Raw genomic sequence first — 100,758 nt, 5'->3', positions numbered from 1 at the left:
CAAAGCTCAGTGCAATCGCAAGGCAACTCAACGAACGCCCTCGCAAGACCTTGCAATATCAAACGCCAGCAGAGAAGTTCGCAGAGTGTGTTGCGTCGACCGGTTGAGATCGCCGCCCAAACTGACCATGTCTGCTCACTGCCCAGAGCGGCCACTCATCGCCATAGTGCAACTTCCCTGAAGCAGACATCATTTAGGATGTCAAAAAAATGGTTTCACCGGTTCAGTTCGGTACCTCTTTTTGAACTCACGGAGCACCATCTCAAGCGTCGCCTCAAAAATGCTCTGGTCAAACATCATCGCTTTCTTTGGCTCGTGGAGATAGCGCCAGTCTACGAATGCGTCTTTGTGCTGTGAAAGAATGTCGCGAATACCATAATCGACGAAAACGACGCTAGAATGAGGCGAATTTACCGATCGTTTAAACGCGTCATCGAGCCGCTGCTGACTTTCAGACAGCAAGCCATCAAACAGCTTTAACAGATCATGTGACTTGATGATTTTTGGATCGTCGTGATCGAAAACGAACCACGCCTTTAGCGCCAATTCCATCGACAGCGCTAACAGCATGGGCTCTACACCAACATGCCCGAGATCACTCCAGTCATCAATCTCTTCAAAACGCTGATCTGGAAAGCTCTTCGTTTTTTGCAAAATCGCCTTGGAGGCATCACTAATCCGGATTGCCGTTGATAATCGAGCGCCCATTTTGGTTCCCGTTGTTTGTCCATTCCCAAATTGGAAGCCGAGCAGAGCTAACGCAAGAGGATAATTCCATGGATTTCGGCCCAAAGCACTTTAGCTCAACGGATTAAGCGCCATAGTTGATAGAGCGCAATACCAGACGCAGGCACGGCCAGAGACAGCCATCCACCGTAAGACAGGCAATCTTCGCGCGGTCCAACTTTTGCTTGGACACACCAAGGTGGACAGCACGGTGCGGTATTTAGGTGTCGAGCTTGAAAATGCGTTGAGAATTGCCACGACGATCGGCTTTTTGCCGTTCGTCTTCCCAGATTGATCTTGCATCAAGGCTGGGTCGGTGGCTACTCAGAGCCCACCTATCCAGTTTTCTGAAACGTACTGAATGAACGCTGTTTCCACACAGCAATCGCAGGCATCAGGCACGTCAGCCGCTATTCCAAGATTTTATTGTACCGTTTGTGTCTATTTGGGGTCACCATCCCCTTCCGTTGACCTTGCCTTTGCCGACGTCCAAAATTGTCAAGTGTTCCACTGGCTTGCTTGAGGGCAGGTATTTATAAGTTTACCGATCACGGGATGAGCACAACCTGACTACGCGAAGCATCGATCCCCATCGGATATTCTTTTGCACAATCAGTTGCAGTCTGAATTGTCCATTAAATCGTTGGGCATCTGGGTATTGCAGAGCAGTGCCGGTTGAAGGTCAGTATTCTCCATCAAGGCACCCTCAAACACAGCGCCGCGCAAATCGGCACCTTCAAAGGATACATTGATAAGGGTTGCACCGGTAAAACTTGCACCTCGCAGGTTGGCAGACGCAAAATTTACGTCTCGCAACACAGACCCAATAAAGACCGCGATACTGAGTTGAGCCGCGTGAAAATCAACCGCGCTCAGGCGTGATTCCTTGAGGTTTATTCCCGTCAATCTGAGTTCGGAAAAATCCACGTCTTCGAAGCTGCACCCCCTGCAATCTCCGAGCATTCGCATTTCTTCCGACTTGTCGGCGTCTTGGGCGTAAGCGAAGTTAGCGATCACAAACATTACCATTGCCGTTTTTATCATTTTTGATCTCGAGTCCGCTCACGCGCAAATGTTTCATTTCAGGCCTCACAAGACTTATTTGGCCGTTCAAAAATCGAATAGCTCACCCAGAAGGGATCCGCGCCGCTTATTCCGAGGCTTGTCACGTTCACTGCGACGGTCATCATCGTCCCAGTCGCGATCCTCAGCGCCTGTTGTGCTTGTCCCGCGGGAAGTTGGGCAGTAATCAATTTCCACACCGCAGCGATCAGTCATCACTAGGGTTTCGCCATCAACCGGACATTTCATCGTATTTTTGAACCTTTGGTTTGGGGTTATGGCTGTCGGAAGGCTATTTGGTTCAGTTAAAGCAATCGGATCGGGATTATCCCTTCGATTCCCTTCAAGTGTTCCTCATTTTTCCCGCGCTCTTCTCACTAATTAAATGGCTACTGCTCTTTGAATTTCAATGACGTCACCGGGACGTAGGCGGTGTTTTGCTGATCCCAGAAAGCCTTTTTCACCCCATGGTTTCGGCACAAAATTTCGCTTTGAGCCGAGACAAACCTGCTTGATGGCGAACGAACGCTGATATCTTTTTTTAGGGCACCAGTGGCCAAACGAGCGGGATCAGCAACACCGTCGTTGCCCCGGTAATGATATTCATCGGAATACCGATCTTGAGGAAATCAGTAAATCTGTACCCACCAGCGTTATAGACGAGCGTATTGGTCTGGTAGCCGATTGGCGTCGCAAAGCTTGCGCTTGCAGCAAACATCACAGCTACAACGAAAGGACGCGGATCAAGGCCAAGCTGGATTGCCACGCCCGCCGCGATCGGTGCCAGCAGGACGGCGACTGCATTGTTGGTGACCAGCTCCGTCATGATCGACGTCAGGGCAAAGACCAGTGCAAGGGCGACAATCGGTTGGACCGTGGACAGCAGCGGCGATACCTTGGCGACGATCAGCGCAAGCGCCCCCGAATTGTCCAATGCGCTCCCCAATGTCAGCATCGAAACGATCAGCAACAGCAATCGGCCGTCGATCGCCCCCACTCCTTCATCCGCATCAATGCAGTTTGTCAGCAAAACCACCGCAACCCCGATCAGCGCAAGGGTCAGGATCGGGGCCACATTCAGGGCCGCCAAAACAACAACGGCAACCATGGTGGCAATCGCGATGGGGGCTTTCTTGCGGCGAAAGCCCCGCGAGGTCACAGGGGAAAGCTCGATCAACTGTTCTTCGACGGCAAGCCGCGCGACATCGTCCTGCGCACCGTCAAGTAGGAGAGTATCGCCGACCTCCAGTTTCATCTTCGCAAGGCGCATGTCGACCGCTGCTCCCTTTCGGTGGAGTGCGACCGGATAGACCCCGAAACGGCGGCGCCACTGCAAGCGCCCGACCATCCTGTGCAGCGCTTTCGAATTCGGGCCGATCAGAACCTCGACAATCGACGTGCGCCGAGCGGTCGACGGCTCGGTGCCCAGAACGGCGTTGCCCACCGCAGCGCCGTCGCGAAACCCCATGATCTCGGTATCTGTGGTCTTCACAACCACAACATCACCAGCCGCCATCGTCGATGTGGCGAGGGTTGCGCGCAGGGAAAGGTCGCCACAGACAAGATCAACGACCCGACTTCCGGCCTTCTTGAAAGCGTCAACTTCCAGCACAGTCTTGCCGATCAATGGCGAGCCCGCAGGAATAAACAGTTCAACCAGCCAGGTGCGGCCGTCGCGCTTGGACTGAACCTCTCCGACCGTCTGTCGCACGGGCAGAAGGCGCGGAGCGGCGATTGCCAGAAAAGCTCCGCCAACGATGGTGACGACGATTCCGACAGGCGCGATCTCGAACAGACTGAACGGTGCCATCCCCAGATCGCGTGCAACGCCATCCACCAGCAGATTCGTCGAGGTCCCGATCAGCGAACAGGTGCCGCCAAGAATAACCATGTAAGACAGCGGGATAAGAAGGTGCGAAGCCGCAATCTTCATTTGACGCGCAAGGGTGATCACGACCGGAATCAGCACAATGGCCACCGGTGTGTTGTTCATGAAAACCGAGGCCCCGGCCGCGGCACTGAAGAAAAGCGCGAGTGTCAGGACCGGACGGGTCGAGGCATATCGACCAAGGACATTGCTGAGGGCCTCAAGTACGCCCGTCCGGACAAGGGCCGCGCTGAGGACGAACATCGCGCCAATGGTTGCAGGTGCAGGATTAGCGAGCGCACCCAGAACATCGGTCGGCTTGACAAGTCCGATGGCAAGAGCTGTTGCCGCCCCGCAAAAGGCGACAACATCCGGGGATCGCAGTTCCAAGACAAAGGCAGTAAAAACACCGAGGAACAAGATTACGGCAACGTAAGGTGCCAGTGTCAAAAAGTCGATTTCCATGATGTGTTCAGGCTCCTTTAGGCCAGTGGCGACGCGGATTCAGGCTTTCTCGACTTGAACTGCATCCTTGTTTTCTTATCATACATTCAGGTGCAAGAAACGGTCAGAGTGACCTTGCCCAGCGAACTGCAGAGGTATCTCGCCAAGGGATTGCGCCCCCGGCGATGGTCGTTTTCAGGCCAGATTGCGCAGGGCATCCGGCATAACCGCACCCTTGTTGCGTTGCGCGAGCCAGGCGAGGACCGGCCCCGCCACAAACAACGAAGACGCGGTGGCGATTGTCACGCCCGCAATCATTGGCCAGGCAAAGCCCGATACCGCTGGCCCACCCCAGATCGCCATCGGCACAATCGCTGCGAGCGTTGTACCAGAGGTAAAGATGCACCGAGCCAGAACCTGATTGAGACTTCGGTCGATGACATCAGCCAAGGGGTCTTCACGGCCTTCAGCAAGGTGTTCGCGGATCCGGTCATAGACCACGACCTTGTCGTTGACCGAATAACCGATCAGCGTCAGCAGGGCGACGATGGTGGTCAGGTTCACCTCCCATCCCATTAGGGCGATGAAGCCAAAGGTTTTGGTGACGTCAAGGAAAAGCACCGCGATGGCACCGGCAGCAAAGTGCCATTCGAACCGGACCCAAATGTAGGCCAACATCGCCAGGACCGCGAGGCCAAGTGCCAGCAAGCCGGTGGTTGCCAGTTCGCCGCTGATCGTTGGGCCAACAAGGTCGATCTGGTTGAACACCGCATCTGGGATCACGTCTGTTGCTGCACGTTCGACGGCGGCAACCGTGGCCTGCCCGACCTCACCCTGCACCCGGATCAGCGCTTCATTGGGATTGCCGAAGGCCTGCAGGCTCGCGTCGCCCGGAACCTGTTGCGCGATGGCGGCACGCAACTCGGACAATGGGACGGGCACGTCCGAGCGCAGGACCATCTGCACCCCGCCGGTAAAATCAATCCCAAGGTTAGGCCCAGGCACCGCAAGCAGGCCCAGCGACCCCACAGACAGCACTGCCGATATCGCAAGTGCGAGTCGCCCGCGCCGCATGAAGGAAAGTCTCCTCGGCGCTGGCACGCCACCAAACAGCGGCGCGATGTCGAGCCGCTTGAGTTTGCGGCGACGCACCAGCGTCTCCATCATGAACCGCATCAGCGCGACCGCCGTGAACATCGAGATGACGATGCCAAGGCTCATCGTGACGGCAAATCCCCGGATCGCCCCGGCGCCAAACATGAAAAGCAACACCATCGCCAGTAGCGTTGTGATGTTGGCGTCAAGGATTGTCGCCCAGGCCCGCCCATAACCGAGCGTCAGCGCCTTGATCGCGATCGCACCTTTGGCGGTTTCTTCGCGGATACGGCTAAAGATCAGGATGTTGCTGTCCACTGCAATGCCAAGACACAGGATGATCCCGGCGATCCCCGGTAACGTCAGCGTCGCCCCCAAAAGTCCCAACGCGGTCAGCGTAAGTATTACGTTCAGCCCAAGAATGGCGCTGGCCAGAAGGCCCCAACCGCCGTAAAGCCCGATCATGATCGCCACCACCAGCGCCAGACCGATTGCGCCCGTCACCAACCCCGCACGGATGGAATCCGCACCAAGTGTAGCACCCACGCTGCGTTCCTCGATCACGTCGAGCGAGGCAGGCAGTGCGCCTGAGGTCAGAAGCACCGCCAACGTCTGCGCCTCTTCAAGCGTGAAATCGCCGGTGATCTGACCTTGGCCGCCCGGAATGGCCTGCTGGATGACCGGGGCGGTCAGAACTTCACCATCCAAAACAACCGCAAACCTTTGACCGATATTGGCGGCCGTAATCTGGGCAAATGCAACGCCGCCCTGCCGGTCGAAATTAAAAGTAACCATCGGCTGGCCGGTGTCGGGTTCGAACCCCGAGGCCGCCGCATCCAGCTGATCGCCCGACAGTGCCACACGGTCTTCAACCGGAATCTCGCCCGTGCCGTCCCGAAGCGGCAGCAGCGTCACGCCCGGTCCGGGCCCCGGTGCGACCATCTGGAAACTCATCTTTGCAGTCGATCCCAAGAGCGCGCGCAATTGGGCCGGGTTCTCGACGCCCGGCATCTGGACAAGGATGCGATCATCGCCGACCCGGCTGATCACCGGCTCGGAGACACCGACCTGATCAACCCGGTGGCGGATCACTTCGAGGCTGGCATCGGCGGCATCGCTTGCCGCGCGATCAAGTCCGGATGACGTTAGGGACAACCGCACTAGGCCGTCGGACAGGTCGAGGGTAAAGTCCGGTGGGATACCGGACTGAGCGGTGGCGGACGCCGCCACCTGCAAAGCCGCAAGTAGCGCGTCGTTTGCGGGAGCAGACAGTGCGGTGCCGTTCACCCGGATCGTTGCCGGGTTCAGGTTCAACGTGCGCATCTCGGATACAAGTATCTGACGCAACTCCTCAAGGCGCGCGGTTGCCAGATCCGCGCGATTGATGGCGAGCAGCAGATGCGCGCCACCCTGCAGATCAAGGCCGAGTGAGACCGTCTGGCTGGTTGCCCAAGGCGGCAGCGTGTCGCGTATGTCTTTGGAAAGAAAGTTCGGAAGGGCCGTCACCACTGCCAGTAGCAGAAGGACGGCATAGGTCATCACAACCCATGCTGGTCGGCGCATTTTTAGTATCCTTTGGTGCCTGAGTGTTCGGTTTGACGTCGGGATGTCAGACCGCAGGCGGCCCCCGAACTGGCGGAAGGATAGTGATTGCAGGAGTAGAAACGGATGCCACATATTGCCACGACACACGCGCCAGCGTTAGTCGTTGTTTGGGAATTTTTGGCGCGGGCGCAGTGGCCTGCGGTATGTCGCCCTCGGGCAATGGCGCGCGTATCAGATGGCTCTGCGCCGTAAGGATGACCGGCGCAAATGCGGTCTCAAGTGCCTCAACGGGGCCATTGTGCGTGGCCGTTCGTTTCGCGCCGACATGATGCGCCCCAAAAAGCGCAACCGCCAGCACAAGGGATAGCCGCGACAAAATCGCGGCTATCCCCCTTGCGGCTTGGCCACGCCGCTTTGTCATCCCTGCGCAGCCCAGACATAGGCGGCATATCCCGCCAGCATCACGACCCCAATGCCGCGTCCAATCACCGGCCGGGTCAGCAGAAGCAAGGTCAACACCAGCGAAACGGCAATCATCACCGGAAGGTCGAAGGTCAGGAACCGCGACGCCACCGGGATTGGCGTGATCAGTGCGGTGACGCCGAGAATGCCCAGAACGTTGAAGATGTTCGACCCGATGATATTGCCGATAGCGATTTCGGACTGACGACGAAAGGCCGCGATCAAGGATGTGGCAAGTTCCGGTAGGGACGTTCCGACGGCGACGATTGTCAGTCCGATGAATGCCTCCGAAATGCCATACCCACGCGCGATCGAGACTGCACCGTCTACCAAAAACCGCGCGCCGACCATCAAGGCGACAAGCCCGCCAATGACCCAGAGCACCGACACAAGCGTTGAGGCCGGAGGTTTCAGACTGTCGTCCTCTTCTGCAGCCTCACCCGACTTCAGATAGGCCCAGATCAGATAGGCCACCAAGACGCCGAACAGAACCAGCCCGGACAGGCGCGTCATCTGGCCAAAGGCGAAAAACGGCACCAGCAAAAGTGCCGCTGACATCATAACGGCCGTGTCGCGCCGCAGGGTTGCACCCATGACCTTGATCGGCCAGACCAGAGCCGAGAGGCCGACGATCAGCAGGATGTTGGCGATGTTGGACCCGATGATGTTGCCCAATGCGATATCGGGAACGCCGCGCCAAGCTGCGTCGACCGAAACCAGAAGTTCAGGCGTAGATGTGCCGAAGCCCACGACAGTCAGGCCGATCAGTAGCGGCGGGATCGCCAAGCGCCGAGCGATGCCGACACTGCCCCGCACAAGCGCCTCGCCGCCGAAGAACAGACCGAGCAGTCCGACGAACAGGTAAAAATAGTCCAAATTGTTGCCCCCAGGGGCGAGTGATGTGCCCTTGATTGAAAATTATGGATGAGGCCGGGCGCTTGCAAGGGCCGCCAAAAGATAATTCTCGGACGGACAAGCCGCACAAATATGCTACGCAGCGCCCCTTGAAGGAAAGCAGTGGCGACACGACGTCTAGTATTGGATCCCAAGGCGGGAGGACGTTACCCATTCCCGCCAAAAGAAAAGCGCCCGCGCAGAAACAAAGGAGATGGTGGATGACCGCCATGATCTCATCATCGAGAACCATGTCAAAAGGCGACGACTCCGGTCCTGACGGCTATGCATATTTTGCGGACCGACGGAAAAGGGTCGACCAATTCATTGATCACCACTTTACCTGGCCTGGGACCTTGCATCTACACAGCGCCGCGTTTGGTTGGGATGTCCTGCGTGCGCCGATCAACGTGATCCTGTCTCCGGTCCTCGTCCTGACTCGGATCGTCGCCATTGTGTGTCGGCGGATCAGGTTGCCTGCAATTGCCAACTGGCTTGCGGCGCGGCGTATCCTGCTGCCCACGGCGGTCTCGCGTCGGGTAGAGGCTCTTATTGCGACTGACCTTCTGGTCCTGCCTATGTCGCAAGGGGCAGCGGCTTGTGACCCGGGTGCGCTGTCCCGCGCCGTTCTTGCAGCCCCCCAGTTTCGCGAGTTGATCCGTAAACGCGCAGACGCGGCAGAGGTGCAGGTTCTCGGTCAGAGGATTGCGGATGCGCTTGGTGATTACGCGGGGACGCGGTCGGCGGTGGCAGAGATGACCACGGGCCTGGTCACGCTGACCGTGGGCGCGTTTGTGTTCCAGGCTCTGACACCTGGCATGATATCGATGGCACCCGGCGTTGCGGACGCCATGGCCCAGACCACGGCTATTGCGGAGTTTCCCATGGGTCAGACCATCGGAGGCCTATGGTACGGCATGTTCCCCACAGGCGCATCACCCCTGTTTTTTGCCGCAAGTGTGACGATCCTTATCATGATTGGGTCGGTCTTTGCAGCGTTTGCGGGTGTGCTGGCCGATCCGATCCAGAGCCGTCTTGGCATTCACCGCCGTCGTCTAATGCGCCTGATCGATACGCTTGAGGTGGAGCTTTGCGGTTCCGGCGACAAGCCCTTCGCCGTACGCGAACACTACTACGCTCGGCTTTGGGACCTTTGGGATATCGTCGGCAGTGCATTTCGGCTCTTTCGGAATTAGCGCGCGGCTGGATGGTCCGGCATCGTAATATTTAACACAAAACCTGTGAAATGGATTCCGGAACTGTCCGGTAAAAGTTGGAGAGAATGGTCTTAGAAATTGCAGTCGTCATTCTGCTCACGTTCATCAATGGCGTGCTGGCGATGTCCGAACTTGCCATCGTGTCTGCCCGCCCCGCCCGATTGAAACTGATGGTTGACAAGGGCAGCAGGGGTGCCGCGATAGCCATCACGCTTGCCAAGGACCCCGGTCGGTTCCTGTCCAGTGTTCAGATAGGCATCACACTGGTGGGGGTGTTAGCGGGCGCTTTCTCCGGTGCGACGCTTGGTGCGCGTTTGTCCTCATCATTGGTTGAGGCGGGTTTGGCGGTGAAGTTTTCCCAGCCACTTGGTGTGGGGTTCGTGGTTGTGGCCATCACCTATCTGTCGCTGACCGTGGGCGAGCTTGTTCCCAAACAGATCGCTTTGCGTGCGCCCGAACAGGTCGCGGCCCGCATGGCGCCGATGATGGGCCTCATTGCGCGCGCCGCAGCACCGCTGATCTGGGTGCTTGATCGGTCCGGCAAGATTGTATTGCGTCTGCTCGGTCAGTCCGGCGCCCAGTCGCGAAAGGTGAGCGATGAAGAAGTGCGCCTGATCATCGCCGAGGCCGAAAGCACCGGAGCCATGAACCGCGCCGAAAGCGGGATGATCGCCGGTGTCATGCGCGTGGCCGACCGTACGGCGCGCGGGCTTATGACGCCGCGCCACGAGGTTGAAACGCTCAACGCATCCAGCAGCACAGCGCAGATCCTCAAACAGCTTCGCGGGATGAGCCGGTCCAGACTGCCGGTTCAGGACGGCGATGCAGACGACATCATCGGCGTGTTGATGACACGCAACATTTTGGGGCCCGCATTGATGAACGAACCCTTCGATTTGCGCGCTCTGCTGCGTGAAGCGCCGGTCGTCCAGGGTGGACAAAGCGCGCTGGAGGTCATCGAACGGTTGCGCACGGCGCCCGCGCATATGGTGCTCGTCTATGATGAATATGGCCATTTCGAAGGTATCATCACACCGATGGACGTTTTGGAGGCCATAACCGGCGACTTCCCGGACAGCGAAGCGGACGAACCCAAAGTCGTCACACGTGCCGACGGATCGTACCTAGTCGCGGGCTGGATGCCCGTGGATGAATTCGCCGATCTGTTGTCGCTGGAGCTTGACGATGATCGTGATTACGAGACGGCAGCCGGATTTGTCCTTGAGAAGATCGGCAGGCTGCCCGAGGTCGCGGAACGATTTGATCTGCAGAACTGGTCAATCGAAGTCGTCGATCTGGATGGTCGCCGCATCGACAAGCTGCTGGTGACGCGCGTGAACTAGGAACCAAGACGCCTGCAATCTGCTGCGCCAGACAATGTTCCCGAAATTTGCGATTTCCGGAACATTGATCAGCGGTTAATCGCTTGCCTAGATGTGACTGCCCTGTCCCTGTGATGACAATAGAAAATCAAGATCGCATGCAAAAAATTGATTTCTCTGGCAGGTGTTGTGCGCCAATTCGCCACTCACCACTTCGTATATGCTGGGTCAAGGTTTGCTCCTGAAGCTGCGGCGCGTTGGGTGAACGAGACTTTCGAGTACTCTTCAACCGTCCTTTTTCGGAGTTTTGGTGACATGGACCTTCTTTTTGTCGATTTCTTGGGAAAACCTGTATGGAGTTGGATTGGTTTTCTTTTGCTCGTTCTGGCGCTTCTGATCTTCGACCTTGGCGTGTTGCAACGTAAATTCCACGGAATCGGAGTGCGCGAAAGCCTGATGCTGTCAGCCTTCTACATCAGCATCGGATTGCTGTTCTCGCTTTGGGTTTGGTACTTTTTGGGCCAACCGTCCGCACTTCAGTATTTGACCGGCTTTGTGGTTGAAAAAAGCCTCGCACTGGACAACATTTTCGTTATCGCGATGATCTTTGGATATTTCGGTGTGCCGCGCGCCTATCAGCATCGGGTGCTGGTCTATGGCATCATTGGCGTTGTTATCTTGCGTGGTATTATGATCGGCCTTGGCGCGGCGGTGGTCGCGCGTTTTGATTGGGTTCTTTTGATTTTCGCGGCGTTTCTGATCTTTACGGGGATCAAGATGCTGATGTCGGGAGGCGGCGAATATGATGTTGCGGCCAATCCCGTGCTGCGGTTCATGAGAACCAAGTTTCGAGTGACCGAAGATCTGCATGGCGAACGCTTCTTTGTCCGCGTGCCTCACGCCAATACTGGCAAAGTGGCGCTATATGTGACGCCGCTCTTTCTGGCGCTTGTGATGGTCGAACTGGCCGATGTTATTTTCGCTGTCGACTCGATCCCCGCAATCTTTGCGATTACGCAGGATCCCTACATCATCTACACATCAAACATCTTCGCCATACTCGGTCTCAGGGCGCTGTATTTTGCTTTGTCTGCCATGATCCATCGCTTTACCTACCTTCCGACAGCATTGTCGCTGGTTCTGATCTTTATTGGTGGCAAGGTTATTGCAGCCGAGGTTCTGGGGCTGGAAAAGATACCTGCTTCGATTTCGCTGGGGATCACGTTGACTATTCTGATTGGCGGAATCGCCGTGTCGCTGTGGCGAACTCGCGGAGCGGCTGATGGTTCGGTTTCTGCCCCAATTATCCAGGTCATAGCCGAATGAACACTCTGTCCTCAGGACTGCCCCTTGGCAATGGGGCACCCGCAAAGAAGCTATCGGACGTCCTGCGGGAACTCGATCAGGGCGCGGGCGATCGCATCTCGCTTGGCGATCTGATCACCGCACTTGGGGAACGAAGTTTCGTGCCTCTGATTATCCTGTTCTCGCTGCCGAACGTGTTCTTCTTCGTGCCCGGATCATCGGTCATCACGGGATTGCCACTTATATTCATCCTTTGTCAGCTCATACTTGGTCGGCCTGCGGTCTGGCTGCCCAAGGTTTTGAACGAGCGTTTCATAGAGCATGTCACGTTCACCAGGATTGTCATTAAGGCCGTCCCTTGGATCGAATGGGTCGAACGCATGGCGCGGCCGCGCTATTGGCCGTTTTCGCGGGTCGTGGCGGAAAGGGTCGTCGGACTTACCAGTCTCGTGATGGCCATTTTCATGTTCCTGCCGATCCCCTTTGCAAATGCCCTGCCTGCGGTGTCGGTGATCACGCTGGCACTCGGTCTGGGTGAACATGATGGGGTGTGGCTTGCTGGCGGCGTGGTTGCCAGTCTAGTATCAACCGTGATCGTCTTTGCCATTTTTTCGGCAGGCACCTTCGCAATGCTGAGCTTTTTTTAAGGACCCGAGTAATGCCATCGCAGAATGAAGCCTCCTCAGCGCTGCAAGGTCACGGCGACGACGCCCACCGCCCCAAACGGACCGCCGCTTTGACAATCGGCGCAGTTGGCATCGTTTACGGCGACATCGGCACAAGTCCGCTCTATGCGTTTCGCGAGGCGCTGCGCCCCGCCGCCGCAGATGGTTTGACCCAAGCTGAGATTCTTGGAGTCGTGTCCTTGCTGCTCTGGGCGCTGATCCTGATCGTGACCCTGAAATACGTCTTGTTTCTTCTGCGCGCGGATAACCATGGTGAAGGCGGAATCTTGGCACTCGTGGCTCTCGTCCAAAAGAAACCCAGAAGAATTGGAGTGGCCTTCGTTCTGGGCGTGTCGGGTGCGGCCTTGTTTTTCGGGGATGCGATCATCACGCCGGCGATATCCGTTCTTTCCGCTGTCGAGGGCCTGAAGCTCGTCACTCCCTTGTTTGAGCCTTACGTGATCCCAATTGCTATCGGCATTCTCGTATCGCTGTTCATGGTGCAAAGCCGTGGGACCGGTCCGCTTGCCCGGTGGTTCGGCCCGATCACGGTAGTCTGGTTTCTTGTCATGGGGGCCGCAGGTGTGGCACAGATTGTAGAAAATCCAAGTATCCTGTGGGCCTTTGATCCCCGTTTTGCGATGTCCTTCATGACGGAGCATGGAAAAGTAGCATTTATCGTCTTGGGAGCAATATTCTTGGCCGTTACAGGCGCCGAGGCACTTTATGCCGACCTTGGACACTTTGGCCGCAAACCCATACAGATTGCCTGGTTTGCCCTCGTCTTTCCGGCGCTCGTGCTCAATTACTTGGGGCAAGGTGCGTTGGTCCTGCAGACGCCTTCTGCAGTGTCTGATCCTTTTTTTCTGATGGTGCCCTCTTGGGCGCTGCCAGGTTTGGTTATTTTAGCCACAATTGCTACGGTAATCGCAAGCCAGGCCGTCATTACGGGCGCGTTTTCGATGACCCGCCAAGCAATACATCTTGGGCTACTCCCGCGCCTCATGATCCGTCACACGTCAACCACCGAGACGGGCCAGATTTTTCTACCCGTCATCAACGCTCTGCTGCTCGTGGGCGTTGTGATCCTCGTACTTGCCTTTCAGACGTCGACGGCCTTGGCTGCGGCATATGGGATCGCGGTCAGCGGTACTATGATCGTCACGACGGCGCTCGCCTACCTCATGTTGCATCGGGTCTGGGGCATGCCAAAGGCCATTGCCATGGTGACGCTTGCCCCTATCTTGCTGATCGAGACCGTTTTCCTTGCTGCCAATCTCGCGAAAGTTCCGGACGGGGGGTATGTCCCGCTTCTACTTGGCGCAAGTTTGGTGATTGTTATGTGGACTTGGGCACGCGGTACACAGCAACTGTTCATGCAGTCTCGTAAAACTTCAGTGCCCTTGGATGATTTCATTCCGAGGATCGAAAAAAGCTCGGCTCTTCGTGCTCCCGGAACAGCCGTATTTCTGACCAGCGATGTTGCCGCCACGCCGCCGGCGCTCTTGCACAATCTCAAACACAATCATGTCCTGCACGAGCATATTATCGTCTTGACCGTCGAGACACGTGACGTACCGCGCGTGCCCGAGAACGAACGTGCTGTCATTGATCGTCTGAGCGATCGGTTCGAACGGATCAGTCTGCGGTTTGGCTTCATGGAAACGCCCAACGTCAACCGCGCGTTGGGGACTTGCCGCAAGCAGGGCCTGCAGTTCGAAGGCATGAAAACCACTTTCTTCCTTGGTCGCCGTAAGCTTGTCGCCAAAGCAGACATCGGGATGCCAATTTGGCAAGACCACCTCTACATTTTCATGTCGCGCTTGGCGGCCGATCCGTCCGATTTCTATCATCTGCCGCGTGACCGGGTCGTAGAATTGGGCTCGCAAGTTGCAGTTTAGCAGACCGCGCCGTCATTAATGTACATTCCGCATGTCCAACCTAGCAATTTAGCGCGACGAAACCTGACATTGGCCATGAAGTATCCAGTGGAAGCAAAGTCAGCATGTCGATTGTTGGGATAGACCTAAGCCTCCCCCTTTGAAGTGGTCCGTCCCTATCGTTAGGAAACGGAGGACCATAGATGGCCATGAAGAGACCCAAGCCCGAAGAGATTGTCGTGAAGTTGCGGTAGGTTGAAGCTCAGAGGGGGCAAATTGATACCTTACCCCAGCCTTTGCGACCCTTCTTCCACCAAAACCGGATGCTCTCTAACCAACCGTATCAACATCTCGACATTCCGCCCTTAGTCCGGTGGTCTTACCGAGCTCTAGAAAACTGTGCAGTTGCATCGCGCACGAATGGTAGCAATGCGAATGTTGTACCGAAGTGTTGGCGGGAGGGCATTTGGGCCTCTCATTCTTTGCGCGATCAAATTCAATACGGAATACTATTGAGTATCTACAGGAGAGCGCAGACTGACGCAGTCATCAACTTGAAGAGCTTTTTCGACGGCCGCAGAGCCCGCGCTGCCGACAACGGCGCTAAACGTAGCGAAGGTCGGTTCCCGCCCTTAGTTACGATTTCTGCTAAAAACTAAATCAGCCGTTAGAAGTAATCTTAAATTCTGCTGCGTGGCCCGTGGAAAAGGTCATTGCAGCGGTAAAGGCAATCGTCGGCGAGTTGAACGCCTTATCAACTATCGTGGATAGCATTCTAACGCCCTCCTAAAACGCACTGGAACCAAAACCTGGAGATTGTCTAGCCAAAGCAATCGATTAGCCCTAAAAACTTTCCCAGACACACCGTAACCAAGGCAAGAAAGTGGAAAACGGCTTTGTGCAACAAAAACCGAAAAGTCTGGGACTCAAGATGATTTGTGACGCAGTAACGCTTCCCAAACGCAGAAATAACTGCCGCCGCCGGTTAAGGCGAAGGACAATATTAGGAGAATGGCATAGGCACCCTCTTGGAAAGATCATTCGAAATGCCTGTTAAAGCATAAAGAAATCGACTGAATACTTTTCTAATCCCTTCCAAATCAACCACGCGAGGGGAAATTTGAGTTGTGGAATTCATGTCTGGGCAATATGCACTTTAGGGCAAGGGTAGACTAGGAACCCATAGCTGCCGTTGTTCGTCGTCAGCCTTCAAAAAAGAATAGCCGGGCGTATCTGGCGCTTCACTATTTAATGCCGTCGCAAAAAACCTTTGTCCCAGTAAATCGGAACTGCCGTCGCCATCTTGCACTGTAGACGATCACTGACATTCCAGGCGTGATGTTTAGAGCAGACATGTTTGCCGCCGCATGCAGTTCTAGCTGTTGGGCAAGCCAAAAATTCTGCTGAGCCACCTGATTGAACGCCCCAAAACCGATACTTGGAAGGCTGGCAGTTATGGTTTTGGCAATCGTTTCGGTGCAGGGCCAAGGATTGGTGTTTTTCACATGGATAACCGCTTGGCTCATATCGCCAGCCTGTGAACGTGCCGGGACCCCCAACTGACCAACAGCATCCGATGCTTCGTTTGTGACGGCAGTCCGTCCAAGACGCGACGGCGTTTCCGAAGAAATCGTTTTATACTCTTGATTTAGGCGCGGCATCCCCGTTTCGTCTGCGAAGATCAGCCTGGTATCTGGGTCTGTATGCACAGATGACCCTAAAATCGCCTGAACCATCTCATTGCTTGTATGAGTTTCCGCTGCGACACCAAGAACATGGGAACGAAGTGATTTTGTCCAGTTTTTCCAGCCCGACGCGGCCGAGCTTGCGATTGGATCATCGTCTGAGAGGCCCGCCAATCTACTGACATCATTTTCGAACCGCTGGCGGGCTTGTTCGAATGCTTGCTTGATTTCATTAAAAAAAACATTTGCTTCGCGAAAGTCGGATGACACTGACATAATTCAATCCTATTAATTTTTAAACAAATTTAGGCATCAAGGAGGAAAGCTGTTTGAATCGACTAACATTCCCAAAATGAAATATTATTTTCATTGAAGGTGTCAAAAAACTGCGTTTCAATCAAGTACTTTGCAAAGTCGATATGGCCTCAGGCCTTGGCAAAAGGATTTGGCTTAGCAGTTGGCCATTGGCCTCTGCACTCGCAAGAGCGCGTTGCATTTGAGGTTCTTTATAGTTCGTGCGCGGCAATCGGTGACGCCGTGACACTTGGCCCCAATATGGTGGATGATGAAGGTTGGCTGACCTACACGCGCAAGAAGTCTGTTAGTATGGCAACCGCGCCGTTTAATGGCCTGGTCGCGCCTAACTGGTTTGGATGGACCGACGATTTAGAACGCGCCCTTGCCGCCCAGCCCAAGCGACACTTCACGTTATTCATGTGCACCAGCTATGGCACACCACGATCGCACAAGGGAGCCGCAAGCTGGTTTTCACGCGCATGTAGTGCCGCCGGCATACCGCATCTTTCATCGCATGGCGTTCGAAAGTATCGCGCATCGATGTTCAAAGAGAACGGCGCAACTCCAGAACAACGCATGGCAATTTTAGGCCACGAGTCCAAGCATGAGGCAGACCGATATTCCAAGTCCGCCGACCTGCGCAAAGTCATAACGAATGGGTGAAAGTTCCAACTAGTTCCAACTTTGCGTATAAATGCAAACAAAAACAACTAGTTAAGGTGTCAGTGGCGGACAGACAGGGATTCGAACCCTGGAGACGGTCACCCGCCTACACACTTTCCAGGCGTGCGCCTTCGACCACTCGGCCACCTGTCCGTTGGGCGGGTTTTAGTGTGGGGTTTGAAGGGGCGCAAGAGCAAATAGTGGAATTAGCACTAAAACTTGAATCTGTGCCTCAGACTCTAATTCTGGGATCAATTGCATTTGGCATTTAGCCTTAAAAATCATGCGAAATCTAGACATCTAGTAGAATGTTGACCCGTCGATTGGTTGCGCCTTTTTTCTCGACTTTGCCGAAATGAATCAGGCCAATTTCGCCAGTGCGTGCCACATGTGTACCGCCACAGGGCTGCAAATCAATCATTTCGCGACCCTCGCCTATTGCGATGAGCCGGATGCGCCCTGAACCTCGGGGGGGTTGAACGCGGAGCGTCTTAACCAGACCGGGGTTCGCGTCGAGTTCAGCATCCGTAATCCACGTTTCGGTAATGGGGAGATCGCGATCTATGAGCGCATTTATCCCCTCCTCAAGCGCCTCGCGATTTTCCAGCGGATAGGGCATATCAAAGTCGAGACGCCCTTTTTCAGACCCGATTGAGCCTCCGGTCACCGGCAAAGGGATCACCACCGACAGGATATGAAGCGCTGTGTGAATCCGCATGTGGCGGTGACGACGTTCCCAATCTAGCTGTTGTATTACCGCGGTCCCAATGGGTGGAAGTGGCGCTGGGGTGGCGGGAAGGAGGATGATCTGCTCGCCCTGCCCCTTGATGGTTGTCGCCACCTCAAGGGTCTCGGATGGCGCCCATGTGAGCTTCCCGCTATCGCCGGGTTGCCCCCCACCGGTTGGATAAAAAATCGAGCCATCCAAAACCACGCCCCCTTCGGGAGTATGGGCCATAACCGTGGCAGGAGCATCGCGCAGATACGGGTCTTGTTGAAACAGTTTTACACTCATATGGAAGGCTCTTCTAACGGTTTTGCAGGGGGTGGGCCAAACCCTTTTAAGTCCTCGGGATTGCGCAACCAAAGGTCCGATTGTGGGAATGGGATGGAAATGCCCGCTTCATTGAAACGTCGCAAAATTTCATGATTTAGGTCGCTTTGAACATTTAGTTTCCAATTAATGTCCCGCAAAATGAGCCGCAACTCAAAATCCAAACTTGACGCGCCAAACCCGCGAAACAGGGCCTTGGGTTCGGGGGTGGCCAAGACCATTGGGTGGCCATTGGCAACTTCGAGCAGGAGATCCGCGACTTGGTTTGAATCCGAGTCATAGGCAACGCCTATAGGCAAAATAAGCCGACCAATCGAATTGCCGCGCGTCCAGTTCGTCACAACGCCGGAAACGAGGTCACCGTTGGGAATGATAACATCCGTTCTGTCAAACGTTTCGATCCGAGTTGAGCGTACCGAAATATCGCGGACATACCCCATTTGGCCGTCACTGGTTTCAATCCAGTCGCCCTCGGATATCGGTCTTTCTGCCAGTAGAATTATGCCCGACACAAAGTTGGAAACGATGTTTTGAAGGCCAAAACCAATACCGACCGACAATGCCCCAGCGACAATCGCCAAGGAGCTAAGATCAATCCCTGCCACCATAATTGCCGCGAGCCCCGCAAGGAAGATCCCAACATATCCAAGGCCAGACACGATGGCATTTTGCCCCCCAATGTCGAGCGTGGTTTTTGGCAAGAGTGTACTGCGTAATGCCCCTTGAAGAAGCCGCGTAATTGTAAAGACCGCGCCAAACGCAAACAAAAACAACAGCAGGCTCGAGGGGGAAACTCGTGTTGTTCCGAAGGTAAAGCCGTTTAAGAAAAGGTTCCAATAATCAAAGATTTGGGCCGGACGTACCCCCGCAATAATTGCGAAAAGAGGGATGGACCCAATCGCCAAAACAAAACCGACGAGAACAGGAATGATCGATTCCTGTGATGCGCCAAATTGCCATGCAATCAAATCATAAACCTGATTGGAAACCTGATGGAGGATAAGAATAACGGCCAAAAGGGCCAATGAAGGGATCAAAGGCGACGTCACCATCACCCCAGCATTATAATACCCAAGCGTTGCAAGAATGGGCCCCAAAATAGCTGGTATCATCACCAAACGGCTTATAAAGGCGATGACCTGATTGCGGAAAGTTGGGTTTGTTGTTCCATCGCTATTTTCGAGTTCATCAAGGACGCCCTTGCGGAACAATTGAACGAGTCGAAAACTCACTAATCCAGAGCCGAGAATGAGCGGATAGACCAAAACGGCCTCGACGCCCTTTTCAGGAGTAGAAATGCCAAACATAAGGATACCCAACGAAGATAGTCCCAGGATAACACTCAAGATGTTTGTATAAAACCGCGCTTCGGCACGTTGAGCCGCCGTCAGTTGAAAAATTTCGCTGCCAACGTTTTCCCGCGGAAACACCTTTTGTCCCAGCCAGCGCCCAACAACAAACATCAAGGCCAGTTGCCCGAGCCCCGAAACCAAAGCCAACCCGTGCGATCCGAATAGACCCAAGAGAACAAGCACTTTAAGGATCAGCAAAATTCCAAAAAGCGGGGCCAAATTCGTGAGTGCAGACAAGGCAACTGAGGAAAACCTGCGCAAGGGTTCACTCGATTGTTGCGCCACGCGGTCTTGCGCTTTTGACATCCAAGTTCCCCAGCGCAGAAACATCACCAAGGCCATTAGGAGAAAAAGCAGAATGCGTGGGGCATTCGTCAGGAGGTTCTGGTTGCGATCCTTTTTATGCCATTCTACCCGCGTTTCTGCCGGGATAATGCCATAGAAATCATAAAGATATTCAATGGTCTGCGCCCAATACTTCGGAAGAATTGGCGAAGGGGTAGACACTAGGAATTCCGAGCGTTTCCGCGCGTTTATAATACGGTCGATCTCGCGAATTAGCCCTGTGGCCAATGCAAACGCTTCGGCCGCCGCAAGAGAAGGTACCCGCAGAACCGCGCGTTCCTTTTCGAGGCTCTTCAGTTTGAATTTTACAATTTCTGCGGTCTCTTGTTCGGTCCCGTTGGTGCCTGATGATGGCGCGGGGGACAGCGCCTCAATCTGGCCGTCGAGCGTTGAGATTTGACCGGAATTAAGGCCTTCTTTGCCGAGAAATAGATCTCTCCAAACAACAATTTTTTTACGCAGAGACTCAAGGTTTTCCGTAGTCTCGGTTGCGTTCACTACGTCTTTTTGCGCCTGCTTGGAAAACGTTTCCCAATCGCCGTAGGTTTTCCCGTTCTCCAAAACGGTCGAACGCAACGTGCGCAAAATCTCAAAGGAACCATCGTCGCCCGCCTCTTCTGCAGGCGACGTTTTTTCAGGCGCGGTTTCCGATTCGCTGACAGGTCTGGAGATCGGAATTGTTGCGGCCGAAGCGTCGTTGGGAGATTGCGCTACTGCGGGGGATGTTTGCGCCCCAAGCGCGACGCAAACCGCAACCGCGCTAAAAATCCAGCGAAACACCCCGCCGCAGCGACTCAATACTTGCATTCAATCAATCCTCAAAAACACCGGGGATGGAGCGCGGCGAGGCCGCAAGCCATTCTGGGTAAGGCAAGCCTTTTTCTTTTAGGAAACTGGGATTGAACAGTTTGCTTTGGTATCGTGTTCCATAGTCGCAAAGAATGGTCACAATGGTATGGCCTGGGCCCATTTCACGCGCAAGGCGCACGGCCCCCGCGATATTGATGCCGCTGGACCCGCCCAAACACAGGCCTTCGTCGCGTAGAAGGTCAAACACATAGGGCAGCGCTTCGGAATCCGGAATTTCGTAGGCATAATCAACTTTTAGGCCCTCCAAATTGGCGGTAATGCGCCCCTGCCCGATGCCTTCGGTAATTGAGTCGCCCTCGGATTTTAGTTCACCATTGGTATAAAAATTGTAAAGAGCTGCGCCTTGGGGATCGGCCAAACCGATTTTGACATCCGCGTTTTTGGCGCGCAGTCCCATTGCAACTCCTGCCAAGGTACCGCCGGAGCCAACCGCGCAGATAAATCCGTCGATTTTTCCATCCAGCTGCTCCCAGATTTCAGGGGCCGTGGTTTCCAGATGGGCTTGCCGATTTGCGACGTTATCGAACTGGTTTGCCCAGATCGCGCCATTAGGTTCGGTTTTGGCAAGTTTTTCCGCCAAGCGTTTGGAATAGCGCACATAATTGTTTGGATTTTTATACGGCGCGGCCGGAACCTGAACCAATTCAGCGCCCGCAAGACGGATCATGTCTTTCTTCTCTTGGCTTTGAGTCTCGGGGATAACGATCACCGTTTTAAAACCCATCGAAGATCCAACGAGGGCGAGGCCAATACCGGTATTGCCAGCGGTGCCTTCAACGATTGTTCCACCCGGTTTGAGCGCCCCCGAGGCGATCGCATCGCGGATGATATAGAGTGCCGCACGGTCCTTAACGGACTGCCCAGGGTTAAGGAATTCCGCCTTGCCCAATATTTCGCATCCGGTCGCCTCAGAAGCGGCGTTCAGTCGGATCAGAGGAGTGTTGCCGATTAGGTCTGGCAAATCTTTGCAAACGCGCATTTCGAGCCCTTTATATTGAGTTGCTCTCTTGTTTAGGATGCTCTGAACGGGAACTCAAGCGCCGCCAACCGCTTGAGCGCGCAAACGGTCGCGATTTTGCGCCAACCAGTAGGCTGAGAGGAGCAGCGGGCCGTTGGCGCCTGCCCCGCTTGTGACCCGTTCCATGAAGGCGTCAAAACTCAGAATGTGGCGCTGTATATCTTCGCCCTCCGCCGCGACACCGCCCAAACCTGCCGTAACCTTCGAGAGGTCCGTGATGCCGATATAGCTGTATAAATACTCGGTAATAGCACCGGGGGATGGGTAATATTCCCCAATGAGTTCAAGCTCAAGCGCGGTCAGGCCCGCCTCCTCCAAGCTTTCTCGATGGGCCGCCATTTCAGGGGTCTCTCCGGCATCAACCCGCCCTGCTATTGGCTCAACACTCCACGGCGACGTGTCACCGCGGATCAACGGTCCGACGCGAAATTGCTCAATTAAAAGAACGCGATCCAACACGGGGTCATAGGGCAAAACAGTGACGGAATCGACCATCACAAAGATGGCGCGTTCGATTTCAGGGCTGACGTCGCCATCAAAGCGGCGATGGGTCAGACGCACGTCGTCCAGTGCGAAAAAATGATCATAGGCGCGATTCTGCGCGATGATCGTTACGTCTGTTGTGGAAAAGCGGTTGGTTGACGGCGCAGATTGTGCGCGCAATTTGGAGGCGGCGCGGGCACGGATGACGCCAAAACGCTTACCAACCTCCTTGGGGACTTCGCGGCCAAACGCCGCCATGACTTCGCGCGCGGCCTCAACCGAAATCGGCCCCCAAACCGTTTGCCAATCGGCAAGCGACCACTGCGGACCAGCTTCAATCACTTGTGGGGGCAAATAAATAAGCGCTTCCTGCCCATCGGTGAGCGTCACGCGGTGCACCTCATAGTCAAAACAGGCCTCGTAGAAGTCCATCCGCGCTTGCATCTGCTCTGTAGGGTTGGGCAGGACCACTCCTTGAGCTGTGAGGCCCGCAGCAGGCAATAAGCACGGATAACCCGCGTCTTTGGCCCAATATACACAATGATCTTGCAAGGAAGCGGGCTGGTTTTCAGGCAGCGTCTCATTGCCCAGCACGACTTCAAGAAGCGGATCGTGCCGCAGGGAACCATAGAGAAAAAGGGCTGTCACGGCGTGTCCTAAATATGGGATATCAATTGAATTGGGAAACGTATCAGTTCCAGCGGCGGCTGGCCCATTCCACGGCAAAACCACCAAAAATTCCGCCAAAAACCATTATGGCAATGGGGAAAGGTGTCGCTGCGATCATCGCATATTTGCCCGCGATACTAAACATATCAACGATGGCTTCCATGGGGCCACCATAGGCTTTGCGCATCGACTGATCGATCATCTCGATCCCTGCATGAAGAAACGTCACACAAATGGTGATGGCCACTGCCGTCGTAAGCCCCGTAGAAAACGCAGCCTTATACCCTTCGCGCTGATGGGGGCCTGCGATGCGCCACGCGACAACAAAGGCGAGTGCCGCACTTATGACGGAAAACAGACCAGGATTTTTGTCATCGGGCAGTGTGAAAACAACGAATTCGCAAGCGAACCATGTGACAATCGCGAAAACAACGCCAGCGACTACTCGGGATGCAGAAAGCATAGAAACCTCATTCGTTTTCCACGATTTATGCGGGTTTTGGGCGTTTGGGCAAGGATTTCGCGCGGGCTTTATGAATGGGCGCGCGAGGGTTGCAATCAAACCACGCCTCGCGCGCGCTATTTTTTAGGCGTTTACGTCCACAACAACGCGGCCTTTGATTTTCCCTTTGAGGATATCCGCACCCAGTTGCGGCAAATCGCTGAGGGTAGCGGGCACCACCATTGCCTCAAGTTTATCAAGCGGCAGGTCGGTCGCAATCCGCGCCCACGCCCGTTTGCGGTTTTCAAAAGGTTGCATCACCGAGTCGATGCCGAGGAGATTTATCCCACGCAGAAGGAACGGAATGACCGTCGCCGGAAGTCCCGCCCCGCCCGCCAAACCTATCGCAGCAACCGACCCGCCATAGGAGATTTGCCCCAGAACACGCGCCAACATCGCGCCGCCAACCGCGTCGATGCATCCGGCCCATTGTTCCGCCTCAAGCGGACGTTTGACCGTTTCGGCGAGGTCTTCGCGCGGCACAATCTGGGTCGCGCCCAGCGATTTCAAATAGTCAGCCGTCTCGGGACGCCCCGTGACAGCGGCCACCTGATAGCCGAGATTTGCGAGGATTGCCGTGGCCACAGAGCCAACGCCGCCAGCGGCACCAGTCACCAAAACCGTTCCTTTTTGGGGGGTTATACCGTGATCTTCAAGTGCCATAACCGCTAACATCGCCGTAAAACCTGCGGTTCCAACGGCCATCGCGGTGCGCGGTGTAAGCCCCTCGGGTAACGGCACAAGCCAATCTGCCTTCACCCGCGCCTTTTGCGCGTAACCACCCCAATGCGCTTCGCCCACGCGCCACCCCGTCAAAACAACTTTGTCGCCTGCCTTGTAACGTGCATCGGAACTGTCGAGAACGGTTCCTGCGAAATCGATACCCGGAACATGCGGATAATTGCGCACCAAACCGCCACCCGGCCCTACACAAAGCCCGTCTTTGTAATTGACTGTCGAATAGTCCACCGCGACGGTCACCTCGCCTTCTGGTAGGCGATCCTCGGAAATATTCTGAATACTTGCGCTTGTGGTGCCGTCTTCAAGTTTCTCGACGATTAATGCATTAAACATAGGGGGCTCCTTTAGGGGCTTTGGTTTTTACTCCCAAAACACTGCGCAAAATCATCTGCGACCACAAGCCAAAACCACTTGTAACTCCGCCACACGCGCCCTACATTAAAACTGTCCTTCGGGACTATGGATATAAACGCGCTTGTAATAAGCGGATCGGACCCGGGGGCGGTACCCGGCGACTCCACCAAAATCCTTCTTTGGGGATCATGGGGTCGAAATAGGATCGACGAACGTCTAAAGAGGTTTGCTTTATCTCGGTGAGTTACCACCGTTATCGGTACATAAAAAGCTAGTTGCAAATGACAACGACGCTCCGATGGCTCTAGCTGCGTAAGCAGTTCGAAATATCGAAAACTTAGTCCCCTAGCTTTGCAGCTTTGGGCGGGGTTCGCAGGTACCTGGCAACAGAAACCTGCACTTACTCCCCCTGTATTATTTCTTACGACTTCAAGCGCATTTCCGCTCGATATGGGCAATGTGTCGCGCATTTTTAATCACGAAAATGTCATGGCTTGTTTTTCTTTCTGCACCGGATCAAATGGCTAAAAAAAAGAGTCAGGCAGTCCTATGAGAAACATCGCTTTTATCCTTGCTTCCGCGTCGATACTTTTGGCCGCATCCTCCATCGTGGCAAATGTGCGCAACCCTGAAACGGCGCGTAAAACCATCCAGTATAGCGTGCCCCATACGTTCAATCCTTCGTATGGCGGCTCGTCGTAAACCCACGCTCCCAAGCCCCTCCCGCATTACACAATTTCGGCCCCCGTCAATCCCCGCCTTAACAGCGGCATCTCAACCTGTTACCTCTTGAGAAATCCAGACCGACAGGGCCGAAATGACTCCGACATTCTCCGATTCTACCCGTGTTTTTGCCCGTATCGGGCTTTTGTCTTTTGGCGGCCCTGCAGCGCAAATCGCGGTAATGCACAAAGAGTTGGTGGAGGAGCGCCCGTGGCTGAGCGAAGAGCAATTCCTGTCGGCCTTGTCGTTTTGTATGCTGCTCCCCGGCCCAGAAGCGATGCAACTGGCCACCTATGCGGGATGGCGATTGCACGGGGTGCGTGGCGGCCTGATGGCGGGCGCACTGTTTGTAATCCCAGGAGCGTTGGTCGTATTGGCACTGGCCATATTTTACGCGCTCTATGGCAATGTGCCTCTGGTTGAAGCGCTTTTCCTTGGGGTCAAAGCCGCCGTTGTGGTGATCGTGATCCAAGCCCTGCTCAAAGTTGCCAAACGTGCCCTCAAACACCGCGCGGCATGGGCGATTGCGGCGGCAAGTTTCGTGAGCATCTTCTTTCTGGCACTCCCCTATCCTTTGATCGTAGCGGCGGCAGCACTCGCGGGTGTGGTGTTTTTACCCAAACAAAGCGTGCCCCCTGTGGCAATCACACAACCCAAATCCGCACACCCTGCCCGCACCATCGCGATTTGGGGCAGCCTTTGGCTCTTCCCCCTGCTTTTGTTGCACCTGACGGGGGCAAAACTACTCACGTCCATCGGGTTGTTCTTTTCAAAACTCGCGGTGGTGACCTTTGGCGGCGCCTATGCTGTGCTGGCCTATATGACCCAAGAAGTTGTGGTGCAAAAAGGCTGGATTTCGACGGCGACCATGATGGATGGCCTCGGTCTTGCTGAAACAACGCCGGGCCCTCTGATTCTTGTGACAGAGTTCGTAGGCTTTCAAGCGGCCTTCAATGCAGGCGGCCTCTGGCTTGGAATTGCGGGCGCGATTGTGGCGCTTTGGACAACCTTCATCCCGTGCTTTTTGTGGATTTTCACAGCGGCCCCCTACTTGGCGCAAATCAGCAGCCGCCCGCGCCTTGCTGCGGCCCTGTCGGGCATAACTGCGGCCGTGGTTGGGGTTATTTTCAACCTCTCGATCTGGTTCGCCCTGCATGTCGTTTTTGAGCGCGTCACCCCCACAAGCCTAGGTCCGATCCACCTATTAACTCCTGATTTGCACAGCCTAAACTGGTCTGCAGCCGCCCTTTCTACCTTTGCTGCCCTCCTCATGCTGCGCTTAAATGTGGGTATGGGCAAAACACTTCTCATCGTTGCCTTCGCGGGTTTGGGCCTGTCATTTCTATAGCTTGCGTGACGATTGCATGAAAAAAGGCAGCGCGGCCCCTTTTATTCGCCGAGGGGGCAGCATATGATCGAATTAACTTCACGCGCTGCATAAGGGGGCGACACATGTCTCAATTTATCGACTACGGAAACCTCATGCATGACGCCATGCGCGGTCTGATCCAAAAAGTATTGGAAAATGTGCAACGCGACGGCCTTCCAGGCTCACACCATTTTTTCATTACGTTCGATACATTGCATCCCGACGTCGAGATCGCGGATTGGCTTTCTGATCGTTATCCGGGCGAAATGACCGTGGTGATGCAAAACTGGTTTGAAGGTCTTGATGTCACCAATGACGGATTTACCGTCAGGATGAAATTCGGTGGCACACCTGAAACGCTCTATATTCCTTATGACGCGATCATCACCTTTGTCGATCCATCGGTCGAGTTTGGCCTGCGCTTTGAAAGCCAAGAACACGACGACGAGACCGAAGACGCCGATAATGCAGAAGCGCCAATGGCCGAAGATGTCCCTCAGGAGCCCATCGAAGCCGAAGTCGTTAGTTTGGACTCGTTCCGCAAATAGGTGGTACGCATCTGATCCGCCACGCCCCATTTTGGACTATTTAAGCACCACATGACTTTCTTTATGTTTTGGACACATGTTCAAAACTGGAGATTATCATGGCTAAAATCATCCTCAAACAAACCTACAATGCCCCCGCAGACCGCGTTTGGAAATCATGGGACACCTTTGGTGACATCCAAATTTACAATCCGAACCTAAATTCCTCCTCCCTGATCAACAACAGCAAAGAAACCGGACTTGGCGCGGAGCGTCGGTGCGATTTTTCCGATGGTAAAAACCATGTTTTGGAACGGATCATTGCGTATAAAGCGGGGGAAAGCATGGAAGTCGACATTTACGACGGCACCGTGCCCCTCAAACGTGCGGTTGCAGGGCTGATTGTAAAAAGCCTGTCACCAAGCCGGAGTGAACTCACCTTCACGATGGATTTCACCCCAAAGTTCGGCCTTCTCGGGGCGTTAATGATACCGATGATGAAGGCGCAGTTTCGCGGTGTTCTGGCAAAACTTCTTGCGGCCAACAAAGACTATGTTGAAAATGGAGTTGAAGTGGTTCGCCCCATCGCGATGGTTGCCTAAAGGCGCGCAATGGAGGCTTATACGGCCTCCATTCGTCTACAGAAGGCCCAGCAGCATGGTTGTTCCGAGGGCGATGGAAAACTGCGCAAACGCAGGCCTTTGACGCAGCCCAAAGACCCCCGCCAACGCGACCAAAAAGAAAAACAAATAGGCAACCCAGATCGAACTATACAGCAATTCCGCCGAAAAACCCGCCAGCCCGTGCATCGCGTCAACGTCTACAAAACCCGTTTTTGCAAGCGTCAAAACCCCGCCGATTAGGCAGCCATACGACCAACATTTCAAACGGGAAATGAGCGTGGGTTTGGGAATAAATGGCGCTTTGGCTCGGGGGGCGACGATATTTGGCATCCGCGTGCGCGTTGCCTTTGAGAGGGGACGCATCCGCGAAGTTGCCCGCCCCGCCGCGTTTTGCCGCGAATGGTTGCGTTCAATCCGTTCCAAGCGGATATAAAAGCTCACGTGTCCTGTTGTCAAACTCTGCGCCTGCGCCTGCACCTGATCCTCCTGTGCGTTGACACTACCTTTACGATCCCTCTGGTTAATTTTATGTCAAACCGGAGTCGCCGTTTTCGCAGGAATGCGGCCAGTTTGAGACTTTTCCCTAAAACTTTTCTGATTTAACACTGGGTACACACCAGTCAAATTCTTGCCTCCTGCGCGGTTGTGGCAATTGTAATTTAACGGCACGCATTCTATAGAGTGGCAACCCTTAGGCCCTAGGATTTCTCAGGAGAAACTGATGACAGATACCCGCACCGAAACCGACAGCTTTGGCCCGCTTGAGGTCCCCTCTGAGAAATATTGGGGCGCTCAGACGCAACGCTCTTTGATGAATTTCCCCATTGGTTGGGAAAAACAGCCTCTTGCGATTGTCCGTGCCCTCGGGGTGATTAAAATGGCCTGCGCACAGGCGAATATGACCAACGGCGCGCTGGATGCGACACGCGGCGACGCCATCGTTAAGGCCGCAGGCGAAGTGATCGACGGCAAGTTTGACGACAACTTCCCACTGGTTGTGTGGCAAACAGGGTCCGGCACCCAATCCAACATGAACTCCAACGAGGTCATCGCCAACCGCGCGATTGAAATTCTTGGCGGCGTGATCGGCTCCAAAGATCCGGTCCACCCCAACGATCATTGCAACATGGGCCAGTCCTCAAACGACACATTCCCAACCGCAATGCACATCGGCACCGCTATGATGGCGCGGGATGTTTTGCTCCCCGGTTTGGAAAAACTCCACGCGGCGCTTGAAGCTAAGGTCGTGGAATTTGACGGCATCATTAAAATTGGCCGCACCCACACCATGGACGCGACGCCCCTCACATTGGCCCAAGAATTTTCGGGCTATGCACACCAACTCAAAAAAGGCATCGAGCGCGTCAAAGCCACTTTGCCCGACATTTACGAATTAGCACAGGGCGGCACAGCCGTCGGTACCGGCCTCAACACAACTGCGGGTTGGGGCGAACAAGTCGCCGCAAACATGGCCAAAATCACCGACCTGCCCTTCGTGACTGCGCCCAACAAATTCGAAGCCCTCGCAGCGCATGACGCCCTCGTAATGTTCTCGGGTGCGTTGAAAACTGTCGCCGCCAGCCTGTTCAAAATCGCCAACGACATCCGCCTTTTGGGCTCGGGTCCGCGCTGTGGTTTGGGCGAATTGATGTTGCCAGAAAACGAACCTGGCTCCTCGATCATGCCGGGCAAAGTGAACCCAACCCAATGCGAAGCCCTCACACAGGTCTGCATCCACGTCTTTGGCAACGATGCAGCCGTTGGTTTTGCAGGCAGTCAGGGGCACTTTGAACTCAACGTTTACAACCCAATGATGGCCTATAACATTTTGCAATCTATGCAACTTTTGGGCGATGCCTCCACGGCCTTCACCGACAATTGCGTGGTGGGCATTGAGGCCAACAAAGAACGTATCGCCAAAATCATGAACGAATCCCTGATGCTGGTAACGGCGCTCGCGCCAACAATCGGCTATGACAACGCGACGAAAGTGGCCAAAACAGCCCATAAAAACGGCACAACCTTGAAAGAGGAAGCCATTGCACTGGGCTTTGTGGATGAAGCAACGTTTGATGCGGTTGTACGTCCGGAAAACATGATCGGCCCCAAACCTTAATGCAAAAATTAATCAACCTCGCCCGCGCACGCAAACAACGTGCGCGGGACGAAAAACGTGCGGATTCGGAGAAAAATACCGCCTCCGCAGGCGTCACAAAGGCGGACCGCCTGTTGCAAGCGACAAAAAACACGCGGGCGCAAAAAATGCTGGATCAACATGTGGTTGATACGGAATTTGATCACGAATAATCGATGACAAGGCGCCTGATCCCTCCAGCCAATTTCATTTTCATGTCTATACGAAATTTTAAGGCTCTCACGTCATTCTCACAAAAGAGCAAAGAATTGCCTCCCCTGACAGATACATCACATGGTGCAGCATCGGCCTTTCCCTTAGGGAAAGAAATGCAAGAATGTGTTGTTTGAATACAAGTGAGATGCAAGGGTTTGGGGAGCGGTTCTAAAGAGGCATTAGGATAAGGGCGGCCACTCCATTGGATTTGGGACGTTGTGTATAATTTATGAGTAGAAGACCAAGAAAACGATCCCTAACATTAAATGGCCACCGAACAAGCGTTTCACTTGAAGACGAATTTTGGCTGTCGTTCCGCGAGATTGCCGACAAACGTAAAATTCCGATCAATGCATTAGCCGCCGAAATTGACGCCGCGCGCGGGTTGGATATGGGGCTCGCTTCGGCGATCCGTCTGTATATTTTACAGCATTATCGCGCAAATTCCACTATCTCGGGGTGATTTTAAGCCAAATCCCGTCTTTGGCGCGCACCGTAAGATGGGCGACCGGAACGGGAATGTGGCCAGCAACAGGGCTAAACTTAAGCGCCCGTATGAAACTCGCCAACAAGAGCGGCCCTTCAATCATGGCGAACCCTGCCCCCGTGCACACGCGCGGTCCTGCAGAAAACGGCATATAGGCCTCGCGCAGGCAGGTCTTCCCGTTTTCGGTTTTGAACCGATCTGGATCAAATTCATCTGGCCGTTCCCAAAGCCGTTCGTGGCGATGCAAATGCCACGGCGACAATACGATCTGAGCACCTGTAGGTACGTCTCGATTGCGAAACTCCTGCGGACACGCGGCCTCACGAACCATCATTGGAACAGGGGGATACAAACGCAGAGCCTCACGAAACACATCGCGGGTCAGGCGTAATTTTCCGATGTCGGAAAACGCAATATCCCGTTCAGGAATCACCTGAGCAACCTCTTCGGCGACGCGGTTTTGCATAGCTGGATCGATAGCCAATAGATACAGCGCCCATGCCAAGGCACTGGCACTGGTTTCATGCCCTGCAAGGAAGAAGATGGCCACCTGATCGACCATTTCTTCGGCGCTGAACTTCGCACCGGTTTGCGGGTCTCTGGTGGTCATAATCTTGGTCGCCAAATCATCCGGCGCGGTCCCTGCCGCAATTTCACCCGCCCGTTGAGCAACCAGATCGCCAATCAACAACCGAATGGCACGCGCCGTTTTTTTGGTGTTTCGGCGGTGAAATCGCGGCATCCATCGTGGAAGCGGCACAAAGGCTGCAAGGTTCAAGATCGGCTGATTGCGTTGATAGGCGCGAAATTGGGTGAAAACTTCGGCCGCGATGTGGTGGGTGATCGGGATGGAAAACAACGTGCGAAAAATGATGTCCGCAGCCACAAAACTGGCGGCTTCCTCTATCTCAATTTCCCTTGGTGCCATCTTGAGCAATCTTGCCACAGCATCTTCGCAAGCCGCGTTCATTGCGCCAAAGGTATCGCGCAAACGCCCGCCTTCAAAAGCCGGATCAATAATGCGTCGCTGTCGTTTCCAGACTTCCCCATTGGTCAGAAAAACCGAATTTCCAAGAATAGGTTTCAAGCCTTCACGAATGCGATCCGACTTGGGAAAATGATCGGGATTGTGCTTAAGAACCTGCGCAATCAACTTAGGATCATTGATGAGAAACGAGCGGAAAAAAGGTGTTTTGAACTCGGCCATCCAAGCGCGATACAATTTCGCGGGTTGTGCAGAGAGGATATCCCGCCGAAACGCACGCGCGTATTTAAACAGGCTTATTTTCTCCGCGCGGGCTGTGGGTTTGGGAGGTGTGACGGTCATACGTCGGTGTAACCCGAGGCCGCAACATCAAGGCGCGAACGCGAGGCAGGACGGTCGCGATAACGCGCGCTCAACGTTTTTGGGCCCGCTGTAATTTGAAAATAGTCATAGTCTTTGGGACGATCAAAGGCGCAAAGATACTGAAAATGCAGGCGGAAATACTTTCGTTTCAACTCTTGCCACCGTTCAGGGCTAAGCGATTGGGTGAATGCCGCCGAGAACACAAGCGGCCAACGCGCCTTTTGCGGGGCAACCCCAGAGACGGCAACGGGGTCACACAGAGCAAACGAGCAACCATCGCCCGGCGCGGTAACGTCGACCCACGTAATATCGGCGCGCGTTGAAAGCATCGCCAAATCACCGCGTAATCGTGTCGCCTTGGGCAGAAAGCTCACCATCGGAACCACGTGTCCAAGGGTCAGCAATCCAAGGAAATGGCCCCGTTTTGGCCCTTGATTTGCCCGCAACAAATCCGCAACAATCGACACCGCAATATGTGCGCCAGAGGAATGGCCAACGATCAACACCTCGTCGTAGTTTTCTGTAATCGCCTGTGCAATTTGGGCGCGAAACGCTTCGAAACGCTCCTCCATTTTTGGCGGATACGCCCCCCAGTTTTGCGCCGTATGCGCGAAATCATGCATCAGATAATAGGCGTAAATCTTGCTATCGCGCGCATGGAACCAGCGCAAAATATAGATAACGATGGGGATAAAAGTCACCCATCCGGCGCGGGGATAAACATAGGTCGATAAAACCGAGCCAACAACGGACGCGACCGTGATAGCCCCAAGAAGTTGCACGCTAAGGATCGCGATCGGGTATAATGCGGCAATAATCGGCCCCTTGCGCAGCCACATAAGCCGCCTAAGCGCCCCCGAATATATGTAAATCCACGACGTGATCAGCATCTGCCAATAGGTCGCCACAATCCCGTGCCCCATCGACGACTTCACAATATCTGACCACACCAGCACAGAGACGTCCGCGGTCACTTGTGCTCCCTCTATTGTCGCAGTTGCCGTCCAGCCGAAGGGGCCAGAACTCCCTATTTTCCCTTTTGTTTCAATATTATAACCAGAAATTTCAGCTTGTTTTATCGCTTCCGCGCGGTAGAGTTCGCGGTAGCGCCGTGGGTGAAAGGGGTCATAACCAGGAATATAAAAAACACGCCTGCGTTTAACGACAACCGATTGGGCTGAGTTTTGGTTTAATGAGGGTAGCTTTGGCGATTCGGACTGCGACAAGGGAAGCCTCAATTGTTCATTGTTTACTTAATCTAGACAAGAAACCTGACAAAAATAAGCCCCTCCTTGTGGAAAATTCAATTCACTTGAAACAGGTTATAGACTCAGGAAGCACAGGCCGATAAATTCCGCGAATGCATATTGATATCACCCTTGATGCCCTTGGGCTCCTTTGCCCTCTGCCCGTCCTCAAAGCTCAAAAAGCTTTGAAATCAATGGCTAAAAACCAAGTCCTAAGCCTTCTTGCAAATGATCCGGCCGCGGGAATCGACGTTCCGCATTTTTGCAGTGAATCCGGCCATGAGTTTCTGGGGCAAGAGACCTCAGATGACGGAACATTCTACTTCATTCGACACAAGTAATTCCAACGCGCGTCGTTGGAATATTGCCAGATAATTTTCAGAAAATCATAAAATGAAGCGTGTTATTAATTTTTAGGGTTCAAAACAGATGTCACGGAGCCACGGCTTCAAATTTGTCTAAGAACGAAAGAGAGTTAGTAAATGAACGCGGACGCAAGGCACGGTGCTTTTCAGAATGTGATTAATATTTCACAAGGTGAACACGCTGTTTCGTCGGCCGAAAACGACCTGATTTCAACGGTTTTGGGATCATGTGTCGCGACCTGCCTTTGGGATGAACAGGCCGCAATTGGTGGAATGAACCATATATTATTGCCCCAAGATCTCTCGACAACATCGATTTCACAAATGCATGGCGTCAACGCCATGGAAGTCTTGATAAACGCGATGATCAAATCTGGCGCTGTAAAATCACGTATTCGGGCAAAACTTTTTGGCGGCGCGCGGATGGTCGCTGGATTGTCGAATATCGGCGAGCGAAATGCTGTTTTCGCCCAAGAGTTTCTTCGGGGAGAGGGAATTCTTTGCGAGGCCAAAAACCTTGGGGGCACCATGGCACGTCGTATTCAATTTTGGCCTTCAAGCGGTCGCGTTTTACAAAAAATTGTTGGAACGTCACCCGTTGAACAAGTTGTTGTTGCCGCTCCGGCGAATGATGTGGAGTTGTTTTAACCACCTCAACGCGTCATCCGTTCAAAGGGCATAACTTCTTACTTGAGGAGCGCTGGACGTACCGCTAATTGCTCCAGAGGCAGGATGGATAACCGTACCCCCACCGCCACGACAATCCGCTGCAGGGGCCGCCGCCCAAACGAACCGCTTGGTACATTCCATTGGCGATTAAGGTGTAGGCCTGATCAACGACGCTTGTGTCGATTGAAAACTCTTCGGCGAGAGTGTCGCGTCGCTGAACGCCGTCCTGCAATACACACTGCATCAATGTTTTATCCGCATTCAAACGCGCATTGTAGCTTTCAAGCGCGGTCTGTGTTTCGCCCGCATTGTAATAAGCTTGATCATGGACCACACAACACGCCTCCCACGGCGGCGATTCTGAATAGTTTTCAGCGAACCCTGGTATAATCTGGGCCACCGGCGTCCAAGCCGCCGACATCCCGCCACTACACCCGTCGGTTGTGAAAGGCGCGATCGACGTCGCTGGGTCCCTTCTAAGCCGTCGCAGTTTTTCGTGGTGCGGCGTTTCAATCCACCGACCGACCTCCTCCCAAGTGCTCTCAGGTTGGTTAGATTGTTCTGCAACGACTGGAACCCCGATGCAAAACAGCCAAGCAACCAAAACGGATTTACGCATCTGTGCTATCAGCGATCAAATTCAACGGGGACAACTGGATAAAGTCTGCAACCCAAAGCACCAAACGTTCCGCAGCCGTGAGGTCGTTGTTATACTCCAAAACGCGGCGCGCGAGTGCGGGATCATTCGTGATCAGCCCATCAACCCCCATCGTGATCAAACTTGACATTTGCACGGGATCATCAACCGTCCATGCATACACATCCTTGCCTTGCGCATGTGCCCGACGAATGAGTTGTCGTGAGATTTGTCCCGCGTTCAAAGCTAGAAAATCGGCCTCCAAACGGGCGACATTCCCCACAGACTTTGCGGCCAACACACCAACAGTCCACGAGGGACGCATTGCCTTAAGCTTCAAAACTGCAGGGTATTTCAACGACATAAGCGACACCTGCTCTGCCATACCTTCCTCTTCGACGATCCGAATAACTTCGGCTTCAATATCCACATCATGGCCATAATATTTCAGCTCGATGACCACTTTTGCGCGCCCCTTGGCGGCCTGCAGCACATCCCGCAGCAAGGGGGTGCGTTCATCAGCATATTGGGCATCAAACCAACTCCCAATATCTATCGCATCCAATTCCGTGCGCGATACCTCCCATGTTTTGATTGGCTGGTTCGCGAGCTTCATAAAATCGGAATCGTGGGCGATGATCAATTCTCCCTCGGCGGATTCCTGCACGTCGATTTCAACCCAATCAGTACCATCCTCCAGCGCCTTTTCAACGGCGGCCATTGTGTTTTCCGGACGTAAATTCGCAGCCCCACGATGGGCGATAATCTCCACATGCGAAGTTTTGTCGAGTTTCTCAAGCATAGCGCCTGTGAGGAATACTCCCAAGGTCACCACCCCAACGGCGCCAGCGAGTATCCCCCAAAGAGGCGTTTTAAAAGTGACCTCAACGGTATTTTCACCGATAGCCTCGCTAAAAGCGGTCTTTGTGGCCTTGGAATAAGTGCGCAAGAGTATTTCGGCCAAGGCCCCATTCGCGAACGCTGAGGCAACCATATAAACGCCTCCCCAAACTAAGAATTCGAGCAGCAGAACGCCAACCATTAAACGTAGATTTATCGCCGCATGATCCAGTAAAACGGACGTCAGTTTGGTGAAGATCAACGCAATTACCGTGAGGATTGCAAACCGGATCAGTGCCCAAAGGGCGATATTGACGACGAGACCGAACCGCTTTCCAGCCAACAATCGGCGGCTTTCTTTAAACGCCAGCCCTACTTTGAGGTCGCGTGCGAGATAAAGATGCAATGCAATCGCCCAGCCAGAAAGAAAAAACAACAGAATCCCCACCATAATAACAAGCAATACGGCGATCATCCCCACCGCACGGATGAACTCGGGCGGCCAATAGGTAAGGTAATAATTGATGTCAAATTCAGTGAGTTTGTTGAGGCCGATCCCAGCGGCAACCACCAGAAATGGTGTGACAATGACAAAAACCCTCAAAACAAGCCCGTTACAAAACCAAACCAGCCTGAAAAAATTGGACATGACAAAACCGAGGCTCCTTTGAACCGCGACAACTGGATGCGTCGTTTTTGTGAACAAAACGAAACTCATAGCCGTAAAGTCGAGGACAACCGCCGTAAGCACGAAGCTGAAAACAACAATAGAGATAATAAATCCAATTGGGGACAAAACGAACGCTGCGATATCCATGTCGGTAAGTGCTTTTTGGTTGGACAATTGAATGGCAAGCGCAAAAATAATGCCAAACACCGGACCAATTACGGCAGCGCCGAGCAATTGAAACGTCATATGTACTGCGAAAAGGGACTTAAGATAGCTGCGCGCCACGTCGAAAGCGTTCAGAACCAGTTTTGTATGTGTCATGCACTATCTCTTTTTCAAATCTTAAAATTCAACATCTAGTGAGCGGCCAAAACCCTCCGCGCCAGTTAAGCGTTATTGAGCACTTATTTTCAACTGAAACCATGCGGTTGCAAGTCTGAGATTGACAGGTCTTCCAAAAAAACTTCAAGGTAAGATGCGCAAACGGCGCGAACCAACTGCACCTATGCAGTGTCTCGGGGGATGGAAACTGAAACGTTTGGCGCTTTATTTGGCTGTGACCGCGCTCCTTTGGAGTGCCGCTTCTGGCTCTGTGTTGGCCCAGCAGGCCGAAGTCGTTTTGGATAAAACGGAGAATGAATGTCGCTTGTTTAACATGCGTACCGGCGTTCATCCCGACAATGGCACTGGTGTAACCAATGTAGATGTCTCCATTATCGTCGCTGATTTTCTTGGCGTAAACGACGTTGACCAACAGTTAGACATCGATTTATTTGCAACATTTACATGGGTCGATCCCCGTCTCGAAAGCTATCAAGGGTGCCGTTTTGGCAAAACAGAAGTGTGGTTTCCGCGCGTGGTCCTTATAAACTCTTCCAGTTTGCGAGCCCTGAACCAAAACGCGTTAAATCAGGTCATGGTTGGCGAAGGTGGACAGGTTTATTATCAGCAACGATATACTGGGAACATCTCTAGCTATCATGATTTGCAACGGTTTCCCTTTGATAAACAAGCTTTTAAAATAAAAATCGCCACCCAAGCCTCCGACGCACGCAACGTTGTCCTAACAGCAAACGTCGAAAATACTTGGATTTCGGATACTCTTAATATCGAGGGTTGGTATGTGCACGGCGTCGAAATTGTGGCAAGCACCTCGCAATTTCGCGCAACAGGTGAAGACCAGAGCCTGATCACATTAATCATAAATGCGGACCGAAATCCGGACTATTACCTGTATCGGGTCATGCTTCTCTTGATGTTTGTCGTTTTCATGTCGTGGGCAATTTTTTGGATACCCCCCAGCCGGTTCGAATTCCAAATCGGCCTTGGCGCGACATCAATGCTGACCTCAATTGCCTTCAACCTTTCGGTCGCAAACAACCTTCCCCAACTGGGTTATCTTACGATATTGGATATGGCCTTAATCTGGGCGATCTTCCTGATATTCCTTTCGATTGTCGAAGCCCTTGTCGCGGGCCTTCTCGTTATGAAAGACCGCGAGTCCTCGGCGCTCAAACTCGACAAGGTCTGTCGTGTGGTTTTCCCCGCCCTCCTATTTGGTGGATGGTACCTTATTGTTCAAACAGCTTAGTGCGGGTTAATTCGCCAAAATAAACTGGACTAACATCTGGGTTGAGCCGTCCATAGCGTCTGCAGGTTCTCGGCCAGCAACGATCGGCTCAAGGGCAACGGCCAATTCTTTGCCCAACTCAACGCCCCATTGATCGAACGAATTTAACCCCAGAATCACGCCCTCCACGAACACACGATGTTCATAGAGCGCGATGATTTGGCCCAAGACAAAAGGGGTTAGCTTAGGATAAATCAACGTCGTGCTAGGACGATTGCCGTCAAACACACGATGGCGCGCTTGTCGATCTCTCTCCGCTCCCGTGAGGCCTTTTGCGGTCATAAGGGTCTTTGCTTCCTCAAACGAACGTCCAATCATAAGTGCTTCGGACTGGGCCAAACAATTCGCCATCAACAGGCGATGTTGATGGGCCAACTCTGGCTCAAACCCATGTTTTCCCGCCATAAATTCGCAAGGGATCACGCGTGTACCTTGGTGGATAAGTTGGTAAAATGCGTGCTGTCCGTTGGTGCCTGGCTCGCCCCAAACAACAGGTCCCGACGGCGCATCAAGACGCGAACCATCCATCGCAACGGATTTGCCGTTGCTCTCCATTTCCAACTGTTGAAGGTAGGCAGGAAGGCGGAGCAATCGCTGCTCGTAGGGCAAAACCGCGCGGGTCGCGTACCCACAGCCTTGATTGTGCCAAATCCCGACCAAAGCCAAAAGAACGGGCAGGTTTTCTGCCAAATCCGCCTCGCAGAAGTGGCGATCCATCGCCTCCGCCCCTGAGAGAAACCCATGGAAATTGTCGGCGCCAATGGCAATCATGAGCGGCAAACCAATTGGACCCCAAATGGAATACCGACCGCCAACCCAGTCCTCAAAACCAAACACGCGGTTGGGCGGAATACCAAAAGCACCGGTTTTTTCTTCAGCCGAGCTCAAGGCCGCAAATTGTGCAGCGGGATCGCTTACCGTTTTCGCCATCCAATCTCGTGCGGTTTGGGCATTTGTCATGGTTTCGATGGTGGTAAAGGTTTTCGACGCCACAAGAACCAGCGTGGTTTCAGCGTTAAGTCCTTCTAGGACATCGGAAATATGCGCACCATCAACGTTTGAAACATAATGAATTCGCGGGCCATCGTGAAATGGGGCCATCGCAATCGTCGCCATGACGGGACCCAAATCGCTGCCTCCAATACCAATATTAATGACGTCGGTGATTTTGCCCCCCTGCCCTTGAAACGTCCCGTTTCGAACATCCGACGCAAAGGATTCCATCCGCGCAAGAGTTGCAAGGACACCTGGCATTACGTTTTCATCGTTCACGTAGATTGGCCGATTTGCAAGGTTGCGCAGGGCCGTGTGCAAAACCGCGCGCCCCTCTGTTTCGTTGATTGCTTCGCCTGTGAACATCGCCGAACGACGTTCCGCAAGATTGGCGTTTTGGGCAAGCGCCAACAGCATTTCCATCGTTGCCGCATCAATGTTGGTTTTTGAAAAATCAAACAACATCTCGCCGCCATCCGACGGAATTCGGGTCGAGAATTCCTGCGCGCGCTTAGGATCTTGAGTAAACAAATCCGTAATTCTGCGGGATTTTACCGCTTTGGCATGTGTCTGAAGGTCCGAAAAATCAACAGTCATTTTAGTCCGCCCAATGGATTGTGGCCCCAGATAAAACCGCGCAGATTGGCGCTTTCATGGGGTCATTAATAAGAATGGCACGTTCAAGCGCCGCCCGCTTTTCCGCGCCCGTAATCAGGATATGACGGTGCTTTGATCCTGCCAAAACACGGGCCGTTAGGGTGATCCGTGGTTCGGGAGCACCGGGGGCGCGCATCGGCAGAAGGACCGGGGCATCAGCGGCAAACGCTTCGGCCAATAGATCCGCTTCAGGGAAAATACTCGCCGTATGCATGTCCGCGCCCATCCCCATCACGCAAACAGATAAAGGGAGTACGTTTTCAATAGCTTGGGAGAGTTCGTTGAGGCGATCCTCAGGCCGATCTGCGGGGGCATAAAGCGGCAAAAGTGTTGCCCTTGCAGCTTTGTTTTGCAACAACCGACGACGCAAAAGAGCCGTGTTTGAGCGCTCGCTCGTTTCGGGAACCCAACGTTCATCCCCAAGCAGAACCGACACATCTTCCCACGGCAAATCCACCTGAGAAAGTGCGTCAAATATTGGACCCGGCGTTGAACCACCTGGGACAGCGAGCGCCGCTGATCCTGTCTCCGCAATCTCGGCCGTAAGTTCTTGTGCGATGCGCGACGCAAGGCCTGACATTAAGGCCTCGCGTGAGGAATATTCGACAAACTTCATTCTTTAATCTCTCTCCAGCGACGCCCGTCTTTATGTAACAACATTAAAGCATCTTCTGGCCCCGAACTTCCGGAATCATAGGATTTTGGCATGTCCCCACGCTCCTGCCATTCGTTGATGATCGGGTCTGTCCACGCCCAAGCGGCTTCAACTTCATCGCCGCGCATAAAGAGGGTTTGGTTGCCACGGATCACGTCCATAATCAGCCGCTCATAGGCATCGGGCGTATCTTCTGCATCGGCACCAAGCGCGTCAGCGAAGCTCATATCAAGGGGCACTTCCATCAAACGCATACCGCCGGGACCGGGTTCTTTGATGGTCACACGCAGGGTCATGCCCTCGTTTGGCTGAAGGCGGATCGCCAAAACATTGCCGCGACGCCCTTCTTGTTTGCCGAAAATAGAATGTGGTGGGTCTTTGAAAACTACGGCGATTTCACTGGTGCGCGCCCGCAAGCGTTTGCCCGTCCGCAGATAAATCGGTGTACCCTTCCAACGCCAATTGGAAATATTCACCTTCATGGCGATAAAACTCTCGGTACTGCTATCCGGATTTCCCGATTCCTCAAGATAGGACGGACCGTCCTTGTTGGCCTCGTAGCGCCCGCGCACGATGTCACTCGAATTCACAGGATCAAGCGCGCGGATGACCTTGAGTTTTTCGTCGCGCACGGCGTCTGGCTCAAACTCGTTTGGCGGCTCCATTGCGATCAAACACAAAAGTTGCATCAAGTGGTTTTGAACCATGTCCCGCATGGCACCGGATTTATCGTAATAGGCTCCACGGCTGCCAACGGCGACGGTTTCTGCGGCCGTAATCTGAATGTGATCGACATATTGGCTGTTCCAAAGTGGCTCAAACAAAATGTTACCAAACCGAACAGCCATGAGGTTTTGAACGGTCTCTTTGCCCAAGTAATGGTCGATGCGGTAAATCTGGCTTTCGTCGAAATGCTCGGCCAAGACAGCATTCAGCGCCTTCGCCGAGGCCAAATCGCGGCCAAATGGCTTTTCCACCACAATCCGACTTTGGCTATCTGCGATTTTATACGTGTGCAAACGCTCGGCCAAATCACCAAACAAACTCGGTGCGACCGAAAAATAGAACGCTTTCACCACGTCTTTGCGGGTGAGCTTTTTAAGATCACTCCAGCCGCCGGCGCCCTGTGCGTCTATCACAATATAAGAGATAAGTTCCAGAAAACCCGCTATCGATTTGGAATCACGATATTTTTCAGGTACGAACTCTTTGATCGCGGCACCGATAAGTTTACGATAGACCGCGCTATCCTGATCCTGACGCGCTGCGCCAATAATCCGCGCCCCTTCGGGCATTTGCCCTGACCTATAGCGACGATAGAGACCCGGGAGAATTTTGCGGCGGGCAAGATCGCCCGTGCCACCAAAAATAACTAAATCGAAATCTTCCACTGGGATGACGCGCGAAACCATTTGGTCCTCATTTCGTTTGTATTGCTCAAAAAACAGGGAACTTCTCCTGCTCCGTTAGCGCTAACGTATTGTCCTTGCGCATTTAATAACGCCCCTTTTCGCGCAAGTCTAGCACGCAAGTATTCTATCACAACTCTGTCAGGCTGTTTCTTTTAGCTTTTCGCGCAATGTTGGACCCGATACCAGTCAATAAAACAGGAAAGTTGCCCCATGAAAGATCAGCCGACACACGCTACGTCCATCCACACCGCGAACATTGGGAAGTTTCAAGATCCTTTTGTGACCGCCAAAGGCGACGAACGTGCGCAGGTTGCCCTCACCAATCCGGAAACGCTTTGGTTTAACACGGGAACGCTGTGCAACATTGCTTGTGTGAACTGCTATATCGACAGTTCGCCCAAAAATGATGCATTAATCTACATTTCAGCCGATGAGGTGAGCGCGTATTTGGCGCAACTGGTCGCGCGCAAATGGGGCGTTCGCGAGATCGGCTTCACCGGCGGCGAGCCCTTTATGAATCCTGAAATGATCGAGATTTTGACCCGCAGCTTGGAAGCGGGGTATGAGGTTTTGGTTCTAACGAATGCGATGCAGCCGATGATGCGGCCCGCGATGCAACAAGGGATTAAATCGCTGGTTTCCAAATACCGAGACAAGCTGACTTTTCGCATTTCCCTCGATCACTACGTCATGAAAAACCACGACGACGTGCGCGGGGCTGGCGCATATTCGCGCACCCTTGAGGGCATGGCATGGCTCAGCGAGCAAAACGCGCAAATCGCCAGTGCGGGGCGCATGATGTGGGACGAAACCGAAGCGCAATCCCGCGCGGGATACGGCGACCTTTTCCTCGTGCATGGTTTTGCCATCGACGCCCAAAACCCCTCGCAATGTGTTTTGTTTCCCGAGATGGATGAAAACGTCGAAGTTCCTGAGATTACAACGGCTTGCTGGGACATCTTAAACGTGTCACCAACCAATGTGATGTGCTCTAGCTCCCGCATGGTTGTGAAACGTAAAGGGGCTGAAAAACCTGCCGTTTTGGCCTGTACACTCCTGCCTTATTCGCCCGAATTTGAACTCGGCGAAACACTAGAACAGGCCGAGAAAAGCGTGCAGCTCAACCATCCGCATTGTGCGAAATTCTGTGTGCTTGGGGGCGCAAGCTGTTCGGGCTAACCTGCGTTTAAGCGTCTAATTCGGTGTCCCAATACAGAAAATCCATCCAGCTATCATGCAGGAAATTTGGTGGGAATTTACGGCCGGTGTTTTGCATTTGAGCCACTTCTGGCTGACAGGGCGTCTTTCTGAGATGCATCGTCGACTGGCGCAAAGATTTACTGCCCTTTTTCAGGTTGCAGGGCGAACAGGCCGCCACAACATTTTGCCAACTGGTGATTCCGCCCGCCGCCCGTGGAATCACATGGTCAAACGTAAGGTCCCCACGTGCGCCACAATATTGGCACTTAAACTCATCCCGCAAAAACAGGTTAAAACGAGTGAAAGCAACGCTCGCTTTCGGGCGGACATATTCCTTTAAAACCACGACCGAGGGCACGCGAATTTCCATCGACGGGCTATGCACAACATGGTCATATTCCGCAACAATATCAACGCGATCAAGGTAGGCAGCCTTGATGGCTTCTTGCCATGGCCACAAGGACAAAGGATAATAGGAAAGAGGCCGATAATCCGCATTCAAAACCAATGCAGGATGCTGTTTTAATTTTCCCGGTTCACGGGTGAATTCAGTTCGAAAATCGCCGTCCATGGGTCAAAATTCCCTACCCTGTCTACTGTACCCAGCACCAGAGCGAGGATCTCGCCCTAGCCTGTGGATAACTATATATAGCTCCAACGCGGTGGCAAGCCTCCTGATGTGGTGAACTGCCTGCGATTGACTTTATATTAACAAGGTAACGTCAATGTGACGCCAAAAAGCGCTAAATATACCCCAATTTTTGCATTAAAAATTGATTGGCCGAAGACAACCCGTCGGGGCCAATTCCGTGTGCTGTGCCTTCCATGACATGCGCATAGACGTCAAATCCTGCCGCAACCAATGCGTCGCCCGCATCCGCCATGCTTTGAATTGGGACCACGTCGTCCTTATCACCGTGGATGAGGATAACTGGCGGTTTGCTTACCGTTTCTTGAGCAAGCTTTTCTGGCGCTAACAGCCGACCAGAGAAGGCTACAACACCGGCGAAGGGCTTAGCACGCCGCGGGGCCACATGGAGGGCCATCATCGTGCCTTGGGAAAAGCCCAACAGCACGCAATTCTCGGGCGCGACGTCATTTTCCGCCAAGATATCATCCAAAAATGCGTTCAGGTCCTCGCTCGCCAATTTGAGGCCAGCCTCAGCCTGTGCTTCACTGCTACCGTCGATCCATGGAATCGGGAACCACTGAAATCCAAACGGCGCCCCCGGAATAGTTTCGGGCGCGTCAGGTGCGAAAAAGGCCGTGTCTTTGAGGTTGGGTCCCAACGGATCAGCCAACCCCATCAAATCCGCGCCATTCGCGCCGTACCCGTGCAGCAAAACCACGATGGATTTTGTGGTGCCAGAAACAGGTGCGCGCGAGGTGTATTTCAGAGTGCGAGTCATCGGATGCCTTCTCGTTGTTTTGCAATATGGTAATAGGCCCAGAGCAGCCGCGCTGCAACCGCCCGATGGGGCGACCATGCTTCGGCCATTTCGCGAAACGCGCGCTCTTTTGGGCGGTCCGCTAGACTAAAAATCAAGCGCGCGCTCTCCTGAAGCGCCAAATCTCCTGGTGCGAAGACATCCGCGTGACCCAATGAAAACATTGCATAAATCTCGGCGGTCCATGCGCCAATTCCAGACACTTCGGTGAGGGTTTTGATGACGTCATCGCTGGATGCCGTGCGCAAAGCAGCGTAATCAATCCGCGCCTCCGCTAGGGCACGGGCATAGCGCACCTTTTGACGACTCAGGCCAAGGTCGCGCAATTCTGCGTCGCTGGCCGCGATGATTTTTCGCGGCCCCATCATTTTTGCGTCTTTCAACCGTTTTGAAATTGCGTTCGCGGAGGCAACGCTCACCTGCTGACTAATGATGGCATCAAACAGCGCGGCAAACCCGTCTTTCCTACGGCGCAAAGGAAGCGGCCCTGTCGCATGATAGGCAGGTGCGAACCGTGGCTCAAGCGCGACAAGCCTCTCTGCATGTCTTTCAACATCTTCCAAATTTTCTATTTTCATACAGACGCTTCTTGGAGGTTCTTAATCCACGAAAGGGCCTCAGAATCGGTTTCCACATGATCGCCCGAGAGCATCGGTGGACGGCGCAACATCAAGACCGGAAGACCAAGAAGGCGTGCCGCATCAAGCTTCGTACGGCTAGGCTCCCCGCCGGCGTTTTTTACGACGAGCACGTCCACATCCAAGTCGCGAAACAACGCCACCTCGTCTTCTACTGAAAACGGTGGTTTTCCAACGAGGTAACGCCCGTTCTTATACGGAAATGGACCGTCAGGCGGGTCAATTTGCCGGCAAATCAATGTCATTTCTGATAGGTTTTCGAACGACGCCAAAGTGCTGCGCCCCGTCGCGAGAAATACAACAGATCCGGCTGGAATATGATCCTTCGCTTCGGTTGGGTTGTCGATAATCGTCCAATCATCTTCTGCTACGGCCTGCCACTCTGGCCGCCTAATATGCAGGTAAGGCATTGAAATTGTTCTGCAAATTTCTTGCGTGCGCTCGGAAATCCGTGCTGCAAACGGATGCGTAGCGTCAATGACTGCGCCAAAACCTTCGCTCAAAATATAATCACGCTGCGCCGCATAGCCGCCAAACCCACCGATACGTGTGCTAACCGGCAAAACCGTTGGTTGCCGCGTTGCCCCGGCCAAAGAAGAAACCACAGTAACACTTTGATCCCGCGACAAAACTTCAGCTAAACGGCGCGCTTCTCCCGACCCTGAGAGAAGAAGGATTTTCAGTGTTTTGGTCATTCTTGCGCCCGCCCAATCACCAGACCAACACGGTCAATAATCACCACATCCACCTGAATTGGCGTGTCTCGGAGTTGTTTTCGGATTTGGAGTAACGCCTCACGCGCCACGTTGTTTGCAAGAGGTTTTCCTATTTTTTCATATGCTTGCAAGGCTGTATTCATGTTACATATGCTAGCATCGTCACATAATTCAGCCAAGCGTGAGAAATCCACCTGACTGCGCCCAGAATGCAAATCAACAGCCCCCTGCGCAAGCTTGACCATTTTTCCGATGCCACCGCCAATTGTGACTCGTTCAACTGGATGTTTTCGCAAGTATTTCAACAATCCACCCGCAAAATCGCCCATATCCAGCATTGCTTCCAAGGGGAGATCATAGAGGCCCTGTACCACTTTTTCGCTCGTGGCCCCCGTACATCCCGCGACATGGGTTAGCCCCGTTGCCCGCGCCACATCGATCCCGCGGTGAATAGAGGCGATCCACGCCGAGCAACTGAACGGGCGCACAACGCCCGTCGTGCCCAAAACCGAAAGGCCACCGACAATCCCAAGGCGCGGATTCCATGTTTTCTTGGCGATTTCCAACCCATTATCTATGGATATTTCGATTTCAACCTGTGGGTCGGCGCCGTATTTTGCCGCCATTTCTGCCACAATATCCTGCATCATTTGGCGCGGCACCGGATTGATCGCAGGCTCTCCTACGCCAATCGGCAAACCCGGCTTGGTGACGGTTCCAACGCCAGCCCCTGCCTTAAAACGGATGCCGTGGCCACCCAAAGTGACGCGCGACCGGATCATCGCGCCATGGGTGACATCGGGATCGTCGCCCGCGTCTTTGATAATCGCGGCCTCGGCCCAGTCTGTGCCAAATGCGGTTTCTGCCAATGTAAAATCCGGTGTCTCGCCGCGCGGAAGCGTGATCGAGACCTCCTCCTCGAACGCCCCGCCCCATAGGTGCACCAACGCCGCCTTGGTCGCGGCGGTCGCACAGGCGCCCGTGGTCCAGCCACGACGCAATTCTTTGGGCTCTAATGTCATCACCGCGACTATAACGACTAAATTCCTGTCGCCAATTGCTCAATTCAGAGCGTTTCCAGACTTTCCGCCGCCCCAACAACGGGGCATAAGGGGATATGACTGATTCAACGCCACGCGCCGCTTCCCATTCTGCTGTTCTCCCGACGGGAGACTGGCCTGAACTTTTACCTGGATGGGTTTGGCTTTGTGGCGCTGGCCCCGGCGATCCTGGGCTAATGACTTTGCATGGCTTGAACGCGCTGCAACAGGCCGACGTGATTGTCTATGACGCGCTTGTGCAGAAGGATATTCTGGCGTGGGCACGCCCCGATGCCGAATTGATTTACGCAGGTAAGCGGGGCGGGAAACCCTCGGCGAAACAACAAGATATCTCCCTGACGCTTGTTGATTTGGCCAAAGCAGGACGGCGGGTTTTGCGGCTTAAGGGCGGCGACCCTTTTGTTTTTGGACGCGGTGGCGAAGAGGCGCAAACGCTGGTGCAACACGATGTTCCCGTGCGCATTATCCCCGGCATTTCGGCGGGAATTGGCGGGCTGGCTTATGCGGGCATTCCCGTGACCCACCGCGATGTAAACCAATCGGTGACCTTTGTGACGGGCCATGACCAGACGGGCGAAACAACCAATCTGAACTGGAAAGCCATATCGCAAGGTTCCCAAGTCCTAGTAATATATATGGGAATGAAACACATCGCGCGGATTGCAGGCGCCCTTCTTGATGCGGGACGCGCGGCCGATGAACCCGTTGCCGTCGTCACCGAAGCCACAACGAAAAACCAGCAGGTCCTTGAAACCACGCTTGAAAACGTGGTCGCCGATATTGAAGCCAGTGATCTTGAGCCGCCTGCGATTATTTGCATTGGGCGTTCGGTGAAGATGCGGCAAGTTTTGGATTGGCAGGGGATGCTTGAGGGCAAACCCGCGCGCAACCTTGATCCGCTCGGGCGCGGTCGCCCCGCCGAAGAACGGTGACATCTGGCGCGATCCTCCTCGCCGCTCCGACCTCAGGTGCGGGAAAAACCACGATCACATTAGGTCTTCTGCGGGCACTCAGAAATGCGGGCATTCCTGTGCGCGGTGCGAAATCCGGCCCAGATTATATTGACCCCCGTTTTCACGAGGCCGCAGCAGGGCAAACCTGTCTGAACCTTGATGCATGGGCCATGTCCCCCGACCGAATCCGCGACTTGGCCACCGGCGACGGGCCGCTCCTGATTGAGGGCGCAATGGGCCTGTTCGACGGTGCGCCGCCCTCTGGCAAAGGGTCTAGTGCCGACGTCGCGCGTATCCTAGGCGTACCCGTTGTCTTGATCGTTGACGCCTCGAAAACCGCTCAATCGGTCGCGCCCTTAGTAGCAGGCTTTGCAGGGTTTGCACCCGATGTGACCATCGCGGGTGTCATCCTCAATCGCGTGGGGTCCGCGCGCCACGAAGCCATGTTGCGTCAAGCACTCACGCCCTTGGGAGTGCCCGTTTTAGGCGCAGTTCATCGTTCGGATGCGCTTTCGCGCCCCTCGCGCCACCTTGGTTTGGTGCAAGCAGGTGAACACCCCGATTTGGAAGCGTTTCTTGAGACGGCAGCCAACGAAATCGGCGAGGCCATAGACCTCAACGCCCTGCTCGCCCTCTCGCACCCGCCTCACTCCTCAAATACCACCCCCTGCTTGCGCCCACCCGCGCAACGCATCGCCGTGGCGCAGGATGCCGCCTTCGCCTTCGCCTACCCGCATATGTTGGCGGACTGGCGGGCTTCCGGCGCAGAGATCGCGTTTTTCTCACCCTTGAATAACGAAGCAGCCCCCGCCTCTGACTTCCTCTTTCTACCTGGCGGCTATCCGGAGCTTTTTGCCGAAACCCTTGCGAATGCTGATATTTTCAAGGCCTCCATCAGAACTGCCGCACAAAAAGGCACCCAAATCTACGGCGAATGCGGTGGTTATATGGCTTTGGGGGAAGGCTTGATTGATGCACAAGGTGCGCGTCATGAAATGCTCGGCCTTTTGCCCGTTGAGACAAGCTTTGAAACCTGTAAACTGCATCTGGGTTACCGTGACCTGTATGCCGACGCGGGGCCATTTACCGGCCATTTCAAAGCACATGAATTTCACTATGCAACGACGTTGCGCGCACAAGGAACACCCCTGTTTGAAGCAACGGATGCCGAAGGAAACGCCCTGCCTCCGATGGGCCTTCTTAGGGCAAATATCTGCGGATCTTTTGCCCATATAATTGATAAAAACTGAATTGCACTTTTTGGGGTTTCACCAGCGGAGTTTCGCCGCTACGAATTGCGCATGACCGAAATTCAATCGCTGTCTCGCGCCCGTAAAAATGTTCTCGTCCTTGTTGCCGCCCAAGCTATTTTGGGCGCCCAGATGTCGATGATCTTCACTTACGCAGGCCTTGCAGGGCAAAACATGGCGACAAACATTTGTTTTGCCACCTTGCCGATTTCGATGATTGTAATGGGCTCCATGCTGGCCGCATCGCCGCTCTCGGCTGTTATGCAGAAATTTGGCCGCCAGATCGGATTTTTCGTTGGTGCGTTTAGCGGCATGATTGGCGCGGCCATCAGCGCCTATGGCCTTTATTCCGATACTTTCGCCCTCCTCCTTCTGGGCAGCTTAATCACCGGCATCTATATGTCTTCGCAGGGGTTTTTCCGGTTTGCCGCCATCGATACTGCCCCCGAGGACTTCCGCGCCAAGGCGATTTCGTGGGTTATGGCGGGCGGACTTCTTTCGGCATTCATCGGACCGCAATTGGGTAAACTCACCGTCGACAGCACCGCGATCCCCTTCATGGGCGTCTACTTAACGGTCATCGTGCTCAACTTGGTCGGCTCGCTTTTGTTCTTCGCGCTCGACATCCCAACGCCGCCCAAACCAAGCGTGCACGATGTCAAAGGCCGCACGCGCTGGGAAATGATCAAATCACCGCGCATCCTTGTTGCCGTGATCTGCGCAATGGTTTCCTATGCCTTGATGAACTTAGTAATGACCTCCACCCCCCTCGCGGTGGTTGGATGCGGGTTTGGCAATGACGACGCGGCAAATGTCGTGACGGGCCACGTGTTGGCCATGTTCGCCCCCAGCTTCTTCACGGGACATCTTATTGTGCGGTTCGGTGTTGAAAAAATCGTCGCAACGGGCCTCGCGATCCTCGCACTCGCGGGCGTTGTCGCCCTTGCGGGTGTCGAGTTGACGAACTTCTATGTCGCGCTCGTGTTGCTTGGCATGGGCTGGAACTTTGGCTTTATCGGCGCGACAACCATGCTCGCCACGGCCCACACCCCCGAAGAACGCGGGCGGATGCAGGGCTTGAATGATATGATCGTTTTCGGCTTTGTCACTGTGGCGTCGCTGGCATCTGGCGGATTGATGAATTGCTCCGGCGGCACCCCAGTTGAAGGTTGGACCAGCGTCAATCTCGCGATGATCCCTTTCCTTGTGCTCGCGGGCGGTGCCTTGATTTGGCTGGTGATGCAGCCCAAACAAACGGCCTAATACCGCCCCAGTACCGACTTGCGCAATAGCCGCGCTTTGCGGGAAAATTCTGGCAAATACAGCGAACCGTCGCCCACCCGTTCGGGGTTTTTGATCGCCAACTTCAACAAGGGTTCCGCCTGCCATCCCCACCGCAAAGCGGGGGCAAAATTGCGCGATGGTTTGGCTGATTGCAAACGCTCCAACCCCTGTTGCGCAAGGGATTTTATGCCTTCATCACGTCCGTCGAGCAACGGGATTTTTCCCCGTTCCACAAGATCAGCAACCGCAGCAAGCCACGCTGCAACTCCGACACCGTATGCATAGGCCCGCACCGATTTCTCATCGTCAGGTTGCGCCCCCAACGTCTGGCAAGCCATCCACATCAAATGCCCCGCCGTGTGATCAATATATTCGTCAAAATCATCCTGATCGGCAAAGGGCTCAGTGTAAGCATCCCAAAGCCGCGCTGCTGCCATTTGGTCTAGATTCTGGGCCGAAAGCCCAAATTCCTGCACGCATTGCACCAAAGATGCCGAAATCTCATGCGTACGCACCACACCTTTCGCCGCGATTTCATCAATCAAATCGCGCCACCACTGAAGCCGCATTTCTGCAATCATCGGCTCTTTGCTCGCCCACGGCGCACGCGCCAATTCGAGGTTATAGGCCGCCAGAGTAAACAGACCGCCACGCACCTCAGGCGCCGCCGCCATCGTCGCTAAAAACCGATCTGGATCGCCCTTTTCCACAAGCGCCGCACACACTGCATAATCCATCATGGCTGCTTCACGTCGCGCACGAGCTTCCACTGAATCGCGTCCAAAAGAGCCTCAAAACTTGCGTCCACAATATTGGACGAAGCGCCAACGGTGGACCAACGCCGCCCTTGCGTATCTTCGCTATCAATCACAACGCGGGTCACAGCCTCGGTGCCACCATTGGTGATGCGCACCTTATAATCAACCAGATGCATGTCATCTATTAGGTCCTGATAAGGGCCTAAATCCTTGAGCAAAGCCTGCATCAACGCATTCACAGGGCCGCGATCCGTGCCGCCCTCGTCCATCGAGTCGCTCACCGACATTTTCTTCTCGCCGTTGATTTTCACAACCACCACGGCTTCCGAAAGGCTTACCATTTTGTTGCGCTTATTTTTGCGCCGCTCGACCGTCACCTTATAGCGTTTTACCTCGAAAAACTCTGGCAAAAGGCCCAACTCACGCCGCGCCAAAAGCTCAAAACTCGCCTGTGCGACGTCAAAGGAATAGCCTTCGTCCTCGCGCTCTTTGATCACCTCAAGAATGCGTGCCAGCGCCGGGTTTTTGACATCCACCTCAAGGCCGGCACTCGCCAAACGACTGCGTAAATTGCTTTGCCCCGCCTGATTGGACATCGGTATTATCCGTGTGTTTCCAACAAGTTCCGGATCGATGTGCTCGTAAGTCGTCGGGTCTTTCAGGATCGCTGAAGCATGCAATCCCGCCTTATGCGCAAAAGCGCTGGCCCCAACATAGGGCGCTTGCCGCATAGGAACACGGTTGAGGATATCATCCAACATTCGGCTAAGTTTCGTCAGCCCCAGCAAGGCCTTACGTTCAATTCCGGTTTCAAATCGGTCCGCATAATCCTGCTTCAAAATCAGGGTCGGAATCAGCGTTGTAAGGTTGGCATTGCCACAGCGTTCGCCCAACCCGTTGAGCGTCCCTTGGATTTGGCACGCCCCCGCTTCAATCGCCGCAAGACTCCCCGCGACGGCATTCTCGGTATCGTTATGGGTGTGGATACCGACGTTCGCGCCCGCAATTCCGGTGGCGATCACAGCCGAGACAATGCACCCAATCTCGCTTGGCAAAGTGCCGCCATTGGTGTCGCATAGAACCACCCACCGCGCGCCTGCGTCCAATGCCGCCCGCAAACATGCGAGGGCATATTCGCGGTTGGCTTTATAGCCGTCAAAGAAATGTTCCGCGTCAAACAAGGCCTCGCGCCCCTGCGCCACGATATAAGCAATCGAGGCGGAAATATTGTCGATATTTTCCTCAAGCGGGATATCAAGCGCGCGGGTAACGTGGAAATCATGGCTTTTGCCAACAAGGCAAACCGCAGGCGTGCGCGCATTCATCACCGCCGCAAGTACGTCGTCGTTTTCGGCGCTGCGGCCACTGCGTTTGGTCATGCCAAACGCGGTCATCATCGCGCGCGTTTGGGGGGCATCGTCGAAAAAGGCGCTGTCCGTCGGGTTTGCCCCGGGCCAGCCGCCCTCAATGTAATCAAGGCCGAGACCATCAAGCGCCTTGGCAATCCGGATCTTCTCGTCGGTCGAAAACTGAACACCCTGTGTCTGCTGCCCATCTCGCAGCGTCGTGTCATAGAGGTAAAGGCGGGTTTTACTCATTTTAGGTCCTCAAGCTTAGCCGCATCAAATTGCGGCCCTGCCGACAGTTCAACGCCTTCGCGCGACATACGCACTTCAACACCCGCCGCAAGAAGCGCCATCTTCAAGCGGTCCACCTCGGAAAAATCTTTGGTCTCCATGGCGTTAAGACGCACATCCGCAAGTCGTTTTGCAAAGGCGTCCAAATCAACTGCCGCCGTCTCCTCGGTCCAATCCCCCAAATCTACCCCAAGCAGACCCAAGAACGCCGCACTCGCAGCAAGCTCCGCAACCGCACCTTCACTGGCAAGGCGGTGCAAAACCGTGATCGCGCCCGCCGTATTCAGATCGTCGGCAACGGCCTCCATAACTGCGGCGGCGGCGTTAGGGGCGGGTTCGATGCCCGCCGTCAACGCATACCACTTGCGCAACGTTTTTTCGGCCTCGCCCCGCTTCTTCTCGGTCCAATCCATCGGTTTCCGATAATGCGTCGAGAGCATCACAAAGCGGATCACATCCCCTGGAACCCCTTGGTCCAGCAAATCGCGCACCGTGAAGAAATTACCCAAGCTTTTGGACATTTTCTTGCCCTCAACCTGCAACATTTCATTGTGCATCCAGACCTTGGCGAACTCCGCTTCGGGGTGTGCACAACAGCTTTGCGCCACTTCGTTTTCGTGATGCGGGAACATCAAATCATTGCCGCCGCCGTGGATGTCAAACGCATCCCCAAGCAACTCATAGGCCATCGCCGAACACTCAATATGCCACCCCGGGCGGCCATAGCCCCAAGGGCTTTCCCACCCTGGCGTCGCAGAATCCGACGGCTTCCAAAGCACAAAATCCATCGGATTGCGCTTAAAGGGTGCCACCTCGACCCGCGCGCCCGCGATCATATCATCCAGCGAACGCCCCGAAAGAGCCCCGTATTTGTCATAGCTTTCCACCGCAAAAAGCACATGCCCCTCGGCGGCATAGGCGTGGCCCTTTTCGATCAACTCCGAAATCATCTCAATCATCTGCGGAATATATTGCGTGGCCCGTGGCATTTCATCGGGATCTTGCGCCCCCACGGCCCGCATATCTTCCAAAAACCAGCCAATGGTTTCATCGCAAATCTCGCCGATTGAGCGCCCAGTTTCTGCTGCCCGCGCATTAATCTTGTCATCTACATCGGTGAAATTGCGCACATAGGTGACGTGCTCCGCCCCATACACATGCCGCAGCAAACGTTGCAAAACATCAAACACAATCACTGGCCGCGCGTTGCCAAGGTGGGCGCGATCATAGACCGTCGGCCCACAGACATACATGCGCACATTCTGGGCATCAATCGGTTCAAAAACCTCTTTTTGACGGGTTCTTGTATTGTGTAGCTTTATCTCAACCATAGTGTCCTCACGCGGGTGCTTGCCGCGGGCATATCAACTTTGGTTTCAATTGGAAATGAGAAGACGGCCCGCTTTGATGTTAAGCAGGAATACAAATGCAAATAATGGCGCAAAATTGTCTCATAACGAGGGTGTAGCAAACTGTGCGCCCTCTGCCAAGGCGCTTGACGGGTCAATATGCCTGACCTACCCTCGTGCCACCTTGAGGAGGACATTATGACAGATCTCGGCACCCAATTTCGCGCGCTTCATCAACGCGGCAATCCCTTTATCCTTGCCAATGCGTGGGATATCGGCAGCGCGAAAATGCTCCAGAACCTCGGCGCGCAAGCTGTCGCGACCTCCTCCGCGGCCCAAGCTTTCACCCTTGGAAAACCTGACGGCGTTACCCGTGACGAGGCCCTCACCCACGCCCAAGACCTCGTGCGCGCGCTCGACATTCCCGTATCGGGCGATTTTGAGAACGGCTTTGGTGACAGCCCCGACGACGTCGCCGAAACCATCCGACTTGCCGGCGAGATTGGTCTCGCGGGGGTTTGTATCGAGGATATCGCCCTCCCAAGTGATGCGCCCTATGACGTCGCCCTTGCTGCGGAACGGATCAAAGCCGCAGCCTCGGCCGCCTGCGCGTTAAAAAACGACTTTTTCCTCTTGGCCCGCGCCGATGGGATCATGCATGGCGTCTATGATCTCGCCGAAGCGCTCAATCGCATCAAAGCGTTTGAGGATGCTGGTGCCGACGGCCTCTATGTGCCTTTACCCGCCTCATGGGAAGATCTCGCAACGATCTGCGCCAGCACTAATTTGCCCGTCAACGCTCTTGCCGCTGGCCCCTATGCCCAACGCCGCAAAAGCGAGTTTGCCGCCATCGGTGTCGCGCGCATTTCGCTCGGCTCCTCCCTTGCCCGCGTCACCCATCGTGCGCTTTACGACGCCGCAAACACAATGCTGCGGGACGGGGATTTCACGCCCCTCGCAAATGGTATTTCAAGTGACGTTATTGACAATCTCCTCGTTTAAGCGGCTGTAATCGAAAGAAACTATATGAATCACGATGATCTGGCCCATTGGTCAAAAATCGCCGCCGATTGGGCGCGCGACTATCATGCGGGTCTGCGCGACGTCCCTGTACGCCCCAATATCAAACCCGGCTCAATCGCCTCGCAACTCCCCGCCAAGGCCCCCGACGCACCCGAGGATATGAGCACAATTTTCGCAGATTTCGAACGCCTCGTGCCCAGCAACACAACCCACTGGCAACACCCGCGTTTCTTTGCCTACTTCCCCGCCAATGCTTCGCCCGCTTCCATGCTTGCGGAGCAACTCGCCAATGCCATCGCAGGCCAGGCCATGCTCTGGCAAACTGCCCCCGCCGCCAATGAAATCGAGGCCGTGATGATCGGCTGGCTCGCCAATGCGATGGGCCTGCCCGACACGTTCACCGGCACAATCCACGACAGCGCCACCACGACAACCCTGTCGGCGATACTCACCATGCGCGAACGTGCGCTGGATTGGGCGGGCCTCACCGACGGCCTGAGCGCCCAACCCCGCTTGCGTATTTACGCCTCCGCCCAAACTCACAGTTCCGTCGACAAGGCCGTGCGGGTGGCGGGCATCGGCCAAAACAACCTCGTCAAAATCCCAACAACCGCGGATTATGGCATGGACCCGGCGGCGCTTGACGCGACCATTCGCGCCGACATCGCGGCGGGCTACCTCCCCGCAGGCGTCGTCCTGTGCACGGGTGGCACTTCGATAGGCGCTTGTGATCCGATTGATGCCTGTATCAAAGTCGCCAAAGCCCACAACCTCTTCGTACATGTGGACGCCGCATGGGCCGGAAGTGCGATGATCTGCGAGGAGTTCCGCCCCCTTTGGGAGGGGATTGAAGGCGCGGATTCCATCGTATTCAACCCGCACAAATGGCTCGGGGTCCAATTCGATTGCGCCATCCAGTTCATGCCCGATCCAAGCGAGCAAATCCGCACTCTCGGCCTGCGCCCCGCCTATCTCAACACCCAAGGCCAAGACGAAATCGTCAACTACAACGAATGGACCGTCCCCTTGGGCCGCCGTTTCCGCGCGCTCAAAATTTGGTTTACGCTACGGGCCTATGGCTTAGATGGCTTGCGCGAACGCATCCGCAACCACGTCGCATGGTCACTTGAGGCCCGCGACGCCATCGCGTTGATCCCCGGTTGCCTCCTCACAACCTCGCCGCGGCTGTCCCTTTTCACCTTTTCCTATATCGATGACGTCGAAACAGCCGCCTTACTCGAACGCATCAACGCGGACGGGCGTATCTATCTGACCCAAACCACCCACGACGAGCGCTTTGTGATCCGCGTCCAAGTCGGACAATTCGATTGCACCCGCGATGACGTGATGATGATCCCCACGGTCATCCGTGACCTCATTGCTTGATTTCTATGAAAACGGGTCTAAACTCTGGTTCAACGTGTTTTTGGAGCTGGAATGACCCGTTTTTTAGCCGCTTTGGTCGTTGCCCTCGGCCTCCTTGCTGTCTCCCTCCCCAGCCAAGCCCAAACCCTTCCCGAATATGAAAACCTCTATGTCAATGATTACGCCGACATGCTTTCGCCCGAAATCCAAGAGACCCTGCGGCGCAAACTCAACTACCTCAGGGAGGACATCGGCACCGAGATGAGCATCCTCACCGTCACTGACATGGCGTCATATGGCGATCGGACGGATATCGCGGATTTTGCCACGGCGGTTTTTAACAAATGGGGCATTGGCAAAGCTGAACGAAACGACGGCCTTTTGCTGGTGATCTCCAAAAATGACCGCACCTTCAGCATAGAAGTGGGCAGCGGCTACCCCCCTATATACGACGATATATCCGAGGACATTATCCAATTCTACATCACCCCCGCTTTCAAGGACGGGGATTTTGACGACGGTGTCTTGGATGGTGCGGACAAAATGATCTCGCTGATCGCCTTGCCTTTTAATGGCGGCGAATTGTCCCCTGAGCGCCCGAAAAATCCGAACGACATCGCGGATCTGATTTTTTGGGGCATGGCGATATTCTTTGGTGGCAGTGTAGTTGCGGCGGTCCTTGGCCCCAAACTTTCCGGTTTTCAATTCGCACGCAAACCCTGCCCTCAATGTGGGCAAAAAGGCATGGTGAGGAAAACAACCACCCTGCAATCTGCCACAACAAGCGATACGGGTCTGCGTGAAACAAACATCACTTGCCCAAATTGCAGCTATTTTAATGTCACACAATTCATAATTCCACGCGTCTCTGACACAGACGACAACAATAGTTCAGGCTCGGGTGGGTCAAGTTTCGGTGGCGGAAGCAGTTCAGGCGGCGGTGCTTCAGGTAAATGGTAAAGGCTTGATTAAAACCGCCTTGGCCTTTATTGAACAAGTGTTCAATTATTTTCTGGGAGGTCGCAATGGACATCACAACGACAAAAGCCATCATCACCGGCGGCGCGTCTGGCTTGGGCGAAGGATGCGCGCGGGCCTTGGCGGCCTCAGGCGCACAGGTCACGATCTTTGACCGCGACGCCACGCGCGGCCCCATGGTTGCTGCCGAAATCGGGGCTACATTCGTCGAAGTGGATGTGACCGACGAGGCATCCGTAATGGCAGCCATCGCGCAGGCCAAATCAGCGATGGGCGGTATCACCGCCTGTGTAAATTGCGCGGGAATCGTGACGGGCGCGAGCACTTTGGGTAAAAACGGCCCCTTCCCGCTTGCAGATTTTCAACGCACCATCGACATCAATCTCGTTGGCACGTTCAACGTTGCACGCCTTGCCGCCCAAGCCATGGCCGACAACGCACCTAACGCCGATAATGAGCGTGGCGTGATTATCAACACGGCTTCGGTTGCTGCCTTTGACGGGCAACGCGGCCAAGCGGCCTATGCGGCGTCCAAAGCGGGAATTGCGGGGCTTTCATTGCCGATGGCGCGGGATTTGGGCCGAACGGGCATCCGTGTTATGGCCATCGCGCCGGGCATATTCATGACCCCGATGCTCGAAAGTCTTGGCGAGGAGATCATCGCAGGCCTGTCAAAAGACGTCGTGCATCCCAAGCGATTGGGCACCGCGCATGACTTTGCCCGCCTCGTAGAATTCATCATATCACACCCGTATTTGAACGCGGAAGTAATCCGTCTGGACGGTGGCCTGCGCATGGCCTAGGCGCTTAACGTTGCAGAGCGGGCCTAAGCCTCGGCCCGTTCCGCAAGCTTCATCCACTCTTCTTCAGCCTTGGCCAAAGCGTCGTGACGCTCCAAAAGCGCGTCAGTGCCTTTTTGGAATTTTACCGGCTCATCGGTAAACAAATCTGGCGCCGCGAGAAATTCTTCAAGCTTGGTGATCTCGGCCTCAAAGCGCGCAATTTCCTTGGGAAGCGCTTCCAAACGGTGTTGCTCCACAAAGGACAAGGCGTTGGATTTTGCGGCTGACTTGCTCGCGGAGGCGTTTTTCGAACCGCCCGATCCCGAAGATTTTGCGACGGGTGCAGCTTTTGCCTCTTCTTGACGCTGGGCACGATAATCGCTCCATCCGCCAGCATAAGCGACGGCGTTACCGTTGCCTTCCATGGCGATGGTTGTTTGGGTCACGCGGTCCAGAAAATCACGGTCGTGGCTCACCAAAAGCACGGTGCCGTCGTATTCGCCGATCAAATCTTGCAGCAAATCGAGGGTTTCCACGTCGAGGTCATTGGTCGGCTCGTCGAGCACCAGAAGGTTGCTTTCACGCGCCATGATTTTCGCTAGCAAAAGACGCGCCTTCTCGCCACCCGAAAGGGAGGACACAGGCGCACGGGCGCGGGTTTCGTCAAAGAGGAAATCCTTGAGATAACCGATAACATGACGCGGTACGCCGCGCACACTGACTTGGTCGGCTTTGCCTGAAACGCGCATATCGGGATCGCCCGTCAGGCTGTCCCAAAGGGTCATATTCGGATCAAGTTGCGACCGATTTTGGTCAAAAACAACGGTTTGAAGCTTGGTGCCGCGTTTCACGGTACCGCTATCGGCCTCAATGTCGCCAATCAGGATTTTGAGCAACGTGGTTTTGCCAACGCCGTTCGGTCCCACAAAAGCCACGCGATCTCCGCGGGCAATTTTGATCGAAAAATCGCTGAGAATCTGTTTGTCGTCATAGCGCATCGTCAGGTTTTCGGCTTCGATCACCTTGCGGCCCGATTGCGGACTGGCATCAAAGGCCATCGCGGCTGCACCTTGACGTTTAACTTGTCCGGAACGTTGTTCTTTAAGGTCCCCTAAAGCACGAAGACGGCCTTGGTTACGCGTGCGTCGCGCCGAAATACCTTCAACGGCCCATTTGGCCTCGGATTTAATCAGACGATTTAATTTGTGGCGCTGCGAGTCTTCGTCTTCCCACGTTTTATCGCGCCAACCTTCAAAAGCTTCGAATCCTTCTTCCAGACGACGCACTTTGCCACGGTCCACCCAAAGGGTCGCGCGGGTCAGGGCATTGAGGAAGGCACGGTCGTGCGAGATCAGAATGAAGCCCGCGCGGGTGGAGCGCAGTTGATCTTCGAGCCACGCAATGGCTTCGATATCGAGGTGGTTTGTCGGCTCGTCGAGCAGCATAAGTTGCGGCTCTTCGGCCAGCAATTTCGCGAGGGCGGCACGGCGTTTCTCGCCGCCAGAAGCCGCAGAAATCAGGGTTTCCGGCTTAAATTTAAGGCCTTCGGCGACCATATCGACCTTATAGGATTCGATGGGGTCAAGTTCACTGGAAGCAAAATCGCCGAGCGTTTCGAACCCGCTTAAATCGGGGTCCTGCTCCATATAGCCAACCCGAACGCCGGGCGACACGATGCGCGCGCCATTATCGGGTTCGATCAACCCCGCCATCACCTTCATCAAGGTTGATTTGCCCGATCCGTTGCGGCCAACAAGGGCCACACGGTCGGCGGGTTGCACCACCAAACTAAGGTCTGAAAACAAGGGATCTCCGCCGAATCCGAGCGAAATATCCGTGAGCTGAAGAAGAGGTATACGTGCCATCAGAGTGCGCTAAACGCCTACCGCGCAAACGTCAAGCACTTAGCCCATGACCGCGCGAAGTAGTCGTTTTCGCGCCGGTGGGATTGCGCCGATTTCAATGCCGGTAAAAACATGCAGCGTGTTCATTTGACGATCCACCACCGCATGATCCGACACCCAGCCCCCCATCATCAGATAGGTTTTGAGCAACGGCGGCATTACCCGCATTGCGTTTTGCGCATTCGGTTTGCGCCGCAATCGTTGGGCAAACTTAAACACCGTCGGCGCTTTTATTTTCGGCAACCAGCGTTTTGGCGCAAGGTGGCGTGCCTTGAGCAAGGCAAAAGCATCTGCATAGGTCGCCGCTTCGACCCCCTTAAAAGACGAACACCCAAACAGCAATTCCACGCCGCGCGCATCGACATATTGGGTCATAGCGCCCCACGCTACGCGTAAAATATCGGGGTCGCTCAAGTTAGGATCGACACAGAACCGCCCCATCTCGACCATAGGACCACCGAAATCACGCAGGCCCGAAAGCTCGTAATATTGCGCCGAATAGCTGGTGTCGATGTCGGCCCCATTGGGCATATCGAGCATACGAAAACAGCAAACCAGCGCATCTGAGGATACATCCTCGATCAAAACATGCGAGCAACGTTGATCGTAATCATCCGCGTCCGACCCTGTATCTGGGCCAAAAAACGCCCGGTACCGCAGCGCCTGTGCCAAGGCGACATCCTCTGAAGTCTCGGCCAAACGTGCCCGATATTTTCCGCGGTGAAGATTAAACATAGCACCCCTGTCGATTGCGCCCCTTAAAATAACGAGCACCCCTTTCCATATGGTATACCACTGCTTTACGAAAAAGACGTGACAGGAAATTAATTACGGAGGGTCAAGTGGCTACAATTGAAAAAACAGACGCGGAGTGGCGCGCAATCCTGAGCGATGAAGCTTATAAGGTGACTCGCAAGCATGGGACCGAACGCGCGGGCAGCCACGACAACTTCCCCAAAGACGCGGGCGTATTCCGCTGTATCTGTTGTGATTCTGTCCTGTTCGATCAGGACACCAAGTTTGAATCCGGCACAGGCTGGCCCAGCTTTTTCGCCCCAATTGAAGGCGCGCCCGTGGGCGAAACTGAAGATCGCAAATTATTTATGCGTCGCACAGAAGTTCATTGCGACACCTGCGCGGCCCATTTGGGGCACGTGTTTCCCGACGGGCCAAAACCCACGGGATTGCGCTATTGCTTGAATGGCGTAGCGCTTAAGTTTGAAGCGGATTAAGGCAAAAGGCCGGACCGACGGAACCTGTCGGTCTGGCCTGAACGTTATTGATTTCCGGTCAGCGTACTGCCAGTTAGGTTGCCAAAGCTGCCGAACATTTGCGCCAAGAACCCGACACCCGAGATGCCAGAATCGGTAACACGGCGCGACAAGGCCACGACATTGCCATCTTCAATACCAAAGCGTTCAACATTGGAAACAACGCCTTTGTTGTCAAACCGAATGGCAACAACCTGACGGTCGATTTCCTTTGGCTCGCGATATCCAAAGTTCTTCCAAATGGACTGAACATAGAACCAATCACCATCTTGCAAGAGGCCACGCCCCGAAGGCCGCCCAACCGTGGTTTCAACCGTATCAACGGTATCCACCCCCACAAGGACGTTATCGAGAACTTCTTCGGTCGGAACATAACCGTGCTTCCGGATCACAGGCGAACAGGCCGTAATTATGAAAACGAGCGCACCAAGGCACACCAATTTTGCCGTTTTCTTGCCTAGGCCTGTATTAATTTGCATTACCACCCTCTTGATCTCTTGGTCCTTGGCTTTTATCCGACATACAGAAGGATGCAAATGTTATCAACAATGGAAGCTCCGAACATGACCAATGACCCAACGCCTCAATCGCCTGCTCTCGCACCTTGGGCACACCCTATGCGCGTCGCGGACTTGGCTCAACGCACCGAAACGAAGTTTTCGATTATTCCCAGCGCGGCTGTTCTGAAGGCGATTGCAGCGGATATTGATGTACTGACCCTCAAGAAAATGCGCTTTGAAGGCAAGCTTTCGGCGCGCGGCAAGACCGACTGGGCCCTTGTGGCCAAGCTCGGTGCGACCGTCACCCAGAATTGCGTGGTAACCCTTGTGCCCGTGAACACGCGGGTCGACGTGCCAGTGCAACGCGTGTTTATTGCCGACCACTCGGTTTTTGAGGGCGAGCCGAATGAAGACGGCGAGATTGAAATGCACACTGACGAAACCCGCGAGCCCCTCCAAGGGGTGATCGATTTGGGGGAGATCATGCTCGAAGCCTTGGCTTTGGCAGTTCCGCTCTATCCGCGGGCCGACGGTGCGGCGCTTGAATCGGCCCAATTTACCGCCCCAGGAACCACACCAATGCAAGATGAAGACGCAAGACCGTTTGCAGGGCTTGCAAATCTTTTAAAAACGGGTGACAAGCCCGATAAGAAATAACGAGCGACAGTGTAAAGATTTGCGAAGGCTCTTCGCGATTCGCGCACCAAGAAAGAATTTGCTTGCACCCTAGTGGAATCGCAGTATGTTCCCGGCCTCATTTACGAGACGGTTGGACATGAGCGACAAGCTCGGGTATGTAGCTCGTGAAGATAACAAACACTGGGGTTTAGCACCTGCTTCTCCCCCCGAATTGACCAAGGTTTTGAGACATGGCTGTCCCTAAGAGTAAGATTACAAAGTCCCGTCGCGGCATGCGCCAATCCCACGATTCTCTGACTGCAGAGAATCCGAACGAATGTGGCAACTGTGGCGAACTGAAACGTCCGCACCATGTTTGTGGCGCGTGTGGTCACTATGCCGATCGTGAAATCATCGCTGTAGCTGCCGACGTCGATTTCGACGAAGACGCAGCTTAAGCGGCGGTTTCGCTGGCTCCTGAGCATGACGATCAACACAAAAGATCTGCAGACTTCGGGGGCTTCGCGCACCATAATTTCGGTTGACGCCATGGGTGGCGATCGTGGACCGGCGGCAGTTGTCGCCGGTATTGGGCTTTCTGCATCAAAAAATCCGGCAATTGGTTTCATCGTTCACGGTGACGCCGAAGTGCTTAAAAAGCTTATCAAAAAGCGCCGCCTCGAATCAGTTTGCGAAATTCGCGACTGTCCGGGCGTCGTCACCATGGATGCCAAGCCGAGCCAAGTTTTGCGCAACGGTAAGGATACGTCCATGTGGTCCACCATCGAAGCCGTCCGAAATGGCGAAGCGACGGTGGCGGTTTCCTGTGGCAACACGGGCGCGTTGATGGCGATTTCAATGATCCGTCTGCGCAAATTGCCGGGTGTGAACCGTCCGGCCATCGCCTGTCTTTGGCCCTCGCTCAGCAAAAGCGGCTTTAATGTCATGCTTGATGTGGGCGCCGATATTCGCGCCGACGAGCGAGATTTGCTGCAATATGCCATGATGGGCGCTTCTTATGCGCGCAACGGGTTGGGTATTGCCCGCCCGCGCATTGGCCTGCTGAACGTCGGCACCGAAGAACACAAAGGCCGCGCAGAACTCAAAGCCGCAAATGATTTGATCGCGAGTCACGCTGAACAAGCGGGGATCGACTATGTCGGATTTGTGGAGGGGGGCGATATTCCGTCGGATCGGGTTGACGTCATTGTCACGGATGGGTTCACAGGAAATATTGCGCTAAAAACCGGCGAAGGCACGGCAAATCTGATTTCACAGCAGTTGCGTGCCGCCTTTAAACATTCGCCCTTGTCGCGCCTCGCTGCCCTATTGGCCCTCACCTCCCTGCGCCGTCTGTCCAAACGGATTGATCCGCGTCGGGTGAATGGTGGGGTGTTTTTGGGCCTCAATGGCACTGTGGTCAAATCCCACGGGTCCGCCGATGAAACCGGAATCGCTGCTGCGATCAAACTCGCCTTTACCCTCGCCGAGATCGGTTTTTCCGACAAACTCGCTGCACGGGTTGCATCCTCTGCCGCCTCGCCGCAAGATGCTCAAGAAATGGGCAATTTGGATGGGAACCAAGAATGACAATACGCGCCGTCGTCTCAGGCGTCGGGCATTATCTGCCCGAACGGATTGTTCCTAACAGCGAACTCGAAACCACCGTAGATACAACCGACGAATGGATTCGCACGCGCTCAGGTATTGAGCGCCGCCATTTTGCCGCCGAGGGGGAAAATACCTCCGATTTAGCGATAAATGCCGCCAATGCCGCGCTCAAAGACGCCGGATTGGTCGCAAACGACATCGACGCCATCATCCTCGCCACCTCCACCGCTGATTTCACCTTTCCATCGGCCGCGACCATGGTGCAAGCGGGCATCGGCATGACGCGCGGCTTTGCCTTTGATGTGCAGGCCGTCTGCGCGGGGTTTGTCTATGCATTGGCCAACGCGAATGCGCTTATAGTCTCCGGCCAAGCCAAACGCGTTTTGGTGATTGGCGCAGAAACCTTTAGCCGCATCCTTGATTTTAGCGACCGTGCAACTTGCGTGTTATTTGGCGACGGTGCGGGCGCTTTGATCCTTGAAGCCCAAGAGGGGTCCGGCGAAAACACCGACCGTGGCATTCTTTCCTGCGATTTGCATTCCGATGGCCGATTCAAAGACCTCCTCTATGTGGATGGCGGCACCTCGACGGGCACCTCTGGCCATCTTCGGATGCAAGGACGTGAACTTTTCCGCCACGCCATCGAAAAACTGGCCGAAACGGCGCATGCCTCCCTCGACAAAGCGGGCCTCGCGGGGGACGACGTCGATTGGATAGTGCCACACCAAGCCAACATTCGCATCATCGCGGGCACTGCCAAGAAAATGAACGTGTCCATGGATCGGGTTGTCGTTACCGTCCAAGATCACGGCAATACGTCGGCGGCCTCCATCCCACTTGCCCTCTCGGTGGGCAAGGCGCGTGGCCAGATCAAACAAGGCGATCTCTTGGTAACTGAGGCCATCGGTGGCGGTTTGGCGTGGGGCTCTGTCGTGCTGCGCTGGTAAGGCGACGTCCGTTCAAAATCCAATTTTTCGCACGCCCAGACCATTTCTCGACATTTATCAACAAATAAATGCCGATAATCTTACTTTTACCTCCTTGCGCAAGTCATTGATATTGACTCGGAATTTTGACCCGCACTATGCTACACGCCAAGCACGCGGGGCGTTTCTGCCAAGTCCCGTCACTTTCGGATTGGCCCGCGTCGGTGCCAGTTTCAATCAATCAGGGGGTCATGATGAGTGATAAAACACTAACGCGTATGGATTTAAGCGAAGCGGTCTTTCAAGAAGTCGGCCTAAGCCGCAACGAAAGCGCGCAACTGGTTGAAGGCGTTCTGGACCATATTTCCGACGTTTTGTCTGCGGGCGAGTCTGTTAAAATCTCGTCTTTTGGAACATTTGGTGTCCGCGATAAAGCCGCCCGTATCGGTCGCAACCCAAAAACCGGCGAAGAAGTGCCTATTCAACCGCGCCGCGTTCTAACATTCCGCCCGTCGCACTTGATGAAAGAGCGCGTTTCAAACGGCAATAAATAGGCGCGTCTGACTCATGTCCAAATCACAAGATGCGTTTCGTACCATCTCAGAAGTCGCCGACTGGCTTGAAACGCCAGCCCATGTGTTGCGTTTCTGGGAAAGCCGCTTCACCCAAGTGAAGCCCGTAAAACGTGCGGGCGGTCGGCGCTATTACCGCCCCGCCGACATGGAATTGTTGAGCGGCATCAAAAAGCTTCTGCATGAAGATGGCATGACGATTAAAGGCGTGCAAAAACTACTGCGCGCCGAAGGGATTAAGCATGTCGCGGCACTGGGCCTGCCCTTGGATGACGTGGGGATCGACATTCCCCCCGCCCAAGCGGAGCGCACAGCAGACGAAATTCTTGAAGCCACGCGCAGCGCGGCAAGTTTTGTGCCGAACACCGCCCCGCCGGCTGAAGAAATAGCGCAGACAAATCAGGTGATTTCGTTCCCCAAACCACCCGAAGTACCAGACGAGGCACCCGAGGAAATCCCCGACGACGCGCCCGAAGAAATACCGGACGAAACACCGGACACTCCTCCAGAGAATCCTGAGGTTCTACCGGTTCAAACCGTTAACGAGCCGCCGCTCCAAGCTTCCTTCCTAGACGATATTCCCGAGGTTGGATCCGTTTCTGCGCCAGAGGACTCCGTTCCGGATGAGGTTGTTGCGTTGGAACTCGCCTCATTCGACGCTACCGATGATACTTCCAATATCGAGCTGGAAACCGAGTTTGCGGAAGAATCCGAAGGTAAAGTCGAAAGCTATGCAGAAGAAGAATCTCTTGTTTCTGAAGTCATCGCCCAAGACCCACCTACCGAACCCGACATGACCACCGCGACCGATGAAGCCGAGGGAATTGACCCTATAGTTCCCGCGTCCCAAGAGCCTGTGGCTTTGCCGCCCGAAATAACGTCCGTCTCACAGCTTTCGCTTCCTGATCCCTCGGAGATTCCCGAAGTTTCGGGCGGGTATTCTGACTTTCACGCCGATGACCTCGAAGAGGACACGCAAGTATCGGAGCAGAGCGAAACGCCCACTCGGGAACCGCTCCAAACCTCAGATATCGAGGGCACCCCCGAGACGAGTGTTGAAGACAACTTATTCGATGCGGCCTATCCGGAGCCCGATGACTCGCCAAGCGAGGAAGACTTAAACGATCTTGCGGCTCTTGATATTCCCAAATTTGACAGCCCTAATAACCTTCAGGAAACATCCGTTGAGCCGGAGCCTGAAAACATTCCTTTAGAAGCGTCCTCCGATGAGGAGGAATCAGCAGACCCCGCCACGCAGGTCACTTTGGAGACAACGCCCGAATTCTCATCGGAAATTCCGAGTCATGTTGAAAGCGAAGCCACCGAAGATGCGCCAGTTGAAGTCACATCCGAACCCACATTTTCCGCGCCACAAGACCTTGAGCAAACTGACGACACTGCCGTTGACGCCATAGAAACATCGAGCTTCCAAGCGGCTTCGGACCCCCTGCCGGAGGACGAAACCACCTTTGATCCAGAACCCGATATTGAAAACGATCCTGAAGCCGAAACGGAAACTGCAGAGGTAACGACAGAGATCGCTCACGGGGACATCACAGACGATTCCGCCGAAGAAGTTACCGAGGGAACAACCGAAAGTGTTCCTATCGAGGAAACCACTCCCGAACCGGAGGAGCAATCTTTGGAACCTGCGGTGGCTCCAATTCACCAAGAAGACGCCACCGCGCCTTCCCAGAACGCCCCTGTGCCAGACAGCGCACCATCAGACATTCCGAGCGAAGCTGAATCGACCGAAGACGATGCACCAAGCGTTGTTGTCACAACATCTCGCCACCGCCTCACGCGACGCGCAGCGCCCTTCTCGGCCGACAAGAAGTCTGAACTGGCGGAACTTACGGCCCGTCTCTCCGCCCTTCGCAAAACCTATGGCACCGTTTCAAAACCCTCTTTGAAAATTTGATGTTCAAGATGGTAATTCTTGCTTGCCCCCACCGCGAAAAACATTATGAAGAGGCACAAGTCGGGCTATGGCGCAGTCTGGTAGCGCGTCCGTCTGGGGGACGGAAGGTCGCAGGTTCGAGTCCTGCTAGCCCGACCAATTTCAAAAACGTCCGCACCTTTCGGGGCTGCGGACGTTTTTGTAAACTCCATATCCGCACACGTCGCGCGGACATCCGTTTTCCACGGTCCTTGACCACAGCGCGCCGATTGGCAGCATAAGGTAGCTTCATGAACAACCCCGGCGTCCTTCCCAGCCAAGCCCTCGCTGACATGATTGCCCGTGGCGAAATCATTGGTACTCCTGCGATTGATGCAGCACAAATTCAGCCCGCCTCCCTTGATTTACGTCTTGGAACAGTTGCTTACCGTGTTCGCGCCTCGTTTCTGACCGGACATGGCGCGCGCGTTTCCGAGCGCTTGTCTGAATTTGAAATGCACCGTGTAGACCTCACAAACGGCGCGGTTTTGGAGAAAGGCTGCGTCTATGTTGTTCCCTTGATGGAAAGCCTCGCACTTCCGGATGGCGTGCAAGCTGTGGCCAATGCCAAATCCTCCACAGGCCGCTTAGACTTGCTGACACGCACCATTACGGACGGCGGCACAGAGTTCGATCGCGTCCCCGCAGGCTACACAGGGCCCCTTTACGCTGAAATCTGCCCGCGCAGTTTCTCAGTACTTGTCCGTCCCGGCATGCGACTGAACCAAATTCGGTTTCGCGCCGGACAGGCCGTGATTTCGGATGCCGACCTCGCGGTCATGCACGCCGAGCAAGGTTTGGTCTCAGGCGAAGCCGTCATCTCCGAAGGCCTCGGTTTTTCGGTTGACCTCAGTGCGGGCGAAACGGGCCTCGTCGGCTATCGTGCAAAACCCCATACAGGGGTGATCGACCTTGATTTAATCGGCCACTATGACCCAGCCGAATACTGGGAACCCATTCACACGCATGATGAACGCATTATCCTCGACCCCGGCGCGTTCTATATCCTTGTAAGCCGTGAAGCGGTTCACATCCCGCCAGATTGTGCAGCGGAAATGGCCCCCTACCTCGCAATGGTTGGCGAATTTCGCGTCCATTACGCGGGTTTCTTCGACCCCGGATTTGGCCATGATCCCGCCGGTGGCGCAGGAAGCCGTGGCGTTCTCGAAGTGCGATGCCATGAGGCCCCCTTTGTTTTGGAGCACGGGCAAATCGTGGGTCGCCTAGTGTATGAACGCATGTCCGAGGTTCCCAAACAGTTGTATGGTGCCGACATTGCGTCCAACTATCAGGGCCAAGGCCTAAAACTATCCAAACATTTCAAATAGATATTTGTCAGTAAATATTTGGTGTATCCTCAAGCTCGCTTGATATTCCGGCTTGGACGCTGCGCTCGGTATGCGTTGAAAGCGCCACATAGGTCCGTGTACCTCGCACGCCCTCGGTCGCATATAGGCGCGCAAGCAAGCCTTCCAAGGCTTCCGAACTGGCCACACGCACTTTCATAATAAGACAAGCATCCCCCGTTGAAGAATGAACCTCTTCAACTTCCGGAATGTCGGCGAACTGCATTAACGCGGGCGTCTTTCCCCAGCCCGTAGTGTCCACATGTACAAACGCGAGCAATGGTTTGCCTACGGCTTTTCCATCTAACATGGCGACCGTTCCCCGAATGACGCCACGCGCCCGCAACCGCTTCACGCGCTCATGTACGGCAGGGGCCGAAAGGCCGACGATTCCGCCAAGAGTTGCGAAACTCTGGGTCGCATCGACTGCCAACTCACCTAATATTCTTCGGTCAACAGGGTCTAGTTCGGCGTTCCTTGAACCATTTCCCTGAATCCTGTCTGTATTTTTCGCCATGCTGTCGAATCCCTATCGCCGAATACAATTCGGTTGTTATAGGGTTTTTCAAACTCCTATTCAAATGAGACCCGCCATGAACCGTTCTGTCCTGTTGTTGACCGCCATTGTTGGCGTGGTCGGGTCCAACTCTCTGGTCCTGTCGCCCATTGCCGCCAAAGTCGCCCTCTCCCTTGGAGCAGACTCACCCGCTGGCGTGATGACCGCTGCTGCCCTTTACGGCCTCGGAGTCGCGGCGGCAGCGTTGGTTCTGGCTCCCCTCGCCGACCGGTTTGGCGCCGCCCGATCCCTTCGTGTCGCCCTCGTGTTACTTGCCTTAGCCCTCGCCGCTTCCGCCCTATCCAACACCGTATTCATGCTCTGTTTCGCCCAGAGTATCGCGGGAATCGGCGCAGGTGTCGCCATCCCCGCCCTCTATACTCTTGCCGCCCAGATCGCTCCAAAAGGCCAAGAGGCCCGCGTCATTGGCACGGTTTTGACGGGTTGGACACTCTCAATGGTCGGAGGCGTCACGCTTTCTGCCTATGTGGCCGACTTCTTTGGGTGGCAATATGTCTACGGAGGGCTTTGCTTTGCTGTTTTTGCGGTGCTCGTCCCCCTCGCGCGCATGGACCTGCCCCAGCAATTAGCGAGCCAATCGGCAACCTCCCCACTCACGGCCTTAAAGGTTGAAGGAATCGTCCCAGCACTCGTTGCGGTCGCGCTTCTTGGACTCGGATTTTATGGTGTTTACAACTACTTAGGCGCTCATCTTGAAGTAAATCTCAATCGCCCCGTTCGCGATGCGGGCATCCTAACGCTCCTCTATGGCCTCGGTTTCGCAGGGGCCATGGCCTTTGACGGGATCTTGGATCGGATCCCCGTTGTACGCGGATTGGCAGGTATATTTGCCCTGCTCACTGGGTTTTATCTGGTGCTTATTTGGGCGTCATCTAGCTATATGCTGCTGTTGTTGATCATCCCAGCATGGGGTATTTTGGAACATCTCGGCCTAAACCTAACCGTTGGATGGTTGACCCGTCTCGATCCCGCCCAACGCGGCGCGATTATGGGCCTAAACTCCGCCGTAATGTACCTCAGCGTTTTTGTGGCAACTCTCGTTTACCGTCCGGGTTTTACGACTTACGGCCTCGCGATTTGTGGTCTCATTTCTGCCGGATTAAGCCTGTTTGCCGTGGTCTATGTCCTACAATCGCGCAGAAAGACGGCGGTTCCGACCGCTGTGGTTTAAAACTTCGAATTCCGGCGGGTCATTTGTGCGAGTTTGCGACTGCGCTTGGCGTCTTCTTTGGCTTGAATCTGTTGCTCTGGCGTCAATTTAGACGTGCTGCCCTTGCCCATTCCCGAGGCCATATTGATACCTTTGCTAATACCGCCGTTAACCAAGCGACGTAAAATCTGGTTGATAATCATCTTAATAATTCGGTCGATATTCATGTTCGCGTCCTCATCGTTGCTGTGCACACAGTCCAAGTATCGCATAATTTCAGCGAAACTGTGGCGTAATCTTAAAACATTTCGCCTTGATCAATACCATCTATCGATTCATCGTCGTCATCTTCAGTATGGTCCGGCATCCCTGGAATAAGTCCGGGCGGTGGTCGATTTTCCAACAATCCAGCGGCACGCAACTCTTTGAGGCCGGGTAGATCGCGCGCGTTCTCTAGACCAAAGTGATCCAGGAACCCTTGAGTTACAACAAAAGTTACTGGTCGCCCCGGTGTCATCCGACGCCGCCCAAACCGAATCCATTCCATCTCCAGAAGTTGGTCAATCGTTCCACGCGACACCGAAACGCCGCGAATTTCTTCGATTTCTGCGCGGGTCGCAGGCTGGTGATAGGCGATAATCGCCAGTGTTTCGATGGCGGCGCGCGAGAGTTTGCGCGTTTCCACAATCTCTTTTTGCATCAAGTAACTTAGGTCACCCGCCGTGCGCACGGCCCAAGCATCCCCGACCCGATTGATTGTCACTCCCCGCCCTTCATACCGTTTACGAAGGTAAACAAGCGCCTCCGACGCATCGCACCCATGCGGCATCCGTGCTTCGAGTTCGCGCACAGTAACGGGTTCGGAACTCGCAAAAAGAATGGCCTCAACCATGCGCTCTTGCTCGGCCAGCGGAGGGGCCTCAAACAGGCTCTCTTCCATTTGTGGGGCCGGATCGGCGAGGTTTTGGGGGTCAATCGCCATTGGAATCTGCCCTCTTTCTGATTTGAATGGCCGAAAATGCGTCACCTTGACGTATCTCGATTTGCCCCGCTTTCACCAACTCAAGCGAGGCTGCAAATGTTGAGGCCGTGGCGCTGCGCCGTTTTGCGGGATCAAAGTTCCACCCCTCCGGCAAATAGGTCTCAAGCCCCGTCCAATCCCCCGCATAGCCAATCAACCCGCGCAGGCGTTCAAGGGCTTGCTCCATGGTTAAAATCGAGTGGCGATCCAAAACAAAGGGGCGAAAATCGTCTCGGGTACGCGTGCGCGCATATCCCTGCATCAGGTCCAAAAGCGTCGCCGAATACGTCACTTTGCGCACGCGCTCCACGGTTTCTGGGAAGCCACGCGCAAAGAAATCCCGCCCTAATTGATCCCGAGCCATCAGTTGGGCTGCACAATCGCGCATCGCTTGCAAACGTTCCAACTGATAGGCCAAGTGCGCGGCCAGTTCTTCGCCCGTAGGCCCGTCTTCACCGGGAATCGGGGGCAAAAGGAGCCGTGATTTCAAGAAAGCCAACCACGCGGCCATAACTAAATAGTCAGCAGCCAATTCAATACGCAACGCCTTCGCTTGATCGATAAACCTTAGGTATTGCTCAGCCAATTCGGTCACCGAAATACGCCGCAAGTCCACCTTTTGGGTGCGGCTGAGCGACAACAAAAGGTCGAGCGGTCCGGCAAACCCCTCCACATCCACAATCAGAGATTCCGCCGCCAAACGTTCCTCAACAGAGAGGTCATCCGCTGTTTTTTTGGCCAATTCTTCTGATGCGAACAGGTTTTCAGACACGGCCAGCTCCAGACAAAAGTGCGCGATGTTCAGCTTCTAAAATGGAAATATCCGCGTCATCTGGGGCGCGGCGTGTCGCCAAGGCATTTTGCGCACGTATTTTCGCAACATCTGTCAGAGGGCCCGCGGCCTCGGCGACGGCTTCCATTTCCGACAGGATTCCGTTGCAATGCAAAACCACGTCAATGCCCGCTTCCCGACAGGCCGCCGCGCGTGTGGCTGGCGTTCCCGAGAGAGCTTCCATCGACAAATCGTCACTCATCAGTAGACCAGAGAAGCCGATATACTGACGGATCAAACGGATCATTTTTAGGGATGTTGTTGCAGGAACCGTGTCATAAGCCTCGTAAACAACATGAGCGCTCATCGCCATGGGGAGGTCATTGAGCGCCTTAAAGGGAGCAAAATCATGCGCCGCCAGAAGCTCGGCTGTTGCGTCTGTGCGTGGGAGGTCTTTGTGGCTATCAACACTCGCGCGCCCGTGCCCTGGCATATGTTTCGCCACAGGGAAAACGCCCCCATCACGCAAACCACTGGCAACCGCGCGGCCTATTTTCACAACCATTTCAGGGATTTCGCCATAGCAACGGTTGGCCAAAACACCATGAGTTTCCGGACGAACCAAATCCAAAACGGGTGCGCAATTTGCGTCAATGCCGACGGCCAGTAATTCCTGTGCCATGATCCGCGAACGCAAATACATGCTGCGCTCAGGGTGAGAGGACGTCGCGACCTCGTCAAGTGCTGGCAGCCATTCGCGCCAATGTGGAGCGCGCATGCGGGCCACGCGACCACCCTCTTGGTCGATCAATATCGGCGCGTCACAACCAACACTGTTTCGCAAATCAGATGTCAATTTTAAAAGTTGTTCGGGCGACTCAATATTTCTGGCAAACAGTATAAATCCAAAGGGCTTGATCCGAGCAAAAAAATCGGACTCTGCGCGCAGGAGTTCTGGTCCTGAACAGCCGAAAATGACGGCGCTTGTCGCGGTCTGAATAGCGGTATTCTCGCTCATTTACGTATCACAACGGAAATACATTCCGCTCCTTCAGCTTGAAGCGCGGCACAAAATTGGCGGGCTTCGTTGATCGTGTCAAACCCGTGCACACGCAAACGATAGAACGCGCGACCGCCACTTTCGGCTTGCTGGATGACCCGTGTTTTTCCCGACATAAAGTCTTCAAATTTGGCCGCTTTCTTGTCCCATTCCGCGCGGGCAATTTCGGCACTTGGATAGGCGCCGAGCTGTGCCAAATTGGTACCGGCGGGTAGATTTTCAGGGGCTATTTCGACAGCACTTAATCCTTGCAACTCCCCGTCTTCGCTTACCTGTGTCGACGATACTGCGCTGGTTTGGCTCGCGATGATGCGTTGCTCCAAAACACGATCCGAGAAATCCGCAGGACGATCAAGAGGACGTGGCGATTTCGAAACGCCCGGTACTGAAATGGCTATGGCATCCGGCTGGAGATCATCATCGCTTAACTCGGTCGCGAGGGCTTGATCCTCGTTATCATCCAAGAGCACTTGTTCTGAAGCCGCAACAACATCCAACGCGGCAGGTGCTTGGATAGCTATCTCTTGCTTGGGCGTTTCAATGGAAGTTTCTTCCGCTTCAGTTCCCTCTATTTCCTCGTCCATAGGCACCGAAGGAGTATCGAGCGCTTGCGGGGCATTTGCTACAACCGCCTCAAGTTTTTTAGGGGTTTCGGATGTCTGCTCCGAGCTTTTGTCGGTACCTTTGAGGGATATAATGGGGGCGGATAACACTCCATCCCCTTCCCGAATTTCGACCGGTGATGGCGCAAGAACCAACCGATCAGCTGTCGCTTCCGCCTCGCCTGCAGCCTGAACCGCGTTCACTGCAAGTCCTTGATAGGTCGCCAATTCGCCCCCTGGATCTTCGGGCTGAATGCGCATGGGCCCCTCAAGAGCCTTAACGATTGGAATGCCCGAAACGTCGCGCACCGCCAAGCGATACCCCCAAAAACCGAGCCCCAAAACCAAAGCGATGGATGTCGCAGCGCCGACAAGGTTCAATATTTTTGCCATTGGCCGTGCAGGTTTATGCGCGGGTTCAGGAATGGGGTCGGGCACAGATTGCGCGCGGTTTGCCGGTACAAAGATATAGGCGGATTCAACCTCTATCTCTTTGGTATCAGCACGGGAATCCACACGCGAATAGACGCGATCAAACGCCTCGGGTTCGTTAGAAACTTCGGGCTGAGGTGTGATTTGTGGCTGGTAAGATGGCGGTGGCAAATCCTCCAAATCGATGTCTTCACGGGGGCCACGACGGGTTGAACGGCTATCGTCCGCCTGCACTCCTGCGGGGCGACCTTGGACGTATTGCGTGGGATCAAAAGGCCGAGACGCCGTTTTCCGCGCCCCAGAACGGCCCGTCGGACGCCCGTCAGAATCCAGCTCCTCGCCAAGGGAGGGCAGGGAAAAATCCTGGGGTTTTTGGGGTCGCCCAGAGGGGCGCTCCTGCTCGCTCATGTTTGCCTCGCCACAATCTTAACATGGGGCAAATGCCCCCTGTATTGCTTAAGATCCGGCTCTATTGCCCTTGTCGTCAGCGCATTTCCTGAACCGGAGTAACTCCGAGAATACCAAGACCTGAAGAAATAACAACGCCTGCTGCCCGAATGAGCGCAATTTTCGCTTGCGACGTTGCCACTTCACCCTCTTGGATAAACCGAAGCGTCACATCATCGTTGCCAAGGTTCCACAAGGCATGCACCTCGGAGGCAATATCAAAGAGGTAAAACGCGATGCGATGCGGTTCATTTGTACGCGCTGCGATTTCGACCATTCGCGGCCATTCCGCGATTTTCTTGGCCAAGGAAATCTCTGACGGATGGATCAGTCCACTAAGATCGGCAGCGATCAAGTCTTTGTCTTCGCAGGAAATTCCCGCCTCGGTCGCCTTGCGCAAAACCGAGTTCACCCGCGCATGTGCGTATTGAACATAGAACACGGGATTATCTTTGCTTTGCTCCTGAACCTTGGCAAAATCAAAATCCAAGGGCGCGTCGTTTTTGCGGGTAAGCATCACAAAACGGGTCACATCGGGGCCAACTTGCTCGACCAGATCGCGCAACATAATGAAGGTCCCTGCCCGTTTGGACATTTTAAACGGTTCGCCATCTTTAAACAGACGGACAAGCTGGGTCAATTTCACGTCAAGAGAGACTTCGCCGCCCGAAAGTGCGGAAACCGCAGCTTTCATGCGTTTCACATAGCCGCCGTGATCCGCGCCGAAGACGTCGATCAACTGGTCAAATCCGCGCTCGATTTTGGTATAGTGATAGGCGATATCTGGGGCAAAATACGTCCATGCGCCATCTGATTTCATAACGGGGCGATCCACGTCATCGCCATGCTCTGTTGACTTAAACAAGGTTTGCTCGCGGGGCTCCCAGTCTTCGGGGAGCTTGCCTTTGGGAGCCTCAAGTGTGCCCGTATAGATCAGGCCTTGCATGCGAAGCGCCTCAATCGCGCCCTCGATTTGGCCCGTGCCATAGAGCGCTTTCTCGCTTGAGAAAACGTCCATCTCGACACCCAGACTTGCAAGGTCTTCGCGGATCAAATGCATCATCGCGTCGATGGAAAAATCGCGCAACATAGGAAGCCACTCGGCCTCTTCCATTTTTGTCAGCTTATCGCCGTAAACTTCGGAAAGTGTCTTGCCGACGGGGATCAAATAATCGCCCGGATAAGTGCCATCCTCAAATGCCACTTCTTGGCCAAGCGCCTCAAGATAGCGTAGGTAAACCGACCGCGCGAGCACATCAACCTGTGCGCCGCCGTCGTTAATGTAATATTCGCGTGTCACGTCATAGCCCGCGTAATCCAGCAAGCTTGACAGCGCATCACCAAAAACCGCACCGCGCGTATGCCCGACGTGCAAGGGGCCAGTCGGATTGGCAGAGACAAACTCGACGTTTACCTTAATGCCCGCGCCCATATCAGAACGACCATAGGTCGCGTCCATTAAGGCCGTTTTGACAATCCCATGCCAAAGGTTCGGAGCCAAACGCAAATTCAAAAAACCGGGACCGGCAACTTCGGCAAGGTCAATGCGCGGATCCGCAGTCAGCTTGAGCGCCAAAGCATCGGCCACATCGCGTGGTTTCATTTTGGCGGGTTTGGCCAAAACCATTGCTGCATTCGTTGCCATATCGCCGTGAGCTGCATCGCGCGGAGGCTCAACTGCGACGTTCGCAAAATCGAGTCCTTCGGGCAAAATCCCCTCGGATGTCATGGCATTAAGGCTCTCGATCACGAGGCCACGAATTTCGGCAAAAAGGTTCATTCTTTGGTTCCTATAGCTATGCTCGCGGTTTAGCATGATCTACGGAACATTCAACCATTCCGATGCGCGTTAATCTTTAAACTCGATCTGTCCCGTCACGATATTATTGGGCTTCACGCCGCCAATCAGACGCTTGTGTTCCTGAATGGCAAAACGATCGGTCATCCCCGAAATATAATCCGCCACGATCCGCGCAAGTTCGGTTTCGCTTTCGCTATCGGCCACATCTTTGCGCCATTGCTTGGGCAGCAAATCTGGGTTTGACATAAAGAGCGGAAATAATTCATCCACCATTTGCGTCACTTTTCCACGCATCTTCACAACCATCGGCGCGCGGTACATCCGCGTAAACAGAAACGCGCGAATTTCTTTTAGGTCTTTCCACACAGGTGCTGAGAATTGGATCATCGAACGCCCTGCGGCACGAATATCTTCGACGGATTGCGGGTTGAGGTCTGCGAGGCGGGCCTTGCTTTCAACCAGCACATCTTCGACCAAAACCCCAAAGAACCGGCGCAGGGCTTCGTGGCGACGACGGTAATAATTCAGGTCTGGATATTTCGCATCAACCCTTGCAAAACAATCGCTTAGAAGCGGGAGCTCAGACAGATCGTCGGTTGAAAACAGTTCCGCACGAAGCCCGTCATGCAAGTCGTGCGAGTTATAGGCGATGTCATCCGCAAGTGCTGCACATTGCGCCTCGGCGCTGGCATAGGTATCCAATTCCAAATCGTGGCGGGCATTATATTCAACCAGCGCATAGGGCAAATTGCCCGTGACCGGACCGTTGTGTTTGGCAATACCCTCAAGAGTTTCCCATGTGAGGTTGAGGCCATCGAATTCGGCATAGTGACGCTCCAAATCAGTCACAATCCGCAAGGCCTGTGCGTTATGGTCAAAGCCACCATAGGGCGCCATCAGCGCCGATAACGCATCCTCGCCCGTATGTCCAAACGGCGTGTGCCCCAGATCATGCGCCAAGGCCACGGCCTCAGTAAGTTCTTGATTAAGCCCAAAACTTCCCGCCAAAGTGCGCGCAACCTGTGCCACCTCAATTGAATGGGTGAGCCGCGTGCGGAAATAATCGCCTTCATGCTCAATAAACACTTGAGTTTTGTGCTTGAGCCGCCGAAAGGCGCTGGCGTGGATGATGCGATCCCGATCCCGTTGAAACGGCGAGCGATGGGCGCTTTCCTCTTCAGGAAACAGGCGTCCCCTACTTCTAGCTGGATCGGAAGCAAATTTTGCGAGCATAATGTTCTGCCTGTTGTCGCTGTGCGTTAGACACCTTATATGTGTTTGGTAACAGAATGGAAACGCGCTAATGATTTTGCCACCCCGAGTGACCCCCCGTGCCTTTGAACGCCTCGCCGAAATCGGTGCTGCGGGTGAAGGAAAAGTTCTGCGTGTGGCCGTCGAAGGCGGCGGATGCAGTGGCTTTCAGTATGAAATCAAACTTGACGAAGCTTTGGATGAGGACTTGGTCCTTGAAAGCGGCGGCGAGAAAGTTGTTGTCGACAGCGTCTCCCTGCCGTTTCTTGCGAATGCTGTGATCGACTTCTCGGAAGAATTGATCGGCGCACGCTTCACCATCGAAAACCCGAATGCCACCGCAAGCTGTGGTTGCGGCACCAGCTTTTCCATGTAAAACCCCTCTGAAAACTGGCGTTAGGGCGAATATGAAAATTGCGACATTTAATATCAATGGCATCAAAGCCCGTATCAACGCCTTGCCCGAGTGGCTTGAGGATGCCAAGCCAGACGTGGTTTTATTGCAAGAAATCAAGACCGTAGACGAGGGTTTTCCATCCGAGATTTTTGAGGACATGGGATATATCGTTGAAGTCCACGGCCAAAAATCCTTTAACGGCGTCGCGATCCTGAGCAAATTCCCTCTTGAGGATGTCACACGCGGCCTTCCCGGCGATGACGCTGACGAGCAAGCCCGCTGGATCGAAGCTACTGTCATGGGCGACACGCCGATCCGCGTGTGCGGATTGTATTTACCCAACGGTAATCCGGTGGAATTGAATGAAGACGGAACACCGGTTGCAGGCGGAAAATTTGCCTATAAACTGGGGTGGATGGAGCGGCTTTATGCCCACGCTCAGGCCCTTTTGGCCGAAGAAATCCCCCTTCTGATGACCGGCGACTACAATATCATTCCCCAAGCCGAAGACGCTGCCAACCCCGCCCAATGGGAAGGCGACGCGGCCTACCGCCCCGAAAGTCTTGCGATTTGGCGTCGAATCCTAAATCTTGGCTTCACCGAAGCTTTCCGCGCCCGCGTGCAAGGCCCTGATCACTATAGTTTCTGGGATTATCAGGCTGGCGCGTGGAACAAAAACAACGGTATTCGCATCGATCATTTCCTGCTGTCGCCGCAATGCGCCGACCTGCTGCTCGATTGCCAAATCGACAGCGAAGTGCGCGGCAAAGAGAAGCCCTCGGACCACGTGCCTGTCTGGGTTGAACTCGCCGCTTAGGTTTTTTTTGTGACGTCGTGGGTGTAAATCCAGTCGAACTTTTTCGCGGCCATCTGGGGTGCGATGTGCGATCCGAGTTTAAGTGCCCCATGTGCCAATGTGCGAAACGGTCCCGGGCGCAAATGATAGTTACGCGCATTTTGACTTGCGGCCTCAATAATTCGCGATACCCTTGAAAAACGAGTATTTTGATAAAGCGCAAACGCCTGATCCGCAGTTTCCGCCGCAATCATCGCATCTGCCAAAACCCACGCATCCTCCAACGCCATAACCGCGCCTTGCGCCAGAAAAGGCAAAGTCGGGTGCGCTGCATCTCCTAGAATTGCCGCGTTGTTTTTGTGCCAGATTGGCGCAACCGGATGCCTGAAAAGCCCCCAAAGTTGAGTGGTCTTAATTTTAGCAAGGAGGGCCTGAACTTCGGGGCGAAACGCAGCGAATGCGGTCCGCAAATTATCCGGATTGTCGGCGTGATTCCAGCCTTCGTCAGCCCAAAGATCTCGCTCTTGAACCGCTACAATATTGGTCATTGACCCATCGCGTAACGGATAGCAAACGAGGTGACATCCGGGGCCCATATAGACCTTAACTGTGGTTTCGTTTCGGGTGTTTTCGGCAGAGGGCACAATCGCACGCCACGCGACTTGGCCCGTAAACCTTGGCGGCGTTTCACCGTTGAGCGCCGCGCGCACTTTAGAGTGCAAGCCATCCGCGCCCAGCAAAATATCACAGGCAATTTCTGTGCCATCTTCCAGCTTCAGACGCGGGGCAACTGCAGAGACATCAACGGCTTCAATGCGTTGTCCTAATTTTACTTCAACACCAGCGGCGCGGGCGGCCTCTTCAAGGAGGCCAATAAGATCGGCGCGATGGACAAAATAATAGGGAAACCCGTCGCCGTTTACGTCCAAATCAAGCGAGAACACAGGACCGCCGCGCCGAAAATCCAAAAGCTCTACGCGGCGTCCCCGTCGCGCTACGTTTCTAAGCGCGTCCCCCATCCCCAAGGCCCGCAAAACTGCAAACCCGTTGGGTGAAATTTGAATTCCTGCCCCGACCTCTTTGATCTCGGACGCTTGTTCATAGATCGTAACCTGCGCCCCACGATGCGCCAGCGCTGTGGCGACGGTTAACCCGCCGATTCCCGCGCCAAGGACGCTAATTTTTTGACCAATGAGCAACATAGAACTGCCTTAACGCAAAACCGCCGCTGTATGAATACGGCGGCGGCTTTAATTATTGGATATTAAGAGCGCTTAATCGTCGCGGTGAACTTTTTCGCGGCGCTCGTGAGATTCTTGTGCCTCAAGGGACAATGTCGCAATTGGGCGCGCTTCAAGACGTTTCAACGAAATTGGCTCGCCAGTGACGGCACAATATCCATACTCTTCTTCGTCAATCCGACGCAGTGCGGCATCAATTTTGGACACCAGCTTGCGCTGACGATCCCGCGTGCGCAACTCAAGCGCGCGGTCGGTTTCTTCCGACGCGCGGTCAGCAACATCAGGAATGTTGCGCGTTCCGTCTGCGAGACCTTCAAGGGTGTCTTTGCTTCCCGCGACAAGTTCGTGTTTCCAATCCAGCAATTTGCGGCGGAAATACTCTGTTTGGCGGTCATTCATGAAGTCTTCGTCCTCAGTGGGACTATAGTCTTCGGAAAAGATTTCAGTGGCTTTCATGCCTGCTCCTCGTACAGTCCTGATACCTTAACTTTGAGTGAGTCGGTTATCAGGCGCCCTCATACTGCGCGTGGTTTATTGCATCCTAAACCGATTGTCACCCCGATTTAGCCCCCCATTGAAGCATTTTCACCATGACGGTAAGCTCAACGGACACTTTACAGATAGGCCACGATAAACCTTATGAAATTCACTGGTACGGACGCTTATGTAGCGACGCAAGATTTGACGGTTGCCGTAAATGCGGCAATTACTTTGGAACGTCCCCTTTTGGTTAAGGGCGAACCTGGAACGGGCAAAACCGAACTCGCGGTTCAAATCAGCAAAGCGCTCAACATGCCGCTGCTGGAATGGCACATCAAATCGACGACGAAGGCGCAACAGGGGCTTTATGAATATGATGCGGTTAGTCGCCTGCGCGATAGCCAGTTGGGCGAAGAACGCGTGCACGATGTGCGCAATTACATCAAAAAGGGCAAGCTTTGGCAGGCTTTTGACTCGCCCGAACGGGTGATTTTGCTGATTGATGAAATCGACAAGGCCGACATCGAGTTCCCGAACGACTTGCTCCAAGAGCTCGATAAAATGGCTTTTAACGTCTATGAAACAGGGGAAACAATCAGCGCGAAACTGCGCCCGATTGTGATCATCACATCCAATAATGAAAAAGAACTCCCAGACGCCTTCTTGCGTCGTTGCTTTTTCCACTACATTCGTTTTCCCGATCTCGACACGCTGAAAGCGATCGTCAAAACGCATTATCCGAACATAAAAGAACAGCTTTTGACCACAGCTTTGACCCAATTTAATGAAATCCGTGACACCCAAGGCCTCAAGAAAAAGCCCTCCACATCCGAGGTATTAGATTGGTTAAAACTATTGCTTGCCGAAGACCTCACCGCAGAAGACCTGAAACGCGATGCGCGGTCGTCCCTTCCGAAACTTCACGGGGCATTGTTGAAGAATGAGCAAGATGTTGCTCTCTTTGAACGCCTCGCCTTTATCGCACGAGGGCAACGATGACCGTCCATATTAGGCCCCTAACACTTGAGGACAAATCTGAGTGGAGTCGCCTTTGGCGCGGGTATCTGTCCTTTTACAAAACCACCCTTCCCGACCACATTTATGATGTATATTTTGAGCGCCTCTTGAGGGATGACCCGCGCGATTTCAACGGGTTGATCGCAGAGATCGACGGCAAGCCTGTTGGCCTAACCCACTATATTTTCCACCGCCACGGATGGAAAGTTGAAGACGTTTGCTATCTGCAAGACCTCTGGGCCGATCCGCATGTGCGCGGCAAAGGCATTGGGCGCGCCCTCATTGAAGCCGTCTATGAAAAAGCCGCTAAGGCGGGAAATCCGTCCGTTTATTGGAATACCGCTCAAGATAATGCCCAAGCCCGTCAGCTTTATGATAGGATTGCAAGTCTGACCCCTTTCCTCAAATATCAGGGACCATAAATGTTTAAAAAAATTGCCTTCCTCCTACTTCTTTCAGCCTGTGCAGCGCCAACGGTCCATGAACCTACCGCCCGCAGAGATTCTCGAACCCAGTTTGACGGCAATACATTTCCCGCGATGAAAACCTTTTCCGGCACCGCTATTCCACGGGCCAATCGCTCCAATAGCCAGATCGCACAAGACTTCCTTGATCTTTCGTTTCGTCTGGAAAGTGGCCGCCGGATCGAAACCCTGTCGCGCTTTGAGGGGCCGATCACCGTCCGCATGAGCGGCAAGCGCCCGCCGGGTGCCGACAACGAATTGGCCCGCCTTTTGGCGCGTATCCAGCGCGAGGCTGGCATTCAGATCACGATGGTTCCCCAAAATAAAACCGCGTCGATCAATATAGAAACCATTTCCCGCAGGACGCTGCAAAAGTACCTGCCTAATGCGGCCTGTTTTGTCGTGCCACGCATTACGAATTGGTCCGATTACAAGCGCAACCGGCGTGGCGCAGTCACCGATTGGACGACCCTAAGATCGCGTCAACACACCGCGATTTTCATCCCAAATGATGTGAGTACACAAGAGTTTCGGGACTGTCTGCACGAAGAACTCGCTCAAGCGCTTGGGCCGCTAAATGATCTCTACCGTCTGCCGGACAGCGTGTTTAACGATGACAATTTCCATACAATCCTTACGGGCTTTGACATGCTCATTCTGCGCACCTATTACGCGCCAGAATTGCGCTCCGGAATGACCAGTAGCGCCGTGCAAGCCGCACTTCCCACGGTTCTCCAACGCCTCAATCCGTCGGGAGGCGCTGTGCGTCCGGCACCTGCCCTTCAAACGCCCGTAGAGTGGAAACGCGCCATCGAGACCGCGCTCTCACCGGGAAATCCAAAACAAAAACGCACACAATCCGCCGCACAAGCCGTTGAAATAGCACAAAAATATGGCTGGACGGATACACGACGCGCCTTTTCCCACTATGTGTATTCCCGTATGCTTTTGTCGACAAATACGGATTATGCCCTCAAACAATTTCTCACAGCACGCCAATATTACATTCAGACGGGCAACACCCAAGCACAGTTAGCGCATATCGGGATGCAATTAGCGGGGTTTGCCTTGATCGATGGCAACGGCAAAGCCGCGCTGCAAATCGCCGACAGCCATCTGGCCGACGCCCGCGCCTCAGAGAACGCAATTTTGCTTTCAACCCTCCTGATGATCAAATCAGAGGCCCTCCTCCTTTTGGGGCGCGACGCAGAGGCACAGACGGTCGCCCTCGACAGCCTTGGCTGGGCACGATATGGGTTTACCGATATAAACGCGATCCGCCGTCGCCAAGCCGAGATTTCAGGATTGGTTTCAACACGGTCCTAGCGCGGTTCAATGCCAGAGTGAGAAATATATGAACACAATTTTTGCCTTGATCGCCGGTGCCCTTGTCGGGGCGCTTTTTGCCCGCCGTCGCGAAGGTGCAACCTTGGATTATGTCCATTACGCAACCGTTTTCGCCCTGATTTTCGGCCTCCTTTCAATCATTATCACGTTGATTTTCGCACGCGCCGTGGGTTGATATGTTCCTGCGCTTTTTCACCGAAATGCGCAGCCAGAATGTCCCCGTGACTCTGCGCGAGTTTCTGGTGTTTTTGCGCGGCCTTCAGGCGGGAATCGCGACCTATGACATCGAAACCTTCTATTATTTCGCGCGCACCGCGATGGTCAAAGACGAACGCCACATTGATCGTTTTGACAAAGCTTTCGCGCTAAGTTTCGACGGCATCGCCGAGATTACGGACGCCCAAGTCCTTGAGGCCGTCGATATTCCGGCTGACTGGCTCGAAAAAATGTCCGAAAAGCACCTCACCGCCGAGGAAAAAGCCGAAATCGAAGGTTTGGGCGGGTTTGATAAGCTGATGGAGACCCTCAAAGAGCGCCTCAAGGAGCAGCAAGAGCGCCACCAAGGTGGCAACAAATGGATCGGTACCGGCGGCACCTCCCCCTTTGGCGCGCATGGCTATAATCCCGAGGGTGTGCGCATTGGGCAATCCGAAAGCCGCCATCAACGTGCGGTCAAGGTGTGGGACAAGCGAGAGTTTCGCGATTTTGACGACAGCGTTGCCCTTGGCACGCGCAATATCAAAGTCGCGCTGAAACGGCTGCGCAACTGGGCGCGCGATGGGGCGAATGAAGAGCTTGATCTTCACGGAACCATCCGCGCCACGGCCCATAATGGATACCTCGATGTGATCACCCGGCCCGAGCGGCACAACGCGATCAAAGTCGTCCTGTTTCTGGACGTCGGCGGTAGTATGGACGCCCATATCAAACTGGTTGAGGAGCTTTTTTCCGCCGCGCGGAGCGAATTCAAGCATCTTGAGCACTACTATTTCCACAACTGCCTCTATCAAGGGGTGTGGCGCGACAATTCCCGCCGCTGGAATGCGCAAATCCCCACGTGGGATATTTTGCGCCGCTATGGATCGGATTACCGCTGTATTTTCGTGGGCGACGCGTCGATGTCCCCCTATGAAATCGCCTATAAGGGTGGCGCAAACGAACATTGGAATGACGAATCTGGGCAAACGTGGCTCGAACGCGCCTGTGAGCAATGGCCAAATCACGTCTGGATCAACCCACTGGACCAGAAATACTGGCCCTATACCCAATCCATCGACATGGTGCGCGATATTTTTGATGACAAAATGGTTCCGATGAGTCTTGATGGGCTCACAAAAGCGATGAAAATCCTGACGTAGGCGAAAAATGTCCGACTATTTTGTCCAAAATTTGGTCTCATTTCTGTAATATTTTACCACATCGACTTATTGCTCGAAGTTCACACAAACCTCCGACCCCAAATCGCATATTCAACTATACACTTGGAAATGCGGCAAAAATTATACCTCCCTCCTCACCGTTGGTATTTCAAGTACGTCAACCCTTCCGAACCGTGCAGAAATGCAGATGAGACCTGCATTCGCGCCTGTGCAACTTTCCGCGCATGTTTGGTGCGGTCTTGCACAGCGCTACCTTGAAAAAAGCACCCTTTTATGATATTTTACTCATTCGGTGCGAGGGCGTTCTATTTCAACCCCCTCACGAAAAAATGACTTAGTTTCCAAAGACTAAGATCATTTTACTGTGAACGAAGCTCCCCTTTTTAAAGCTGCGAGCACCGCATATCTGTCTATCATAGAAACGCGGCAACGATTGCTGAATCAGGATCTTGTCGCATCCAAATGGAGACTATCATGTTTAACAAAATAACTCTTTCCGCTCTCGCTCTTGCAGTAGCCCTTCCTTTCGCTGGTGCTGCCAATGCAGGTAACGATCAACTCGCTAAAATTGCAGGAGTTGAAGCTGGCGTTTATACAACAGCGGAATTGATCCAAATCGACCAAGCACGCAAAACTCAAGACGATGAAAAACTGAATTTTTACCTCTTGGGTGAAAACCGCGTGTCGCGCGCAGACTACACTGGAAATGTAAGCGGTGGCGTCGCTGAATTGGCTGCTATCGAAGGCGTATCCACCAATGGATACTCTGCTTCGACTCTCATTGAGCTTTCTGTAGCCGAAAACGAGAATGATCTGGAAAAAATCGCGTTCATCAAAGCGCGCGCTGCAGGTGAAATCAGTGAGATAGCACCGAATGCTGTGAGCCCTGGCAAACGTCAACTTGCAGCCGTCCTTGGCCTTGACCCTGCGTCCTATACAACTGCGGAATTGATCGAGATTGCCGATTGGTAAGCGACTTGGTTAATACCCCTTTAACGGAAAAAGAGGCGGCGTGGATTACACCCCGCCTCTTTCTAATTCTGCCATCGCACAGCATTTAGACTTGCTCTACGGCCTTGCCAAATCTTGGTAAACGGGCCTTTTTAAAGAGTTTGCGGGTTTCGATATCCGTACCAGACAGACGGCGTGCTTCTGTTGTTATCTCAGCTGCGATATCGTTCATTATCTTGGGATGTGTCGTACAAAACGCCCGCAGAAAATTATCGGGATCAAAGCGGTCCAGCCCTTCTTCGGCCAGAATATTCCCCGGAAAATCTTTGCGATTCATCGTGACAATAGCATCCCCATGCCCTGCGATTGCAGCGGCAAAAACGTGAATGTCGTTGGCATCGGGTAGGTAAAGTCGGCGTTCAAGCCCCTTGGCCTCGGCGATGCAGGAACGCGGGAATTCCGCTTTTAAAACAGTCACTTCCCCACGAGCGATCATTTCGCCAACAGGCCCAAGCCGCGCCGCGGCCCGCGCCCATTCTTCCAAGATACGTTCCGACCAAAGCGGCGTATAAAGCCCTGCACGCGCAGCCCCAATGAGGGCTGCACGCATAACGGTAGGATAGAGGACACAAGCGTCGAGAAGGATCTTAGACATCAAGACGGAAAGTCAGCGCCTTGAGGTATCCACTTTCTGCCAAATGCGGCAAAAGCGGGTGATCGGGGCCTGCGAAATTCGTGCTGACCAATTGCATACGTCGACCAGCGCGGCCGATTCCACGTGCACTTGAGTTGCGGAACTTCTGGAGGTCTGCAGCGTGAGAACACGAACACACAACCAGATAGCCTCCCGGTTTTACCAAGGTTGCCGCAAGACGGGCAATCCGTTCGTAAGCGCGCAAACCTGCTTCGAGCGACTTTTTGGAAGGGGCAAAGGCAGGTGGATCACAGACGACGACGTCAAAGGTTTCGCCCTCTTCGGCCAAAGCGGCCAAGACGTCGAACGCGTCGCCTTTGCGGGTGGTGAATTTATCCTCAAAGCCACTGGCAACAGCCCCTTGGCGGGCGAGTTCGAGCGCGCCTGCGGAGCTATCAACGGCCAGTGCCGATGTCGCGCCGCCAGCCAAGGCCGCGAGGGAAAACCCGCCAACATGCGAGAACATATCAAGGACTTTTGCGCCTTTGCTGAGCTGCTGGGTGAAGGCGTGGTTGGGTCGTTGGTCAAAGAACAATCCGGTTTTCTGGCCGCCCAGAATGTCCGCCATATAGGTGGCACCATTCATCGGCACAGGGATTGGCGCGTCGATTTCACCTGTCATTACAACAAGTTCCTCGGTCAGCCCCTCAAGACTGCGGGCGCGGCCCGTGCCGTTTTTCACAACGGTTGTCACACCGGTGACCTTGATCAAGGCGGCACTCAATGTATCAAAGAGTTCCTCTGCCCATGCGGCATTTGGCTGGATCACCGCGACATCGCCAAAGCGGTCGATCACGATCCCTGGAAGGCCATCTGCTTCGGCGTGCACAAGCCGGTAAAACGGCGTGTCATACAGCCGTTCCCGATGATCAAGCGCACGGCGAAGCTTGGCCTCAAACCATGCCGCGTCAATCGTGGCCTCTGGATCACGGTCCAGAATACGGGCGATGATTTTGGATTTGGTGTTGAGTGTCACAACGCCCATCGGGGCGCGATTTGTGTCTTCGAGAATGGCCAAAGCACCGGATGCCAGCGCTTTTGTGCGGCGGTCTGTCACGAGTTCATTGGCGTAAACCCAAGGGAAGCCGTGGCGGATTGCGCGAGCTTCGGCGTTGGGTTTAAGGCGGATAATGGGATAAGAGGGATGCGTCATGCCCCCTCTTATGCGTAATTTTCAGCTATGGAAAGGGTCTTGCGCCCTTTGTGCTATGCGGCGTCGTCCAAAACGTTCGTAGAGGGGCTCACGGTAAACATTTGACCCGGATTTCCTTCAAGTCGCGTGCTCAACTGGGTCAACTCACGTTGCAAGACACCTGCAATATGGGAGGTAATACGCACTTTTTGCGTCAAACCACGTTGTTCCGCTGCAACGGCCCGCGCGCCACCATAGCCATTTAAGTCGGCCTTGATCACTTTTGAGTCCATCAGAAGCGCGCCCGTTTGAGAATCCCGTACATTCATAACGAATTTGATCGAATGAACACCGCCGACGGAATAGCGCGCCCGCTCGGTCAACGAATGGAACCGAAGGACTTGTATGTCAACGACGACATGGCGCTTGCCGCTAAAGGCTTTCGCGCCGCGTCCCATTCCGGTTGTAAAGATAGAGGCAACTTGATCGTGGCGGTCGCCAAGAACATCACCGCGCCATACAATGTCGGCAAATGGGTAAAAAAGATGCGCCTCGGAGACCTTCAGCGATTCTGGTACAATAACGTTGACAGCATCAACGGAAAACACCGCTGGAGCCATAACAACTGGAAACGCGGGAGTTGTGCCTCGGCTCACTTGTTCGGTGCCAGCACATGCTGAGAGTGTTAGGGCCACGGCAACAACGCATATAGCTTTGATAGATTTCATCTTTCACCTCCGGGCTTCTGCCCTGTTTTCTGCTCACATTAACTTTGGAGGTGAATTGGGGCGACAATGCGCAGGATACAGGGCAATTTCGCGCTCATGATGGGGCTTTATCGTGAAATTCGTAGCCTTAGAAAACCAAAAAGGGTCGCGTTTTCACGCAACCCTCGACGGATCTTGCAGTTTTAGTAGGTCTTACGCGCTTGTTGCGGCGGGCTTTGCTGCACCGCTATGCACAAGACGGCTCACGAAGGCGCCAATGGCTTTGACCATATCGCGTGTTGCTTGTGCGCGAAGGGCGCGTGCGCGTTTTTCAATTTCAAACATGTCGATTTTAGTATTGTTATTGATCACTAGAGCCATGGTAGGCCTCCTACGGATAAGTCGATAATTTCTTACCTTCCATTTAGGCCAACTGGCTTTGCGTGACTACAGATGTTTCGACATGCCCGACTTGCGTTTTTCGAATACCTTAGGAATGCGCGGGTATTGTCAAAATCTGGTGAACAAGTTGAACTCTCTATTGTTAGCGCTAACAGGATGTGCTACCTGCCCCTATCACTTCCCTTTCCTCCTTGGCCCAAAGGATATGACATGACCGTCAACGCTCAACTCCAAGCCGTCACCGACCGTATTATTCAACGCTCCAAATCCAGCCGTGACATTTATCTGTCCCGCATGCGCCTTGCCGCCAGTGAAGGGCCGCGTCGCGCGCACCTCTCCTGTGGTAACCAAGCACACGCCTATGCGGCTATGGGCGATGACAAGGATACACTTGCCGCCGACCGCGCGCCCAACCTTGGGATTGTGACTGCCTATAACGACATGCTCTCGGCGCACCAACCGTTTGAGACCTACCCCAACCAGATCAAGGAAGCCGCGCGATCTGTCGGTGCTACGGCACAAGTTGCAGGCGGCGTTCCGGCCATGTGTGATGGCGTCACCCAAGGCCAAGTCGGCATGGAATTGTCGCTCTTTTCACGTGACGTGATTGCCTTGGCCTCAGGCATTGCCCTCAGCCACAATACGTTTGACGCGGCGGTTTTCCTTGGCGTCTGTGACAAAATCGTTCCTGGAATGGTGATGGCAGCAGCGACCTTTGGCTACCTTCCAACGGTCTTTATCCCCGCTGGCCCCATGAGCAGTGGCCTCCCCAACGACGAAAAATCCGCCGTGCGCAAGAAATTTGCCACCGGAGAAGTGGGCCGCGACGCGCTTATGGCGGCGGAAATGGCCTCCTATCATGGCGCAGGCACCTGTACGTTTTATGGTACCGCGAACTCGAACCAGATGTTGATGGAATTCATGGGCCTTCACCTGCCCGGCGCGTCCTTTGTGCCACCCGAAGGTGATATGCGCGGCGTCCTTACCAATGCCGCCGCCAAACGCGCCCTTGAAATCACCGCCTTGGGGGACGACTACACCCCCGTTTGCGACATCCTAGACGAGCGTGCCTTTGTGAATGGCATCGTTGGCCTGATGGCCACGGGCGGCTCGACCAATCTTGTGCTGCACCTCCCTGCTATGGCGCGCACGGCGGGGATTATCATCGAGTTGCAGGACTTTGAGGATATCTCGGCCATCGTTCCCTTGATGACCAAAGTCTATCCAAACGGCCTCGCCGACGTAAATCATTTCCACGCGGCGGGGGGCCTTGCCTTTGTTATTGGCGAGCTTCTGGCTGCGGGTCTTCTCCACCCCGATGTAAAAACCGTCATGGGCCAAGGCCTTGCGCCCTATGCGCTTGATCCCGTGCTTATTGACGGAATTGTTGAGTGGAAAACGGGCCCCAGCAAGAGCGAAAACGAAAAGATTTTGCGCCCCGCAACCAACCCATTCAACACGGCGGGCGGCTTAAAACGGCTCTCAGGCTCCCTTGGGACTGGCATGATGAAAGTCTCTGCGGTGGAGTCCGCGCGTCAAACCCTCACTGCACCGGCTCGTGTTTTCGCCAGCCAAGACGCCGTAAAAGACGCCTTCAAAGCGGGGGAGTTCACCACCGACACCGTGATCGTCGTGCGCTTTCAAGGGCCCAAGGCCAACGGTATGCCCGAATTGCACGGCCTCACGCCCTGCCTCATGGTGCTGCAGGATCGCGGCCTCAACGTGGCCCTTGTTACCGATGGCCGCATGTCTGGCGCATCGGGCAAGGTTCCGGCCGCCATTCACGTCTCGCCCGAAGCGGCCGTTGGTGGACCACTGGCCAAATTGCGCGATGGCGATATCGTCGAGGTTGACGCGATCAACGGCAAGCTCAACGTCCTTGAGGAAGGGTTTGACGCGCGTCCCGCCGCACAGCCCGATCTGTCGGACAACGGTCATGGCATTGGCCGCGAGTTGTTTTCGGTGTTCCGCGATAACGTTGGCCCCTCAACCGAAGGCGCGGCGGTTGTCGTTTAGTTCGAGACATAATATAAGCCGCCCAGCGGCCCAAAATTCCTTTTAGGAGACCCCCAAAGTGACCCCACAAGACGCTAGCAAACGCGCCACCGAAATCTGCCTTTTGGCGCCTGTCGTCCCCGTTCTCGTTGTCGATAACGTGGCCCACGCGCGCCCCCTCGCCCAAGCTTTGATCGCGGGCGGGCTTCCTGCTCTCGAAGTAACCTTGCGTACGCCTTGCGCTCTTGAGGTCATCCGCGAAATGGCAAAAGTTGCCGGCGGTGTTGTCGGTGCGGGCACCCTGCTCACCCCTCAAGACGTCAAAAACGCCATCGAAGCTGGCGCGACATTTGGTGTGTCGCCTGGCGCGACCGATCTTCTTTTGGATGCCTGTGAAGAGTTGGGCTTGCCGCTCCTGCCCGGAATCGCGACCTCGACCGAGGCCATGCGCCTTTTGGAACGCGGCTATACAACCCAGAAGTTTTTCCCCGCAGAAGCCAATGGCGGCGCAAAAGCTCTGGCCTCAATCGGCGGTCCGATCCCACAGGTAAAATTCTGTCCAACGGGCGGCGTGTCCCTTGCGAATGCGCCCGATTATCTCGGGCTTTCCAACACGCTTTGTGTCGGCGGAAGCTGGGTCGCGCCGAAGAAACTCGTCGAAGCTGGCGATTGGGAGGGCATCGAAGCCCTCGCCCGCGAAGCCGCAGCGCTTTCCCGCTAAGACCCTAAATTCAAAAATCCCGCTACGTATATGTGGCGGGATTTTTACTAGGGCCGAAAATCCTCAATAAAGGCGCGTTGCTCTGCAGTATCTGGCACATCCACACCCCGTGCCTTTGAGACCTGAACAAGTGCTTCCTGCGCCGTCGCACCAAATCGCATCAGCACCCCACATGCCACCATCCCCGAGCGACCAATTCCTGCGCGGCAATGAACTGCCACCGATTTGCCCGCCTCTAAATCGGTGCAAATCAGGCGCAAGATATCAGCGAATTGCTTACCATCCGGCAAGGCAAAATCGGCAATCGGCATATTGCGAAACTCAATTCCTTCTGCGGTACATTGCTCCGCCTCACGGGCCAATCCTAGCTTGTCCGCCTCGATTGCTTCCAAAAGGGAAACAATCGACTGAACGCCTCTTTTTGCCAACACAGAAAATGCCGCACTCACAGCTGGATGTGGCATTATAAAAAACGCTCCTCGCGCAGGAGTCGCGACGGCAAACGCTTCAATCGTTGACACGTTACGTGCGACCAGTACGCCGCCCCGACCAGCCGCCACGGCGTCCTGTGACAGCGGGTTCCAACAAACTCTCCTTGAGAACCGTGAGCATGGGATGCCCCTCTGGACCCTGTTGATATTGCACATTTAGCGCCTCAAGCGCCTCGCGCGTATCCACATCAGCTGGTACACTCAACGCCCAGTCGACAAACACCGAACGGCATTCCGCGTCCGTGATGCCATCCATCGAAAAACAATCTTTAATCAATCCCTTGGGATCAAATCTCGCATCAGTCATCAAGGGGCTCCTTTGGTTGGCCAAACAGGTCTTCAATAACCATTTGGGCGGAATTCGCGGCTTCCGCAAGGCGATTTCTCATGTCATCGAGGCTTTCACACCCTGTTTCCCGCAAAAGAAAATGCACCCCGCCAACTCCGATGTCCTCAACATTCAATGGCCCCTCATTCAAAAGACGCGCCGCCGCTTGCAACTGCCACATCAATTGTCCCGCCTCCATAAGAGTTTGTTTTTGCGCAGGTAATAGATTTCCTGCCTGAATTTGCTCGGCGACGGAAAAGCCGGTAAATCCTGCCATCAAGGCCACTGCTTGCGCACAAAGTTCCACATCTTGCAAACGCCCTTCGCCGATTTTTGCGTCGTTGTCCCCCTGTGGAGTTTTTGCGACAGAAATACGCGCGCGCATTTCGGCAACCTGCGGAATCACCCGATCCGCAGCACCGTTTTGCCCAAGAACTTCCGCCCGAAAAGCTTCAAACTCTGCCGCCAGTGCCTCGTTGCCAGCCACAGGTCGCGCCCGCGTCAGGGCCAAATGCTCCCAAACCCAAGCTTCCTCAAGTTGATAGGACTTGAACGCTGCCCAGTTAGTGGCAACGGGGCCAGCGCGTCCAGAGGGCCGCAACCGCATATCCACTTCATACAAACGCCCCTCCGCCATTGGAGCCGAAAGCGCGGTAACAAAAGCCTGCGTTAAACGGGCGAAATAGGTTCGCACAGCCAATGGCCGCCGCCCGTCACTTTCCTCAACATCTTGCGCGTCATAAATCACGATGAGATCAAGGTCAGAGGCGGCATGAAGCCTGCGCGCGCCAAGGCTGCCCATCCCCAAAACCACGCCCCCACGCCCCGGAACCGTGCCATGTTTGCGCTCAAATTCCACCCCGACGACGGGCCAAACCTCGGCCAAAACTGCCTGCGCCAAATCCGCATATTGCTGGCCTGCCTCGTTTGCCGAAATCAATCCACGCAGATGGTGGACACCGATCCTGAAATGCCATTCCTTCATCCAGCGGCGCACCGCGTCCAACTGGCTTTCATAGTCGGAATAGCCCGCGAGCAAGACGGAAAGGTCGCCTTGAAGCGTTTCTAAACCCGGCCAAGCATCAAAGAAACTGCCGCCAATAACCGCATCAAAAACCTGTGCATTGCTGGCCAGATACTTGGCCAAATTCGGGGCAATGCTCGAGATATCAAGAATAAGGTCAATAAGTTGTGGATTGGCCTCAAAGAGCGAGAATAGCTGCACCCCTGCAGGCAATCCCGCTAAAAACCCATCGAATTGCCTCAAGGTTTGCTCAGGATACGCCGAGGCCATCACGCGCGACAGTATCTCGGGCTTCAAGCGTTCAAATATATGCACCGCGCGCGAGGACCGTAACGCGGGATAACTCGGCCACCCTGCCATCACATTCTTCATCTCGGCGCTCACTTCGGGGGCCGCGCGGGCTTGCGTGGGCGCAAAGAAACTCTCGGTCAGGTCATGGACCTCTTCCAACCGCTCGCGAATTTCGCGTTTCAAAACAGAGACATCGCCCTGCCCCATGAAATTTGCCAACCGTTGAAACCCTTTCTCGGTCTTTGGGAGGGTGTGGGTTTGGGCGTCGGAAATCATTTGCAAACGGTGTTCAACTTCGCGATGGGCCTTATAATGTGTGGCCAAAATCTTGGCCGTCTCTGACGGAATCCAATCCTTTTTTGCCAACTCCCCGAGCATCGCAACCGTGCCCCGCCCGCGCAATTCACGATCACGCCCCCCTGCGATCAACTGGCGGGTTTGGGTGAAAAACTCGATTTCGCGAATACCCCCGCGACCCAATTTCATATTATGTTCCGGTAGGGTAATCGCGCCCGTAAACCCGTTATGCGCGCGAATTTTTAGGCGAATATCATGAGCGTCTTGGATCGCGGCAAAATCCAGATGCTTTCGCCAAACGAAAGGGACCAGTCGTTCCAGATAGGCCTCGCCCGCATCAATATCCCCCGCTGCAGGGCGCGCTTTGATATGGGCCGCGCGCTCCCACGTACGCCCCATGCTCTCGTAATAACGCTCGGCGGGGTCCATCGCCATACACACGGGCGTCGAACTCGGATCAGGCCGCAACCGCAGATCAGTGCGAAACACATATCCGTCGCCCGTGACCTCTGAAAGCAGCGTTGCCATCCGGCGAGTCGCGCGAATAAGGCTGGTGCGAGCATCAAAATAGGAGTCATCTTCGTATTGGCTTTCGTCGAACAGGCAAATGAGGTCGATATCGGAGGAGTAATTCAACTCGCCCGCGCCCATTTTCCCCATCGCGAGCGCAACCATGCCGCCCGTAACTTCCTCGGAATCGCGCGCAAATCCGGGGAGTTTTCCGCGCCGCGCTTCTTGGGTAACTGTCGTGCGGATCGCGCGGTCGACGGCGGTATCGGCCAAATCCGTGAGGGCCTGTGTGACCTGCGCCAAATCCCAAACGCCGGCCAAATCCGCAAGCCCCGCCAACAGCGCAATACGGCGTTTCCCGCGGCGCAATCCAGCGGCCATTTCATCGGGCGCAAGGGCTTTCAAGTCGTCCAAAGCCAGTGCCAAAGCCTCCTCTGGCGCACCATTGAGCGCGGGCGAAATCCACTCGGCTTCGCGGCACATTAAGCTAAACAAATAAGGCGAACACCCCGCCGCCCCTGCGATCAAATCCCCAAGGGGCCCCGTCACATCTGGCAAGGCCGCGCGCGCGTCAATTCCGCGATCAGGGTCAAAAGGAATCGGCGCGCGGGTCATACGATTTTGAAATGTCATTTTTTGATCGTGCGGGGGAAAGGCGGGAGGGTCAATAAGCCTTGTGGACCCTGAAGAGATTTGAGGCATACCCCGATCAGCAAAAGTTTAAAACCTGTCCGAGCGGCCCTCTAAACCGCCGGCCTGAAAGTCAAAATTCTAGAAGTGAGCGAAGGCACGCGCACCGCGCATGCCGCAGCAAATGCAGCGAGTTGTGAGGTAGAACAAATCGCCAAATCGATCATTTTCCGGAATGAGCAAGACGGCTCAGCGGTGCTTTTCATCACGGCGGGCGGCAAGAAAATCTGTACGATTAAGGCCAGTGCCCTCGTCGGGGCACCGTTGGGAAAAGCGGACGCAAAACTCATTCGCGCCCAAACAGGGTTCGCGATTGGCGGCGTCTCTCCGATTGGGCACCTTTCCCAACCACGTGCGTTTTTTGATCCCCGTCTCCTAGAATGTAGTTTGACACCGTAACCTGCAGTAAGCGGGAACAAGTGGGATGATGCTGTGACAGGCCTTATTTAAAGGGCCCGGCGAAAAGTTGTGCAACCAAAATTGGCATTACATTGAGCCTATCATTCGAGTGTCAAAATGGCGGTTTAAGCCCGTATTGGCGAAATCAAAGAATAGCTGCAAACCCCACAGTTACGCTCAAAGGGCGCTAATTATGGGGTTCACGGGGCTTCAGGCGCCCGTTTGACCGGCAATTTAAGTTGATAAAACCTTCTGAACTGGAAAGAAATTTTGGACTTATTGTGGCACAAATCAAGGGGATCAACTCTGTCGGCGGGAACCGGACTTTCGCTGCGATTAGAGAATTTTGATCGACAGAGCGCCAAAAGAGAACTTCGCCGCTCGACCATACAGAGCTAACTTGAAACCGCCACGACGGATGGATTGCGGGCCTTTGCTGCAATTCCGACGAATACCGGCCAGAAGCGCCCTTCCGAACTCCCCAGTATGGTGAACAGGTAAGGACGTTCCTAACTGGGAGCAACCTGTTGGAAAGGCTGAAAAGTTTCAGAAGACCCACGCCCTTTCTATCCCATAGCACTGCTCCTAGTTTACCCACAAAGGGAGCTGATGCATGTTCAAAGCCCAAGACGCCTTTAGAAGAGCTCAAATTCTGATCGCCATTAACTTCGACGCGAGCAACTTTAGTTTTGGGACAAAGATCTTGAAGCTATCCCACCGGAAATCAATACCCTTACAAACTTGACTGAGCTTGATCTCAACGCCACCGAAATCACTTCCGCAGAGCCTCTTTTTTCCCTCTTAAGCTTGACCAAGCTGGATCTTCGCGGCTCGCGTATCAGCGACCTGCGCACGATCAAAGATTTGAGAGTACAGGGAAACAGCTTACTTGATAATGGCCTACTTTTCGCAAATTGCGCAGCAGCAAACCTCGACCACAAACTCTAAGCTTTTCTGAAATTGTCGCTACGAGCGAGCGTACAAATAAACCCTCGACTACCTGAATTCGCTCACTGAATGGCCGCAATCTAAGACTATTCCAGATGAACGACCAAACGCCCCTACCTATTTATTGCCCGATGACGGCCCCATCGGCGCAAACGGCAAACCTCTTGGCCCGAACGACCGAGAACCGCGAGCTCTGCAGGAAAAATGTCGCCAAAAAGTCCGCGCTCTCATGGCATCGGTCCGCGACGGCGATAACGAACGAGCCTCCCTTGTCGAAACTGCCTCAAAATTTCGCAATTTGATCGACCAAAAATCGCCAGATATCCTCGTTAGTTCCCTTTGGTCCGCAGCAAACACCCTTAGGTCACGGCATGAAGCGCATGGAAGCGCTGTTAACAAAGGTCGACTAAATGACGAACTCCCGACCATCACTGCTGCTGGTCTGAAAGACTGCTTGAACCCCATGGAATATTCTTTTTAAGCCATCTAGGAGCCTCAGAGGTTGAGCGGAAAATGCGTGAATGCCTAAACGGGCCACGCGACCTAGAAGCGCAAAAAGTCGGTGATAAGATTGCCGATACACAAACAAGCGCGACAACAGTTCTAATAACCGAAGTTGCAGTTCCGTTATCACTAAAGGGTGAAGGACCCTCTGCACAGATCGCCGAGGTGTCCTTACAGAACCGCATCCAAAATATGATTAGTGCGATTGCTCGGAAGGTCTGGGCGATTTCATCGTCGAAGGTTGTAGTCGCCGTTAATGCGGTGATCAGTGCCGACGTCATTAGTTGGATCGCTGGCAACGAACTGTTGATCGTCAAGTTCTACGAAACCGTCACACCTCAATACCCCTATTGGTTCGACGCCATTAAGCAAATAATCACAAAAACGCTCATGTAACTCGACAGGTCCAACTGAGCATGCCGGTTCGCGAGCGCAAGAACTTGCATACCTCAATGTCCGCTTGTGTGAAGCTGCAATGCGGCATCAGCACAGACTGCAAACGGCAGCTTTGGGCAGTTCGCGACCGTGATGGGAAAGGGAAATGTCCCGAATCCTGCACCATGCACATTTCGACTTAGGGCGGAATGCAGACCTTCGCTGTTTCAAGCGCTAAAGTCTGCTTTGCAGACAAGGAAGTGACCCAAATACCATATACTGGCTTGCTGCTTTTGATATACATATTCGATTGCTAACTGAATTTATCCGACCAAATCTTTTACATTGTCACTCGTTAAATCGACCACGAGTACTTTATTTGGAGGTGGAACAAATTCAATGAACCGCTCGTTTATCGATCAATTTTGAACACTCGATATTTGCTCGTTTTCGGCGTTTAGTTGGTTGGCTTTTGGCAATTTGAAACGAGATTTAGACTAAAAACGTTCGACTTTGACGACGGCAGAATGCCAGACCAGAGTGCAATCAACAAGAGCGGGGCCAATGCTCGGCCTAAAGACGTTTTATTGAGCAGCGGCAACGTTAGCGGGGTTTAAAACTGCGCTTAGGGTTCGCAAAAAAAACAAATTCCTTCAAGGCAAGCCACCCGCATTGCTTTGCCATGGGAAAACTTTGCGACAGAACCAACTAGCGTCCTTGAGCGCCGTCAGTCGCTTTTGGGAGAGCTCGTTTCTGGTGAGGGGGTTTTATAGCAAAAATACGAGCTACTTTGGCCATATTTAGGGAGTTTTTATAGCAATTTCCCCAACCAATCGTTGAGGACGTTTCAGTATTTCCACACCCCGAAGCGATAGACTGCGGGGTGTGGAAACTGTTGTTGCCGTTTAGTCTTTGGTAACCATAGCTTCCTTCAGCTTGGTTTTGTCAGCTTCTGTTAGAACCGGAGGAGCCACCTTTAGGGTCACTTTTTCCAGCGTACCAGTGAACGCAAACGGGGTTTGGTAATCCTTATCGTCGACGCCGGTGCCAGTGTCGGCCCCGACATCCAGATTTTCATCCCACTGCAAAATCAACGGAATGGTTTTCTCCATTTTTTGAGTGGCGACGACCTTTCCGTCGACCTTCAACTCACCAGTCCCAGATCGACCAATGCCGCTCATGCTATTGTAAGCGAGAGTGCCCATACCAAGCCCGTCATATTTAAAGTCGAACTCCACGGTATGTTTGCCAACGCTAAGGGCATCAGCGCCTTCCCAGCGAATTCGCTCAAGATCGAGCAGGTTCCAGGTGACCACGGGTTTGCCTTTTAGAAGATAGAAACCGTATCCGCCGAAACGACCACCTTGTGTGAGGATCATGCCATCGCCCCCACCTTCGGGTACATCCACTTCTGCCGTGATCGTGTAGGAGGTATTCAGAACCGATGGCGCATCGCCGTTCGGAGTTCCGGTAAAGGTTCCTTTCCAGACGAATTCATCGCGTCCAGCCTTCAAACTTGGCCGTGGTGTGACCAAGCGGGTCGCCACGGATGCATCCAAGGGAAGGACTTGATATTTCTCGGCCTCTTTCCAGAAAAGAGCCTGCATCTCTTTGAGCTTTTCTGGATTTTCCGCCGCCACGTCGTGCGCCTGTGTCCAGTCTTTATTCAGGTCATATAGCTCCCAAGGTGTCCCAGCTGGATCTTGGTTCACAGGGCCCGTAATTTCCCACGGTGGACGCACAACTTTCGTGCTGCCAATCCAGCCGTCATGGTAAATGGCGTGATCGCCCATCATTTCGAAATACTGGGTGTGGTGTGTCGAAGGCGCGTCGGTGTTGGCCGCATCAAATAGATACGCCATGCTAACACCTTCGATGGGACTTTGTGGTACGCCATTGACCACGGCAGGTGGGGTAATGCCCGTCGCCTCAAGGATGGTCGGAACAATGTCGATAACGTGGTGGAACTGGTGGCGAATACCGCCCTTGTCTTTGATCACGTCAGGCCATGCAATGGCCATTCCTTGACGAATGCCGCCAAAGTGTGAAGCCACCTGTTTGGTCCATGAGAACGGTGTGTCAAAGGCCCATGACCATGCAACAGTCATGTGTGGGTTGGTTTCGTTGCTGCCCCATTCGTCGTAGAATTCAGACAGCTGGTCCTTGATTGGAACATTCACGCCATTGAACGCCGCGACCTCATTTGGGGTGCCGATCAGGGTCCCTTCGGCGCTGCCGCCGTTGTCGCCGCTGATGTACATGACAATCGTATTATCTAGCTTGCCCATATCATCGACGGCTTGAATAACACGGCCGATTTCGTGGTCGGTATAGGCAACATAGGCCGCAAACACATCAACTTGACGAATGAACATCTTCTTTTCGTCGTCCGTGAGAGTATCCCAAGGTTTCAGCAAATCTTTGGGCCAAGGCGTCAACTCAGCGTGTTGGGGAATAACGCCCAGCTTTTTCTGATTGGCAAAGATGGTTGCGCGCAGCTCATTCCACCCTTTGTCAAACAGGTGCATATCGCTGATCTTGTCGATCCATTCTTTGGTTGGGTGATGTGGCGCATGCACGCCGCCCGGAACATAATAAACAAAGAAGGGCTGCTCAGGTGCCAGCGTATTAATCCGGTTCATATAATCGATGGCTTCATCCGCCATGGCCGTGATCAAGTTGTAGTCCGGGTCGCCTACATAAGGATAAATCGGAGTTGTGTTGCGCATCAACGGCCCTGGTGTCCACTGGCTGGTGTCGCCGCCCATAAACCCATAGAAATACTCAAAACCCATGCCGATAGGCCACTGATCAAAGGGGCCATTCTGACTGACTTGGAAGGCGGGTGTATTATGGTTTTTGCCGAACCACGATGTGCGGTATCCGTTGTCTTTTAGGATGGTGCCGACGGTCGCTTTGTCATCGGCAATGATGCTGTTGTAGCCGGGGTATCCAGTGGCTTGTTCAGCGATGACGCCAAATCCGGCGGAGTGGTGATTGCGCCCCGTGATAAGCGCCGCCCGCGTCGGCGAACACAGAGCCGTCGAATTGAAGTTTGTGAAACTGACGCCCATCGCGGCGACCCGATCCAGAGCAGGAGTCGGGATCACACCCCCGAACGTCGACGGGGTGCCATAGCCCGTATCGTCGGTCATGATCAGAAGGACGTTTGGCGACCCTTTGGCCGGAGCAATTTGCGGTGCCCAGTAAGGCTCTG

At 54.3% G+C, this 100,758-nt stretch carries 96 protein-coding genes, 2 tRNA genes, 1 other RNA gene and 1 pseudogene; 48 read left to right on the top strand and 52 right to left on the bottom strand.

Going from position 1 to position 100,758, the window contains the following annotated elements; all coding sequences use genetic code 11:
- Nucleotides 1–201: 201 nt before the first annotated feature.
- The 7 genes from AB9F29_RS14645 to AB9F29_RS14615 all read right to left on the bottom strand — a co-directional run bounded on the left by AB9F29_RS14645 (nucleotide 202) and on the right by AB9F29_RS14615 (nucleotide 8,077).
- Complete coding sequence (locus AB9F29_RS14645) at nucleotides 202–708, bottom strand: hypothetical protein (protein ID WP_369756222.1); 507 nt, start codon at nucleotides 706–708, stop codon at nucleotides 202–204.
- A gap of 630 nt (nucleotides 709–1,338) precedes the next feature.
- The gene (locus tag AB9F29_RS14640) at nucleotides 1,339–1,749 is read right to left on the bottom strand and encodes a pentapeptide repeat-containing protein (protein WP_369756221.1); all 411 of its coding nucleotides are present in this window, start codon (nucleotides 1,747–1,749) and stop codon (nucleotides 1,339–1,341) included.
- An 87-nt stretch (nucleotides 1,750–1,836) separates the two neighbouring features.
- Nucleotides 1,837–2,037: a zf-TFIIB domain-containing protein gene (locus AB9F29_RS14635; RefSeq protein ID WP_369756220.1), complete on the bottom strand. Its 201-nt coding sequence runs from the start codon at nucleotides 2,035–2,037 to the stop codon at nucleotides 1,837–1,839.
- A gap of 292 nt (nucleotides 2,038–2,329) precedes the next feature.
- On the bottom strand, nucleotides 2,330–4,120 hold the full coding sequence (locus AB9F29_RS14630; RefSeq protein ID WP_369756219.1) for an SLC13 family permease: 1,791 nt from the start codon (nucleotides 4,118–4,120) through the stop codon (nucleotides 2,330–2,332).
- Nucleotides 4,121–4,294: 174 nt separating this feature from the next.
- A complete protein-coding gene (gene secD / locus AB9F29_RS14625) occupies nucleotides 4,295–6,757 on the bottom strand; it encodes a protein translocase subunit SecD (protein WP_369756218.1) in 2,463 nt (820 codons plus the stop codon).
- A 46-nt stretch (nucleotides 6,758–6,803) separates the two neighbouring features.
- The gene (locus tag AB9F29_RS14620; protein ID WP_369756217.1) at nucleotides 6,804–7,160 is read right to left on the bottom strand and encodes a hypothetical protein; all 357 of its coding nucleotides are present in this window, start codon (nucleotides 7,158–7,160) and stop codon (nucleotides 6,804–6,806) included.
- A complete protein-coding gene (locus tag AB9F29_RS14615; RefSeq protein ID WP_369756216.1) occupies nucleotides 7,157–8,077 on the bottom strand; it encodes a calcium/sodium antiporter in 921 nt (306 codons plus the stop codon). Before AB9F29_RS14615 ends, AB9F29_RS14620 begins: the two co-directional genes overlap by 4 nt.
- Nucleotides 8,078–8,316: 239 nt before the next feature.
- Between AB9F29_RS14615 and AB9F29_RS14610 the strand changes: the two genes are divergently transcribed.
- From AB9F29_RS14610 to AB9F29_RS14590, 5 genes are all read left to right on the top strand, one after another.
- Nucleotides 8,317–9,291 (top strand): DUF6635 family protein, encoded by a 975-nt coding sequence (locus AB9F29_RS14610; protein ID WP_369756215.1) that lies wholly within the window; start codon nucleotides 8,317–8,319, stop codon nucleotides 9,289–9,291.
- Between the two features lie 86 nt (nucleotides 9,292–9,377).
- Nucleotides 9,378–10,655, top strand: a complete 1,278-nt coding sequence (locus tag AB9F29_RS14605; protein WP_369756214.1) for a hemolysin family protein — start codon at nucleotides 9,378–9,380, stop codon at nucleotides 10,653–10,655.
- A gap of 294 nt (nucleotides 10,656–10,949) precedes the next feature.
- Nucleotides 10,950–11,960 (top strand): TerC family protein, encoded by a 1,011-nt coding sequence (locus tag AB9F29_RS14600; protein ID WP_369756213.1) that lies wholly within the window; start codon nucleotides 10,950–10,952, stop codon nucleotides 11,958–11,960.
- The gene (locus tag AB9F29_RS14595; protein ID WP_369756212.1) at nucleotides 11,957–12,586 is read left to right on the top strand and encodes an exopolysaccharide biosynthesis protein; all 630 of its coding nucleotides are present in this window, start codon (nucleotides 11,957–11,959) and stop codon (nucleotides 12,584–12,586) included. Before AB9F29_RS14600 ends, AB9F29_RS14595 begins: the two co-directional genes overlap by 4 nt.
- An 11-nt stretch (nucleotides 12,587–12,597) precedes the next feature.
- Entirely contained in the window at nucleotides 12,598–14,505 is a 1,908-nt protein-coding gene (locus tag AB9F29_RS14590; protein WP_369756210.1) for a potassium transporter Kup, read from the top strand.
- Nucleotides 14,506–15,728: 1,223 nt separating this feature from the next.
- Here AB9F29_RS14590 and AB9F29_RS14585 read toward each other — a convergent pair.
- Nucleotides 15,729–16,445, bottom strand: a complete 717-nt coding sequence (locus AB9F29_RS14585; protein WP_369756209.1) for a hypothetical protein — start codon at nucleotides 16,443–16,445, stop codon at nucleotides 15,729–15,731.
- Between the two features lie 156 nt (nucleotides 16,446–16,601).
- On the opposite strand from AB9F29_RS14585, the gene AB9F29_RS14580 reads away from it, so the two are divergent.
- Nucleotides 16,602–17,129 (top strand): tyrosine-type recombinase/integrase, encoded by a 528-nt coding sequence (locus AB9F29_RS14580; protein ID WP_369756208.1) that lies wholly within the window; start codon nucleotides 16,602–16,604, stop codon nucleotides 17,127–17,129.
- Between the two features lie 63 nt (nucleotides 17,130–17,192).
- Here AB9F29_RS14580 and AB9F29_RS14575 read toward each other — a convergent pair.
- The 7 genes from AB9F29_RS14575 to acuI all read right to left on the bottom strand — a co-directional run bounded on the left by AB9F29_RS14575 (nucleotide 17,193) and on the right by acuI (nucleotide 24,496).
- Nucleotides 17,193–17,282, bottom strand: a tRNA-Ser gene (locus AB9F29_RS14575).
- A 139-nt stretch (nucleotides 17,283–17,421) separates the two neighbouring features.
- Complete coding sequence (locus AB9F29_RS14570; protein ID WP_369756207.1) at nucleotides 17,422–18,144, bottom strand: alanyl-tRNA editing protein; 723 nt, start codon at nucleotides 18,142–18,144, stop codon at nucleotides 17,422–17,424.
- Nucleotides 18,141–20,687: a mechanosensitive ion channel family protein gene (locus tag AB9F29_RS14565; RefSeq protein ID WP_369756206.1), complete on the bottom strand. Its 2,547-nt coding sequence runs from the start codon at nucleotides 20,685–20,687 to the stop codon at nucleotides 18,141–18,143. The genes AB9F29_RS14570 and AB9F29_RS14565 overlap by 4 nt, the downstream gene beginning before the upstream one ends.
- Nucleotides 20,688–20,691: 4 nt before the next feature.
- Nucleotides 20,692–21,729 carry a cysteine synthase A gene (locus AB9F29_RS14560; protein WP_039000133.1) on the bottom strand — a complete coding sequence of 346 codons (1,038 nt, stop codon included), beginning with the start codon at nucleotides 21,727–21,729 and terminating at the stop codon, nucleotides 20,692–20,694.
- Nucleotides 21,730–21,783: 54 nt separating this feature from the next.
- On the bottom strand, nucleotides 21,784–22,899 hold the full coding sequence (locus AB9F29_RS14555; RefSeq protein WP_369756205.1) for an NUDIX domain-containing protein: 1,116 nt from the start codon (nucleotides 22,897–22,899) through the stop codon (nucleotides 21,784–21,786).
- Between the two features lie 43 nt (nucleotides 22,900–22,942).
- The gene (locus tag AB9F29_RS14550) at nucleotides 22,943–23,383 is read right to left on the bottom strand and encodes a TrgA family protein (protein WP_335584913.1); all 441 of its coding nucleotides are present in this window, start codon (nucleotides 23,381–23,383) and stop codon (nucleotides 22,943–22,945) included.
- Nucleotides 23,384–23,506: 123 nt separating this feature from the next.
- Nucleotides 23,507–24,496: an acryloyl-CoA reductase gene (gene acuI / locus AB9F29_RS14545; protein WP_369756204.1), complete on the bottom strand. Its 990-nt coding sequence runs from the start codon at nucleotides 24,494–24,496 to the stop codon at nucleotides 23,507–23,509.
- 74 nt (nucleotides 24,497–24,570) lie between these two features.
- Between acuI and ssrA the strand changes: the two genes are divergently transcribed.
- From ssrA to AB9F29_RS14520, 5 genes are all read left to right on the top strand, one after another.
- Nucleotides 24,571–24,918: a transfer-messenger RNA gene (gene ssrA, locus AB9F29_RS14540) on the top strand.
- 148 nt (nucleotides 24,919–25,066) lie between these two features.
- Complete coding sequence (locus AB9F29_RS14535; protein WP_335584911.1) at nucleotides 25,067–25,219, top strand: hypothetical protein; 153 nt, start codon at nucleotides 25,067–25,069, stop codon at nucleotides 25,217–25,219.
- Nucleotides 25,220–25,334: 115 nt separating this feature from the next.
- Nucleotides 25,335–26,588 carry a chromate efflux transporter gene (gene chrA / locus AB9F29_RS14530; protein ID WP_369756203.1) on the top strand — a complete coding sequence of 418 codons (1,254 nt, stop codon included), beginning with the start codon at nucleotides 25,335–25,337 and terminating at the stop codon, nucleotides 26,586–26,588.
- Nucleotides 26,589–26,692: 104 nt separating this feature from the next.
- Entirely contained in the window at nucleotides 26,693–27,157 is a 465-nt protein-coding gene (locus AB9F29_RS14525; RefSeq protein WP_369756202.1) for an SspB family protein, read from the top strand.
- A 98-nt stretch (nucleotides 27,158–27,255) separates the two neighbouring features.
- On the top strand, nucleotides 27,256–27,738 hold the full coding sequence (locus AB9F29_RS14520; protein WP_369756201.1) for an SRPBCC family protein: 483 nt from the start codon (nucleotides 27,256–27,258) through the stop codon (nucleotides 27,736–27,738).
- 36 nt (nucleotides 27,739–27,774) lie between these two features.
- Here the strand turns inward: AB9F29_RS14520 and AB9F29_RS14515 are convergent, their stop codons facing one another.
- Complete coding sequence (locus tag AB9F29_RS14515; RefSeq protein WP_369756200.1) at nucleotides 27,775–28,215, bottom strand: hypothetical protein; 441 nt, start codon at nucleotides 28,213–28,215, stop codon at nucleotides 27,775–27,777.
- 265 nt (nucleotides 28,216–28,480) lie between these two features.
- Here AB9F29_RS14515 and fumC point away from each other — a divergent pair, with 265 nt between their 5' ends.
- The 3 genes from fumC (at nucleotide 28,481) to AB9F29_RS14500 (ending at nucleotide 30,572) form a co-directional block, all read left to right on the top strand.
- Entirely contained in the window at nucleotides 28,481–29,875 is a 1,395-nt protein-coding gene (gene fumC, locus AB9F29_RS14510) for a class II fumarate hydratase (protein WP_369756199.1), read from the top strand.
- Nucleotides 29,875–30,066, top strand: coding sequence for a DUF4169 family protein (locus AB9F29_RS14505; protein ID WP_039002249.1), 192 nt, complete (start codon nucleotides 29,875–29,877; stop codon nucleotides 30,064–30,066). The genes fumC and AB9F29_RS14505 overlap by 1 nt, the downstream gene beginning before the upstream one ends.
- 272 nt (nucleotides 30,067–30,338) lie before the next feature.
- Nucleotides 30,339–30,572 (top strand): ribbon-helix-helix domain-containing protein, encoded by a 234-nt coding sequence (locus AB9F29_RS14500; protein ID WP_335584906.1) that lies wholly within the window; start codon nucleotides 30,339–30,341, stop codon nucleotides 30,570–30,572.
- On the opposite strand, the gene AB9F29_RS14495 is transcribed toward AB9F29_RS14500, so the two are convergent.
- Nucleotides 30,559–31,923: a cytochrome P450 gene (locus AB9F29_RS14495; RefSeq protein WP_369756198.1), complete on the bottom strand. Its 1,365-nt coding sequence runs from the start codon at nucleotides 31,921–31,923 to the stop codon at nucleotides 30,559–30,561. The genes AB9F29_RS14500 and AB9F29_RS14495 overlap by 14 nt on opposite strands.
- Entirely contained in the window at nucleotides 31,920–32,918 is a 999-nt protein-coding gene (locus tag AB9F29_RS14490) for a hypothetical protein (protein ID WP_369756197.1), read from the bottom strand. Before AB9F29_RS14490 ends, AB9F29_RS14495 begins: the two co-directional genes overlap by 4 nt.
- 386 nt (nucleotides 32,919–33,304) lie before the next feature.
- Here AB9F29_RS14490 and AB9F29_RS14485 point away from each other — a divergent pair, with 386 nt between their 5' ends.
- On the top strand, nucleotides 33,305–33,532 hold the full coding sequence (locus AB9F29_RS14485) for a sulfurtransferase TusA family protein (protein WP_039002244.1): 228 nt from the start codon (nucleotides 33,305–33,307) through the stop codon (nucleotides 33,530–33,532).
- Between the two features lie 141 nt (nucleotides 33,533–33,673).
- A complete protein-coding gene (locus AB9F29_RS14480) occupies nucleotides 33,674–34,204 on the top strand; it encodes a chemotaxis protein CheD (protein WP_335584902.1) in 531 nt (176 codons plus the stop codon).
- Between the two features lie 64 nt (nucleotides 34,205–34,268).
- Here the strand turns inward: AB9F29_RS14480 and AB9F29_RS14475 are convergent, their stop codons facing one another.
- On the bottom strand, nucleotides 34,269–34,844 hold the full coding sequence (locus tag AB9F29_RS14475; RefSeq protein ID WP_369756196.1) for a hypothetical protein: 576 nt from the start codon (nucleotides 34,842–34,844) through the stop codon (nucleotides 34,269–34,271).
- Nucleotides 34,837–36,693 (bottom strand): glycerophosphodiester phosphodiesterase family protein, encoded by a 1,857-nt coding sequence (locus AB9F29_RS14470; RefSeq protein WP_369756195.1) that lies wholly within the window; start codon nucleotides 36,691–36,693, stop codon nucleotides 34,837–34,839. The genes AB9F29_RS14475 and AB9F29_RS14470 overlap by 8 nt, the downstream gene beginning before the upstream one ends.
- A gap of 217 nt (nucleotides 36,694–36,910) precedes the next feature.
- On the opposite strand from AB9F29_RS14470, the gene AB9F29_RS14465 reads away from it, so the two are divergent.
- A complete protein-coding gene (locus tag AB9F29_RS14465; RefSeq protein ID WP_369756194.1) occupies nucleotides 36,911–37,963 on the top strand; it encodes a hypothetical protein in 1,053 nt (350 codons plus the stop codon).
- 6 nt (nucleotides 37,964–37,969) lie between these two features.
- Here the strand turns inward: AB9F29_RS14465 and pgi are convergent, their stop codons facing one another.
- From pgi to zwf, 3 genes are read right to left on the bottom strand one after another with little or no spacing between them, the layout of a single operon-like run.
- Nucleotides 37,970–39,592, bottom strand: a complete 1,623-nt coding sequence (pgi, locus tag AB9F29_RS14460) for a glucose-6-phosphate isomerase (RefSeq protein WP_369756193.1) — start codon at nucleotides 39,590–39,592, stop codon at nucleotides 37,970–37,972.
- 1 nt (nucleotide 39,593) lies between these two features.
- Entirely contained in the window at nucleotides 39,594–40,268 is a 675-nt protein-coding gene (gene pgl / locus AB9F29_RS14455) for a 6-phosphogluconolactonase (protein WP_369756192.1), read from the bottom strand.
- Nucleotides 40,265–41,719: a glucose-6-phosphate dehydrogenase gene (gene zwf / locus AB9F29_RS14450; RefSeq protein ID WP_039002235.1), complete on the bottom strand. Its 1,455-nt coding sequence runs from the start codon at nucleotides 41,717–41,719 to the stop codon at nucleotides 40,265–40,267. Before zwf ends, pgl begins: the two co-directional genes overlap by 4 nt.
- Before the next feature lie 210 nt (nucleotides 41,720–41,929).
- Here zwf and AB9F29_RS14445 point away from each other — a divergent pair, with 210 nt between their 5' ends.
- Nucleotides 41,930–42,898 carry a radical SAM protein gene (locus AB9F29_RS14445; RefSeq protein WP_369756191.1) on the top strand — a complete coding sequence of 323 codons (969 nt, stop codon included), beginning with the start codon at nucleotides 41,930–41,932 and terminating at the stop codon, nucleotides 42,896–42,898.
- A gap of 7 nt (nucleotides 42,899–42,905) precedes the next feature.
- Here the strand turns inward: AB9F29_RS14445 and AB9F29_RS14440 are convergent, their stop codons facing one another.
- The 5 genes from AB9F29_RS14440 to AB9F29_RS14420 form a co-directional block, all read right to left on the bottom strand.
- Entirely contained in the window at nucleotides 42,906–43,490 is a 585-nt protein-coding gene (locus tag AB9F29_RS14440) for an HNH endonuclease (protein WP_039002233.1), read from the bottom strand.
- A gap of 172 nt (nucleotides 43,491–43,662) precedes the next feature.
- Nucleotides 43,663–44,328 carry an alpha/beta hydrolase gene (locus AB9F29_RS14435; RefSeq protein WP_369756190.1) on the bottom strand — a complete coding sequence of 222 codons (666 nt, stop codon included), beginning with the start codon at nucleotides 44,326–44,328 and terminating at the stop codon, nucleotides 43,663–43,665.
- Entirely contained in the window at nucleotides 44,325–44,945 is a 621-nt protein-coding gene (locus AB9F29_RS14430) for a DNA-3-methyladenine glycosylase (RefSeq protein WP_369756189.1), read from the bottom strand. The genes AB9F29_RS14435 and AB9F29_RS14430 overlap by 4 nt, the downstream gene beginning before the upstream one ends.
- The gene (locus AB9F29_RS14425) at nucleotides 44,942–45,700 is read right to left on the bottom strand and encodes a cobalt-precorrin-6A reductase (protein WP_369756188.1); all 759 of its coding nucleotides are present in this window, start codon (nucleotides 45,698–45,700) and stop codon (nucleotides 44,942–44,944) included. Before AB9F29_RS14425 ends, AB9F29_RS14430 begins: the two co-directional genes overlap by 4 nt.
- Nucleotides 45,697–46,743, bottom strand: coding sequence for a cobalt-precorrin-5B (C(1))-methyltransferase (locus tag AB9F29_RS14420; protein WP_369756187.1), 1,047 nt, complete (start codon nucleotides 46,741–46,743; stop codon nucleotides 45,697–45,699). The genes AB9F29_RS14425 and AB9F29_RS14420 overlap by 4 nt, the downstream gene beginning before the upstream one ends.
- A gap of 95 nt (nucleotides 46,744–46,838) precedes the next feature.
- On the opposite strand from AB9F29_RS14420, the gene cobA reads away from it, so the two are divergent.
- Genes cobA through AB9F29_RS14405 form a run of 3 tightly spaced genes read left to right on the top strand, consistent with a single transcriptional unit; the run spans nucleotide 46,839 to nucleotide 50,248 of the window.
- Nucleotides 46,839–47,714 (top strand): uroporphyrinogen-III C-methyltransferase, encoded by an 876-nt coding sequence (gene cobA, locus AB9F29_RS14415; protein ID WP_039002229.1) that lies wholly within the window; start codon nucleotides 46,839–46,841, stop codon nucleotides 47,712–47,714.
- Nucleotides 47,711–48,985: a cobyrinate a,c-diamide synthase gene (locus AB9F29_RS14410; RefSeq protein WP_369756186.1), complete on the top strand. Its 1,275-nt coding sequence runs from the start codon at nucleotides 47,711–47,713 to the stop codon at nucleotides 48,983–48,985. The genes cobA and AB9F29_RS14410 overlap by 4 nt, the downstream gene beginning before the upstream one ends.
- 51 nt (nucleotides 48,986–49,036) lie before the next feature.
- Nucleotides 49,037–50,248, top strand: a complete 1,212-nt coding sequence (locus AB9F29_RS14405) for an MFS transporter (RefSeq protein WP_039002228.1) — start codon at nucleotides 49,037–49,039, stop codon at nucleotides 50,246–50,248.
- On the opposite strand, the gene AB9F29_RS14400 is transcribed toward AB9F29_RS14405, so the two are convergent.
- Genes AB9F29_RS14400 through cysS form a run of 3 tightly spaced genes read right to left on the bottom strand, consistent with a single transcriptional unit; the run spans nucleotide 50,245 to nucleotide 53,995 of the window.
- Entirely contained in the window at nucleotides 50,245–51,009 is a 765-nt protein-coding gene (locus AB9F29_RS14400) for a phytoene/squalene synthase family protein (RefSeq protein ID WP_369756185.1), read from the bottom strand. The two genes, AB9F29_RS14405 and AB9F29_RS14400, sit on opposite strands and share 4 nt — an antisense overlap.
- On the bottom strand, nucleotides 51,006–52,625 hold the full coding sequence (gene cimA / locus AB9F29_RS14395; RefSeq protein ID WP_369756184.1) for a citramalate synthase: 1,620 nt from the start codon (nucleotides 52,623–52,625) through the stop codon (nucleotides 51,006–51,008). The genes AB9F29_RS14400 and cimA overlap by 4 nt, the downstream gene beginning before the upstream one ends.
- Nucleotides 52,622–53,995: a cysteine--tRNA ligase gene (gene cysS, locus AB9F29_RS14390; protein ID WP_369756183.1), complete on the bottom strand. Its 1,374-nt coding sequence runs from the start codon at nucleotides 53,993–53,995 to the stop codon at nucleotides 52,622–52,624. The genes cimA and cysS overlap by 4 nt, the downstream gene beginning before the upstream one ends.
- 216 nt (nucleotides 53,996–54,211) lie before the next feature.
- Between cysS and AB9F29_RS14385 the strand changes: the two genes are divergently transcribed.
- The 4 genes from AB9F29_RS14385 to AB9F29_RS14370 all read left to right on the top strand — a co-directional run bounded on the left by AB9F29_RS14385 (nucleotide 54,212) and on the right by AB9F29_RS14370 (nucleotide 58,182).
- Nucleotides 54,212–55,015 (top strand): isocitrate lyase/phosphoenolpyruvate mutase family protein, encoded by an 804-nt coding sequence (locus tag AB9F29_RS14385; RefSeq protein ID WP_369756182.1) that lies wholly within the window; start codon nucleotides 54,212–54,214, stop codon nucleotides 55,013–55,015.
- A gap of 24 nt (nucleotides 55,016–55,039) precedes the next feature.
- Complete coding sequence (locus tag AB9F29_RS14380; RefSeq protein WP_369756181.1) at nucleotides 55,040–56,422, top strand: aspartate aminotransferase family protein; 1,383 nt, start codon at nucleotides 55,040–55,042, stop codon at nucleotides 56,420–56,422.
- A 51-nt stretch (nucleotides 56,423–56,473) separates the two neighbouring features.
- A complete protein-coding gene (locus AB9F29_RS14375; RefSeq protein ID WP_369756180.1) occupies nucleotides 56,474–57,361 on the top strand; it encodes a TPM domain-containing protein in 888 nt (295 codons plus the stop codon).
- 65 nt (nucleotides 57,362–57,426) lie between these two features.
- Nucleotides 57,427–58,182, top strand: a complete 756-nt coding sequence (locus AB9F29_RS14370) for an SDR family NAD(P)-dependent oxidoreductase (protein ID WP_335584884.1) — start codon at nucleotides 57,427–57,429, stop codon at nucleotides 58,180–58,182.
- Between the two features lie 23 nt (nucleotides 58,183–58,205).
- On the opposite strand, the gene AB9F29_RS14365 is transcribed toward AB9F29_RS14370, so the two are convergent.
- Both AB9F29_RS14365 and AB9F29_RS14360 read right to left on the bottom strand, forming a co-directional pair.
- Nucleotides 58,206–60,026: an ABC-F family ATP-binding cassette domain-containing protein gene (locus AB9F29_RS14365; RefSeq protein WP_369756179.1), complete on the bottom strand. Its 1,821-nt coding sequence runs from the start codon at nucleotides 60,024–60,026 to the stop codon at nucleotides 58,206–58,208.
- Nucleotides 60,027–60,065: 39 nt separating this feature from the next.
- The gene (locus AB9F29_RS14360; protein WP_369756178.1) at nucleotides 60,066–60,800 is read right to left on the bottom strand and encodes a GNAT family N-acetyltransferase; all 735 of its coding nucleotides are present in this window, start codon (nucleotides 60,798–60,800) and stop codon (nucleotides 60,066–60,068) included.
- Nucleotides 60,801–60,907: 107 nt separating this feature from the next.
- Between AB9F29_RS14360 and msrB the strand changes: the two genes are divergently transcribed.
- On the top strand, nucleotides 60,908–61,297 hold the full coding sequence (gene msrB, locus AB9F29_RS14355) for a peptide-methionine (R)-S-oxide reductase MsrB (RefSeq protein ID WP_369756177.1): 390 nt from the start codon (nucleotides 60,908–60,910) through the stop codon (nucleotides 61,295–61,297).
- A 44-nt stretch (nucleotides 61,298–61,341) separates the two neighbouring features.
- Here the strand turns inward: msrB and AB9F29_RS14350 are convergent, their stop codons facing one another.
- Nucleotides 61,342–61,815 carry an outer membrane protein assembly factor BamE gene (locus AB9F29_RS14350; protein ID WP_369756176.1) on the bottom strand — a complete coding sequence of 158 codons (474 nt, stop codon included), beginning with the start codon at nucleotides 61,813–61,815 and terminating at the stop codon, nucleotides 61,342–61,344.
- An 84-nt stretch (nucleotides 61,816–61,899) separates the two neighbouring features.
- On the opposite strand from AB9F29_RS14350, the gene AB9F29_RS14345 reads away from it, so the two are divergent.
- The 8 genes from AB9F29_RS14345 to AB9F29_RS14310 all read left to right on the top strand — a co-directional run bounded on the left by AB9F29_RS14345 (nucleotide 61,900) and on the right by AB9F29_RS14310 (nucleotide 68,830).
- On the top strand, nucleotides 61,900–62,493 hold the full coding sequence (locus AB9F29_RS14345; protein ID WP_369756175.1) for a DUF177 domain-containing protein: 594 nt from the start codon (nucleotides 61,900–61,902) through the stop codon (nucleotides 62,491–62,493).
- A 212-nt stretch (nucleotides 62,494–62,705) separates the two neighbouring features.
- Nucleotides 62,706–62,912, top strand: a complete 207-nt coding sequence (gene rpmF / locus AB9F29_RS14340; RefSeq protein WP_335584878.1) for a 50S ribosomal protein L32 — start codon at nucleotides 62,706–62,708, stop codon at nucleotides 62,910–62,912.
- Nucleotides 62,913–62,937: 25 nt separating this feature from the next.
- A complete protein-coding gene (gene plsX / locus AB9F29_RS14335; protein WP_369756174.1) occupies nucleotides 62,938–64,044 on the top strand; it encodes a phosphate acyltransferase PlsX in 1,107 nt (368 codons plus the stop codon).
- A complete protein-coding gene (locus AB9F29_RS14330; protein WP_039002213.1) occupies nucleotides 64,041–65,012 on the top strand; it encodes a beta-ketoacyl-ACP synthase III in 972 nt (323 codons plus the stop codon). The genes plsX and AB9F29_RS14330 overlap by 4 nt, the downstream gene beginning before the upstream one ends.
- 233 nt (nucleotides 65,013–65,245) lie before the next feature.
- On the top strand, nucleotides 65,246–65,545 hold the full coding sequence (ihfA, locus tag AB9F29_RS14325) for an integration host factor subunit alpha (protein ID WP_039002211.1): 300 nt from the start codon (nucleotides 65,246–65,248) through the stop codon (nucleotides 65,543–65,545).
- A 13-nt stretch (nucleotides 65,546–65,558) separates the two neighbouring features.
- On the top strand, nucleotides 65,559–67,484 hold the full coding sequence (locus AB9F29_RS14320; protein ID WP_369756173.1) for a MerR family transcriptional regulator: 1,926 nt from the start codon (nucleotides 65,559–65,561) through the stop codon (nucleotides 67,482–67,484).
- Nucleotides 67,485–67,545: 61 nt separating this feature from the next.
- Nucleotides 67,546–67,622, top strand: a tRNA-Pro gene (locus AB9F29_RS14315).
- A 131-nt stretch (nucleotides 67,623–67,753) separates the two neighbouring features.
- Nucleotides 67,754–68,830 carry a 2'-deoxycytidine 5'-triphosphate deaminase gene (locus tag AB9F29_RS14310; RefSeq protein ID WP_369756172.1) on the top strand — a complete coding sequence of 359 codons (1,077 nt, stop codon included), beginning with the start codon at nucleotides 67,754–67,756 and terminating at the stop codon, nucleotides 68,828–68,830.
- A 7-nt stretch (nucleotides 68,831–68,837) separates the two neighbouring features.
- Here the strand turns inward: AB9F29_RS14310 and AB9F29_RS14305 are convergent, their stop codons facing one another.
- Nucleotides 68,838–69,365: an Lrp/AsnC family transcriptional regulator gene (locus tag AB9F29_RS14305; RefSeq protein WP_335584874.1), complete on the bottom strand. Its 528-nt coding sequence runs from the start codon at nucleotides 69,363–69,365 to the stop codon at nucleotides 68,838–68,840.
- A gap of 76 nt (nucleotides 69,366–69,441) precedes the next feature.
- Here AB9F29_RS14305 and AB9F29_RS14300 point away from each other — a divergent pair, with 76 nt between their 5' ends.
- Nucleotides 69,442–70,596 carry an MFS transporter gene (locus AB9F29_RS14300; protein WP_369756171.1) on the top strand — a complete coding sequence of 385 codons (1,155 nt, stop codon included), beginning with the start codon at nucleotides 69,442–69,444 and terminating at the stop codon, nucleotides 70,594–70,596.
- Here the strand turns inward: AB9F29_RS14300 and AB9F29_RS14295 are convergent.
- The 7 genes from AB9F29_RS14295 to AB9F29_RS14265 all read right to left on the bottom strand — a co-directional run bounded on the left by AB9F29_RS14295 (nucleotide 70,593) and on the right by AB9F29_RS14265 (nucleotide 77,943).
- Nucleotides 70,593–70,802 (bottom strand): hypothetical protein, encoded by a 210-nt coding sequence (locus AB9F29_RS14295; RefSeq protein ID WP_039002204.1) that lies wholly within the window; start codon nucleotides 70,800–70,802, stop codon nucleotides 70,593–70,595. The genes AB9F29_RS14300 and AB9F29_RS14295 overlap by 4 nt on opposite strands.
- 71 nt (nucleotides 70,803–70,873) lie before the next feature.
- Nucleotides 70,874–71,557, bottom strand: coding sequence for an SMC-Scp complex subunit ScpB (scpB, locus tag AB9F29_RS14290; RefSeq protein WP_335584872.1), 684 nt, complete (start codon nucleotides 71,555–71,557; stop codon nucleotides 70,874–70,876).
- Nucleotides 71,547–72,368, bottom strand: a complete 822-nt coding sequence (locus AB9F29_RS14285; RefSeq protein ID WP_369756170.1) for a ScpA family protein — start codon at nucleotides 72,366–72,368, stop codon at nucleotides 71,547–71,549. Before AB9F29_RS14285 ends, scpB begins: the two co-directional genes overlap by 11 nt.
- Complete coding sequence (gene nagZ / locus AB9F29_RS14280; RefSeq protein WP_369756169.1) at nucleotides 72,361–73,386, bottom strand: beta-N-acetylhexosaminidase; 1,026 nt, start codon at nucleotides 73,384–73,386, stop codon at nucleotides 72,361–72,363. Before nagZ ends, AB9F29_RS14285 begins: the two co-directional genes overlap by 8 nt.
- Complete coding sequence (locus AB9F29_RS14275) at nucleotides 73,383–74,870, bottom strand: SPOR domain-containing protein (protein ID WP_369756168.1); 1,488 nt, start codon at nucleotides 74,868–74,870, stop codon at nucleotides 73,383–73,385. Before AB9F29_RS14275 ends, nagZ begins: the two co-directional genes overlap by 4 nt.
- Before the next feature lie 76 nt (nucleotides 74,871–74,946).
- On the bottom strand, nucleotides 74,947–76,689 hold the full coding sequence (gene argS / locus AB9F29_RS14270; protein WP_369756167.1) for an arginine--tRNA ligase: 1,743 nt from the start codon (nucleotides 76,687–76,689) through the stop codon (nucleotides 74,947–74,949).
- A 69-nt stretch (nucleotides 76,690–76,758) separates the two neighbouring features.
- Complete coding sequence (locus tag AB9F29_RS14265) at nucleotides 76,759–77,943, bottom strand: deoxyguanosinetriphosphate triphosphohydrolase (protein WP_369756166.1); 1,185 nt, start codon at nucleotides 77,941–77,943, stop codon at nucleotides 76,759–76,761.
- A 70-nt stretch (nucleotides 77,944–78,013) separates the two neighbouring features.
- Here AB9F29_RS14265 and AB9F29_RS14260 point away from each other — a divergent pair, with 70 nt between their 5' ends.
- Nucleotides 78,014–78,337, top strand: coding sequence for an iron-sulfur cluster assembly accessory protein (locus AB9F29_RS14260; protein WP_039002200.1), 324 nt, complete (start codon nucleotides 78,014–78,016; stop codon nucleotides 78,335–78,337).
- Between the two features lie 31 nt (nucleotides 78,338–78,368).
- Nucleotides 78,369–79,175: an exodeoxyribonuclease III gene (gene xth, locus AB9F29_RS14255; RefSeq protein WP_369756165.1), complete on the top strand. Its 807-nt coding sequence runs from the start codon at nucleotides 78,369–78,371 to the stop codon at nucleotides 79,173–79,175.
- Here the strand turns inward: xth and AB9F29_RS14250 are convergent.
- Nucleotides 79,172–80,356 carry an FAD-dependent monooxygenase gene (locus tag AB9F29_RS14250; RefSeq protein WP_369756164.1) on the bottom strand — a complete coding sequence of 395 codons (1,185 nt, stop codon included), beginning with the start codon at nucleotides 80,354–80,356 and terminating at the stop codon, nucleotides 79,172–79,174. The genes xth and AB9F29_RS14250 overlap by 4 nt on opposite strands.
- A 72-nt stretch (nucleotides 80,357–80,428) precedes the next feature.
- Nucleotides 80,429–80,851 carry an RNA polymerase-binding protein DksA gene (dksA, locus tag AB9F29_RS14245; RefSeq protein WP_039002196.1) on the bottom strand — a complete coding sequence of 141 codons (423 nt, stop codon included), beginning with the start codon at nucleotides 80,849–80,851 and terminating at the stop codon, nucleotides 80,429–80,431.
- Nucleotides 80,852–81,034: 183 nt separating this feature from the next.
- On the opposite strand from dksA, the gene AB9F29_RS14240 reads away from it, so the two are divergent.
- The 6 genes from AB9F29_RS14240 (at nucleotide 81,035) to AB9F29_RS14215 (ending at nucleotide 86,054) form a co-directional block, all read left to right on the top strand.
- A complete protein-coding gene (locus AB9F29_RS14240; protein ID WP_369756163.1) occupies nucleotides 81,035–81,874 on the top strand; it encodes an AAA family ATPase in 840 nt (279 codons plus the stop codon).
- The gene (locus tag AB9F29_RS14235) at nucleotides 81,871–82,314 is read left to right on the top strand and encodes an N-acetyltransferase family protein (RefSeq protein WP_369756162.1); all 444 of its coding nucleotides are present in this window, start codon (nucleotides 81,871–81,873) and stop codon (nucleotides 82,312–82,314) included. Before AB9F29_RS14240 ends, AB9F29_RS14235 begins: the two co-directional genes overlap by 4 nt.
- Nucleotides 82,315–83,682 (top strand): DUF2927 domain-containing protein, encoded by a 1,368-nt coding sequence (locus AB9F29_RS14230; protein WP_369756161.1) that lies wholly within the window; start codon nucleotides 82,315–82,317, stop codon nucleotides 83,680–83,682. It begins immediately after the preceding gene.
- 28 nt (nucleotides 83,683–83,710) lie between these two features.
- Nucleotides 83,711–83,878, top strand: a complete 168-nt coding sequence (locus tag AB9F29_RS14225) for a hypothetical protein (RefSeq protein WP_369756160.1) — start codon at nucleotides 83,711–83,713, stop codon at nucleotides 83,876–83,878.
- Between the two features lies 1 nt (nucleotide 83,879).
- Nucleotides 83,880–85,061 carry a VWA domain-containing protein gene (locus AB9F29_RS14220; RefSeq protein ID WP_369756159.1) on the top strand — a complete coding sequence of 394 codons (1,182 nt, stop codon included), beginning with the start codon at nucleotides 83,880–83,882 and terminating at the stop codon, nucleotides 85,059–85,061.
- A gap of 495 nt (nucleotides 85,062–85,556) precedes the next feature.
- Nucleotides 85,557–86,054 (top strand): hypothetical protein, encoded by a 498-nt coding sequence (locus AB9F29_RS14215; RefSeq protein WP_335584860.1) that lies wholly within the window; start codon nucleotides 85,557–85,559, stop codon nucleotides 86,052–86,054.
- Between the two features lie 85 nt (nucleotides 86,055–86,139).
- Here AB9F29_RS14215 and AB9F29_RS14210 read toward each other — a convergent pair whose 3' ends face one another.
- The 4 genes from AB9F29_RS14210 to AB9F29_RS14195 form a co-directional block, all read right to left on the bottom strand.
- Nucleotides 86,140–86,688 carry an RSP_2648 family PIN domain-containing protein gene (locus AB9F29_RS14210; protein ID WP_369756158.1) on the bottom strand — a complete coding sequence of 183 codons (549 nt, stop codon included), beginning with the start codon at nucleotides 86,686–86,688 and terminating at the stop codon, nucleotides 86,140–86,142.
- On the bottom strand, nucleotides 86,681–87,880 hold the full coding sequence (locus AB9F29_RS14205; RefSeq protein ID WP_335584858.1) for an RSP_2647 family RNA methyltransferase: 1,200 nt from the start codon (nucleotides 87,878–87,880) through the stop codon (nucleotides 86,681–86,683). Before AB9F29_RS14205 ends, AB9F29_RS14210 begins: the two co-directional genes overlap by 8 nt.
- 53 nt (nucleotides 87,881–87,933) lie before the next feature.
- Nucleotides 87,934–88,587: a DUF6778 family protein gene (locus AB9F29_RS14200; RefSeq protein WP_369756157.1), complete on the bottom strand. Its 654-nt coding sequence runs from the start codon at nucleotides 88,585–88,587 to the stop codon at nucleotides 87,934–87,936.
- A 192-nt stretch (nucleotides 88,588–88,779) separates the two neighbouring features.
- The gene (locus tag AB9F29_RS14195) at nucleotides 88,780–88,947 is read right to left on the bottom strand and encodes an RSP_7527 family protein (protein WP_369756156.1); all 168 of its coding nucleotides are present in this window, start codon (nucleotides 88,945–88,947) and stop codon (nucleotides 88,780–88,782) included.
- 231 nt (nucleotides 88,948–89,178) lie between these two features.
- Between AB9F29_RS14195 and edd the strand changes: the two genes are divergently transcribed.
- Nucleotides 89,179–90,984: a phosphogluconate dehydratase gene (gene edd, locus AB9F29_RS14190; RefSeq protein WP_369756155.1), complete on the top strand. Its 1,806-nt coding sequence runs from the start codon at nucleotides 89,179–89,181 to the stop codon at nucleotides 90,982–90,984.
- A gap of 58 nt (nucleotides 90,985–91,042) precedes the next feature.
- Nucleotides 91,043–91,684 (top strand): bifunctional 4-hydroxy-2-oxoglutarate aldolase/2-dehydro-3-deoxy-phosphogluconate aldolase, encoded by a 642-nt coding sequence (gene eda / locus AB9F29_RS14185; protein WP_335584854.1) that lies wholly within the window; start codon nucleotides 91,043–91,045, stop codon nucleotides 91,682–91,684.
- 47 nt (nucleotides 91,685–91,731) lie between these two features.
- On the opposite strand, the gene AB9F29_RS14180 is transcribed toward eda, so the two are convergent.
- Genes AB9F29_RS14180 through AB9F29_RS14170 form a run of 3 tightly spaced genes read right to left on the bottom strand, consistent with a single transcriptional unit; the run spans nucleotide 91,732 to nucleotide 95,258 of the window.
- The gene (locus AB9F29_RS14180; protein ID WP_369756154.1) at nucleotides 91,732–92,148 is read right to left on the bottom strand and encodes a dual specificity protein phosphatase family protein; all 417 of its coding nucleotides are present in this window, start codon (nucleotides 92,146–92,148) and stop codon (nucleotides 91,732–91,734) included.
- A 58-nt stretch (nucleotides 92,149–92,206) separates the two neighbouring features.
- A complete protein-coding gene (locus AB9F29_RS14175) occupies nucleotides 92,207–92,482 on the bottom strand; it encodes a hypothetical protein (RefSeq protein ID WP_039002185.1) in 276 nt (91 codons plus the stop codon).
- The gene (locus tag AB9F29_RS14170; RefSeq protein ID WP_369756153.1) at nucleotides 92,475–95,258 is read right to left on the bottom strand and encodes a glutamine-synthetase adenylyltransferase; all 2,784 of its coding nucleotides are present in this window, start codon (nucleotides 95,256–95,258) and stop codon (nucleotides 92,475–92,477) included. The genes AB9F29_RS14175 and AB9F29_RS14170 overlap by 8 nt, the downstream gene beginning before the upstream one ends.
- 123 nt (nucleotides 95,259–95,381) lie before the next feature.
- Here AB9F29_RS14170 and AB9F29_RS14165 point away from each other — a divergent pair.
- The 3 genes and pseudogenes from AB9F29_RS14165 to AB9F29_RS14155 form a co-directional block, all read left to right on the top strand.
- Nucleotides 95,382–95,696, top strand: a pseudogene (locus AB9F29_RS14165) (YbaK/EbsC family protein); the annotation flags it as partial.
- A gap of 759 nt (nucleotides 95,697–96,455) precedes the next feature.
- Entirely contained in the window at nucleotides 96,456–96,662 is a 207-nt protein-coding gene (locus tag AB9F29_RS14160; protein ID WP_369756152.1) for a hypothetical protein, read from the top strand.
- Nucleotides 96,663–97,175: 513 nt separating this feature from the next.
- Entirely contained in the window at nucleotides 97,176–97,562 is a 387-nt protein-coding gene (locus tag AB9F29_RS14155) for a hypothetical protein (protein ID WP_369756151.1), read from the top strand.
- 884 nt (nucleotides 97,563–98,446) lie between these two features.
- Here AB9F29_RS14155 and AB9F29_RS14150 read toward each other — a convergent pair.
- Nucleotides 98,447–100,702 carry an arylsulfatase gene (locus tag AB9F29_RS14150; protein WP_369756225.1) on the bottom strand — a complete coding sequence of 752 codons (2,256 nt, stop codon included), beginning with the start codon at nucleotides 100,700–100,702 and terminating at the stop codon, nucleotides 98,447–98,449.
- Between the last annotated feature and the right edge of the window lie 56 nt (nucleotides 100,703–100,758).

This window comes from Falsihalocynthiibacter sp. S25ZX9 (assembly GCF_041205405.1).
Taxonomy (GTDB): Bacteria; Pseudomonadota; Alphaproteobacteria; order Rhodobacterales; family Rhodobacteraceae; genus Falsihalocynthiibacter; species Falsihalocynthiibacter arcticus.
Note: the sequence above shows the minus strand (reverse complement) of the source record. Positions and strands in the feature narration are given on the sequence as shown.

Excerpts from the sequence above, each read along its gene's own strand:
- AB9F29_RS14645 (WP_369756222.1), bottom strand. The coding sequence starts at position 708 with ATGGGCGCTCGATTATCAACGGCAATCCGGATTAGTGATGCCTCCAAG.
- AB9F29_RS14630 (WP_369756219.1), bottom strand. The coding sequence starts at position 4,120 with ATGGAAATCGACTTTTTGACACTGGCACCTTACGTTGCCGTAATCTTG.
- AB9F29_RS14175 (WP_039002185.1), bottom strand. The coding sequence starts at position 92,482 with ATGACTGATGCGAGATTTGATCCCAAGGGATTGATTAAAGATTGTTTT.
- AB9F29_RS14210 (WP_369756158.1), bottom strand. The coding sequence starts at position 86,688 with ATGTCTAAGATCCTTCTCGACGCTTGTGTCCTCTATCCTACCGTTATG.
- AB9F29_RS14265 (WP_369756166.1), bottom strand. The coding sequence starts at position 77,943 with ATGCTCGCAAAATTTGCTTCCGATCCAGCTAGAAGTAGGGGACGCCTG.
- argS (WP_369756167.1), bottom strand. The coding sequence starts at position 76,689 with ATGAACCTTTTTGCCGAAATTCGTGGCCTCGTGATCGAGAGCCTTAAT.
- AB9F29_RS14590 (WP_369756210.1), top strand. The coding sequence starts at position 12,598 with ATGCCATCGCAGAATGAAGCCTCCTCAGCGCTGCAAGGTCACGGCGAC.
- AB9F29_RS14230 (WP_369756161.1), top strand. The coding sequence starts at position 82,315 with ATGTTTAAAAAAATTGCCTTCCTCCTACTTCTTTCAGCCTGTGCAGCG.
- AB9F29_RS14360 (WP_369756178.1), bottom strand. The coding sequence starts at position 60,800 with ATGTTTAATCTTCACCGCGGAAAATATCGGGCACGTTTGGCCGAGACT.
- AB9F29_RS14370 (WP_335584884.1), top strand. The coding sequence starts at position 57,427 with ATGGACATCACAACGACAAAAGCCATCATCACCGGCGGCGCGTCTGGC.
- AB9F29_RS14195 (WP_369756156.1), bottom strand. The coding sequence starts at position 88,947 with ATGGCTCTAGTGATCAATAACAATACTAAAATCGACATGTTTGAAATT.
- AB9F29_RS14380 (WP_369756181.1), top strand. The coding sequence starts at position 55,040 with ATGAATCACGATGATCTGGCCCATTGGTCAAAAATCGCCGCCGATTGG.
- AB9F29_RS14220 (WP_369756159.1), top strand. The coding sequence starts at position 83,880 with ATGTTCCTGCGCTTTTTCACCGAAATGCGCAGCCAGAATGTCCCCGTG.
- AB9F29_RS14595 (WP_369756212.1), top strand. The coding sequence starts at position 11,957 with ATGAACACTCTGTCCTCAGGACTGCCCCTTGGCAATGGGGCACCCGCA.
- AB9F29_RS14260 (WP_039002200.1), top strand. The coding sequence starts at position 78,014 with ATGATTTTGCCACCCCGAGTGACCCCCCGTGCCTTTGAACGCCTCGCC.
- AB9F29_RS14170 (WP_369756153.1), bottom strand. The coding sequence starts at position 95,258 with ATGACATTTCAAAATCGTATGACCCGCGCGCCGATTCCTTTTGACCCT.
- edd (WP_369756155.1), top strand. The coding sequence starts at position 89,179 with ATGACCGTCAACGCTCAACTCCAAGCCGTCACCGACCGTATTATTCAA.
- plsX (WP_369756174.1), top strand. The coding sequence starts at position 62,938 with ATGACGATCAACACAAAAGATCTGCAGACTTCGGGGGCTTCGCGCACC.
- AB9F29_RS14250 (WP_369756164.1), bottom strand. The coding sequence starts at position 80,356 with ATGTTGCTCATTGGTCAAAAAATTAGCGTCCTTGGCGCGGGAATCGGC.
- chrA (WP_369756203.1), top strand. The coding sequence starts at position 25,335 with ATGACTCCGACATTCTCCGATTCTACCCGTGTTTTTGCCCGTATCGGG.
- AB9F29_RS14585 (WP_369756209.1), bottom strand. The coding sequence starts at position 16,445 with ATGTCAGTGTCATCCGACTTTCGCGAAGCAAATGTTTTTTTTAATGAA.
- dksA (WP_039002196.1), bottom strand. The coding sequence starts at position 80,851 with ATGAAAGCCACTGAAATCTTTTCCGAAGACTATAGTCCCACTGAGGAC.
- AB9F29_RS14560 (WP_039000133.1), bottom strand. The coding sequence starts at position 21,729 with ATGCGCGTTTGCAAAGATTTGCCAGACCTAATCGGCAACACTCCTCTG.
- AB9F29_RS14610 (WP_369756215.1), top strand. The coding sequence starts at position 8,317 with ATGACCGCCATGATCTCATCATCGAGAACCATGTCAAAAGGCGACGAC.
- scpB (WP_335584872.1), bottom strand. The coding sequence starts at position 71,557 with ATGGCGATTGACCCCCAAAACCTCGCCGATCCGGCCCCACAAATGGAA.
- AB9F29_RS14635 (WP_369756220.1), bottom strand. The coding sequence starts at position 2,037 with ATGAAATGTCCGGTTGATGGCGAAACCCTAGTGATGACTGATCGCTGC.
- AB9F29_RS14180 (WP_369756154.1), bottom strand. The coding sequence starts at position 92,148 with ATGCCACATCCAGCTGTGAGTGCGGCATTTTCTGTGTTGGCAAAAAGA.
- AB9F29_RS14275 (WP_369756168.1), bottom strand. The coding sequence starts at position 74,870 with ATGAGCGAGCAGGAGCGCCCCTCTGGGCGACCCCAAAAACCCCAGGAT.
- fumC (WP_369756199.1), top strand. The coding sequence starts at position 28,481 with ATGACAGATACCCGCACCGAAACCGACAGCTTTGGCCCGCTTGAGGTC.
- AB9F29_RS14565 (WP_369756206.1), bottom strand. The coding sequence starts at position 20,687 with ATGCAAGTATTGAGTCGCTGCGGCGGGGTGTTTCGCTGGATTTTTAGC.
- cobA (WP_039002229.1), top strand. The coding sequence starts at position 46,839 with ATGACTGATTCAACGCCACGCGCCGCTTCCCATTCTGCTGTTCTCCCG.
- AB9F29_RS14420 (WP_369756187.1), bottom strand. The coding sequence starts at position 46,743 with ATGACATTAGAGCCCAAAGAATTGCGTCGTGGCTGGACCACGGGCGCC.
- AB9F29_RS14205 (WP_335584858.1), bottom strand. The coding sequence starts at position 87,880 with ATGACGCATCCCTCTTATCCCATTATCCGCCTTAAACCCAACGCCGAA.
- AB9F29_RS14435 (WP_369756190.1), bottom strand. The coding sequence starts at position 44,328 with ATGACTCGCACTCTGAAATACACCTCGCGCGCACCTGTTTCTGGCACC.
- AB9F29_RS14240 (WP_369756163.1), top strand. The coding sequence starts at position 81,035 with ATGAAATTCACTGGTACGGACGCTTATGTAGCGACGCAAGATTTGACG.
- pgi (WP_369756193.1), bottom strand. The coding sequence starts at position 39,592 with ATGACTGTTGATTTTTCGGACCTTCAGACACATGCCAAAGCGGTAAAA.
- AB9F29_RS14215 (WP_335584860.1), top strand. The coding sequence starts at position 85,557 with ATGTTTAACAAAATAACTCTTTCCGCTCTCGCTCTTGCAGTAGCCCTT.
- AB9F29_RS14485 (WP_039002244.1), top strand. The coding sequence starts at position 33,305 with ATGCATATTGATATCACCCTTGATGCCCTTGGGCTCCTTTGCCCTCTG.
- AB9F29_RS14385 (WP_369756182.1), top strand. The coding sequence starts at position 54,212 with ATGACAGATCTCGGCACCCAATTTCGCGCGCTTCATCAACGCGGCAAT.
- AB9F29_RS14320 (WP_369756173.1), top strand. The coding sequence starts at position 65,559 with ATGTCCAAATCACAAGATGCGTTTCGTACCATCTCAGAAGTCGCCGAC.
- AB9F29_RS14235 (WP_369756162.1), top strand. The coding sequence starts at position 81,871 with ATGACCGTCCATATTAGGCCCCTAACACTTGAGGACAAATCTGAGTGG.
- AB9F29_RS14365 (WP_369756179.1), bottom strand. The coding sequence starts at position 60,026 with ATGGCACGTATACCTCTTCTTCAGCTCACGGATATTTCGCTCGGATTC.
- AB9F29_RS14500 (WP_335584906.1), top strand. The coding sequence starts at position 30,339 with ATGAGTAGAAGACCAAGAAAACGATCCCTAACATTAAATGGCCACCGA.
- AB9F29_RS14440 (WP_039002233.1), bottom strand. The coding sequence starts at position 43,490 with ATGGACGGCGATTTTCGAACTGAATTCACCCGTGAACCGGGAAAATTA.
- AB9F29_RS14155 (WP_369756151.1), top strand. The coding sequence starts at position 97,176 with ATGCGTGAATGCCTAAACGGGCCACGCGACCTAGAAGCGCAAAAAGTC.
- AB9F29_RS14620 (WP_369756217.1), bottom strand. The coding sequence starts at position 7,160 with ATGACAAAGCGGCGTGGCCAAGCCGCAAGGGGGATAGCCGCGATTTTG.
- nagZ (WP_369756169.1), bottom strand. The coding sequence starts at position 73,386 with ATGAGCGAGAATACCGCTATTCAGACCGCGACAAGCGCCGTCATTTTC.
- AB9F29_RS14345 (WP_369756175.1), top strand. The coding sequence starts at position 61,900 with ATGACCAATGACCCAACGCCTCAATCGCCTGCTCTCGCACCTTGGGCA.
- AB9F29_RS14200 (WP_369756157.1), bottom strand. The coding sequence starts at position 88,587 with ATGAAATCTATCAAAGCTATATGCGTTGTTGCCGTGGCCCTAACACTC.
- AB9F29_RS14295 (WP_039002204.1), bottom strand. The coding sequence starts at position 70,802 with ATGAATATCGACCGAATTATTAAGATGATTATCAACCAGATTTTACGT.
- xth (WP_369756165.1), top strand. The coding sequence starts at position 78,369 with ATGAAAATTGCGACATTTAATATCAATGGCATCAAAGCCCGTATCAAC.
- pgl (WP_369756192.1), bottom strand. The coding sequence starts at position 40,268 with ATGAAGTTTGTCGAATATTCCTCACGCGAGGCCTTAATGTCAGGCCTT.
- AB9F29_RS14475 (WP_369756196.1), bottom strand. The coding sequence starts at position 34,844 with ATGCGTAAATCCGTTTTGGTTGCTTGGCTGTTTTGCATCGGGGTTCCA.
- AB9F29_RS14305 (WP_335584874.1), bottom strand. The coding sequence starts at position 69,365 with ATGGCGAAAAATACAGACAGGATTCAGGGAAATGGTTCAAGGAACGCC.
- cimA (WP_369756184.1), bottom strand. The coding sequence starts at position 52,625 with ATGAGTAAAACCCGCCTTTACCTCTATGACACGACGCTGCGAGATGGG.
- AB9F29_RS14430 (WP_369756189.1), bottom strand. The coding sequence starts at position 44,945 with ATGAAAATAGAAAATTTGGAAGATGTTGAAAGACATGCAGAGAGGCTT.
- zwf (WP_039002235.1), bottom strand. The coding sequence starts at position 41,719 with ATGGTTTCGCGCGTCATCCCAGTGGAAGATTTCGATTTAGTTATTTTT.
- secD (WP_369756218.1), bottom strand. The coding sequence starts at position 6,757 with ATGCGCCGACCAGCATGGGTTGTGATGACCTATGCCGTCCTTCTGCTA.
- AB9F29_RS14480 (WP_335584902.1), top strand. The coding sequence starts at position 33,674 with ATGAACGCGGACGCAAGGCACGGTGCTTTTCAGAATGTGATTAATATT.
- AB9F29_RS14505 (WP_039002249.1), top strand. The coding sequence starts at position 29,875 with ATGCAAAAATTAATCAACCTCGCCCGCGCACGCAAACAACGTGCGCGG.
- AB9F29_RS14300 (WP_369756171.1), top strand. The coding sequence starts at position 69,442 with ATGAACCGTTCTGTCCTGTTGTTGACCGCCATTGTTGGCGTGGTCGGG.
- AB9F29_RS14425 (WP_369756188.1), bottom strand. The coding sequence starts at position 45,700 with ATGACCAAAACACTGAAAATCCTTCTTCTCTCAGGGTCGGGAGAAGCG.
- AB9F29_RS14445 (WP_369756191.1), top strand. The coding sequence starts at position 41,930 with ATGAAAGATCAGCCGACACACGCTACGTCCATCCACACCGCGAACATT.
- AB9F29_RS14375 (WP_369756180.1), top strand. The coding sequence starts at position 56,474 with ATGACCCGTTTTTTAGCCGCTTTGGTCGTTGCCCTCGGCCTCCTTGCT.
- AB9F29_RS14405 (WP_039002228.1), top strand. The coding sequence starts at position 49,037 with ATGACCGAAATTCAATCGCTGTCTCGCGCCCGTAAAAATGTTCTCGTC.
- AB9F29_RS14525 (WP_369756202.1), top strand. The coding sequence starts at position 26,693 with ATGTCTCAATTTATCGACTACGGAAACCTCATGCATGACGCCATGCGC.
- AB9F29_RS14640 (WP_369756221.1), bottom strand. The coding sequence starts at position 1,749 with ATGTTTGTGATCGCTAACTTCGCTTACGCCCAAGACGCCGACAAGTCG.
- rpmF (WP_335584878.1), top strand. The coding sequence starts at position 62,706 with ATGGCTGTCCCTAAGAGTAAGATTACAAAGTCCCGTCGCGGCATGCGC.
- AB9F29_RS14600 (WP_369756213.1), top strand. The coding sequence starts at position 10,950 with ATGGACCTTCTTTTTGTCGATTTCTTGGGAAAACCTGTATGGAGTTGG.
- AB9F29_RS14225 (WP_369756160.1), top strand. The coding sequence starts at position 83,711 with ATGAACACAATTTTTGCCTTGATCGCCGGTGCCCTTGTCGGGGCGCTT.
- acuI (WP_369756204.1), bottom strand. The coding sequence starts at position 24,496 with ATGTTTAATGCATTAATCGTCGAGAAACTTGAAGACGGCACCACAAGC.
- AB9F29_RS14535 (WP_335584911.1), top strand. The coding sequence starts at position 25,067 with ATGAGAAACATCGCTTTTATCCTTGCTTCCGCGTCGATACTTTTGGCC.
- AB9F29_RS14470 (WP_369756195.1), bottom strand. The coding sequence starts at position 36,693 with ATGACACATACAAAACTGGTTCTGAACGCTTTCGACGTGGCGCGCAGC.
- ihfA (WP_039002211.1), top strand. The coding sequence starts at position 65,246 with ATGAGTGATAAAACACTAACGCGTATGGATTTAAGCGAAGCGGTCTTT.
- AB9F29_RS14495 (WP_369756198.1), bottom strand. The coding sequence starts at position 31,923 with ATGACCGTCACACCTCCCAAACCCACAGCCCGCGCGGAGAAAATAAGC.
- AB9F29_RS14605 (WP_369756214.1), top strand. The coding sequence starts at position 9,378 with ATGGTCTTAGAAATTGCAGTCGTCATTCTGCTCACGTTCATCAATGGC.
- AB9F29_RS14350 (WP_369756176.1), bottom strand. The coding sequence starts at position 61,815 with ATGCAAATTAATACAGGCCTAGGCAAGAAAACGGCAAAATTGGTGTGC.
- AB9F29_RS14520 (WP_369756201.1), top strand. The coding sequence starts at position 27,256 with ATGGCTAAAATCATCCTCAAACAAACCTACAATGCCCCCGCAGACCGC.
- AB9F29_RS14570 (WP_369756207.1), bottom strand. The coding sequence starts at position 18,144 with ATGAGTGTAAAACTGTTTCAACAAGACCCGTATCTGCGCGATGCTCCT.
- cysS (WP_369756183.1), bottom strand. The coding sequence starts at position 53,995 with ATGGTTGAGATAAAGCTACACAATACAAGAACCCGTCAAAAAGAGGTT.
- AB9F29_RS14310 (WP_369756172.1), top strand. The coding sequence starts at position 67,754 with ATGAACAACCCCGGCGTCCTTCCCAGCCAAGCCCTCGCTGACATGATT.
- AB9F29_RS14400 (WP_369756185.1), bottom strand. The coding sequence starts at position 51,009 with ATGATGGATTATGCAGTGTGTGCGGCGCTTGTGGAAAAGGGCGATCCA.
- AB9F29_RS14330 (WP_039002213.1), top strand. The coding sequence starts at position 64,041 with ATGACAATACGCGCCGTCGTCTCAGGCGTCGGGCATTATCTGCCCGAA.
- AB9F29_RS14550 (WP_335584913.1), bottom strand. The coding sequence starts at position 23,383 with ATGCTTTCTGCATCCCGAGTAGTCGCTGGCGTTGTTTTCGCGATTGTC.